This is a genomic window from Pseudomonas sp. A-B-19, from assembly GCF_019947515.1.
Classification (GTDB): domain Bacteria; phylum Pseudomonadota; class Gammaproteobacteria; order Pseudomonadales; family Pseudomonadaceae; genus Aquipseudomonas.
The window spans coordinates 1-81,724 of record NZ_JAGYGN010000027.1 but is presented as its reverse complement, the minus strand read 5'-3'; the positions used below and the strand labels follow the sequence as shown (position 1 = coordinate 81,724).

Annotated in this window: 74 protein-coding genes, 2 tRNA genes, 1 rRNA gene, 4 pseudogenes and 1 riboswitch; of the genes and pseudogenes, 41 read left to right on the top strand and 40 right to left on the bottom strand. The window is 60.2% G+C overall.

The window, feature by feature from the left end; all coding sequences use genetic code 11:
- Positions 1 to 214: 214 nt before the first annotated feature.
- The 7 genes from KGA81_RS24330 to KGA81_RS24300 all read right to left on the bottom strand — a co-directional run bounded on the left by KGA81_RS24330 (position 215) and on the right by KGA81_RS24300 (position 10,846).
- A complete protein-coding gene (locus KGA81_RS24330) occupies positions 215 to 955 on the bottom strand; it encodes an OmpA family protein (protein ID WP_204932043.1) in 741 nt (246 codons plus the stop codon).
- A gap of 103 nt (positions 956 to 1,058) precedes the next feature.
- On the bottom strand, positions 1,059 to 1,700 hold the full coding sequence (locus tag KGA81_RS24325) for an MBL fold metallo-hydrolase (RefSeq protein ID WP_223549230.1): 642 nt from the start codon (positions 1,698 to 1,700) through the stop codon (positions 1,059 to 1,061).
- A gap of 86 nt (positions 1,701 to 1,786) precedes the next feature.
- Complete coding sequence (locus KGA81_RS24320; protein WP_223549228.1) at positions 1,787 to 4,525, bottom strand: LuxR C-terminal-related transcriptional regulator; 2,739 nt, start codon at positions 4,523 to 4,525, stop codon at positions 1,787 to 1,789.
- A gap of 176 nt (positions 4,526 to 4,701) precedes the next feature.
- On the bottom strand, positions 4,702 to 6,066 hold the full coding sequence (locus KGA81_RS24315) for a DUF1329 domain-containing protein (protein ID WP_223549226.1): 1,365 nt from the start codon (positions 6,064 to 6,066) through the stop codon (positions 4,702 to 4,704).
- Positions 6,067 to 6,094: 28 nt separating this feature from the next.
- Complete coding sequence (locus tag KGA81_RS24310) at positions 6,095 to 7,996, bottom strand: DUF1302 domain-containing protein (protein WP_223549224.1); 1,902 nt, start codon at positions 7,994 to 7,996, stop codon at positions 6,095 to 6,097.
- Between the two features lie 339 nt (positions 7,997 to 8,335).
- Entirely contained in the window at positions 8,336 to 10,018 is a 1,683-nt protein-coding gene (locus KGA81_RS24305) for a fatty acid--CoA ligase (RefSeq protein WP_223549222.1), read from the bottom strand.
- A 198-nt stretch (positions 10,019 to 10,216) separates the two neighbouring features.
- Positions 10,217 to 10,846 (bottom strand): LysE family translocator, encoded by a 630-nt coding sequence (locus KGA81_RS24300; RefSeq protein WP_223549220.1) that lies wholly within the window; start codon positions 10,844 to 10,846, stop codon positions 10,217 to 10,219.
- Between the two features lie 284 nt (positions 10,847 to 11,130).
- On the opposite strand from KGA81_RS24300, the gene KGA81_RS24295 reads away from it, so the two are divergent.
- The 3 genes from KGA81_RS24295 to KGA81_RS24285 all read left to right on the top strand — a co-directional run bounded on the left by KGA81_RS24295 (position 11,131) and on the right by KGA81_RS24285 (position 13,978).
- On the top strand, positions 11,131 to 12,096 hold the full coding sequence (locus KGA81_RS24295; RefSeq protein WP_223549218.1) for a 2-hydroxyacid dehydrogenase: 966 nt from the start codon (positions 11,131 to 11,133) through the stop codon (positions 12,094 to 12,096).
- A gap of 33 nt (positions 12,097 to 12,129) precedes the next feature.
- Positions 12,130 to 13,128 carry a class I SAM-dependent methyltransferase gene (locus KGA81_RS24290; RefSeq protein ID WP_223549216.1) on the top strand — a complete coding sequence of 333 codons (999 nt, stop codon included), beginning with the start codon at positions 12,130 to 12,132 and terminating at the stop codon, positions 13,126 to 13,128.
- Between the two features lie 52 nt (positions 13,129 to 13,180).
- A riboswitch (yybP-ykoY riboswitch) is annotated at positions 13,181 to 13,303 on the top strand.
- A gap of 90 nt (positions 13,304 to 13,393) precedes the next feature.
- Positions 13,394 to 13,978 (top strand): TMEM165/GDT1 family protein, encoded by a 585-nt coding sequence (locus KGA81_RS24285; protein WP_108214890.1) that lies wholly within the window; start codon positions 13,394 to 13,396, stop codon positions 13,976 to 13,978.
- A 146-nt stretch (positions 13,979 to 14,124) separates the two neighbouring features.
- Here the strand turns inward: KGA81_RS24285 and KGA81_RS24280 are convergent, their stop codons facing one another.
- From KGA81_RS24280 to KGA81_RS24265, 4 genes are all read right to left on the bottom strand, one after another.
- Complete coding sequence (locus KGA81_RS24280; RefSeq protein WP_223549214.1) at positions 14,125 to 14,943, bottom strand: M48 family metallopeptidase; 819 nt, start codon at positions 14,941 to 14,943, stop codon at positions 14,125 to 14,127.
- A gap of 280 nt (positions 14,944 to 15,223) precedes the next feature.
- The gene (locus KGA81_RS24275) at positions 15,224 to 15,847 is read right to left on the bottom strand and encodes an SOS response-associated peptidase (protein ID WP_223549212.1); all 624 of its coding nucleotides are present in this window, start codon (positions 15,845 to 15,847) and stop codon (positions 15,224 to 15,226) included.
- 35 nt (positions 15,848 to 15,882) lie between these two features.
- Positions 15,883 to 16,143, bottom strand: a complete 261-nt coding sequence (locus KGA81_RS24270) for a putative signal transducing protein (protein ID WP_008045983.1) — start codon at positions 16,141 to 16,143, stop codon at positions 15,883 to 15,885.
- Positions 16,144 to 16,152: 9 nt separating this feature from the next.
- Positions 16,153 to 16,335, bottom strand: coding sequence for a CPXCG motif-containing cysteine-rich protein (locus KGA81_RS24265; RefSeq protein ID WP_223549210.1), 183 nt, complete (start codon positions 16,333 to 16,335; stop codon positions 16,153 to 16,155).
- A gap of 141 nt (positions 16,336 to 16,476) precedes the next feature.
- Here KGA81_RS24265 and KGA81_RS24260 point away from each other — a divergent pair, with 141 nt between their 5' ends.
- Positions 16,477 to 17,643 carry a 1-acyl-sn-glycerol-3-phosphate acyltransferase gene (locus KGA81_RS24260; protein ID WP_223549208.1) on the top strand — a complete coding sequence of 389 codons (1,167 nt, stop codon included), beginning with the start codon at positions 16,477 to 16,479 and terminating at the stop codon, positions 17,641 to 17,643.
- A 79-nt stretch (positions 17,644 to 17,722) separates the two neighbouring features.
- Here the strand turns inward: KGA81_RS24260 and KGA81_RS24255 are convergent, their stop codons facing one another.
- Positions 17,723 to 18,001: a hypothetical protein gene (locus KGA81_RS24255; protein ID WP_108214884.1), complete on the bottom strand. Its 279-nt coding sequence runs from the start codon at positions 17,999 to 18,001 to the stop codon at positions 17,723 to 17,725.
- Positions 18,002 to 18,191: 190 nt separating this feature from the next.
- Here KGA81_RS24255 and KGA81_RS24250 point away from each other — a divergent pair, with 190 nt between their 5' ends.
- A complete protein-coding gene (locus KGA81_RS24250; protein WP_085724026.1) occupies positions 18,192 to 18,398 on the top strand; it encodes a hypothetical protein in 207 nt (68 codons plus the stop codon).
- A gap of 124 nt (positions 18,399 to 18,522) precedes the next feature.
- On the opposite strand, the gene KGA81_RS24245 is transcribed toward KGA81_RS24250, so the two are convergent.
- Positions 18,523 to 19,107 carry a YajG family lipoprotein gene (locus KGA81_RS24245; RefSeq protein WP_007981326.1) on the bottom strand — a complete coding sequence of 195 codons (585 nt, stop codon included), beginning with the start codon at positions 19,105 to 19,107 and terminating at the stop codon, positions 18,523 to 18,525.
- Between the two features lie 205 nt (positions 19,108 to 19,312).
- Here KGA81_RS24245 and KGA81_RS24240 point away from each other — a divergent pair, with 205 nt between their 5' ends.
- Both KGA81_RS24240 and mqo read left to right on the top strand, forming a co-directional pair.
- A complete protein-coding gene (locus KGA81_RS24240; RefSeq protein WP_223549206.1) occupies positions 19,313 to 19,552 on the top strand; it encodes a hypothetical protein in 240 nt (79 codons plus the stop codon).
- A 738-nt stretch (positions 19,553 to 20,290) separates the two neighbouring features.
- On the top strand, positions 20,291 to 21,799 hold the full coding sequence (gene mqo, locus KGA81_RS24235) for a malate dehydrogenase (quinone) (RefSeq protein ID WP_223549204.1): 1,509 nt from the start codon (positions 20,291 to 20,293) through the stop codon (positions 21,797 to 21,799).
- 155 nt (positions 21,800 to 21,954) lie between these two features.
- On the opposite strand, the gene KGA81_RS24230 is transcribed toward mqo, so the two are convergent.
- The 4 genes from KGA81_RS24230 to KGA81_RS24215 form a co-directional block, all read right to left on the bottom strand.
- On the bottom strand, positions 21,955 to 22,242 hold the full coding sequence (locus KGA81_RS24230; RefSeq protein ID WP_218426680.1) for a PA4642 family protein: 288 nt from the start codon (positions 22,240 to 22,242) through the stop codon (positions 21,955 to 21,957).
- A 63-nt stretch (positions 22,243 to 22,305) separates the two neighbouring features.
- Positions 22,306 to 22,785 carry a hypothetical protein gene (locus tag KGA81_RS24225; protein WP_223549202.1) on the bottom strand — a complete coding sequence of 160 codons (480 nt, stop codon included), beginning with the start codon at positions 22,783 to 22,785 and terminating at the stop codon, positions 22,306 to 22,308.
- 153 nt (positions 22,786 to 22,938) lie between these two features.
- Positions 22,939 to 23,412, bottom strand: a complete 474-nt coding sequence (locus KGA81_RS24220) for a WbuC family cupin fold metalloprotein (RefSeq protein WP_223549199.1) — start codon at positions 23,410 to 23,412, stop codon at positions 22,939 to 22,941.
- A 3-nt stretch (positions 23,413 to 23,415) separates the two neighbouring features.
- Positions 23,416 to 23,973: a hypoxanthine-guanine phosphoribosyltransferase gene (locus KGA81_RS24215; RefSeq protein WP_008045996.1), complete on the bottom strand. Its 558-nt coding sequence runs from the start codon at positions 23,971 to 23,973 to the stop codon at positions 23,416 to 23,418.
- Between the two features lie 175 nt (positions 23,974 to 24,148).
- Between KGA81_RS24215 and upp the strand changes: the two genes are divergently transcribed.
- Both upp and KGA81_RS24205 read left to right on the top strand, forming a co-directional pair.
- Entirely contained in the window at positions 24,149 to 24,787 is a 639-nt protein-coding gene (upp, locus tag KGA81_RS24210; protein ID WP_223549197.1) for a uracil phosphoribosyltransferase, read from the top strand.
- Positions 24,788 to 24,789: 2 nt separating this feature from the next.
- Positions 24,790 to 26,064 (top strand): uracil-xanthine permease family protein, encoded by a 1,275-nt coding sequence (locus KGA81_RS24205; protein ID WP_223549195.1) that lies wholly within the window; start codon positions 24,790 to 24,792, stop codon positions 26,062 to 26,064.
- A gap of 98 nt (positions 26,065 to 26,162) precedes the next feature.
- Here the strand turns inward: KGA81_RS24205 and hemH are convergent, their stop codons facing one another.
- Entirely contained in the window at positions 26,163 to 27,185 is a 1,023-nt protein-coding gene (gene hemH, locus KGA81_RS24200) for a ferrochelatase (RefSeq protein WP_223549193.1), read from the bottom strand.
- Between the two features lie 13 nt (positions 27,186 to 27,198).
- Positions 27,199 to 28,101, bottom strand: a complete 903-nt coding sequence (locus tag KGA81_RS24195; protein ID WP_223549191.1) for a TIGR01777 family oxidoreductase — start codon at positions 28,099 to 28,101, stop codon at positions 27,199 to 27,201.
- A 196-nt stretch (positions 28,102 to 28,297) separates the two neighbouring features.
- Between KGA81_RS24195 and KGA81_RS24190 the strand changes: the two genes are divergently transcribed.
- The 7 genes and pseudogenes from KGA81_RS24190 to KGA81_RS24160 all read left to right on the top strand — a co-directional run bounded on the left by KGA81_RS24190 (position 28,298) and on the right by KGA81_RS24160 (position 33,705).
- Positions 28,298 to 29,284 (top strand): NAD(P)/FAD-dependent oxidoreductase, encoded by a 987-nt coding sequence (locus KGA81_RS24190; protein WP_223549188.1) that lies wholly within the window; start codon positions 28,298 to 28,300, stop codon positions 29,282 to 29,284.
- A gap of 188 nt (positions 29,285 to 29,472) precedes the next feature.
- Positions 29,473 to 30,015, top strand: a pseudogene (locus KGA81_RS24185) (YbgA family protein); the annotation flags it as partial.
- Positions 30,015 to 30,956, top strand: coding sequence for a MerR family transcriptional regulator (locus KGA81_RS24180; RefSeq protein ID WP_223549186.1), 942 nt, complete (start codon positions 30,015 to 30,017; stop codon positions 30,954 to 30,956). The pseudogene KGA81_RS24185 and the gene KGA81_RS24180, both read left to right, overlap by 1 nt.
- 21 nt (positions 30,957 to 30,977) lie before the next feature.
- A complete protein-coding gene (gene phrB / locus KGA81_RS24175; protein WP_223549184.1) occupies positions 30,978 to 32,420 on the top strand; it encodes a deoxyribodipyrimidine photo-lyase in 1,443 nt (480 codons plus the stop codon).
- Between the two features lie 2 nt (positions 32,421 to 32,422).
- Positions 32,423 to 32,521, top strand: a pseudogene (locus KGA81_RS24170) (nuclear transport factor 2 family protein); the annotation flags it as partial.
- Entirely contained in the window at positions 32,518 to 33,300 is a 783-nt protein-coding gene (locus KGA81_RS24165) for an SDR family NAD(P)-dependent oxidoreductase (protein WP_223549182.1), read from the top strand. The pseudogene KGA81_RS24170 and the gene KGA81_RS24165, both read left to right, overlap by 4 nt.
- Before the next feature lie 99 nt (positions 33,301 to 33,399).
- Positions 33,400 to 33,705 carry a YkgJ family cysteine cluster protein gene (locus KGA81_RS24160; protein WP_223549180.1) on the top strand — a complete coding sequence of 102 codons (306 nt, stop codon included), beginning with the start codon at positions 33,400 to 33,402 and terminating at the stop codon, positions 33,703 to 33,705.
- Positions 33,706 to 33,841: 136 nt separating this feature from the next.
- Here the strand turns inward: KGA81_RS24160 and KGA81_RS24155 are convergent, their stop codons facing one another.
- The 6 genes from KGA81_RS24155 to hemA all read right to left on the bottom strand — a co-directional run bounded on the left by KGA81_RS24155 (position 33,842) and on the right by hemA (position 39,216).
- Complete coding sequence (locus KGA81_RS24155; protein WP_223549178.1) at positions 33,842 to 34,360, bottom strand: acyloxyacyl hydrolase; 519 nt, start codon at positions 34,358 to 34,360, stop codon at positions 33,842 to 33,844.
- Positions 34,361 to 34,483: 123 nt separating this feature from the next.
- Positions 34,484 to 35,275, bottom strand: coding sequence for a glutamate racemase (murI, locus tag KGA81_RS24150; RefSeq protein WP_223549176.1), 792 nt, complete (start codon positions 35,273 to 35,275; stop codon positions 34,484 to 34,486).
- On the bottom strand, positions 35,268 to 36,023 hold the full coding sequence (locus tag KGA81_RS24145; protein ID WP_223549175.1) for a molybdopterin-synthase adenylyltransferase MoeB: 756 nt from the start codon (positions 36,021 to 36,023) through the stop codon (positions 35,268 to 35,270). The genes murI and KGA81_RS24145 overlap by 8 nt, the downstream gene beginning before the upstream one ends.
- A complete protein-coding gene (gene prmC, locus KGA81_RS24140; RefSeq protein WP_223549173.1) occupies positions 36,017 to 36,847 on the bottom strand; it encodes a peptide chain release factor N(5)-glutamine methyltransferase in 831 nt (276 codons plus the stop codon). The genes KGA81_RS24145 and prmC overlap by 7 nt, the downstream gene beginning before the upstream one ends.
- Positions 36,848 to 37,930: a peptide chain release factor 1 gene (gene prfA, locus KGA81_RS24135; protein ID WP_223549171.1), complete on the bottom strand. Its 1,083-nt coding sequence runs from the start codon at positions 37,928 to 37,930 to the stop codon at positions 36,848 to 36,850. It lies immediately after the preceding gene.
- A complete protein-coding gene (gene hemA / locus KGA81_RS24130) occupies positions 37,927 to 39,216 on the bottom strand; it encodes a glutamyl-tRNA reductase (RefSeq protein ID WP_223549168.1) in 1,290 nt (429 codons plus the stop codon). Before hemA ends, prfA begins: the two co-directional genes overlap by 4 nt.
- A 331-nt stretch (positions 39,217 to 39,547) precedes the next feature.
- Here hemA and KGA81_RS24125 point away from each other — a divergent pair, with 331 nt between their 5' ends.
- From KGA81_RS24125 to ychF, 8 genes are all read left to right on the top strand, one after another.
- Positions 39,548 to 41,272: a tetratricopeptide repeat protein gene (locus KGA81_RS24125; protein ID WP_223549166.1), complete on the top strand. Its 1,725-nt coding sequence runs from the start codon at positions 39,548 to 39,550 to the stop codon at positions 41,270 to 41,272.
- A 4-nt stretch (positions 41,273 to 41,276) separates the two neighbouring features.
- Positions 41,277 to 41,894, top strand: coding sequence for a lipoprotein insertase outer membrane protein LolB (lolB, locus tag KGA81_RS24120; protein ID WP_108214859.1), 618 nt, complete (start codon positions 41,277 to 41,279; stop codon positions 41,892 to 41,894).
- A 1-nt stretch (position 41,895) separates the two neighbouring features.
- Entirely contained in the window at positions 41,896 to 42,747 is an 852-nt protein-coding gene (gene ispE / locus KGA81_RS24115) for a 4-(cytidine 5'-diphospho)-2-C-methyl-D-erythritol kinase (protein WP_223549163.1), read from the top strand.
- A gap of 35 nt (positions 42,748 to 42,782) precedes the next feature.
- A tRNA-Gln gene (locus tag KGA81_RS24110) sits at positions 42,783 to 42,857 on the top strand.
- A gap of 46 nt (positions 42,858 to 42,903) precedes the next feature.
- Positions 42,904 to 43,845, top strand: a complete 942-nt coding sequence (locus KGA81_RS24105; RefSeq protein WP_003208392.1) for a ribose-phosphate pyrophosphokinase — start codon at positions 42,904 to 42,906, stop codon at positions 43,843 to 43,845.
- A 142-nt stretch (positions 43,846 to 43,987) separates the two neighbouring features.
- A complete protein-coding gene (locus KGA81_RS24100; protein ID WP_223549161.1) occupies positions 43,988 to 44,587 on the top strand; it encodes a 50S ribosomal protein L25/general stress protein Ctc in 600 nt (199 codons plus the stop codon).
- Between the two features lie 171 nt (positions 44,588 to 44,758).
- Positions 44,759 to 45,343 carry an aminoacyl-tRNA hydrolase gene (gene pth / locus KGA81_RS24095; RefSeq protein WP_218426640.1) on the top strand — a complete coding sequence of 195 codons (585 nt, stop codon included), beginning with the start codon at positions 44,759 to 44,761 and terminating at the stop codon, positions 45,341 to 45,343.
- 22 nt (positions 45,344 to 45,365) lie between these two features.
- Complete coding sequence (gene ychF / locus KGA81_RS24090) at positions 45,366 to 46,466, top strand: redox-regulated ATPase YchF (RefSeq protein ID WP_223549159.1); 1,101 nt, start codon at positions 45,366 to 45,368, stop codon at positions 46,464 to 46,466.
- A gap of 201 nt (positions 46,467 to 46,667) precedes the next feature.
- Here the strand turns inward: ychF and KGA81_RS24085 are convergent, their stop codons facing one another.
- On the bottom strand, positions 46,668 to 47,885 hold the full coding sequence (locus KGA81_RS24085) for an MFS transporter (protein WP_223549157.1): 1,218 nt from the start codon (positions 47,883 to 47,885) through the stop codon (positions 46,668 to 46,670).
- A 292-nt stretch (positions 47,886 to 48,177) separates the two neighbouring features.
- Between KGA81_RS24085 and KGA81_RS24080 the strand changes: the two genes are divergently transcribed.
- On the top strand, positions 48,178 to 50,277 hold the full coding sequence (locus KGA81_RS24080) for a methyl-accepting chemotaxis protein (RefSeq protein ID WP_411736575.1): 2,100 nt from the start codon (positions 48,178 to 48,180) through the stop codon (positions 50,275 to 50,277).
- Between the two features lie 15 nt (positions 50,278 to 50,292).
- Here KGA81_RS24080 and KGA81_RS24075 read toward each other — a convergent pair whose 3' ends face one another.
- Complete coding sequence (locus KGA81_RS24075; RefSeq protein ID WP_223549153.1) at positions 50,293 to 51,198, bottom strand: LysR substrate-binding domain-containing protein; 906 nt, start codon at positions 51,196 to 51,198, stop codon at positions 50,293 to 50,295.
- 228 nt (positions 51,199 to 51,426) lie between these two features.
- Between KGA81_RS24075 and KGA81_RS24070 the strand changes: the two genes are divergently transcribed.
- The 6 genes from KGA81_RS24070 (at position 51,427) to KGA81_RS24045 (ending at position 57,051) form a co-directional block, all read left to right on the top strand.
- Positions 51,427 to 52,545 carry an ABC transporter ATP-binding protein gene (locus KGA81_RS24070; protein ID WP_223549150.1) on the top strand — a complete coding sequence of 373 codons (1,119 nt, stop codon included), beginning with the start codon at positions 51,427 to 51,429 and terminating at the stop codon, positions 52,543 to 52,545.
- 15 nt (positions 52,546 to 52,560) lie between these two features.
- Positions 52,561 to 53,481 (top strand): ABC transporter permease, encoded by a 921-nt coding sequence (locus KGA81_RS24065; RefSeq protein WP_223549148.1) that lies wholly within the window; start codon positions 52,561 to 52,563, stop codon positions 53,479 to 53,481.
- A complete protein-coding gene (locus KGA81_RS24060; RefSeq protein ID WP_178120847.1) occupies positions 53,481 to 54,287 on the top strand; it encodes an ABC transporter permease in 807 nt (268 codons plus the stop codon). Before KGA81_RS24065 ends, KGA81_RS24060 begins: the two co-directional genes overlap by 1 nt.
- A 27-nt stretch (positions 54,288 to 54,314) precedes the next feature.
- Complete coding sequence (locus KGA81_RS24055) at positions 54,315 to 55,361, top strand: extracellular solute-binding protein (protein ID WP_223549146.1); 1,047 nt, start codon at positions 54,315 to 54,317, stop codon at positions 55,359 to 55,361.
- Between the two features lie 60 nt (positions 55,362 to 55,421).
- A complete protein-coding gene (locus tag KGA81_RS24050; RefSeq protein ID WP_223549144.1) occupies positions 55,422 to 56,894 on the top strand; it encodes an amidase in 1,473 nt (490 codons plus the stop codon).
- 80 nt (positions 56,895 to 56,974) lie between these two features.
- Positions 56,975 to 57,051 (top strand) — tRNA-Met (locus KGA81_RS24045).
- Positions 57,052 to 57,150: 99 nt separating this feature from the next.
- Here the strand turns inward: KGA81_RS24045 and KGA81_RS24040 are convergent.
- A complete protein-coding gene (locus KGA81_RS24040) occupies positions 57,151 to 58,260 on the bottom strand; it encodes a M14 family metallopeptidase (RefSeq protein WP_223549141.1) in 1,110 nt (369 codons plus the stop codon).
- Between the two features lie 167 nt (positions 58,261 to 58,427).
- Between KGA81_RS24040 and ggt the strand changes: the two genes are divergently transcribed.
- On the top strand, positions 58,428 to 60,260 hold the full coding sequence (gene ggt, locus KGA81_RS24035; protein ID WP_223549139.1) for a gamma-glutamyltransferase: 1,833 nt from the start codon (positions 58,428 to 58,430) through the stop codon (positions 60,258 to 60,260).
- 259 nt (positions 60,261 to 60,519) lie between these two features.
- Here the strand turns inward: ggt and ddlA are convergent, their stop codons facing one another.
- A complete protein-coding gene (gene ddlA / locus KGA81_RS24030) occupies positions 60,520 to 61,614 on the bottom strand; it encodes a D-alanine--D-alanine ligase (protein ID WP_223549137.1) in 1,095 nt (364 codons plus the stop codon).
- A 152-nt stretch (positions 61,615 to 61,766) separates the two neighbouring features.
- Here ddlA and KGA81_RS24025 point away from each other — a divergent pair, with 152 nt between their 5' ends.
- Together KGA81_RS24025 and KGA81_RS24020 are read left to right on the top strand one after the other, a co-directional pair.
- Positions 61,767 to 62,576, top strand: coding sequence for an AraC family transcriptional regulator (locus KGA81_RS24025; protein WP_223549234.1), 810 nt, complete (start codon positions 61,767 to 61,769; stop codon positions 62,574 to 62,576).
- A gap of 76 nt (positions 62,577 to 62,652) precedes the next feature.
- Complete coding sequence (locus tag KGA81_RS24020) at positions 62,653 to 63,021, top strand: cupin domain-containing protein (protein ID WP_223549135.1); 369 nt, start codon at positions 62,653 to 62,655, stop codon at positions 63,019 to 63,021.
- Positions 63,022 to 63,033: 12 nt separating this feature from the next.
- On the opposite strand, the gene KGA81_RS24015 is transcribed toward KGA81_RS24020, so the two are convergent.
- The 4 genes and pseudogenes from KGA81_RS24015 to KGA81_RS24000 form a co-directional block, all read right to left on the bottom strand.
- Complete coding sequence (locus tag KGA81_RS24015; RefSeq protein WP_223549133.1) at positions 63,034 to 63,633, bottom strand: flavin reductase family protein; 600 nt, start codon at positions 63,631 to 63,633, stop codon at positions 63,034 to 63,036.
- 140 nt (positions 63,634 to 63,773) lie between these two features.
- Positions 63,774 to 64,211, bottom strand: a pseudogene (locus KGA81_RS30300) (methyl-accepting chemotaxis protein); the annotation flags it as partial.
- Between the two features lie 150 nt (positions 64,212 to 64,361).
- Positions 64,362 to 65,000 (bottom strand): annotated as a pseudogene (locus KGA81_RS30295) (PAS domain-containing protein); the annotation flags it as partial.
- Positions 65,001 to 65,207: 207 nt separating this feature from the next.
- Complete coding sequence (locus KGA81_RS24000) at positions 65,208 to 66,521, bottom strand: MFS transporter (RefSeq protein WP_223549131.1); 1,314 nt, start codon at positions 66,519 to 66,521, stop codon at positions 65,208 to 65,210.
- A 201-nt stretch (positions 66,522 to 66,722) separates the two neighbouring features.
- Here KGA81_RS24000 and KGA81_RS23995 point away from each other — a divergent pair, with 201 nt between their 5' ends.
- From KGA81_RS23995 to KGA81_RS23985, 3 genes are all read left to right on the top strand, one after another.
- On the top strand, positions 66,723 to 68,141 hold the full coding sequence (locus tag KGA81_RS23995; RefSeq protein WP_223549129.1) for a short-chain fatty acid transporter: 1,419 nt from the start codon (positions 66,723 to 66,725) through the stop codon (positions 68,139 to 68,141).
- Positions 68,142 to 68,234: 93 nt separating this feature from the next.
- On the top strand, positions 68,235 to 69,407 hold the full coding sequence (locus KGA81_RS23990; protein WP_223549127.1) for a hypothetical protein: 1,173 nt from the start codon (positions 68,235 to 68,237) through the stop codon (positions 69,405 to 69,407).
- Positions 69,408 to 69,551: 144 nt separating this feature from the next.
- The gene (locus KGA81_RS23985; RefSeq protein ID WP_223549125.1) at positions 69,552 to 70,073 is read left to right on the top strand and encodes an SET domain-containing protein-lysine N-methyltransferase; all 522 of its coding nucleotides are present in this window, start codon (positions 69,552 to 69,554) and stop codon (positions 70,071 to 70,073) included.
- Positions 70,074 to 70,079: 6 nt separating this feature from the next.
- Here the strand turns inward: KGA81_RS23985 and can are convergent, their stop codons facing one another.
- Positions 70,080 to 70,724, bottom strand: a complete 645-nt coding sequence (can, locus tag KGA81_RS23980) for a carbonate dehydratase (RefSeq protein WP_223549122.1) — start codon at positions 70,722 to 70,724, stop codon at positions 70,080 to 70,082.
- Between the two features lie 182 nt (positions 70,725 to 70,906).
- Here can and KGA81_RS23975 point away from each other — a divergent pair, with 182 nt between their 5' ends.
- Positions 70,907 to 71,311, top strand: coding sequence for a serine kinase/phosphatase (locus KGA81_RS23975; RefSeq protein ID WP_223549119.1), 405 nt, complete (start codon positions 70,907 to 70,909; stop codon positions 71,309 to 71,311).
- A gap of 48 nt (positions 71,312 to 71,359) precedes the next feature.
- Here the strand turns inward: KGA81_RS23975 and rimI are convergent, their stop codons facing one another.
- Both rimI and KGA81_RS23965 read right to left on the bottom strand, forming a co-directional pair.
- Positions 71,360 to 71,812, bottom strand: coding sequence for a ribosomal protein S18-alanine N-acetyltransferase (gene rimI / locus KGA81_RS23970; RefSeq protein ID WP_007978046.1), 453 nt, complete (start codon positions 71,810 to 71,812; stop codon positions 71,360 to 71,362).
- Positions 71,805 to 72,551, bottom strand: a complete 747-nt coding sequence (locus KGA81_RS23965) for an energy transducer TonB (RefSeq protein WP_223549232.1) — start codon at positions 72,549 to 72,551, stop codon at positions 71,805 to 71,807. The genes rimI and KGA81_RS23965 overlap by 8 nt, the downstream gene beginning before the upstream one ends.
- Before the next feature lie 219 nt (positions 72,552 to 72,770).
- On the opposite strand from KGA81_RS23965, the gene mksB reads away from it, so the two are divergent.
- Genes mksB through mksF form a run of 3 tightly spaced genes read left to right on the top strand, consistent with a single transcriptional unit; the run spans position 72,771 to position 77,576 of the window.
- The gene (mksB, locus tag KGA81_RS23960) at positions 72,771 to 74,048 is read left to right on the top strand and encodes an Mks condensin complex protein MksB (RefSeq protein WP_223549117.1); all 1,278 of its coding nucleotides are present in this window, start codon (positions 72,771 to 72,773) and stop codon (positions 74,046 to 74,048) included.
- Complete coding sequence (mksE, locus tag KGA81_RS23955; RefSeq protein WP_115948275.1) at positions 74,038 to 74,739, top strand: Mks condensin complex protein MksE; 702 nt, start codon at positions 74,038 to 74,040, stop codon at positions 74,737 to 74,739. Before mksB ends, mksE begins: the two co-directional genes overlap by 11 nt.
- Positions 74,736 to 77,576, top strand: a complete 2,841-nt coding sequence (mksF, locus tag KGA81_RS23950; protein ID WP_223549114.1) for an Mks condensin complex protein MksF — start codon at positions 74,736 to 74,738, stop codon at positions 77,574 to 77,576. Before mksE ends, mksF begins: the two co-directional genes overlap by 4 nt.
- Positions 77,577 to 77,785: 209 nt before the next feature.
- Here the strand turns inward: mksF and KGA81_RS23945 are convergent, their stop codons facing one another.
- The 4 genes from KGA81_RS23945 to rrf all read right to left on the bottom strand — a co-directional run.
- Complete coding sequence (locus tag KGA81_RS23945) at positions 77,786 to 80,089, bottom strand: intermembrane transport protein PqiB (RefSeq protein WP_223549112.1); 2,304 nt, start codon at positions 80,087 to 80,089, stop codon at positions 77,786 to 77,788.
- Complete coding sequence (locus tag KGA81_RS23940; protein WP_223549109.1) at positions 80,082 to 80,705, bottom strand: paraquat-inducible protein A; 624 nt, start codon at positions 80,703 to 80,705, stop codon at positions 80,082 to 80,084. Before KGA81_RS23940 ends, KGA81_RS23945 begins: the two co-directional genes overlap by 8 nt.
- Positions 80,692 to 81,351 carry a paraquat-inducible protein A gene (locus tag KGA81_RS23935; protein WP_223549106.1) on the bottom strand — a complete coding sequence of 220 codons (660 nt, stop codon included), beginning with the start codon at positions 81,349 to 81,351 and terminating at the stop codon, positions 80,692 to 80,694. The genes KGA81_RS23940 and KGA81_RS23935 overlap by 14 nt, the downstream gene beginning before the upstream one ends.
- 273 nt (positions 81,352 to 81,624) lie before the next feature.
- Positions 81,625 to 81,724: ribosomal RNA gene (gene rrf / locus KGA81_RS23930) — 5S ribosomal RNA — on the bottom strand; the annotation flags it as partial.

Sequence of the window (81,724 nt, the reverse complement as noted above, 5' to 3'; positions counted from 1 at the left end):
TTTCAGGCTGGCCTCGCGGCTTCCCCCTTGCGTTTCACTACAGTTCTCGTCACTCATTCTGGTCACCACTTTTCAGGTGACTGGTTTTGGCCCATGCCGGGCACACTGGGAGCGGGCTTGCCCGCGAAGGGGCCAGAACTGAGGATACAAAAAAGCCCGCTTGATCTGTTTAGAATCGGGCGGGCCTTTTTACGCCTGGGGTTCAATCAGACGATCAAGGATACTGCTGAACCGTACCTTGCTGCTGAGCACCATACTGCTGACCCGGAATCGCCTTGAGGTTAACCTCGACACGGCGGTTCTGTGCACGGCCATTGACGTCGGCGTTGCTGGCAACCGGGCTATCCGGGCCGGCGCCACGAGCGCTCAGGTTGGCACCGCTGACACCTTGCGAGGTCAGATAGGTCGCCACGCTTTGGGCGCGACGCTGGGACAGGTCCATGTTGTGCTGACGGCTGCCGGTGCTGTCGGTATAGCCGACGATCTCGATCTGGTTCTGGTTGAACTCTTTCAGCGAGCCCGCCAGGTTGTTCAGCGGCTGATAGAAACTTGGGGCAATGTTCGCCGAATCGGTCGCGAACGTGATGTTGCCCGGCATGATCAGCTTGATCTGGTCGCCCTGGCGCTGCACTTCAACACCGGTGTTGGCCATGCTGGCGCGCAGCTTTTTCTCTTGCTGATCAGCGTAGTAGCCGTAGCCGGCGGCGGAAGCACCGACCACCGCAGCACCGATCAGGGCGCCCTTGCCACGGTTATCGTGGTTGATGGCAGCACCGGCCAACGCACCGGCCAGAGCGCCGAGGCCGCCGTATTTCGCGGTCTTGCTCATGCCTTCGGAGCCGCTATCCGCCTGACCCTGAGCCTGGCCCTGACCGCCGTATGGGTTAGGCGAGGCACAACCGGACAAAACGGCCACAGCTGTAGCGACAATAATCAAACGACGCGTGGTGAACATGTAAAGCTCCTACTTTTTTGCGTTCTGTGGTGCAACGGACCAAGGCATCAGCCTTTGCGGGCGTTGGATCATGTTAACGGGTAAAAATTCCGAATGTTACAAATCAGCCCCGAACAAAGGGGTTCTCGCGCATTTCGTCGCCCAGGCGAGTATCCGGACCATGCCCGGTTACCACGGTCGCGTCTTCGTCGAGGGTGTACAACCGCTGCTTGATCGAACGCACGATGGTCGCCTGGTCGCCCCCCCACAAATCCGTGCGCCCGACTCCACGACGAAACAGCGTATCACCGGCAATCAGCAGCTTGGCCCCGGAAAACCAGAAGCTCATGGAGCCCGGCGTATGACCTGGCGTGTGCAGCGCCACGCCACAACCGCAGGCCAGTTCTTCATCATCGGCCAGCCAGCGATCCGGGGAAGGCACCGGGGTATAAGGAACGCCGAACATCTGGCACTGCATTTCCAGGTTGTCCCATAGAAATTGGTCTTGCTTGTGCAAATGCAGGGTCGCGCCGGTTTTCTCCTTGAGTTGACCGGAAGCCAGGAAATGATCGAGGTGCGCATGGGTGTGAATGATGCTGACCACTTTCAGCCCCAGGGCATCGAGCCGCGCCAGGATCAGCTCATGATTGCCACCCGGATCGACGACGATGGCCTTTTTCGTCACCGGATCACCGATGATCGTGCAGTTGCACTGCAAAGGGCCGACGGGGAAGGTTTCGCGGATGAGGGTGGGTTGCTGGGACATCGGGGCCTGCTCGATTAACGGGGACGAGGGATTTTCGCACACTTGAGTATCCAGCCAATGGCCACGATGGGGAACGTGAAAAATCCTTAACCCAACACCCCCAACTCCTTGGCCCGCGCTACCGCCTGCGTACGCCGCTCGACCCCAAGCTTGCTGTTGATGTGGCTGGCGTGAGTCTTGACCGTGTGCAGGGAGATAAACAGCTGATCGCTGATTTCCTGGTTCGAACAGCCCTGGGCGATCAATCGCAGAACCGCCATTTCCCGCGTGCTGAGCTGTTCCGCGACCGCACAGGACTCCAGTCCGGGACGGGCAGCCAATGCCGGCAGTTTTTCACTGAGGCTCAGGGAAACGGGGGTTGGCGGACAGTTTTGAAGTTGCCCACGCAGCCAGTCCGGGTGCTCGGCCAACAGGCCCTCGAAGGGTTGCAACACTCCTCCGCCAGCGGCGTCCAGCGCCTGGGCCAGTGCCTTGCGTGCTTCCGGCTCCCGCCCGCTACCCAGCAATAACGCCACTTTTTGGGTCAATGCCATGGCACTGAGCATCTGCCGACCGCTTTGCTGGCCATGCTCAAGCAACGCATTCAAACGCCCTTCGGCCAGCATCGGTTGGCCCTGAATGACGTCCAGCAAGGCTTGTTGCAATTCGATATGCAGCGGCAATTGCGGGTGGAATTCCGGTGGCGCCGCCCCGTTTTCGCCGTTATAGGTCTGCCCCAGACGCGCCAGCCAGGCTTCGGCCAGATCGGTGCGCCCCTGGGCCAGCCAGAGTTCACATTTGACCAGAGTGATCATGGCCAGGTAATAAATGGGGGGCACGTCCCAGATGTGCATCAGCCGCTCGGCTTCGGCCAGTTCGGCAAAGGCTTTGGCGAACTCGCCACTGCTGCCTTCCAGCCTGGCAATCACGCAGTGGCCGATCAGCACGCTGATGTCACGACAGGCGCGTGCCTCGCTCAACCCGGCCTGCAATCGCACCCGCGCCAATTGCGGCTGCATGCGCAGGGCCAGCAGAAAACCTTCGTACAAGGTCAGCCGGGCGCGAACCGCATACAGCCGTTGCGCAGACAGGCTCTGCAGGCGTTGCATTCCCTGGCGGACCTCCTCCAGCGCCCGACAGATTTCCCCGCGCGCTTGCAGTACCCGGGCGCGGTCGTAGTGCGCCAGCGCTTCGAACAACGGGTTGCCAACCCGTTGCGCCAGCTCCAGCGATTCGCGGTTCAGCCCCCGCGCCCGCCACAGATCACCGTCGGCAATGGCCAGGTTGGACAGGGTCGAGAGGCACATCAGGCGCTGGCCGTAACGCTTGCATGGAAGACTTTCCAACGCTTCGCGGCAGTACCGCAGTGTCAGTTCGCGGTTGCCGCGCCCACGGGCAATGATGCCACTCAATGCCAGCCATTGAGCCAGCATGGACTTCTGGGCGGTGGCCGACGGAGCGGGCAGGAAGCGGCTCAAATGACTGGCCAGCTCCTCGGCGGCATCCAGTTGGCAAGCCATCCCCAGCGCCCAGCTATAGAGCACAATCAGTCGCGGCGTGCTGATCAGCAAGCTGTCAGGCAAGTCCATTTTCCAGCGCAGCAACATGCCGACGTTCTGCTCGGCCAGCAGTTGCTCTTCGGAGAGGTTCTGCACCAGGTTCGCCGCGACGTCCAGGTGACCGGCACGCAAGGCCTGCTCCACGGCCTCATCGAGCAGTCCCTGGGCATTGAACCAGCGGCAGGCACGCAGGTGCAGGCTGGCGGCCGGCACCATCGACTGGGAAGCAGGCCGCGTGCGCAACAGATCGGAAAACAGGTGATGGTAGCGATACCAATGGCCATGCTCGTCCAGTGGCACCAGGAACACCTGGTGGGCGAGCAGGAAGCGCAGGATCTCCCCGCTGTCATGGGCGTCGCGAACGGCGTCGCACAGCTCACTGCAAAAACGTTCCTGGGGTGCCGTGTCGTAGAGGAACGACTGGACCTCGGCAGGTAGGCAGTCGATGACTTCTTCGAGCAGATAATCGCGGATCAGCCCTTCCCCACCGTGCAACGATTGCGGCAGCGCGCCATCGGTGCCTGCCTCGGAGGCGGCCAGCAGCCAGAAGCGCAACCCCGCGACCCAACCTTCGCTGCGCTGGATCAGGCTTTCCAGCGCCTCACCGCGCAAGGAGCTGCTGTGCCGGTCGAGCAGGCTCAAGGCTTCGTCGTGGGTCAGGCGCAGATCCTGTTCATGCAATTCAAGTAGTTGCCGTGACAGCCGTAGCCGCGCCAGATGCCAGTCGGGACGTTGGCGACTGGTGACCATCACCAGCAAGCCATCGGGAAGATGATTGAGGAAAAACTGCAGGCAGCGGTCCAGCACCGGCCCTTGGGCCAGATGGTAATCATCCAGCACCAGCAGTAATGGTGTCGCTGTAGACAGGTGCACGGCCAGTTCGTCAAGTAGGCCGTCCAGCCACTCTTCGAACGCGAACGGCTGATGGCGCTGGCGCATTTTCAACAGCCCGAGCGATTGCCTGCCCAGATACGGAAAATAGTCCTGGAGGCCTTCCAGCAGGCGCTCGAGAAAACGCCCCGGGTCACTGTCGCGCGGGCTCAAGCCCAGCCAGAGACTTCGCCAGTGCGCCGGCAACCCCTGGCAAAACTCCACCGCCAACGAACTCTTGCCGAACCCTGCAGGTGCGCTGACCAGCAACAACCTGCCACCGAGCCCGGCACTCAGGCGCTCGCACAAACGTGGACGCAATACATGGCCATCGGGCAACGGCGGGCGGAAGAAGCGCCCGTCGAGTGTCGCGACAGCAACGTTTGCAGAACCTGGGGATGTAGACAAATCAGTCATAGCCGGCTCTTGTTTGAATTGCGGGTGGCGGCGTTGCAGATGTCCGCAGACTAGCCGTAAACGGATAGGGAATGAAGGTAGTTGCTACAAATGGCTACAAAAAGTCTACAAACAAAAAAAAACGCCCCGAACCAGTCGGGGCGTTTTCAGAGGATGCGGCCTCTACTCAGTTCACCTTAGCGAACACCATCCTGACGCAAGGCGGCCGGGGTGAAGTCGCTGGTGGTGGCAGTGAAGCCGAAGTCATAAGCCGACTTCTCTTCGTTTTTCATGCCCAGCGCCAGGTAACGACCCGATTGCAGGTCATACAGGGCTTCGAGGGCATACCACGGCACTTGCTTGTCGTAGTAGTTCTCGGCATGGGCCTCGGCGACGCGCCACAGTTGCCCGCGACCGTCGTAGTGATCGATGACCGCGGCTTGCCAGGTATCTTCGTCGATGTAGAAGTCCCGCTTGGCGTAGATGTGACGCTGACCTTCCTTCAGGGTTGCAACCACATGCCACACACGACGCAACTCGTAACGCGCCAGGTCCTGGTTGATGTGACCGGCCATGATGATGTCGGCGTATTTGAGTTTCGGATCGTCGAGCTTGTAGGCATCGGAACCGATGTACATCTCTTTCTTGCCTTCGAGCTTCCAGTCGTAACGATCCGGGGCGCCGTTGAACATGTCCAGGTTGTCGGAGGTACGCAGGCCGTCGGCCGCGGTACCCGGGCCGTCATAGGACACTTGCGGCGCGCGGCGCACACGACGCTGACCGGCGTTGTAAACCCACGCCGAACGCGGCTCCTTGACCTGATCGAGGGTTTCGTGAACCAGCAGCACACCACCGGCCAGACGTGCCGGCGCGGTCACTTTCTGCTTGAAGTAGAACAGGATGTTGCCCGGGTTTTTCGGGTCGTAATCCTTCATCTTGTCGCGGAACACGAACTGGTCCTGGAAGTACACCAGGCTGAATGAACCGTTCGGCTGTGGTGTGGCCTGGGTCACCAGACGGGTCACGCTGCCCCCGCGATAGCGGGTGATGTGGTTCCAGATGACTTCAACGCCGCTTTTCGGAATAGGGAACGGAATGGCGGTTTCAAAGTTCTCCAGGCCGTTGCCGCCGGACACCAGATTGGTGTTGGTGGCGTTGCGCTTGATGGCCGCGAACACGTCATCCGGCACGGTGGCACCGCGATGGGACGGATAAACCGGCATCTTGAAGGTTTCCGGGTAGCGCTTGAACATCGCGTACTGGCCCGGGGCGAGCTTTTCCTTGTATTGGTCGACGTTCTGCGCCGTGATGGTGAACAGCGGTTTTTCGCTGGCGAACGGATTGGACAGGAAACCTTTGCTGTCGACCGTACCGGCGTTCTTCGCCATCGGCTTCCAGGCCGGGATCGAACCGTCGGCGTTGCCCGCCATTTCGGCGCCCATCGGGGTCAGGCTCTTGCCCAGCTTGTCGGCCTCGGCCTGGGGAACCGCCGCCAAGACACTGGTCGCCAGCAGTGAAAGCCCGAGAACACCGGCGTGGAACAGACTCTTTGTTATTTTCATATGTGTGTTCGTCCTGAAAATACAGTGCTTAGAAGTTCACGCCGACGCTGAGCGCAACGAAGTCGCGGTCATCCACGGTGGTGTACTTGCCGTCGAAAAAGTTGGTGTAGGCCAGGCTCGCGGTGTAGGTGTTCTGGTACTCGGCGTCGACACCCAGGCTCACCGCTTTGCGGCCTTCCTCGAAGTTGCCGCCAGGGCCAGGTGAGTAACCGCTCACGTCATGGGACCAGGCAACGTTCGGCTTGAGGTTCACACCGGCAAACACGTCGTTGTATTCCCAGATGGCACGACCGCGGTAGCCCCACGAAGTCGGGGTGGTGAAGCCTTCATTGGTGCAGTTGCGGCTGCGGTTGTTGGTCGGCGTCCCCGGGCCGGCACCGTTGATGGTGCTGGTGTTGAGCGCCACGCAGGTATCGAGCGCGCCTGAGGCTGGCAACTCACCCGGGCCGTAGACCGGATCGCGGCCATAACGAACGTCGGAAGTGCTTTCCAGGCCGCCAACGTGGGTCACGCCCACTTCACCCACCAGGGTCAGACGGCTGGCGCCCATGACCTGGTCGAAGAAGTGCGTCAGGGTGGTCTGGAACTGGGTGACTTCCTTGCGACGATAGCCGTGCAGGTCCTGACCCGGCACGCCGGTAAGCAGCGATGCATTGGTCAATGGATTGTTCGGGTTGTTATTGCCCAAAGGACGTACACCGGCGAACAGGATGTCGGTGGAGTTGAGCTGCACCGGAGCGTTCGGACGGTAGCTGATCTCACCGCTCCACGCCGTACCGGTAGGCAGAGTGGTGGAGAAGCTCAGGCCATACAGGCGAATGTCTTCCGGATATTCGATGAAGTACTGCGAATTACCCGCCACCAGCAATGGCGCCAGTGCGGCGAACGGGCCCGGGAGCCCCGCTGCGGTGTTGTAGACCGACTGCGGCGCACCGGTGGCGCTGAAGATCGGCGCACGGCTGTGGTAGTTCATGAAGTAGGCACCGAATTCGGTGTCCAGCGGATCGAACATGTATTTGAAGGACGCGCCCCACTGGCCGCTGTCACGGGCATCACGATCGCCGCCACGGCGTACCAGAACACCCTCGTTGTTGACGTCGACACCATTGGCGGCCAAAGGCCCCAGGGCAATAGCCGGAATTTGCGAGCGTTTTGCCAGCACACGCAGGTTGTCGTTGCAGCCGTCGGCAACGATGTCTGGCTGGGAGAAGAACGTGCCGCAGTTGTCGACGACGGTCTGGTCCCATTCAAGTTGATAGAACGCTTCGGCCGAGAGGTTTTCGGTCAGGCTCTGGGACACATAGAACATGTTGACCGGGATCAGGCCTTCCTTGATCTCGGCACCCGGGCGGCGGAATGCAGACACGTCGATCGGGTTGATCGAGTTGATGCCGCCGCCAATGAAGGTACTTTCACCCCAGCTCACGACCTGCTTGCCCAGGCGCACGGAACCTGGTTGATCGGCAATGGAGTAGTTGTGGTAGACGAAGGCGTCGAGGATCTGGCCGCCGGCAGACTTGGCGCCTTCCTTGCGACCGTCGTCGCTGATGTCCTTGAACGGACGGCTTTCGTCTTTGAGTTCAAAGTCGTACCAGTATTTGCCACGGACGAAAACACCGGTATCGCCATATTTCAGTTCAAGGTCATGGATGCCCTTGAAGATCTTCGAGAAGGTTTCCCCGCTCTTGAAGTTCAGGTGACCGTCATCAGAGGTCTGGGACAAACCCTTGCCGCCGTTGTTGACACCGATGAGGTTCTTGTTCGGCTGCTGAGTAGACCAGCTGGCACCAATCGACAGGGATGAGTCGAACTGACCTTCGATTTCACCGACGTTGAAACTGACGCCGAATGCTGGCCCGGCGAGCGTAGAGGCAAGACTGACAGCCAGGGGCAGTTTCGCCCGGCGCCAGAACTGGTTTACTGATGTCATCGACGCTACTCCATGTGCATTTTATTTTTATGGCAATGAGCACTTCTAAAAACGCTGTGGATAACCGGGAGCCATGGCGTCCCAAAGTAATTCCAAAGATGCATCGCCCCGGTTCGTGCGGTTGCTCCGTTCTTAAAAATCCTTGAACGGACTATAGCCAGCAGGTAGTTGTGCTTGATCCCTCTAAAGTGTGATTTGCAGCTGCCAGCCACTCTGGAACGGTCCTTTCGCCAGTCCGACGCTCGTCGGCACGGCAAGGATGGCTGAAAAAATCGATTTGACAAGCCAAGCGCTTGCTTGGTGGGGTTGGCGTGCCCTTTCGGGCACGCCGGGAGGCGCTTAAAGCGTCGAGAGGAAGGTACTGTTGGTGGCCTGCCATTCGGAGATGTCGACACGAATACGCTTCTTGTCGAGTTTGCCGACGCTGGTCTTGGGAATTTCAGTAACAAGGGCGATCTGGCTCGGAATCGCCCACTTGCTCAGGTGCCCCAGCTCCACAAACGGCTTGAGGTGTTCCTTGAGCTCCCGGGCTCCGATTACGTACCCCTCACGAACCACCAGCAGGGCAAACGGCCGCTCGCCCCACTGCGGATCGGGGATCCCCACCACTGCTACTTCACGTACCGCCGCATGACGGCTGATCAGGTCTTCGAGGTCCAGGGAGGAAATCCACTCGCCACCGGTCTTGATCACGTCCTTGATCCGGTCGCGAATGTCGATCACGCCCATGCTGTCCAGGGTCGCCACATCGCCGGTGTGCAGCCATCCGCCGGCCCAGAGCTCGGCGCCCTTCTCGGGTTCATTGAAATAGCCCTCGGTGAGCCACGGGGCACGCAGCACAAGCTCACCCTGAGTCTCGCCGTCGGCGGGCAGGAAGTTGCCCTCGGTGTCGACGATCGCCGCTTCCACCAGTGGCCCAGGCACACCAGCCTTGATCCGGTAAGTGGTGCGCTCGTCTTCGGTACCGGCCATCAATTCGTCGTTGAGGTGCGCGCACGACACCAGAGGCCCGGTTTCCGACATGCCGTAGGCGGCGGTCAACTGAATGCCTTTGGCCTTGGCCGCCTCGTACAACGTGCGGTTCAGGGCGCTGCCGCCGATGACGATTTTCCAGCCGCCGAAGTCGACGTTCTGCGCGGCCTTGGCATTGAGGACCATCTGCAGGATGGTCGGCACGCAATGGGAGAACGTGACCTTCTCCTTGCGCCACAATTCCACCAGGTACTCCGGGTCATAGCGACCGGGATACACCTGCTTGAGCCCGAGCATGGTCGCCACATACGGCAAGCCCCAGGCGTGTACGTGGAACATCGGGGTGATCGGCATGTAGACGTCGTTCGTGCCCAACAGACGCACGCTATCGATCGCGCCCATGATGGTCGACACCCCAATGGTGTGCAGCACCAGTTGCCGATGGGTGAAGTACACGCCCTTGGGGTTACCGGTGGTGCCGGTGGTGTAGAACGTGGTCGCGACCGAGTTTTCGTCGAAATCCTCGAAGTCGTACTGCGGGCTCGCTGCGGCCAGCAGTTGTTCGTATTCGCCGACGAGGTTCGGCAGGTCCGCGGTTTTTTCCGGCAGGTCCGTCAGCAGCAGGGTTTTGTTGACCGTCGTCAGATGCCCTTCGATGGCCTTGTAGAGACCGACGAACTCGCTGTTGACCAGCACGAAGCGGTCCTCGGCGTGGTTCATGGTGTAGAGGATCTGTTCCGGCGACAGGCGTACGTTGATGGTATGGATCACCGCACCGATCATCGGGATGGCGAACATGCATTCCAGGTAACGATGGCTGTCCCAGTCCATCACACCCACGGCATCCCCGGGCTTGACCCCGGCCGCTGTCAGCACGTTGGCCAGACGGGCCACGCGTTCGATCAGGGTCGGGTAGCTGTAGCGCAACTTGTCGCGGTAGATGATCTCGCGGGTTTTCTCATAACGGGCACCGGACATCAGCAGCCGTTTGATCAACAGCGGGTACTGGTAAGCGCCTTCGGCCGGGGGGATAACGCGAGTCTGCAACATAAGAATCCCTTTTTCTGACTGCACGGTCGTGACTGAAAGTAAGCACTGTAGTGCCCTTGATCGCCAGCCAAATCAGCCAAAGGAATGATTTGCAGAGCCGCGCAAATGCTAGCGTTGCGCCATCATTTGTAGGATTTCATGACAGGAACTGTAGGGGCTGCCGCAGCCTGCGGCAGCTCCTGCGGGATGTGTTATTGATCAATGCATCTCGGTAAAAGCCAGCTTCACGCCAATCGCAATCAGCACCGCGCCCATGGTCCGGTCGAACCAGTGCCCCATGCGCGCAAACCCGGCGCGTACGCGCTGCTGACTGAACAACATCGCCACCAGGCAAAACCAGGTTGCCGTCGCCACCGCCAGGTAAACCCCGTAACCGGCCTGTACGGCCAGTGGTGTGTGCGGGTTGATCACCACGGTGAACAACGAGAGGAAGAACAGCGTGGCTTTCGGATTGAGACCGTTGGTGACGAAACCCGAGGTGAAGGCACCACGGGCGGTGCGCTCGCCGGCTTCCTTGTGCAGACCGTCCGCCACAGGCTTGGCCGGTTGCGCGCGCAGTGCCTTGTAACCGATGTACAGCAGATAAGCGGCGGCGGCCCATTTCAAGGCATTGAACAGCACGATCGACTGGGACACGATCAGGCCGATACCCAGCAACGAATAACCCACGTGCAGGAAAATCGCCGTCCCCACACCCAGCGCGGTCCAGGTACCCGCGCGGCGACCGTGGGTAACACTCTCACGCACCACCACGGCAAAGTCCGGGCCGGGGCTGGCCACGGCCAGCAGGTGAATCAGGGCAACGGTCAAGAACTCTGTCCAGTACATGGGGGCTCCTCTGGGGGCAGATCGATCAATTAAATAATGCGGTAGCGAACTTCACACTTGTGGCGAGGAAGCTTGCTCCCGCTCGGCTGCGCAGCAGTCGTAAAACCGGATGATGCGTAATGCCTGAAAAAACCGGGTGGCCGGGTTGGGGCCGCTCCGCAGCCCAGCGGGAGCAAGCTCCCTCGCCACGGGTTTGGTGTAACCGAGGCTTTGCGTATCTATTTATTTCATCTGGTAGGCTCGGCAGATTACGCCTTCAGCTCATTGCACAAAAGGTACAGTTGATGATGAACACTCGCCGCGCCGTTTTCCTCGACCATCCTTCCCTGGACCTCGGCGACCTTGACCTCAATCCTCTGCGCAACTGTTTCAGCGATTTGCAGCTGTTCGCCCAGACCTTGCCTGATCAAGTCATCGAACACCTCAAGGGCGCCACCGTCGCCATCAGCAACAAAATTGTCATCGATGCCGCCGCCATGGCCGCCAGCCCTGATCTCAAGCTGATCCTGATCACCGCCACCGGCACCAACAATGTCGACCTCGCCGCCGCCCGCGCCCGCGGGATAACCGTGTGCAATTGCCAAGGCTACGGTACGCCATCGGTGGCGCAGCACACGATCATGTTGCTGCTCAACCTGGCCACACGCCTGGCCGATTATCAAAAAGCCGTCGACGAAGGTCGCTGGCAGCAGGCCAAACAGTTCTGTTTGCTGGATTACCCGATTGTCGAACTCGAAGGCAAAACCCTTGGCCTATTGGGCCACGGCGAATTGGGCGGCGCAGTCGCACGGCTGGCCGAAGCCTTCGGCATGCGCGTTCTGCTGGGGCAAATTCCCGGACGCCCTGCCCGGCCGGACCGACTGCCGCTGGATGAACTGTTGCCACAGGTCGATGCCCTGACCTTGCACTGCCCACTCAACGAACATACCCGCCACTTCATCGGTGCCCGTGAACTGGCCTCGATGAAGCCCGGTGCATTTGTGGTCAACACCGCACGCGGTGGTCTGATCGACGAACAGGCGCTGGCCGACGCCCTGCGCAACGGGCATCTGGGCGGCGCCGCCACGGACGTGCTGAGCGTCGAGCCACCCATCAATGGCAATCCGCTGCTGGCCCACGATATTCCGCGCCTGATCGTCACCCCGCACAACGCCTGGGGCAGTCGCGAAGCGCGCCAGCGAATCGTTGGCCAAGTGACCGAAAACGCACTGGGATACTTCAGCGGTAAGGCGCTGCGGGTCGTCAGTTGATAAACTGCGGCACTTTTATTCACAGGAGCAGTTATGGATCCGCGCAGTGAAGTACTGCTTCGTCAGGCCGAGTTATTCCAGGGTTCGGTGTTGTTGGCCGGTTTGCCCGCCGACGACTTGCTGGGCCGTCTGCCCGACGCTCACGGCTGGTGCTGGCACGCTGGCGATCAGGCCGCGCTGGACGCGCGCTTCGCCGAGCGCAGCCACTTTGGCGTGAATGCGCCTGAGCGCGCGTTCGATACCGCCGTGGTGTTTTTGCCCAAGGCCAAGGACCTGACCGATTACATCCTCAATGCCCTCGCCTCGCGGCTGGCCGGCCGCGAACTGTACCTGGTCGGCGAGAAAAAAAGCGGCATCGAAGGCGCCGCCAAACAACTCAACCCGTTCGGCAAGCCACGCAAGCTCGACAGCGCGCGCCACTGCCAGCTCTGGCTGGTCACCGTGGCCAACGCGCCTGAAGCCAAACCGCTGGAAAGCCTGGCGCAGACTTACGAACTGCCACTGGCCGAAGGCCCGCTGAAGGTCATCAGCCTGCCGGGAGTGTTCAGCCATGGTCGCCTGGATCGCGGCAGCGCGCTGCTGCTGGAACATCTGGACAAACTGCCCGGCGGTCACCTGCTGGACTTCGGTTGCGGTGCAGGAGTCTTGGGCGCGGCGGTGAAACGTCGTTACCCGCACAATCAGGTCACTTTGCTGGATGTGGATGCTTTTGCCGCTGCCAGCAGTCGCCTGACCCTGGCGGCCAATGGTCTGGAAGCCGAAGTGATTACCGGTGACGGCATCGACACCGCACCGATGGGTTTGAGTGCGATTCTGAGCAATCCGCCGTTCCATGTCGGGGTGCACACCGACTATTTCGCGACGGAGAATTTGCTGCGAAAAGCAGCCAAACATCTGAAAAACGGTGGCGAACTTCGCTTGGTAGCGAACAGCTTCCTGAAGTACCAGCCATTGATCGAGGAGCACCTTGGCACCTGCACGATCAAGGCAGAAGGCCAGGGTTTTCGCATCTACCGGGCCAAACGCGGCTAAGGCTTTTTTTGAAAAAGAAGGCTTGCCGAATGGATTTTGCCTAGGCAGAATCCGCTCCGTCCTAGGGGAGTAGTCTCCCACGAGCGCCACGCTCGTCCGGCATGCGTCAACATACTTGGTCAAAAGACCATGGCGCATGCGACCCAAGCATCCACATCAGATGGATCGCAGGGTTTGACAAGACCTATGACACGAACACCTTACCCGGGGCGGGAAGGCTGTACGTGTCATAGCCGTGTCGACCCGCCCCTTAGGAAAACCCCTGATGCTGGATTCACTACTCGTACCTACCGCAATCGTTGCCTTGGCCGAAATCGGCGACAAGACGCAACTGCTCGCGCTCATTCTCGCTGCCCGCTTCCGCAAGCCCTGGCCGATCATCGCCGGTATCGTCGCCGCGACCCTGGCCAACCACGCTGCAGCCGGTGCGATAGGCGCCTGGGTCGGCAGTTTCTTCTCGGATACGATGCTGCACTGGATCCTCGCCGCAAGCTTCGCCGCGACTGCCTTGTGGACCCTGGTGCCGGACAAGATGGATGACGACGAAGCCAGCACCGCCCGCAAGTTCGGGCCGTTCCTGACCACGCTGATCGCGTTCTTCCTGGCGGAAATCGGCGACAAGACGCAGATCGCGACCGTGATGCTGGCTGCGCAATATCCGGAGTTGTGGCTGGTGATCATCGGCACCACCCTCGGCATGTTGATTGCCAACGTACCGGTGGTTCTGGCGGGCAACTTCGCCGCAGACAAGCTGCCATTGACCCTGATCCGTCGACTGGCGGCGTCGGCGTTCTTCGTCCTGGCGATTGTCGCGGTGTACAAGGCGATGCAGAGCAGCGGGTGGGTTTGACGGTTTAGGTCGATAGACCGAGTTTTCGTTCATCGCGAGCAAGCTCGCTCCCACAGGGTTCGGTGTCGAGCACAAAACCAATGTGGGAGCGGGCTTGCTCCGGGCGGCGTTCCGACGATGGCGGTAGCGGCTTCACCACATAGATATCAGGACTTCCTGGCCTGCTCATACAGCGGCATGACCTTCGGAATCGCCGCCTGCAACGCCGCAATACGACTCGACGACGCAGGGTGAGTGCTCATGAACTCCGGTGGCGCACCTTCCGACACCTTGCTCATTTTGTTCCACAGGGTAATTGCGGCATTCGGGTTGTAGCCGGCGCGGGCCGCCAATTCCAGGCCAATCAGGTCCGCTTCGTTTTCATTGGCGCGACTGTTGGGCAAGGTCATGCCGTAGTTGGCCACGGTATCGGCCAGGGCCATGGTGTCCTGCCCCAATCCCAACAAGGCACCGGCGCCCTGCTTGGCCATTTCGATGCCGTAAGCCTTGGACATCGCTTCACGACCGTGCTCACGCAGGGCGTGGGCGATTTCATGGCCCATGATCGCGGCGATTTCATCGTCAGTCAGATTCAGCCTGTCGATCAGGCCGGTGTAAAAGATGATCTTGCCGCCAGGGCCGCAATTGGCATTGAGCTCATCGCTCTTGATCAGGTTGACTTCCCACTTCCACTGAGCCGCGTCCGGACGAAACGTCGGCGTCTGGGCAATCAGCCGGTCGGCAATCAGCTGAACCCGCCGGGCTTCATTACTGCTCTTGTCCAGCACACCTTTGCTCGATGCCTCGCCCACTGTCTTCTGATAGGACTGAGCGTACATCTGGTCGACCTCTTGCGAGGACAACATGCTGAACATGTACTGCTTGCGCTCAATGCCCACGGCACCGCCGCTGGTGGTATTGACCGACTGACAACCGCTGAGCAGCAGCGCTGCGCCCAGTGCACTGACAACCAAAATCTTGCTCATCAAAAAATTCCCTGAAAACATGCCGCGTATCCTAGGCGTGGAAAAGTAGCGACGCCAGATCCAATGGACGTAAGACGCACAATTCAGACAAAACTCTCATCGCCGTAGAAAAAATTCACATACGGCGACAGGAAACAGCAGCGGCACTGATCAATCAGTTGCGGGTCTGATCCGAAGCCCCCATCGCGAGCAAGCTCGCTCCCACATTGGATCTATGGCGTACACAAAACCCCTGGGAACGAGCTTGCTCGCGATGGGGCCGGTTCAGCCGCCCAATAACTCAACCCGGAGTGAGACACTCCGGACCATTGAGCTTCGGATCATTGACCATGTTGGCCAGCACCCGCTCGCGCAATGCGGCAGGCTCACTGGCCAGCAATGCTTGCAAAGCATGTAATGGCGTCTCGGGATCCAGCCACGCGGCCTGCCCCGCCTCATCCAGAATCAACGGCCGTCGCTGGCTCGCCGCCGGCTGGGTAATCACCGCGGTACTCAGCCACACTTGCTCCTGCACCGGATACGCCTCCCAGATCGCCGCAAAGAACAATGACGAGCCCTCCCCCGGTGTCAGCCAGTACGGGCGCTTGCGCGTCGTGCCGCGCCACTCGTAGAAACCGTTGGCCGGCAACAGGCAGCGGCGCAAGCGCAGGGCTTCGCGGAACATCGGTTGTTCGGCCACGGTTTCGGCGCGGGCATGAGCCGGGGTGCGAGACAGATCGGTCAGCCAGGGTGGCGTCAGGCCCCAGCGGGCGCGGGCCAGCGTGCGCTGGCCGTCAGGCCCGGCCCGCAGCATCAACACCGAATCATTGGGGGAAATGTTCCACTGCGCCTGCTGGTCGGAGGGAAAACCGGGCAGCGCCGCGAAGGCGGGGTTCCAGCGAAACAGGGCATAACGTCCACACATGGGGCAACACAGCTCTTGATCAAACGAACGCCAGCCTAACAGACCAGCGTGCCGGGAAAACTGTCCGGCTCATCGCCGGACAGCGGCAATGCGGCATTGTACGCAGTGATCAGCTCACGGGCGTATGCAGCCTGGTCGTTCTCGACCGACAGCCCGAGCAAGCCATAGATCGGCAACTCCCCGGAGCCGCCGAGCAAATCACGGCCCACCAGATGCGCCTCGATACCCTCGCTGGCGAGCATGCCTTGCAGCAACTCGCCTTCCATCAGGTTCTCCGGATCATAGATGCGCTGCATACACGCTCCTCACTCGTTTTCACTGAACACTTCGAGATGCCATTCCCCTTCATGAACCTGTAACACGAAGGTTATCGGCCGGCAGCACACCTGGCAGTCTTCAATATAGGTCTGATCGCCACCGGACAAATCCAGCGTCGTCTCGACTTCTTCACCACAATACGGACATTCATACTGCGCAGTTTCCAGCATCGCGGTCTCCCAGGTGACTTGTGCGTATAATCGCCGGTCTATTTGCAGGGCTATTTTTGTCTGGCTTCTTTTTCAGACCGTGCCCCACCGTTTTTTTCGATTAAAACCTTTACTTACCCTAGCCGTTTCCAACAAGAGAGCATGATGGGCGAATTCGATGCCATCCGACCTTACGACGACAGCGAAGTCCCGGCAGTGCTGGCACGACTGCTCGGCGACAAGGCGTTTCTAGATATCCTCACCCACTTCCGCTTCCCGCGTTTCGCCGGCGCTTTAGGCTGGGCACTCAAACCTCTTATAGCCCATCGGTTGCGCCGTGAGTTTGCCGGCATTACCTCCGTGGCCACGTTACAGGACAAAGTCGAGGTTTACGTCGACCACACCATCGAACGCGCCACCGACGGTGTCACTTATACCGGGGTGGAGCAATTCAAGTCCGGCAATGCCTACCTGTTTATCGCCAACCACCGCGATATCGTGATGGACCCGGCCTTCGTCAACTATGCCGTGTACCACGCCGGCCTGCCGACCCCGCGCATCGCCATTGGCGACAACCTGCTGCAAAAGCCTTTCGTCAGCGACCTGATGCGCCTGAACAAGAGCTTCATCGTGCACCGCTCGATCAGCGGACGCCGGGAGAAAATGGCGGCTTATCAACTGTTGTCGGCGTACATCAACCATTCGATCCGCAACGATTGCGCCTCGATCTGGATCGCCCAGGCCGAAGGACGCGCCAAGGACGGTGACGACCGTACCGAATCGGCGATCCTCAAGATGTTCCACATGAGCCGCAAGGACGAGCCGTTCGGCGAAGTCATCCAGTCGCTGAACCTGACCCCGGTGTCGATCAGCTACGAGTACGACCCGTGCGACCAGGCCAAGGCCCGCGAGCTTTACATCCGCGCCACCACCGGCAGCTACACCAAGGTGCCGGGCGAGGATGACGTAAGCATCGCCAAGGGCATCACCGGCTACAAGGGCCGGGTGCATGTGAACTTTGCCGCGCCGATCACCGAACTGTTCGAAGACACCAAGCAATTGGCGGTCGAGATGGACAGGCAAATCCTCAGCGGCTATCGCTTGTTCCCGGTGCACTACCTGGCGTACGCGCAGTGGAAAGACGCCGATCCGCAGTTGCAGGTGCCAAAAGCCGCCGAAGTGTTCGCTGCCGAGGAACTGGCCAAGGCCCAGGAAGAATGGCAACGCCGCCTGGACGCCTGCCCTGAAGAGCATCGTCCGTTCCTGGTGCTGCAATATGCGACGCCGGTGCGCAATCAGTACCGGGTGAAGGCAGGGTTGGCGCTGTAAGCGGTTGCGGCTGGATACAAAAAACGGCGCTTTTTGTGGCGAGGGGGCTTGCCCCCTCGCCACAGGTTTTACTTCAGCCTCAGACCTGAGTGCTGATCCAGGAAACCAGCAGCGCCATCCCCATGCAGGCAAAACCGAAGATGTAGAAAAACCGGTTCTTGCGCAAGGTCGCCCAGTCCAGCGTGGGCTCTACGTTGGGGCTGCTCTGGCGCTGTGACTGAAGGCTGGCCATCGCGCGCATTTCACGACGACGGGTGGCGTGCAGCAGCCAGCCGCCCGGGAAGGCAAAGAGCAAGGCCAGCAGATTGATCAATTTGGCGGGATGGGCGGTAAACAGCGTCATCAAGTGCAGCGACATCACAAACCTCAAGTCAAACAAGTGGCAGGTGCCGGACCGGCGACCGCGGCGCGGATTCTACCGAAAGCCTGCGCGCCTGCCCCCTGTTTCCGACAAATAACAAAGCAATTGATCAGTGGCTGTCCTGCGTCACGGCTTCGTCATCTGTATCGGCGATCATGCGCGCCTCGAAACCGACAGGGACCACGTCATGCTCCACGCCGAAAACCAGGATCGTCTTTACCTCATCACCCCCAGCGAAGAACAACAAGCCCTCGTCGGCAGCCTCGCTTTCAACGTTCAGGACCGCCATTGGCTGGTGTATTGCGCCCTGGGCGGGCATCAACATGCGGATTTGCCGGAAACGGATTTGCTGACAGGCGTGAGTGTGCTGGATTTTTACTCGCAGGCGGCGTGACACCCCCGATCTCCTGTGGGAGCGAGCCTGCTCGCGATGGACTTGAAGACGCCGCGGGGTACCAGATTCCCCGCGTAATCGTTAACCACAATCGCGAGCAAGCTCGCTCCTACAGGGGCTCGCATTACTCGCCGAGAATCTGCCCCACGGTCGGGTCCTTGAACAGGCGGGTCAACGCATCGCTCAGCACATCGCTGACCAGCTTGGTGTTGGTTTCCTGGTTCGGCGCCATACCGAAACGCTGGTCCAGAGACGAACCATAACGGCCGCTGTAGCGACGGTTGGCGTTCTGTACATCGGAGCGGAATGTCGCACCGATGGTAGCCTCGGTCACGTACAGACCTTCCTTGGGCGATTGGTACTTCAATTCCGTCAGGGTCACGGTCAGTTGCGGTGCATTCATGGCGTTGTTCGTCGGGGTAAAGCCCAACAGACGCACGGCGGCTTCAGCCTGGGCCTGCAGCTTCGGCAGGATCTGCGCGCCCTGCACGGTGATCGCACTGGTCTCCGGGTACAGGCCACCACGGGTGCCCAGTGTCGGCGACGGGCGACCATCCACTACACGTACCACGACAGGCTGGCCATGGCCGACCGGGGCCAACTGGGCGGTCAGCTTCGGTTCCGGGCTCAGTTGTTGCGGGCTGTGGGCGCAGCCAACCAGGGTCAAGCTGGTCACAGTGATCAAACCGAACAACAGGCGTTGCAACATGCTCTTCTCTCCAGAATCAGGCACAAACAGGCCGGCAGTATAGCGGTGCGCCACTGAGGCGGACCAGCACCTCACAATGTTTGATGAAATCTCTGACACCCCCCAGAGGGATGCGGTTCCTGTCACACAGGTGTCACCACTCATACACTTGCACGTAATGACCTGAAGGTAACCTTATCGGCAGTCACCCACACGGTACTTCACCATGCGCCACCTGATCTCTCTGTTCGCGCCACGCCCACTGCATCGCTGCTTCGCCCTGCTCGACCGCAATGGCCACTGCCAGGCCTTCAAGCAATGCAGCCTCCAGCCCATGGGCGATGGCTGGGTTGAAATCGAAGAGATCCGCCTGAACTGGCTGAATCAGCCCCTGCCGGCCGGCGCCCGCATCGCTTCGCAACAGCAACAGCCGCGTTCACGTGCGCAGCAACTGCTGACGACCTGACCAAACACCTAATAAAAGTCATTAAACACGACCATTTCCCTACGTTTCTTAGATACAATCTCCCCCCGATTATAAGGACGTCTCCTGATCGGGCCTCGCAGCATCGTCAATGCGCTTGTATTGACACCCCGCACCGCCCACAGAGAGCCGCCCACACAGATCGAGTGAAGCTGGCGCGCTTGCTGTTTTGTTGAGCAAAACCTCCACCTTTCTCGAATCTGCAGAGCTGTCATTACGCTCGGTCACTGAGCTGTCTGCCCGTTTTGCCTGCCTTGTATCCCTTGGCGGCAATTTCATCCGGGCACGGTGCCAGGCTGGGACAGCCCTTTTTGAGGTTCACGTCTTCAAAAGAGCGTGAAAAAAACGGGTTTTCACAACTTCACAAGAGTGTGGCGAGCAAATGAATAGTTTTGCGTCTGAACATGCACCATTAGTGTCTACAACAGCCCAACGACACAGGACCGAGTACTCCTCGAAAACCGGAGCCTGAAGCCTGTCCGTTACGGATTTGGTTGCACAAACGGATGTATCGACCATAAGTCGAATTGCCTCCCGCGCGCTGAAATGAGTTCATATGGCTCATAGGCCCGGCAGGTAGCGTCCGTCGAAGTTGCGATAAATTACGAAGATTCGGACATGGCGATCCTGCCATGGGTACCTGGGGCAACACTGACACGCCCCGTCACTCCTGGCAGCCATGCCGACAATTTGGTGCTGCAGATTTTGGAGACGCGTTAAATGGCGCATAACGAAGCAGTCGACGTAGTACTGGTTGGGGCCGGCATCATGAGTGCCACCCTGGCGGTACTGCTCAAAGAGCTCGACCCCGCGATCAAGCTGGAAGTCGTCGAGCTGATGGATTCCGGTGCCGCGGAGAGTTCCAATCCGTGGAACAACGCCGGTACCGGTCACGCCGGGCTGTGCGAGCTCAACTACACGCCGCAGGCCGCCGATGGCACCGTCGACATCAAGAAAGCCGTGCACATCAACACCCAGTTCGAGGTGTCGAAGCAGTTCTGGTCGTACCTGACCAAAAAAGGCACGTTCGGCTCGTGCAAATCGTTTATCAGCCCGGTGCCACACCTGAGTTTCGTGCAGGGCGACAGCGGCGTGTCCTTCCTCAAGGAGCGCTTCAAGGTGCTGAGCAAGCACCACGCCTTCGCCGACATGGAATACACCGAAGACAAGGCCAGGATGGCCGAGTGGATGCCGCTGATGATGCCTGGCCGCGATCCTGGCGAAACCCTCGCCGCGACCCGCGTGATCAATGGCACCGACGTCAACTTCGGCGCCCTGACCAACCAGTTGCTCAAGCACCTGACCAGCGCGCCTGATGCCCAGGTCAAGTACTGCAAGCGCGTGACCGGTCTCAAGCGCAGCAACGGTGGCTGGACCGTCAGCATCAAGGACGTCAACAGCGGCAACACCCGTGAAGTCGATGCCAAATTCGTCTTCCTCGGCGCTGGTGGCGCGGCACTGCCGCTGCTGCAAGCCTCTGGTATCGAAGAGAGCAAAGGTTTCGGCGGCTTCCCGATCAGCGGCCAGTGGCTGCGTTGCGACAACCCGGAAGTGGTCAAGCACCACCAGGCCAAGGTCTACAGCCAGGCTGCCGTGGGTTCGCCGCCAATGTCCGTGCCGCACCTGGACACCCGCGTAGTCGACGGCAAGAAGTCCCTGCTGTTCGGACCGTACGCCGGCTTTACCACCAAGTTCCTCAAGCATGGTTCCTTCATGGACCTGCCGATGTCGGTTCGTGCCGGCAACATCGGGCCGATGCTGTCCGTGGCAAAAAACAACATGGACCTGACCAAGTACCTGGTCAGCGAAGTGATGCAGTCGATGGAGCAGCGCCTGGAATCCCTGCGTCGCTTCTACCCGCTGGCGAAAGCCGAAGACTGGCGCCTGGAAGTGGCCGGCCAACGGGTGCAAATCATCAAGAAAGACCCGAAAAAAGGCGGCATCCTGCAATTCGGTACCGAACTGGTCGCGGCCAAGGACGGCTCCCTGGCGGCACTGCTCGGCGCTTCGCCAGGTGCCTCGGTGACCGTTTCGATCATGCTTGAGCTGATCGAAAAATGCTTCCCGGACAAAGCCAGGGGCGAATGGGCCACCAAGCTGGCCGAAATCTTCCCGGCCCGGGAAAAGGTTCTGGAAACCGACGCTGCGCTGTATCGCAAGATCAATGCGCACAACAACGTTGCCCTGGAACTGGTTGAAGCCAGTAACGAGACCGAAAGCTACGCTTGATTCGGCCTTATGAAAAACGCCCCGTTCTCACTGAGAGCGGGGCGTTTTTTTGTGCCTTTAAAAGATCGCAGCCTCGCTACGCTCGACAGCTCCTACAGGTAGAGCGAACCATTTGTAGGAGCTGTCGAGCGTAGCGAGGCTGCGATCTCTTGATTTTAACCGCGAGCCTTGTTGATCAGCTCGATGTACTCGGCGGCATTACGCTGATCCTTGATCAGGGCAACGAAGTCATTGCCGTGCTCATCCTTGCCATTCACGTCGTAACCCGCTTCGACGAAGAACGTCAGGAAACGCTCGAAATCGTCGATGCGCAGGCCACGGTAGGCCTTGACCAGTTTGTGCAGGGACGGAGAAGTCGCGTCGACCGGTTCGAAATCGAGGAACAACTTGATCTGCTCATCGCCGATCTCGTCACCAATCACTTGTTTTTTATCTTTACGCATTGCCGACTCCAGCTCGCAGACATTACACGGGGCGGGCAGTTTACCCCTGCGCAGGCACAGGGCTCAACGCGCACGAGCGCTGCCGGTGTGCAGATCGGCCCAGACATGGCCATTGGCGTAGCTGAGAAACTGGCAATACACCGTGTCGTTGCGCAGCAAATCGATCACCACTCGGTATTGAGCGAGCGGGTAATAGAGGGTCAAGGTTTTGCTCTTATCGTCGTAGACCGGCTTCTTCAGGCTTTTGCTTTCGCCATCGAAATTGACAAGTACCTGACTGATGGTCGCGCCCTTGCTCAAGGATTTGCCCTTGAGACGAATCATTAAAGGCGACGTGACCGGAATCGGTTGTTGATTGGATTGACGCTGGGCACCGACCACCACTGAATAATCGGTGACCTGCATCAGTTGCTGCTGCTCGGGATCGGCATCGCGCAGAGCGAGATCATCCGGCGGCAGAAATTGACTGTGCATGGGGGCCGCGGCCAGGGGCAGGCTGAAGGTCAGCAACAGGGCGGCGCAGCAGCGGATCAAACGGCTCATGACAGGCTCCGGAGGGCGGGGCCGGGCACTCTATCACGCCCCTGTAGGAGCGAGCTTGCTCGCGATGGGCGTGAACGATAACGCGTGCTGTCTGGAAGCATGCGTCGCCTTCAAGTTCATCGCGAGCAAGCTCGCTCCTACAGAAGGCATGTATCAATCGAACTGCGCGCGCATCCAGGCCTGATACTCGGCCACACCAGGTTCGCCTTCACGCGGCGCCCAGTGAGCCAGCTCACCTTCGCCGACCGGACGATAGGGACCCGCCTTGCACTCGAACATCAGGCTGTCGGCTTCGAGCACCACCAGGCCATGGAACACGCCCGTAGGCAGGTCCACGCCAACACAGTCGCCACCGGCCTGAAGCACGGTCTTGCTCAGCACCGTACCGGACTCATCGAAGATCAACACGCCCAGCCGCCCCTTGAGGACCAACAGGGTTTCGGCCTTGTTGTCGCCCAAATGCCGGTGAGGCGGGATATACGTGGACGGCTGCAACCCCACCGCCATGCGATGGCAAGCGTCTTCCATCTGATGGAAGTTGTGATGCTGGCGCCCACGAGGATTGGCCGCGGCTTTCCCGGCCAGCTCGGCGAACAAGGTCTGATCCAGAAAGCGAGGCGTATCCATGTCTTACATTCCTTTAACGGCGAAAATCCCGTTGGCGTTACGCCAGTAGCCTTTGTAGTCCATGCCGTAGCCGAAGATGTAGCGGTCGATGCACGGCAGACCGACGAAATCGGCCTTGAGGTCCGGACGGGCCTTACGGTCGTGGTCTTTGTCAATCAACACAGCGGTATGCACTTTACGTGCGCCAGCGTGTTTGCAGAAGTCGATGATCGCGCCCAGGGTGTGACCTTCGTCGAGGATGTCGTCGATGATCAGCACATCACGGTCGATGAAGGACACTTCGGGCTTGGCTTTCCAGAACAGGTCACCGCCGCTGGTTTCGTTGCGATAGCGGGTGGCGTGCAGGTAGGACGCTTCCAGCGGGAAGTGCAGGTAGGTGAGCAGCTTGCCGGAGAAAATCAGCCCGCCGTTCATCACGCAGAACACCACCGGATTGCTGTCCGCCAGTTGATCGTTGATTTGTGCACCGACGCGAGCGATGGCCGCCTCGACTTCAGCTTCGGTGTACAGGCAGTCAGCCTCTCGCATGATTTGACGGATATGCTCGAGATCAGCGGACATGGCGCTCTCCAGGGGGGTTGAGGGGAGGGACGGATTCGGAAAAGCGGGCAAAGGTACGCATCAAGCGAGGCCAGATCAAGCCTTTGTGGACTAACGTACTGCATGTCTATAGGACAACACCCTCGGATAGATTAATCTAGACCGGTTTTTTTGCCCGCCGCCGGAGCCTTTCACCATGCCCATCCATGAGATCCGCCACCCGCTGATTCGTCATAAACTTGGCCTTATGCGCCGCGCAGACATCAGCACGAAGAATTTCCGCGAGCTCGCTCAGGAAGTCGGCGCCCTGCTGACCTATGAAGCCACCAAAGACCTGCCGCTGGAAGCCTACGATATCGAAGGCTGGTGCGGCACCGTATCGGTCGAGAAAATCGCCGGCAAGAAAATCACCGTGGTGCCAATCCTGCGTGCCGGCATCGGCATGCTCGAAGGCGTACTCAGCCTGATCCCGGGTGCCAAAGTCAGTGCCGTCGGCGTGGCCCGTAACGAGAAAACCCTCGAAGCCCACACCTACCTGGAAAAACTGGTACCGGAAATCGACGAACGCCTGGCCATGATCATTGACCCGATGCTCGCCACCGGCGGCTCGATGGTTGCCACCATCGACCTGCTGAAAAAAGCCGGCTGCAAGGACATCCGCGCCATGGTGCTGGTCGCCGCGCCAGAAGGCATCGCCGCCGTTGAGAAAGCTCACCCGGACGTGATCATCTACACCGCTTCCATCGATCAGAAACTGAACGAACACGGCTACATCATCCCAGGGCTTGGCGATGCCGGTGACAAGATCTTCGGCACCAAGCAGAAGGACGCGTGAGCATGCAACAAGAGTTCAACGATCCGCTCTGGCGCACGGTGCTGTCCGGCGCACAGATGCTGTTCGTGGCCTTCGGCGCCCTGGTGTTGATGCCGCTGATCACCGGCCTTGACCCGAACGTGGCGCTGTTCACGGCCGGCCTGGGGACGATCCTGTTCCAGATCGTCACCGGGCGTCAGGTGCCGGTGTTCCTGGCATCGAGCTTTGCCTTCATCACCCCGATCATTCTCGCCAAGGGCCAGTTCGGCCTCGCCGCGACCATGGGCGGTGTGATGGCCGCGGGTTTCGTCTACACCTTCCTCGGCTTCGCGGTGAAGATCAAAGGCACTGGTTTCATCGACCGCCTGCTGCCGCCGGTAGTGATCGGACCGGTGATCATCTCGATTGGCCTGGCCATGGCGCCGATTGCCGCCAACATGGCCATGGGCAAGGCCGGCGACGGCAGTGAATTGATTCATTACCAGACGGCGATGATGATCTCGATGCCCGCACTGCTGACCACGCTGATCGTCGCGGTTTTCGGCAAGGGCATCTTCCGCCTGGTGCCGATCATCTCTGGCGTGCTGGTCGGTTTTGCCATGGCGTTCTATTTCGGCGTGGTCGATACCGCGAAGATTGCAGCGGCACCATGGTTCGCCATCCCGAACTTCACCGCGCCGGAATTCAACTGGCAGGCGATCCTGTTCATCGTTCCGGTGGCCCTGGCTCCGGCCATCGAACACATCGGCGGCGTGATTGCCGTGGGCAGCGTGACCGGTCGCGATTACCTGAAAAAACCTGGCCTGCACCGCACCCTGCTCGGCGACGGCATTGCCACCACGGCGGCCGGTCTGTTCGGTGGCCCGCCCAACACCACCTACGCCGAAGTGACTGGCGCAGTCATGCTGACCAAGAACTACAACCCGAAAATCATGACCTGGGCGGCGATCTTCGCCATCAGCCTGGCGTTTATCGGCAAGTTCGGTGCACTGCTGCAAAGCATTCCGGTACCGGTGATGGGCGGGATTCTCTGCCTGTTGTTCGGTTCGATCGCGGCAGTGGGGATGAACACGCTGATTCGCCACAAGATCGATCTGGCCGAGGCGCGCAATCTGGTGATTGTTTCGGTGACCCTGGTGTTCGGGATCGGTGGCGTGCTGATCGGCACCGGCACCGGGCCGGACGATTTCGGCCTCAAGGGCATCGCGCTGTGCGCGGTGGTGGCGATTGGCTTGAACCTGATCCTGCCGGGCAATGACAGCTGGAAGCACAAGAAAGCGCAGGAACCGCTGATCTAGGTTCTGAATCTTTATCGCGGCTGATGATGCCTTCGCCGGCAAGCCGGCTCCTACAGATGGACGCAAAAACTGTAGGAGCCGGCTTGCCGGCGAAGCTTTTAAAGCGCCAACGGCGCGCGCTCGCACAAAGCACTCAGCGCCCGCGCCCAATGCGGGTCATCGTTGAGGCACGGCACCAGCACCAGGTCTTCTCCTCCCGCTGCGCGGAATTGCTCCTTGCCGCGATCACCAATCTCTTCCAGTGTCTCGATGCAATCGGCAACGAACGCCGGGCACATCACCAGAATCTTTTTCACGCCGCTTTTGGCCAACTCATCGAGACGCGCTTCGGTGTAGGGTTCGATCCATTTGGCGCGCCCCAGACGCGACTGGAACGACACCGACCACTTGCCCTCCGGCAGCCCCATACGCTTGGCAAACTCTGCCGCCGTACGCAGGCACTGGCCGCGATAACAGGTGGCGACCACTTCCGGCGGCGCACCGGCGCAGCAATCACCACCACCCTCGAAGCTGTGACCAGGGTTGAGCTTCTTCAGATGCCGTTCCGGCAAGCCGTGAAAGCTCATCAGCAAATGATCGAAATCCTGCTCCAGGTAGGGCCTGGTCGTGGCCACCAGCGCATCGAGGTATTCCGGTTGGTCGTAGAACGGTTGCAGCACCGACAGCTGCACGTCGAGGTTCTTCTCGCGCACTACGCGTTTGGCTTCCTCGATGACCGTGGTGGTGGTGCTGTCGGCGAACTGTGGATATAGCGGCGCCAGCGTGATTCGCTTGTGCCCCGCCCCAGCCATGCGAACCAGTGTCGATTCGATCGAAGGCTCGCCGTAACGCATGGCCAGTTCGACCGGACCGTGGTGCCACTGGGCGGTCATGGCTTGCTGCAGGCGACGGCTGAGCACCACCAGCGGCGAGCCCTCGTCCCACCAGATCGAGGCATAAGCATGGGCCGACTGCTCGGGACGCTTGATCAGGATCAGCGACACCAGCAATCGTCGAACCGGCCATGGCAGGTCGATCACGTACGGGTCCATCAGAAATTGATTGAGGTAGCTGCGCACATCCGCCACCGAAGTGGAGGCAGGTGAGCCCAGGTTGACCAGAAGCAATGCGTGATCGGTCATGCAACGTCCTATTTCAAAGGCGACCGGACAGATCGTCCAGAGCCGCGCGCAAATCCGTGAACTGAAAAGTGAAACCAGCCTGTAACAAACGCACCGGGGTGGCGCGCTGGCCCCCCAGCAACAGCAAGGACAACTCGCCCAACCCCACCTTCAATGCGAAGGCCGGCATCGGCATGAACGCCGGGCGATGCAGCACGTCGCCCAGCGCCTTGGCAAACTCGCGGTTGCGCACCGGTTTGGGCGCGCACGCATTATAGGGACCGCTGGCCTCGTTGCGATGCAGAAGAAAATCAATCAGGGCGATTTGATCGTCGATATGAATCCACGGCATCCACTGCCGGCCGTTACCGATCGGCCCTCCCAGACCCAGTTTGAACGGCAGTAACAGCCGCGACAAAAAGCCCCCCTCCGCCGACAGCACCAACCCGGTACGGATATGAATGACGCGAATGCCCATCGCTTCGGCCCGCTGTGCAGTCTCCTCCCAGGCGATGCATAACTGGCTGGCGAAGTCTTCACTGATCGGCCCTGAGTCCTCGGTCAGTTCACGCTCGCCGCCGTCGCCATACCAGCCGACAGCCGAACCGGAAATCAGGACCCGGGGTTTCTGCTCGCGACTTTCGAGCCACGCCAGCAGGGTTTCGGTGAGCGTGATGCGACTGCTCCACAACAAGGCTTTTCGCTTGTGCGTCCAGGGTCGGTCGGCAATCGGCGCTCCGGCAAGATTGATGATCGCATCCACCGGCTCCTGCCCCAGATCCTCCAGCCGGGCAATTCCACGTACTTGGGCACCACATATTTTCGCGACTTTTTCAGGCTGACGACTCCAGACTGTCAGGCGATATCCTTGAGTCGACCAGTGCCGGCAAAGCTGACGTCCTATCAAACCAGTACCGCCGGTCAGCAATATGTGCATGACTTCTTCCTCGCGTGGCGTTTTACCCTGTCCATTAGTCTATTTTTATAAGCAGGGATCTTTGGTATCGAGCAGGTTCTGTGTTTAACAATAGGCCAAGCTCTCAGAACAAGAACGCTAAAAGTTATACCAAAAAACATTATTGTACAGGTTTGAGCCCCGGCGTAGTCTGTACAGAAAGGTAAACGAGGCCCCTATGACTGTACCTATCGCAATCATTGGCACCGGCATTGCCGGACTCTCCGCCGCCCAGGCTCTGACCGACCTCGGGCATGTGGTTCAATTATTCGATAAAAGCCGCGGCAGTGGCGGGCGCATGTCGAGCAAGCGCAGCGATGCGGGGGCGCTGGACATGGGTGCGCAATATTTCACCGCACGTGACCGGCGCTTTGTCACCGAAGTCCAGCGTTGGCAAGCCGAGGGTTGGGTCGCCGAGTGGACACCGCAGCTGTACACCTATCATGGCGGCCAGCTTAACCTGTCGCCGGACGAGCAGACCCGCTGGGTCGGCACGCCGCGTATGAGTGCCATCACCCGCGCCCTGCTCGGTGACCTTGAAGTGCATTTCGCCTGCCGTATCACCGAGGTCTATCGCGGTGAAGAGCACTGGCACCTGCAGGACGCCGAGGGCTTCACCCACGGACCGTTCAGCCACGTGGTCATCGCCACGCCGGCCCCACAAGCCACGGCTCTGCTGGCAACAGCGCCGAAACTCGCGGGTGCCGCCGCCGGGGTGAAAATGGACCCGACCTGGGCCATCGCCCTGGCCTTCGAAACGCCGCTGGAAACGCCCATGGAAGGCTGCTTCGTCCAGGACAGCCCACTCGACTGGCTGGCCCGCAACCGCAGCAAACCCGGGCGCGACAACACCCTCGACACCTGGGTGCTACACGCCACCAGCGCCTGGAGTCGCCAGCACATTGACCTGCCCAAGGAAGCCGTGATCGAACAGCTGCATGGCGCCTTCGCCGAACTGCTGCACGATTCCATGCCCGCACCGACCTTCAGCCTCGCCCACCGCTGGCTCTACGCCCGCCCCGCCAGCAGTAAAGAGTGGGGCACCCTGGCCGATGCCGACCTGGGGCTGTACGCCTGTGGCGACTGGTGCCTGTCCGGGCGTGTCGAAGGGGCCTGGCTCAGCGGTCAGGAAGCCGCGCGCCGTTTGCATGCGCACCTGCAATGATCGCAGGAGCCTTCGATAGCTCCTGCAGGGGCATTGCACCACCAAAAACCTGTACATAAAATTTGACTTGTACAACTTCGAATCTATGATGAAGTTATCTTGTACAGACCAATTTTTTTGTACAGGTTCAGATTCGAGGTGCTCCGATGCTTCACGCCCCCGCCAAACCGAAAATCGCCATCAGCGCCTGCCTGATACACCCGAACTTGCCGGTGGAGGAAGACGGCCGGCTCAACGGTCCGGCGCTGCGGGAAAACTTCCTCACCCGCATGTTCGCCTATGGCGCCTGGCAGCAGTTGTGCCAGGAAGGCTTGACCCGTCGCAGTCTCACGGACTTTCACTCGCGCTACAAATACCTGCTGATGGCCCACAACCCGGTGCAATACAAAACCCTCGGCCATTTGCTGGGCAACATGGGCCATACCGATCCGGAGGAGCTTGGCCCGCGCTATTTCAGCGAATTGATGTCGGCGTTGAAAAAATGCGCCACCCGTCGCACTCACACCAATGTCCTGCAGCACATCAGTGGCTACCTGAAACAGGTCATCAGCCGTGAAGAAAAGCAGCAAGTGCAACACGTGATCAGCCAGTACCGCCTGGGCATCGTGCCGCTGGTGGTACCGCTGACACTGCTCAAGCATCACTTTCGCCAACACCCCGATCCGTACATCGCACGGCAGGTTTACCTGCAACCGCACCCGGAAAACCTCAGCCTGCGAAACGCCATCTGATGAAAAAAGCACTCGACACCAGCGCCAGCAAAGACTTCGGCGATGACTGTAAAAAGGCGTTGGACGAAGGCTGGCTGCCGATCCGAGAAGTGGCGCGGCAAACGGGGGTCAATGCCGTGACCTTGCGCGCCTGGGAGCGACGCTACGGCCTGATCGTGCCGCTGCGCACGCCCAAGGGCCATCGGATGTTCTCGGCCGACCACGTACAACGCATCCAGACCATCCTCACCTGGCTCAACCGCGGCGTTGCCGTCAGCCAGGTCAAGCCATTGCTCGACACCCCGCAAGCCTTCAGCGGGTCCGTCGACAACGATTGGTACATCTTGCTGCAAACGTTGATGCAGGCGGTCAGCCGGTTGCAGGAACGCGCCCTGGATGACAGCGTCAATCAGGCAATGGCGCTATATCCGCCACGAACCCTGTGCGAGCAATTGCTGATGCCCTTGCTGTCCGCTTTGGAGCAACGCTGGCAAGGCCAGTTCGGGGCGCAGATGGAGCAGAGCTTTTTTTGTGCCTGGCTGCGCAGCAAGTTCGGTGCGCGCATCTACCACAACAATCGTCAGTTGCGCACTGCGCCGCTACTGCTGGTCAACCACTCGGACCTGCCCATGGAGCCACACCTTTGGCTAACGGCCTGGCTGATCAGTAGCGCAGATTGTCCGGTGGAAGTCTTCGACTGGCCACTGCCTGTCGGCGAACTGGCATTGGCGGTCGAACTTCTACAACCCCGCGCCGTTCTGCTCTACTCAAGCAAAGCCCAGAATCCGGCACAGTTGCTGAAACTTTTCAAAGGCATCAATTGCCCAAAAATGATTGCCGGACCAACGGTATGCATCTACCACGCCGAGTTGTCCGCAAGTACTGCCCAGATCGCTGATCTGTACCTGGCCGAGGATCCGTTGTCGGCCCATCAGGCATTCGTTCAGCACGGGCTGATTTAAATGAATCGCGTGGTTACCAAAATGCAATTGATCTGGCTGCGCAGCGACTTGCGCCTGCATGACAACACCGCTCTCTCGGCCGCCGCGGCTCGCGGCCCCTGCGTGGCGGTGTATCTGCTGAGCCCGGAACAATGGCTGGAGCACGACGATGCGCCCTGCAAAGTGGACTTCTGGCTGCGTAACCTGCGCGAGTTGAGCCGCGAACTGGGTCAACTGAACATTCCCCTGCTGGTCCGCCTGGCACCGCGCTGGGATGACGCACCCAGCGTATTGCTGAACCTGTGCCGACAGTTGCGGATCGAGGCTGTGTACCTCAACGAAGAGTATGGCATCCACGAATCCCGCCGCGATGCAGCCGTCACCCAGTCGCTAAAGGCCGAAGGTATCGAAGTTCGCCGCTACCTCGATCAATTGCTGTTCAAGCCCGGGAGCGTGCTGACCCGCACCGGCACTTACTTTCAGGTCTTCAGCCAGTTTCGCAAAGCCTGCTACGAACGACTGCACCACTCGCTGCCCAGCCTGGTCTGCGCGCCGCACAAACAAGCGCCGCTGAACATTGCCAGCGATGCGATCCCCGCGAGTGTCGACGGCTTCGCAACACCCGATGAGAACCTGCGCAACCTGTGGCCGGCGGGCGAAACCGAAGCCCGGCATCGCCTCGACAGCTTTAGCGAGGTGCAGATCGAGCGCTACCAAAGCGAACGGGATTTCCCGGCAAAGCCCGGCACCAGTCAGCTCTCGGCCTATCTGGTCGCCGGGGTTATTTCTGTACGCCAGTGCCTGCACGCGGCCTTGAACAGCAATCAAGGTGAATTCGAAAGCGGCAGGACCGGCGCCGTCACCTGGATCAACGAACTGCTGTGGCGCGAGTTCTACAAACACATCCTGGTGGGCTACCCACGGGTTTCCCGGCACCGCGCGTTTCGTCCGCAAACCGAAGCGCTGGCCTGGCGCAACGCCCCCGAAGAACTGGCCGCCTGGCAACAGGCACGCACCGGCTTGCCGATCATCGACGCCGCCATGCGCCAACTGCTGGCAATCGGCTGGATGCACAACCGCCTGCGCATGGTGGTGGCGATGTTCCTGACCAAGAACCTGCTGATCGACTGGCGCGAAGGCGAACGCTTTTTCATGCGTCACCTGATCGATGGCGACCTGGCGGCGAACAATGGTGGCTGGCAGTGGAGTTCATCCACCGGCACCGACTCAGCGCCTTACTTCCGGATTTTCAACCCCCTGAGCCAGTCGGAAAAATTCGACCCCGAAGGCGTATTCATCAAGCAATGGCTGCCGGAACTGGCCGGGTTGAATAAAAAAGACGTGCACAACCCTGCCAATCTCGGCAGTCTTTTCGGTGTTGTGGATTACCCCTCACCAATCGTCGACCTGAGCACCTCCCGTACACGTGCGTTGACGGCATTCAAAAACCTGCCCTCGCGGCAATACGTCGCCGTTGGGTCATGAATTACCGCCACCGGGATGACTTCAATGCCGGGGTTTGGTTGTATGAACATTTACCCGTATTGGGCCGGGCAATCGCTTGGCTGAAAAGGAGATTGGGATGAGTCAGACACTCGCACGACGATACTGGCTGACGGGTGCAAGCAGCGGCATCGGTGCCGCCCTTGCCGAAGAGATCCTCAAAACCGGTGCCCACCTGGCCGTCAGTTCGCGCACCGTGGCACCACTGAAAGACTTGTCGCTACGTTACCCGGGGCAAGTGCTGGTGGTTGCCGGAGACTTGACCAATAGCCAGACCGTCCGCGAGATCGGCGAGCAGATTGCCGAGGACTGGGGTTCGCTGGACACCGTGATACTCAATGCCGGCACCTGCGAGTACGTGGACGCCAAGCAGTTCGATGCGTCGATTGTCGAGCATGTAATGCGCACCAACCTGTTGGCCAGCAGCTATTGCATTGAAGCTGCCCTGCCTTTACTGCGGGCCGGCACCGCACCGCATATGGTAGCCATGGCCAGTACGGTGACCTACCTGCCGCTGCCCAATGCAGAAGCCTGTGGCACTTCGAAGGCCGGGCTGCGTTATCTGCTCGAATCCCTGCGCATCGACCTGGCCCCGGAAGGCATAGAACTCACGGTAATCAGCCCTGGGGTTGTCGAGACTCCGCGGACGTCGAAAAACGACTCACCTATGGCCTTGAGCTGGCCGGTGGAGAAAGCCGCACGGCACATCTTCGACAAACTCAAGGATCGCCCGCCGGAGATCGCTTTTCCGGCAGCGTTCATGGCCGCCCTCTGGCCACTCGCCAAAAGGCCGGACCAAGTGAAACTGGAGATCGGCAAACCCATGGTGCGCAGCCAGCCGCCGATCAAGGATCAACCGTAAAAAACGCCATCTTCGGCAGCGGTATCGCGGACGTTCCGATACATGAGCGTCCGTCAGACCTTTCACACAGCACCCAGTGACTGCCTTACACTGCGCGCCATGAAAACCATCCCCCTTACGCAAATCGCGGAACCCGCGGTCACCTGCTCGACCTGCGCAGCCTGCTGCTGCCAGCTCGAAGTCATGCTGATCACCGATACGGGTGTGCCTGAACGGTTCATCGATACCGATGACTGGGGCGGGGAAGTGATGCTGCGCCTGGACGACGGCTGGTGTGCCGCGCTGGATCGCAACACGATGATGTGCACCATCTACGAAAAACGCCCGCTGATCTGCCGGGAGTTCGAGATGGGCGCACCGGAGTGCATCGACGAACGCCAGAGGATTTCGACGGCGTATCGCTGAACTGGAAAACAACGCGCCCCCTGTAGGAGCGAGCTTGCTCGCGATGGTGTGTCAGTCGACATCGATGTAGCCGATAGACCATCGCGAGCAAGCTCGCTCCTACAGGGGGATTTGCAACCCGCTGAAACCGTGGTGCTTACAACGGCAACGTGTAATGCAGCGAGTAGCTCTCTACACCGTCGTTGGAACTGGCGAGCCCGGCGTTGGAATAGTGCGTCGCGCGGACCCCGACTTCGTGGCCGCCCTTGAAGCGCAGACCAAAACCGAACCGGTCTTCAAACTGGAAGGCACTGCCGAGGTTGTTGTCTTCGACTCGCGTATTGGAGAACGCCGCCACGCCAATGCCTGCTTCAACGTAGGGCTTGACGTTCTGGCCGGCAAACTCGTAAACGAACACCGGGGAGAACGACAGGCTGTTATTGCTCGAGGTCTTGTCGCCTTCCCAGTAGGTGTAGGCGCCGCTCCAGTAACCGGTCACGCGACCGACGTCACTCTGCCACCAGCTCTGATCCCAATCGAATTGCATGCCCAGTCGATACGTCATGGTCGAATCACTGGTCTCACCAACCGCGAACTCCACACCTGCCGCCTGCGCGGTATAGGTGTGCCCCATTAATGCGGCCGCAATCGCGGCCAAACAGAATAGTCGCTTCATTAGAAACTTCCCTTTCCGAACAATTTCGTTTGGTTTTTTTGTTGCTCAGCCCTGCAAAGCTATGGAAATCGGCGATTTATCAGAAGTTCCCCCCAATTTTCCGTTTGATTCCCTTGGACTTTCTTACCTGTTGAAGCTTCGCACAATGCCAGCCGTATTCCACAGTATCGGCAAGATATTTCTGAAATGAAGCGGATCGGCACTGGTCCAGAACTGCGCTTCGCGGGCAGGCCCCTCGGCGAGCAACTCGCCTTCGGCCAGCAGACGCTGCAGTTGCCGCGCGACGGCGGCACCGGTGTCGATCAGGCTGATGTCCTCGGGGATCATCTGCCGCAGCATCGGCTTGAGAAAGGGGTAATGGGTACAGCCAAGAATCAGGGTGTCCGCGCCGGCGGCCAGCAGTGGTTCGACATACCCGGCCAACAGGTGACGCAGCTCGGGGCTGCGCAGATCACCGTTTTCAATCAGTTCAACCAGCCCGGGACAGGGCTGGGTAATCACTTTCACGTCCGTGGCGAAACGGTCGAGCAACGCGGCAAACTTGGCGCTCTGCAAGGTGCCGGTGGTGGCCAGCACCCCCACCACACCGGAGCGCGTTGCGGCGGCGGCCGGTTTGACTGCCGGCTCCATGCCGACGATGGGCCATTCGGGATAGTCGCGGCGCAAGTCGGCGACGCCAGCCACCGTCGCCGTGTTGCAGGCCAGCACCAGGGCCTTGGCGCCCTGCTGCTGAAAGAAGTCGGCCATCACGCTGCAACGCTGCCGGATAAATTCCGGGGTTTTCTCGCCATAGGGAATATTCCCGCAATCGGCGACGTACATCAGCGTCTCGTTGGGCAGCAAGCGCTGGATCTCGGCCAGTACCGAGAGCCCGCCGACGCCGGAGTCGAATACGCCAATCGGCGCTTCACGCATGTTTCGACCCACAAACGCTGCAACCCGGATCGCGCTTGACCCGCAATTCACGGAAGCGCGTGCCCAAGGCATCGATCAACAGCAGGCGCCCCACCAGCGGCTCGCCGAATCCGGCCAGCAACTTCAGTGCTTCGAGCGCCTGCAGACTGCCGACCAGCCCCACCAGCGGACCGACCACGCCGGCCTCGCTGCAGGTCAGTTCGGCTTCGCTGCCGTGACCGTATAAACAGTGGTAGCACGGACTCTGCGGCCGACGCGGATCGAACACCGACAGTTGCCCTTCGAGACGAATCGCCGCGCCGCTGACCAATGGTTTGCCGGCCGCCACGCAAGCGGCATTGACCGCTTCACGGGTGGAAAAATTGTCAGAGCAATCGAGGACCAGATCCACGCCTGCCACTACGGCAGCCAGGGAGTCTTCATCCAGTGCCGCGCGATGGGCGATCAGTTGAATTTCAGGATTGATCGCGCTCAAGCGCTTGAGCGCCGAATCGACCTTGGTCATGCCGACGCTGTCGGTGTCGTGAATGATCTGGCGTTGCAGGTTGGTCAGGTCGACCGTGTCGAAGTCCGCCAGGTGCATCTGGCCAATGCCGGCGGCCGCCAGATACAACGCCACTGGCGCGCCAAGGCCGCCAAGACCGACGATCAATACGCGGCTTTCCTTGAGCCGCAACTGACCATCGATATCGATGTGTTGCAGCAGAATCTGCCGGCTGTAACGCAGCAATTCCTGATCATTCAGCACGGCAGGCGCCCCAGACTGATGCGTTGGTGACCGCCCAGATCGGTGCGGCTGTGGACTTCTTCAAATCCGCGGGTCAGCAGCAAATCGCGGACCGCCTCGGCTTGATCGTAGCCATGCTCGAGCATCAGCCAACCACCAGCGTCCAGATGGTCCGGTGCCTGGGCGACGATCAGACGCAGATCGTCGAGCCCGTCGACACCGGCCACCAGAGCGCTGGCCGGCTCGAAGCGCACATCGCCCTCGACCAGATGCGGATCGGCCGCTGCGATATACGGCGGATTGCTGATGATCAGTTGAAAACGCTGACCTTCCAGGGCGCTGAACCAATGGCTGCTCAGTACCTTGGCGTTATTGAGGTTCAGGCGCTGGCGATTGCGTTCGGCCAGGGCCACGGCTTCCAGAACCCGATCCACGGCAGTGACGCTCCAGGCCGGACGTTCGCTGGCCAGGGCCAGGGCAATCGCGCCGCTGCCGGTGCCAAGATCAAGTACCAAGGCCTGTGTGGCCGGCAACAGTTCCAGTGCGGCTTCCACCAGCAATTCGGTATCCGGGCGCGGGATCAGCGTGTGCGGTGCCACTTCCAGATCCAGTTTCCAGAAACCCTGCTGGCCGAGGATATAGGCCACCGGTTCACCGCTGCGGCGGCGCTGCAAATATTCGGCGAACGTCAGCGCCGCTTCGCTCGGCACGATGCGCTCCGGCCAGGTGTGCAGGAAACTGCGGGACTTGCCCAACGCCGCCGCCAGCAGCAATTCGGCATCCAGACGCGCCGTGGGCGAGTCGGGTAAATCGGCGGCGCGCAACAAACTGGCAATGATCGTCATTTACTCACCTATCGCTGCCAGTTGATCGGCCTGGTACTCGGCCAGCAACGGCTCGATCACCGCATCTACGCCGCCGGCGAGGATCTCGTCGAGGGAATACAAGGTCAGGTTGACCCGGTGGTCGGTGACCCGGCCCTGGGCAAAATTGTAGGTGCGGATGCGCTCGGAGCGATCACCGGAACCCACCAGCAACTTGCGCTCACTGGCGATGGCGTTGGCCGCGGCAGAGGTCTGCTGATCGTTCAGCTTGGCGGACAACCAGGACATCGCCCGGGCGCGGTTCTTGTGCTGTGAACGTTCTTCCTGGCACTCGACCACGATGCCGGACGGCAGGTGCGTGATGCGGATTGCCGAATCGGTCTTGTTGACGTGCTGGCCACCGGCACCGGAGGAGCGATAGGTATCGATGCGCAGGTCGGCCGGGTTGATCTCGATGGCTTCCTGCTCGTCCGGCTCGGGCAATACCGCCACGGTGCAGGCCGACGTGTGGATGCGGCCCTGGGATTCGGTCGCCGGAACCCGTTGAACGCGGTGCGCACCGGACTCGAATTTCAGCTTGCCGTAGACGTTGTCGCCTTCGACCCGGGCAATCACCTCTTTATAGCCGCCGTGTTCTCCCTCGTTCTCCGAGAGGATCTCCACCCGCCAGCCACGACGCTCGGCGTAACGCGAATACATGCGGAACAGGTCGCCGGAGAAAATCGCTGCCTCGTCGCCGCCGGTGCCGGCACGGATTTCGAGGAACACGTTGCGCCCGTCGTTCGGGTCCTTGGGCAGCAGCATGCGCTGCAGGTCGGCTTCGAGCGTGACCAGGCGCTCCTTCGCCTCGCGGACTTCTTCCACGGCCATTTCACGCATGTCCGGGTCGCTGTCCTTGAGCAGTGCCTGGGCACCTTCGAGGTCATCCTGCACTTTCAGCAGTTCTTTATAGACGCCAACGATCGGCTCGACTTCCGCGTACTCCTTGGAATAGGTGCGGAACTTGTTCTGATCGGAAATGACCTCGCCGTCGCCCAGCAGGGCAGTCAATTCCTCGAAACGGTCCTGGAGGATATCCAGCTTATTGAGCAGAGACGCTTTCATTGCGGTTTTTTATCCGAAAAGCTATCCGATGAGCCCTCACCGAGGGCAAAGAGTTCCTGGGCCATCGCCAGCGCATCCAGGCGACCTTCGGCAGAGAGCTTTTTCAACTGCACGCTCGGTGCGTGCAACAGTTTGTTGGTCAGGCCGCGCGCCAACTGCACCAGCACCTCTTCGGCACTGGCGCCGTTGGCCAATAGGCGCTGGGCCTTTTGCAGTTCTTCGTCGCGCAGGCGTTCGCTCTGTTGACGATAGGCCTTGAGTACATCCACCGCCGCCAATTCACGCAGGCGGACCATGAAGTCTTCGGCACCGACCGAGACCATCTCTTCGGCGGCCTGGGCTGCGCCCTGACGGCTCTTGAGGTTCTCGGCGACCACTTCGTGGAGATCGTCGACGCTGTAGAGGTAAACGTCGTCCAACTCGCCGACTTCTGGCTCGATGTCGCGCGGAACGGCGATATCGACCATGAAGATCGGTTTGTGCTTGCGCAATTTCAAGGCGCTTTCCACTGCACCCTTGCCCAGAATCGGCAATTGGCTGGCAGTGGAACTGATGACGATATCGCTGCGCACCAGCTCCGCCGGAATATCCGACAGCAACACCGCATGGGCACCGAACTGTTCGGCCAGGATACTGGCGCGCTCCAGGGTACGGTTGGCCACCACGATACGTTTTACACCCAGCTCATGCAGATGGCGGGCGACCAGGGTGATGGTCTCTCCGGCGCCGATCAGCAAGGCCTGGCTGCGTTGCAGGTCGCTGAAAATCTGTTTCGCCAGGCTCACCGCGGCAAACGCCACCGACACCGGGTTCTCGCCAATGGCTGTGTCGGTGCGCACCTGCTTGGCCGCATTGAACGTGGCCTGGAACAGCCGCCCTAGCAACGGCCCGATGGTGCCGGCCTCCCGGGCCACGGCATAGGCCGACTTCATCTGGCCGAGGATCTGCGGTTCGCCCAACACCAGTGAATCGAGCCCGGAAGCCACCCGCATCATGTGACGAACTGCCGCATCATCTTCATGCACATAGGCGCTTTCGCGCAGCTCGTCGTAGCTCAAATGATGATATTCGGCCAGCCAGCGCAGCACGATCTCCGCCGACAGGTGATCCTGTTCTATATAGAGTTCACTGCGATTGCAGGTGGAGAGGATCGCAGCTTCGCGGCTGTCGGTGAGTCGGCAGAGCTGCTGCAAGGCCTCAACCAGTTGCTCAGGGGTAAAAGCCACGCGCTCGCGGACGTCTACTGAAGCAGTCTTGTGGTTAATACCGAGTGCAAGGAAGGCCATTCAAAGTCGCTGATGGTGACGTGAAGCCGGTAATTGTCCTACTTCGACGGAATCAGAACAACCACTCGATATCTATCGCTTCGGTAGATGGCGCCCACGTTGCGAGCGGTTCTCGTTTACACACAATCAATGTGCACACATCGATCCCTGTAGCTGGCTTGCCAGCGAAGGCGATGGTCCATTCGACGGATTGGTTGTCTGTCATGCCGCTTTCACTGGCAAGCCAGCTCCTACAGGGGGCGGTGTTCATGCGAAAATGGCGGGCCGGTTATGTTTGGCCGAAGGCTTGTGTCATGATGATCCGACCGCAGGTTAGTCGTCCTCTTCCTATATGAATAGATCTTCCGCGTTGCTCCTCGCTTTTGTCTTCCTCAGCGGCTGCCAGGCCTTGGCACCCGTTTCACCGGACGCTACGTCGCCGGTTGAAGACAGCACCCCGGCCCCTGAAAAGCCCAAGGTCTACAGCTCGTTCAGCGAGGAAACCATTTTCAGCCTGTTGAGTGCCGAACTGGCTGGCCAGCGCAATCGTTTCGACATTGCCTTGGACAACTATGTGACCCAGGCCATCAACACCCAGGATCCGGGCATTTCCGAGCGGGCATTCCGTATCGCCGAATATCTGGGCGCCGATCAGGCAGCCCTGGACACCGCGCTGATCTGGGCCAAAAACGCCCCCAACGACCTCGAAGCGCAACGCGCCGCCGCCGTGCAGCTGGCACGCGCCGGGCGTTATGACGACTCCATGGTCTATATGGAGAAAGTCCTGCAAGGCAAGGGCGACACGCATTTCGACTTCCTCGCGCTGTCCGCGGCCGACACTGACCAGGACACCCGCAACGGTTTGATGAAAAGCTTCGACCGTTTGTTGCAGCGTCATCCGGACAACAGCCAGCTGATTTTCGGCAAGGCGCTGCTGATGCAACAGGATGGCGATACCAGAGGCGCGCTGAAACTGCTGGAAAACAATCCGCCGGACGACGGCGAAATTGCCCCGATTCTGCTGCGCGCACGCCTGCTGCAAACCCTGAATCGCGGTGACGAGGCCTTGCCGCTGCTGCAAAAAAGCATCAAGAAATACCCGGACGACAAGCGCCTGCGCCTGACTTATGCGCGGATGCTGGTTGAACAGAACCGTATGGACGACGCCAAGGCCGAGTTCTCGAGCCTGGTTCAGCAATACCCGGAGGACGACGAACTGCGTTACTCCCTGGCACTGGTCTGCCTGGAAGCCAAGGCCTGGAACGAGGCCAGGGGTTACCTGGAAGACCTGATCGCCCGGGAAAGCCACGTCGACTCGGCGCACCTGAATCTCGGTCGCATCGCCGAAGAACAAAACGACCCGCAAGGCGCGCTGATCGAATACGCCAAAGTTGGCCCGGGCAGTGACTTCCTGCCGGCGCAATTGCGCCAGGCCGACATCCTGATGAACAACGGCAGGACCGCCGAAGCGCAAAGAAAGCTGGCGGCAGAGCGCGATGAGCAGCCCGACTATGCAGTTCAGCTGTACCTGATCGAAGCCGAAGCCTTGTCCGCCAACAACCAGGGCGACAAGGCCTGGAAAACCCTGCAACAAGCCTTGCAGCAATACCCGGACGACTTGAACCTGCTCTACACCCGAGCCATGCAGGCGGAAAAACGCAATGACCTGGCGCAGATGGAAAAAGACCTGCGCGCGATCATCAAGCGCGATCCGGACAATGCCATGGCGTTGAACGCCCTCGGCTACACCCTGTCTGACCGCACCACACGCTACGCCGAAGCCAAGGCCCTGATCGAACAGGCGCACCAGATCAGTCCGGAAGACCCGGCGGTACTCGACAGCCTTGGCTGGGTGAATTACCGCATGGGCAATCTCGACGAAGCCGAGCGCCTGTTGCGCCAGGCTCTGGATCGCTTCCCGGACCAGGAAGTCGCCGCTCACCTGGGCGAAGTGCTGTGGGCCAATGGCAAACAGCGTGAAGCCAAACAGGTCTGGAGCAAGTTCCTCAAGGAACAGCCTGACAGCCCGGCCCTGCGCGGCACCATCAAACGCCTGACCGGATCAGAGACTCTTTAAGATTATGTTTTTGCGCCATTTCATCGTTTTCAGCTTTATCGCCCTGCTCGCCGGTTGCGCGGGCCTGGGTCCCCGCGAATCGGTCGAGGGTCACGGTAACCCCGCCCAATGGCGCGAGCACAAACAGCAGCTTGCGGGCCTTGATGGCTGGCAGATCGACGGCAAGATCGGTATTCGCGCACCGAAAGACTCGGGCAGCGGCACGCTGTTCTGGCTGCAGCGCCAGGATTACTACGACATTCGCCTGTCCGGACCACTGGGCCGTGGCGCAGCTCGCCTGACCGGACGCCCGGGCAAGGTGTCGCTGGAAGTTGCCAATCAGGGACGGTACGACGCACCGAATCCGGAAGTGCTGCTTGAAGAGCAGTTGGGCTGGAAGTTGCCGGTGTCCAACCTGGCCTGGTGGGTGCGCGGGCTGCCGGCTCCGGACAGCAAAAGCCGTCTGACGCTGGACGGCGACAGTCGTTTGGCCAGTCTCGAACAGGATGGTTGGCAGGTCGAGTACACCGAATATACCCAACTGAACGGTTACTGGCTGCCCGAACGGATCAAACTGCATGGCACCGATCTGGATGTCACGCTGGTGATCAAGGCTTGGCAACCGCGTAAATTGGGACAGTGAAATGCCAGACAATCGCCTGACACTGCCTTCGCCAGCCAAACTCAATTTGATGCTGCACATTCTGGGGCGCCGTGAAGACGGCTACCACGAACTGCAGACGATGTTTCAGTTTCTCGATTACGGCGACGAAATCACCTATGCCCTGCGCGATGACGGTGTCATCCGACTGCACACCGAATTCCCGGGCGTCCCCCATGACAGCAACCTGATCGTCAAGGCCGCAAAAAAACTTCAGGAGCAATCCGCTTGCTCGCTGGGCGTCGATATATGGATCGACAAGATCCTGCCCATGGGCGGTGGTATCGGTGGCGGCAGTTCGAATGCCGCAACGACTTTGCTCGGCCTTAATCATCTGTGGCAATTGAGCTGGGATGAAGATCGCCTGGCTGGCCTCGGGTTGACGCTGGGCGCCGACGTCCCGGTTTTCGTACGTGGGCACGCGGCTTTCGCCGAAGGTGTTGGCGAGAAACTCACCCCTGTCGACCCTGAAGAACCGTGGTATCTCGTGCTGGTGCCGCAAGTCTCTGTAAGTACGGCAGAAATTTTTTCAGATCCGTTGTTGACACGTAACACTCCTGCCATTAAAGTGCGCCCCGTTCCCAAGGGAAACAGTCGAAATGACTGCTTGCCGGTGGTAACAAGGCGTTATCCAGAGGTACGTAACGCTTTGAATTTGTTAGGTAAATTTACCGAAGCAAAACTCACCGGAACTGGAAGTTGTGTGTTTGGGGGCTTCCCAAGCAAAGCTGAAGCTGATAAAGTCTCGGCCCTTCTGACAGAGACCCTTACAGGTTTTGTAGCAAAAGGAAGCAACGTTTCGATGTTGCATCGCAAGCTTCAAAGTCTGCTCTAAAGGAACCGATTACCGGGTAATCGTGCAACAAATACAGGGGCGTCGCCAAGCGGTAAGGCAGCAGGTTTTGATCCTGCCATGCGTTGGTTCGAATCCAGCCGCCCCTGCCATTTTCCTATACTCATCCAGGTTACCCTCAGCCTTCAGGTACTGCGCGTGTCCAAGATGATGGTCTTTACGGGGAACGCTAACCCCGATCTGGCTCGGCGTGTCGTACGTCAGCTGCATATCCCTCTCGGTGACATCTCTGTCGGTAAGTTCTCCGACGGCGAAATTACAGCCGAGATCAATGAAAACGTCCGCGGTAAAGACGTCTTCATTATTCAGCCGACTTGCGCTCCGACCAACGATAACCTGATGGAACTGGTTGTGATGGCTGATGCCTTCCGCCGCTCCTCGGCTACTCGTATCACTGCTGTTATTCCTTACTTTGGTTATGCCCGTCAGGATCGCCGTCCGCGTTCCGCACGTGTGGCTATCAGCGCGAAAGTCGTGGCTGACATGCTTACCGTAGTCGGCATCGACCGTGTTCTCACGGTTGATCTGCATGCTGACCAAATCCAGGGTTTCTTCGATATTCCGGTAGATAACATCTACGGCTCCCCGGTTCTGGTGGATGACATCGAAGATCAGCGCTTCGAAAACCTGATGATCGTGTCCCCGGACATTGGTGGCGTCGTGCGTGCACGTGCCGTTGCCAAATCCCTGGGCGTGGATCTCGGGATCATCGACAAACGCCGTGAGAAAGCCAATCACTCTGAAGTGATGCATATCATCGGTGACGTCGAAGGGCGTACCTGTATTCTGGTCGATGACATGGTCGATACCGCCGGCACTCTGTGCCACGCGGCCAAGGCCCTGAAAGAGCATGGCGCTGCCAAGGTTTTCGCCTACTGCACGCACCCTGTGCTGTCCGGTCGGGCGATCGAGAACATCGAAAATTCCATGCTGGACGAACTGGTGGTGACTAACACCATCCCGTTGTCCGCTGCTGCACAAGCCTGCTCGCGTATCCGTCAACTGGATATCGCGCCGGTAGTTGCCGAGGCGGTCCGCCGCATCAGCAATGAAGAATCGATCAGTGCGATGTTCCGCTAAGGGCCCTGCCCTTCTCGAAATGTCTCGTTGACGAAAAGCGCCCCGCCCCGGCATTCCTGTCGGGGCGGGGCTTTTTTGCCCATATCGCCTTTAGCGCTGGTCGCAAACGCTGGGGCGAATGTGGTTATTTTGGAGATACAACATGAACGATTTTACCCTGAATGCTGAAGTGCGTTCCGACCTGGGGAAAGGTGCGAGCCGCCGCCTGCGTCGTCTCGCAAGCCTGGTTCCAGCTGTAGTTTACGGTGGCGAAAAAGCCCCTGAATCCATCAGCATGCTGGCCAAAGAAGTTGCCAAACTGCTCGAAAACGAAGCGGCTTACAGCCACATCATCGAGCTGAACGTTGGTGGCACCAAGCAGAACGTCGTGATCAAAGCCCTGCAGCGTCACCCGGCCAAAGGCCACGTGATGCACGCTGACTTCGTACGCGTAGTCGCTGGCCAGAAACTGACCGCTGTCGTTCCAGTGCACTTCATCAACGAAGAAGCACCGACCAAGAAAGGCGGCGAAATCTCGCACGTTGTTGCCGAGATCGAAGTTACCTGCCTGCCGAAAGATCTGCCTGAGTTCATCGAAGTCGACCTGGCTAACGCTGAAATCGGTTCGATCATTCACCTGTCGGACCTCAAAGCACCTAAAGGCGTTGAGTTCGTGGCCCTGGTACACGGCGATGACAAGGCTGTTGCCAACGTCCACGCTCCACGTGTTGCTCCAGAAGCTGCAGAAGGCGCTGCAGAGTAATTTCACTCTGTACGCCGGAGTGATCAAATAACATCGCGGACTGGAACGTAGCGAGAAAGCGGGCGAGAACGCGGAGTTTACATCTATGGTAAATGAGCAATTTTCGTCCACTTTCGCCGCTCTCCCTGATTGCGGCGATGTTATCCACCACTCCAATGAAGGGCCCCTATCGTGACCGCCATCAAACTGATCGTTGGCCTGGGAAATCCAGGCGCTGAATACGAACAGACCCGGCATAACGCAGGGGCCCTTTTTGTTGAGCGCATCGCGAACGCACAAGGCGTCAACCTTGTGGCGGACCGCAAGTATTTCGGCCTGACCGGGCGCTATTCGCATCAGGGTCAGGATGTTCGTCTGCTGATTCCCACCACGTACATGAACCGTAGCGGCCAGGCCGTAGCAGCTCTGGCAGGTTTCTTCCGTATCTCGCCTGAAGAAATCCTCGTGGCGCACGACGAACTCGACCTGCCTCCGGGCGTTGCCAAGCTCAAACAGGGCGGCGGCCATGGCGGTCACAACGGGTTGCGCGACATCATTGCGCAACTGGGCAATCAGAATACCTTTCATCGCTTGCGGCTTGGCATTGGCCACCCGGGCGTTGCCAGTATGGTTTCAAATTTCGTCCTGGGTCGCGCGCCACGCGCCGAACAGGAAAAACTCGATGCCAGCATCGACTTTGCCCTCGGCGTGCTGCCGGATATCCTCGCCGGTGAATGGAACCGCGCGATGAAAACCCTGCACAGCCAGAAGGCCTGACTTTTACCCGAGGGGAAACACCATGGGATTCAATTGCGGCATCGTCGGCCTGCCTAACGTCGGCAAGTCCACCCTGTTCAACGCCCTGACCAAGTCCGGGATCGCGGCCGAGAACTTCCCCTTCTGCACCATCGAGCCGAACAGCGGTATCGTGCCGATGCCGGATCCGCGCCTGGATGCCCTGGCGGTCATCGTCAATCCAAAACGCATCCTGCCGACCACCATGGAATTCGTCGACATCGCGGGCCTGGTTGCCGGCGCGTCGAAAGGTGAAGGCCTGGGCAACAAGTTTTTGGCCAACATCCGTGAAACCGATGCCATCGCCCACGTGGTCCGCTGCTTCGAAGACGAGAACGTGATTCACGTCTCCAACAGCGTCGACCCGAAACGCGACATCGAGATCATCGACCTGGAACTAATCTTCGCCGACCTCGACAGCTGCGAGAAGCAACTGCAGAAAGTCGCGCGCAACGCCAAGGGTGGCGACAAGGACGCCGTGGTCCAGAAAGGCCTGCTGGAGCAACTGATCGCCCACTTCACCGAAGGCAAGCCAGCGCGCAGCCTGATGAAGAACATGGGGGCCGACGAAAAAGCGGTGATCAAGGGCTTCCACCTGCTGACCACCAAGCCGGTCATGTACATCGCCAACGTCGCTGAAGACGGTTTCGAGAACAACCCGCACCTGGACGTGGTCAAGGCCATCGCCGAAGAAGAAGGCGCCGTGGTCGTTCCGGTGTGCAACAAGATCGAAGCGGAAATCGCCGAGCTCGATGACGGCGAAGAAAAAGACATGTTCCTCGAAGCCCTGGGCCTCGAAGAGCCTGGCCTGAACCGCGTGATCCGCGCCGGCTACGAAATGCTGCACCTGCAGACCTACTTCACCGCCGGTGTCGAAGAAGTCCGCGCCTGGACCGTCCGCGTCGGTGCCACCGCACCGCAAGCCGCTGGCGTGATCCACACTGACTTCGAAAAAGGCTTCATCCGCGCCGAAGTGATCGCCTACAACGACTTCATCCAGTACAAGGGCGAAGCCGGTACCAAGGAAGCCGGTAAATGGCGCCTGGAAGGCAAGGATTACATCGTCAAAGACGGCGATGTGATGCACTTCCGCTTCAACGTCTAACGTTATACAGAGCTAAGCACACACCCAAGAAAAAGCCGCGTTTGATACGCGGCTTTTTTGTGCCTGAAACAATCATCCGCCACACCACTGAACCACTGTGGGAGCGAGCTTGCTCGCGATAGCGGTGTATCAGACGACATCATCGTTGAATGTCATACCGTCATCGCGAGCAAGCTCGCTCCCACAGGGATTGGTGTTGGCTCAGGCCTTTTTGGTTCGCGGCAGGAAGATCGCCAACACCCCGAACAACGGCAGGAACGAACACAGGTAATACACGTACTCGATGCCGTGTATGTCCGCCAGATGCCCGAGCAACGCCGCGCCAATCCCGCCGAAACCGAACATCAAGCCGAAGAACACCCCGGCGATCATCCCGACATTGCCCGGCACCAGTTCCTGGGCGTACACCACGATGGCCGAGAACGCCGAGGCGAGGATGAAGCCGATGACCACGCTGAGAATGCTGGTCCAGAACAGGTCGACATGGGGCAACAACAACGTGAATGGCGCAACGCCGAGAATCGAGAACCAGATCACCGCCTTGCGCCCTATCTTGTCGCCGATCGGCCCGCCGAAGAATGTCCCCGCAGCGACCGCGCCGAGAAACAGGAACAGGTGCAACTGCGAACTGGCCACCGACAGATCGAACTTCTCGATCAGGTAGAAGGTGAAGTAGCTGGTGAGGCTGGCCATGTAGAAATATTTGGAGAACACCAGTAACCCAAGCACGACCAACGCGCTGGTCACCCGGCCCTTGGACAGGCCGTGAGTCGCCGCCTGGCCTTGCTTGAGCTTGAACAGGTTCAAGTGGTTGGCATACCAGCGGCTGATCCGGTAGAGCACGAACAGCGCAAATACCGCGAACAGGCCGAACCACGCTACCTGCCCCTGACCGTAGGGAATGATGATCGCCGCCGCCAGCAACGGGCCGAACGCCGAGCCTGCGTTACCGCCGACCTGGAAGGTCGATTGCGCCAGCCCGAAGCGCCCGCCTGAAGCCAGGCGCGCCACGCGGGAAGCTTCCGGGTGGAAGGTCGATGAACCGATGCCGATCAACCCCGCCGCCAGCAGAATCAACGGGAAGCTGCCGACCACCGACATCATCAGAATCCCGACCAGGGTGCAGACCGTACCCGCCGGCAGCAGCCACGGCTTGGGATGGCGGTCGGTGTAATAACCGACCCACGGTTGCAGCAATGAGGCCGTCAACTGGAACGTCAGGGTGATCAGGCCGACCTGGGTGAAGCTCAAGCCATAGTTGGCCTTGAGCATCGGATAGATCGACGGCAGGACCGACTGGATCAGGTCGTTGATCAAATGCGCCAGCGCTACCGCGCCGATGATGCGCATCACCAGGGGACTGCTTTGGGGCGTAGCGGACGCCGGCACTGAGCCGGACTGGGCGTTGCTGATGGCCATGGGAATATCCAGACAACAGGAGGTACAAACGTGCAGGTACGTCAATGTGCCACTTTTCAGTGCAGCAACGCCATCCCCTTAGCCTGCTAACGACTTCGATTTTTCATCACTGCATCCTTGATGGCGCAAAGCCATGGTCTGAATCTTGCCTCCCTTGTCCGCTTGAACGCGGCTTCCTTACAAAGGAGACCGACAATGGGAAGTTTCGCCACAGAGTCGGCCTACAGAGCGGACAAGGGTGAACTTTCGAGGCCTTTTTAGAGGGCACGAGTCGGAGGTGCGACAACCTCCGATGCACGCCAATGGGGCGTGGTGTCCAGAGGAGTCATGGGGCATGCAGGCTTTTTTATCACCGGGGATCGGGCTGCTGGGGCGTTTTGGCTTCGCACGCAAATTCCAGCTGTTGTTTCTGCTGTTCATCCTGCCGCTGGCCGGCAGCCTGTGGATGATCGGCCAGGATTATCGCGACAAACTCAGCCTGATCTCCGGCGAACGCGCCGGGGTGCGGCAACTGCTTGCGCTCGATGCGCTGGATGACCTGCTCGGCGCCCAGCGTGATCGCGCCGCCCGGTGGCGCGCCACGGAAACCAATCGCCAGCCAACACCGGCTACCCTCGCCGCGATGGCCGCCTTCGATGCGGTCCAGCCCGCCGTCAGCCAGGCCACTGCCGAGTTGGGCAATACCTTGCAAAAAGAAGGTGCCGAGGGCGAAACCCTGTCGCGCTACCAGGCCCTGCAAACCGCCCTCGATGGCCTCGACTCAAAAAGCCTGAGCAATGTCGGCTGGTGGCCGGATGGCTATGATCGCTTCTCCAACGCCCTGAGCGCCCTGCAAGCCTTGCGCGAACAGATCGCCATGGACAATCGCCTGACGCTGGCACCGTGGTTGGAGACTTATTTGCTGACGCAGATTTCCACCCAGCATGCGCCGGACCTGATCGAACGGATCGGTCGTCTGGCGGCGGTGGGTCAGGCCTCGGTGGTGTCTGGGCAGTTCACCCTGCAAAGCCGTCTTCAACTGCGCGACTTGCGCAGCCGCATCGGTGATGCGCGAGAGCAGCTTGTGAAGACGGCTGGCCTGCTCGAAGCGCGCTTGCCCAGCGCCCTGCAAACCTGGGCCGGGCAATACCACGACAGCCTCAAGCGCCTCGATGCGGGCCTGAAGGTGCTGGATGACGGCGTCTTCGGCGGCAGCATCAACCTCAAGCCGGAGGACTTCGAACGCAGTCTCGATGCCCTGCTCTCCGATCTCGCCACTTTGCGTCAACAATCGCTGGTGTCGCTGGATCAACGCCTGGATTACTACCACGGCTCGGCGATCCGCCAGTTCATTGTGGTGGCCGCCGTGTTGGGCTGCCTGCTGTTGGCGGCACTGTATCTGTTCATCTGCTTGCAGGCCTCGATCCGCCGCAGCGCCAGCGGCATCACGGTACTGGCCGAGGCCTTGCGCGATGGCAATCTGAGTCTGCAAGTGCCGGTTCAGGGTCGGGACGAACTGGCCGTCATCAGTACCGCGCTGAACGTCGCCGTGGTGCAACTGCGCAGCAGCCTGCAAGGGGTGGATCACGAAACCCTGCAACTGAGCAACGCGGTACAAACCCTCAACCATCATTCCAGCGACGCCCTGGGCGAAGTCGAAGCCCAGCAGTTGCAGATCAGCCAGATTGCCGCTGCAGCGACGCAATTGGCCGCCACCTCCCAAGGGGTGGCCCACAGTTGCGAACAGGCTTCAGGCAGCGCCCAACACACCCAACGCATTGCCGCCGACAGCAGCCGTGACAGCCAGCGCACCACCGCGAGCATCCAGCAACTCAATCAACGCCTGAATGAGACCGCAGCAGCACTGGGCCGGGTCAGTGAACAAGGACAGCAGATTCAACTGGTGGTCGACACCATTCGCGGCGTTGCCGAGCAGACCAACCTGTTGGCGCTCAACGCCGCCATCGAGGCGGCGCGAGCAGGCGAGCAAGGGCGTGGCTTCGCGGTAGTGGCCGATGAGGTGCGCAGCCTGTCCCAGCGCACGCAATCATCGACCGCACAGATCGCCGGCACGGTCGACAGCCTGCGCAACACTGTGAATGAGGCGGTCAGCCTGATGCACGCCGCATGCAGTCAGGCACAGTGCGATGCACAAGCGGTCACCGACCTCGGTGAACGACTCGGGGAAATCGCCAGTGCCGTTCAGAGCGTCACCGACACCCTGGCGCAAATCGCCACGGCGGTGGAGGAACAGGCCAGCACCGCCGATGAGGTCAGCGGCAACATCCAGCAGGTCGATCAAGCGGCGGTGCGTTTGCTCGAAGGGGCCCGCGCGGTGAACCAGGCGGCGGACACCTTGAGCCACGGCAGCAAAGCTTTAAGCGACAATACCGGGCGCTTCCGCTTGAGTTGAGTCCGCCAGGACTTCTCAGGCGCGAATCACCGCCTCCGGGAAGTCCTGCTCCAGCTCAGTCTTGAGCCAGTCGACAAACCACGCCACGTCCGCCGAGAGCTCCGCAGACGGCGTCAGCACCCGATAGCTTTCCAGCTTCACTTGCGCCTCCACCACCCGCACCAGCTTGCCGCTATGAAGTTCTTCACGCACCAGCACTTCGTTGGCCAGCGCAATGCCCTGCCCGCTCTCGGCCACCGACAATGCGTGGTCATTGTTGACATAGAGCATGTCCGAATTGAGGTGGATGTCGAGGTCGTTGGCGGCGAACCACAGGTTCCACCACTCGCCGTCATCGACGTGGATCAGGTTGTGTTTCACCAGATCTGCGGGGCTGTCGATGGGCTCGACGCTGGCCAGATAATCGGGGGAACAGATCGGAAACACCCGAGGACAAATCAGGCTGGTGCGCGAGTGAGCATATTGGCCATCCAACCCGTAGACGATGCCCAGGTCAGCGCTTTTGCCGTCCACTTCAGTGAAGGTCGAATTGGGTTCGATGGCGAACTTCAAGCCCGGGCGCAGATGACGCATGGCCTCGATGCGCGGCATCAGCCAGCGCTTGGCGAACCCCGGCACCACCATGATGCGCAGCCAGCGCTCGGCGTGCCTGGGCTGCGCCTCTTTTCCGGCCTCGATGATCAGTTGCAAAGCGGCGGCGATCTTGCGGTGGTACTTCTCCCCCGCCACTGTCAGGTTGACCCCGCGAGAGGTGCGCTCGAATAGTTGGATGCCCAGCCAGTCTTCCAGCAACTTCACGTGGCGGCCGATGGCCGGCTGGGTCACGTGCAGGGCCTTGGAGGCTTCGACATAGCTGCCCAGCCGGGCCGCGGCATCAAAGGCACGCACCGCGTTGAGTGGCGGTAAACGGTGGTCAGGCATGGTTTCCGAACGCCTTCTGCTGTTAAATTTTTTAACAGCCCCTATGTTAAAATTGAAGTTTCGCCCCTGCAACCCCTCGCTGATAATCGATCCACAGCAGAACAAAAAAACAGCTGGTTACAACACCCGAACGCAATCTCGATCCTGCCCAGAAAAATAATATCCATGGCCCGAGGGCACAGCTGTTTTCAGCATGTGCACAGGCGATGGGGGAATCGGAGGTAACGCATGAATGCCCTGCATTCGCTGCAAACGCTGGCGGTGTCCATCCGCTCAGTGCGTAAAGTCTACGGTGATCCAAAGACTGGCCCGGTGGCGCTCAAAAGCATCGACCTGGACATTCGCGACAACGAGTTCTTCACCCTTCTTGGCCCTTCGGGCTGCGGCAAAACCACGCTCCTGCGGATGATCGCCGGGTTCGAATTCCCTACCGAAGGCGAGATTCTGCTCTACGGCGAAAACATTGCTGATCGCCCGCCCTTCCTGCGCCCGGTCAACACGGTGTTCCAGCATTACGCGTTGTTCCCGCACATGACCATCGCCGAGAACCTGTCCTTCGGTCTTGAATCCCAGCCGATGGGCAAAGTCCTGAACAAATTGCAAATAGCCGAACGGGTGCGCGAGATGCTCGCCCTGGTGCAGATGGAACGCTTCGCCAACCGCAAGCCGGGGCAACTGTCCGGCGGCCAGCAACAGCGCGTCGCCCTGGCTCGCGCACTAGCGCCGCACCCCAAGGTCCTGCTGCTCGACGAACCGCTCTCGGCGCTGGACCTCAAGTTGCGCCAGGCCATGCGCGAAGAGCTGAAAACCATTCAGGCCCGCACCGGCATCACCTTCATCTTCGTCACCCATGACCAGGAAGAAGCCCTGACCATGTCCGACCGCATCGCCGTGCTGTCCGAAGGCGAAGTGCAGCAGGTCGGCCGCCCGGAAGACATCTACGAACGCCCGTGCAATCGCTTCGTGGCGGACTTCATCGGCGAAACCAACTTCATCGAAGGCACAGTCACCCGCGTCGAAGACGGCCTGGCCTGGTTCGCCGGCCCGGCCGGTCATCCGCTGCCTGCACAGCCATGCAGCGATGTGCGGGTCGGTGCCAACGTCGCATTGTCCGTGCGCCCCGAGCGTTTGCATTTGGTGCCGGGCAATACCGAATGTGCCTTGCCGTGCCGGATCGAGGCGCAGATCTACCTCGGCACCGACCTGCAATACCAGGTCAGCCTGAGCGACGGTTCGCGCCTCACCGTGCGCACCCCCAACTGCGTCGACCAGAGCAAACGCTTCGCAGCAGGAAGCCAGGCCGGTCTGTTGTTCGACCAGGGCAGCGCCAGCGTCCTGCACGATTGAGCACGAGGAATTGCCATGCACGCACTACCGATTGCCAACACGCTGGAACGTCGGCGGGCCTTCCAGAGTTTCCTCGGGGTCAGCCCGGCGCTGATCGCCATAGGCCTGTTCCTGATCGTGCCGATCCTGATTGTCATCGGCTATTCACTGATGGAGGCCAACCCCTACGGCGGGGTGAACAAGGTGTTCAGCACTGACGCCTACACCTCGCTGCTGTTCGAGCGGCAACTGGACGACAGCCTGGCCTTCGCCGACGCCTACCTGATCATCGCCCTGCGCTCCATCGGCATCGCCGGACTGACCACGCTCATCACCCTGTTGATCGGTTTTCCGGTGGCGGTGTGGCTGGCCATGCAACCGGCCCATCGCCGTGGCCTGCTGATTTTCCTGATCACCGTGCCGTTCTGGGCCAACCTGCTGATCCGCACCTATGCGTGGATTTTGCTGCTGCGTAACACGGGCGTGATCAACAACAGCCTGATGGGCATGGGCGTCATCCATGAACCGTTGCAACTGTTGTACACCGACGGTGCCGTGCTGCTGGGGCTGGTCTACACCTACGCGCCCTTCGTCGTGCTGCCGATCTACGCCACCCTGGAAAAAATGGACATCCGTCTGCTCGAAGCCGCTCAGGACCTCTACGCCGGACGCGTTCGCACCTTGCGCAAAGTAGTGTTGCCGATCGCCAGACCGGGGATTCTCGCCGGCGCCATCCTCACTTTCGTGCCTTGCCTGGGCGCGATGATCGCCCCGGAACTGCTCGGCGGTGGCACGCGGATGATGCTCGGCAATCTGATCTTCCGCCAGTTCAGCGATGCGCGTAACTGGCCATTCGGTGCGGCCCTGTCGCTGGTGCTGATGGCGGCGGTGATGTTGGTACTGACCGTCTATGCCTTGCGTGCCGAGCGCCAGCGCATCGCCAAAGGAGGTGTGTGATGATCGGCCTGTTCAAACGCAACACGCTGGGCGTGCAGGACTTCCCGGGCTTTGGCGGTTTCAGTTTCCTGTTCTACCTGTACCTCTACGCGCCGATCGTGGTGCTGGTGGTGTTCTCGTTCAACGCCAACCAGTCAGCCACGGTGTGGACCGGTTTCAGCCTCGACTGGTATCGCGCAGCCTTCGCCAACCAGGCCCTGCGCCAGGCGGCCGGCAACAGCCTGTTGATCGCAGTCTGCGCCAGCATGGTCGCCACGGCCATCGCCACCCTCGCCGCCCTGGGCACGTCACGGGGTGCGAAGTTCAAGGGCCTGCAACTGTCCATGGGCGCGATCATGTTGCCCCTGGTACTGCCGGAAATCGTGGTCGGCGTCGCCACTCTCGCGCTGTTCTCTACCATCGGTCTGTCCTTGGGCTACGGCAACCTGATCATCGCGCACACGGTGTTCTGCATCCCGTTCGCCTTTCTGCCGATACGGGCACGCCTTAACGACATGGACCTGTCTCTGGAACAAGCCTCGGCCGACCTGTATGCCGGCCCGTGGCGGACTTTCCGCAAGGTCACCCTGCCGCTGTTGATGCCGGGGATTTTCTCCGGGCTGATGCTGGCCTTCATCGTGTCGCTGGATAACTTCGTGATCTCGATGATGGTCTCCCAGGCCGGCACCACGACCTTGCCGATTTTCATCTTCGGCCTGTTGCGCATGGGTGTGACACCCGACGTCAACGCCGTGTCGACCCTGATCCTGGGCGTCTCGGTGCTGTTCGTCACGCTCTCTTATCTGCTGGGCAAAAAGAAAACCTGAACCTTCTACGCACTGTGGGGAAATAGCATGAGCAAGTGGATTAAAAGCATCGGCACTTCGTTGTTCCTGACTTTACCGCTGACCATGGTCGGCAGCGTTCAGGCCGCGGAAAAACTCAACGTGGTGAGCTGGAGCGGTTACTTTTCGCCGCAGATTCTCGCCAAATTCCAGAAGCAGACCGGCATCGAAGTCACCGTCGACTCCTACGATTCCAACGAAACCCTGCTGGCCAAATTGAAACAGGGCGGCGCCGGTTATGACGTGGCAATCCCGTCGCACCAGTTCGTGCCGATCCTGATCAAGGAAAAACTGCTGGAGCGTTTCGACCCGGTCAACGAGCCCTATTATGTCAGCGTCGTCGACAACCTGAAAAAACCCACCTGGGACCCGGAAGGCGCTTACTCCGTGCCGTTCATCTGGGGCACCACCAGTGCGGTGCTCAACACCGAGCGCTACAAGGGCCCTGCCGACAGCCTCAAGGTGCTTTACGAGCCGCCGGCCGAGTTGCAAGGGCGAATCAACATGTTCGACTCGGTCAGCGACGTGGTGGACATGGCCAGCCTGTACCTGAACATTCCGCTGTGCAGCGAAGACCCTAAGCAGATGCAGCAGATCCTGACCCTGCTCAAGGCGCAGAAACCTTTCGTCAAGACCTACAGCTCCAAGGCCGGTTCGATCCGCGAAAACCTCGCCTCGGGTGAAATCGACATGTCGACCTTCTGGGGCGGTTCGTCGATGCGCGCCCGGGAGATGAAACCGAGCCTGAAATACCTGTATCCGAAAGAAGGCGTACTGGCCTGGGTCGACAACATGGTCATCCCGACCGGCAGCAAGAACCCGGCAAACGCCAAGGCCTTCATCGCGTTCCTCAGCCAGCCTGAAAACGCGGCGATGACCCAGAACTTCCTCAAGCACCAGAGCCCGATCAAAGGCGTGGAGCCATTCCTCGATGCGGGCCTCAAGGACGCGCCGGAACTGCACATCCCCGAAGGCACCAACGTGGTGTTCAGCAAGACCTGCGGCGAAGGCGCGATCCGCCTGGCTGACCGTCTCTGGACCAACCTGATGCGTTGATCGCTACCGCCCCGACGCGATGGCGGGGCGTTTTTCCAGCCGTCTGAAAGGCCGCTTGCAATGAACTCTAATAACATCAGCGAACTGGTCCTGCTGCAGGCCCACGAGCTCGCCGAACGCATCCGCCTGCGCCAGGTTTCCTGCCGGGAAGTGATGCAGACTTATCTTGCCCATATCGAACGCTTCAACCCGCTGGTCAATGCGCTGGTGAGCCTGCAAGCGCCGCAAGACCTGCTGGCCCAGGCGGATATCCGCGACGCCGAGCTGACTCGTGGTCAATACCGTGGCTGGATGCATGGCTTGCCCCATGCCATCAAGGACCTGTCCCTGACCCGCGGCATCCGCACCACGCTGGGTTCGCCGCTGTACAAGGACTTCATCCCCGAGCGCGATGGCATCATGGTCGAGCGGATCAAGGCCGCCGGCGCGATTATCATCGGCAAGAGCAACACCCCGGAATTCGGACTCGGCTCGCAAAGCTATAACCCGCTGTTCGGCGCGACCGGTTGCGCCTACGACCCGAGCAAGACCGCAGGCGGCAGCAGCGGTGGCGCGGCGGCGGCGCTGGCCATGCACCTGGTGCCGGTGGCCGACGGCAGCGACATGATGGGCTCGCTGCGCAACCCGGCCGCCTTCAACAACATTTTCGGTTTCCGTCCGTCCCAGGGCCGCGTGCCGTTCGATGACAGCGCTGATCTGTTTATCGACCAACTCGGCTACGAAGGCCCCATGGCTCGCAGCGTACGCGATGCGGCATTGCTGTTGTCGGTGCAGGCCGGGGCCGATGCGCGGGCGCCACTGTCCATTGCCGAATCGGGCAGCGCCTTTGCAGCACCGCTGGATCGGGACTTCAAAGGCACTCGTCTGGGTTGGCTCGGCGACTTCAACGGCTACCTGCCGATGGAAGAAGGCATCCTCTCGCTGTGCGAGAAGGCCTTCGGCGATTTCGAAAGCCTGGGTTGCCAAATTGAACCGGTTCAGTCCGAATTCGCGCCAGAGAAGCTGTGGAGCAGTTGGCGGACATTGCGCCACTGGATGGTCGCCGGCTCGTTGGGCGCGACCTATGCCGACCCGCAAAAACGCGCGCTGTTGAAACCGGAAGCCTGCTGGGAAGTGGAAAACGGCCTGAAACTCTCGGCCACCGAGGTGTTTGCCGCCTCGGTGACGCGCAGCGACTGGTATCGGGCGATCTCCAGGTTATTCGAACAGTACGACTACCTGCTGCTACCCAGCGCCCAGGTGTTCCCGTTCGATAAAACCCGACCGTGGCCCGTCGCCATCGAAGGCGTAACCATGGACACCTATCACCGCTGGATGGAGGTGGTGATTCCCGGCACCTTGTCCGGCTGCCCGGTGGCTAACGTACAGGTCGGGTTCAACGCCAACGGCCTGCCCATGGGCCTGCAAATCATCGGCAGACACCAGGCCGACTTCGCTGTACTGCAACTGGCGCACGCGTACGAACAGGTCAGCCGCTGGTTCCAGCGCTGCCCTTCCCCCCTGCTTGGAGGGTCGATTTTGCTAAAGAGTTGATAAACGGTTGAAAGCGCAGAGAAATATTTTAGATTTGTGCTTGACGCATTCCCGTTACCGGTGAATAATGCGCGCCACTTGGCTACATAGCTCAGTTGGTTAGAGCATAGCATTCATAATGCTGGGGTCCGGGGTTCAAGTCCCTGTGTAGCCACCAAGTACTAAAAACGGCTTACCGCAAGGTAGGCCGTTTTTTTATGCCTTGAAAAAATGCGCTGCGGTAACAGGGAAATCCTGCACCGCATGCGCGCCTCGATCAGACGCGAACCGTCGGCAATGCCGACAACGCCCGTTCCCAGATCTGCCAGGTGCGCAACCAGACCATCGCCTGCCAATCGGCGTCGGCGGGATAGAACTGCTCAAGCAGATTCAGCTTGATCTCGCGCCCTGTTGCGTCATTCGGGTTGCCATGCAGATGCAGCCAGTGGTCATCGCGCAGATGACGGTGAACCTGCGGCCCCGGATAAGTCCCGCATTCAATGACAAACGGCATCAGCCGCACCTGCGGCAGCGCATCGATCAGCGCCTGCGAGGTGTAGCCGGTGGCCGTTGCCGCCACGCCGGTTTCGCTCAGGGTGTCGGCACCGGTTTGCAGGCTGTAGAGCCACGGACCATAAATCACCTGTGCATCCGCCAGCGCCGGATAGACGGACTCGGTGATGGTCAACAACATCGGATGACCGTACTCGCCAGCGCCCGTGTGCAAGTCGAAACACATGGCGACCTCGGCATGGGCCACGTGCTTTTGCACGATATTGTGCAGCGTGCGGTTCGACCAGCTCGGTGCCAGCCCGCCGAAAAACAGGCCGTCGGGATGAGCATGCTGACCGCCCTCGACAATCGACATGACTGCCGGCCAGCCGTGCAGGCGAATCTGCTCGTCGAGCAAGGCATCGGCACGCTCACGCTGCGGACCGTGCAACTGCGGGCAGGCATAGATTTCATGCAGGGCGTTGTAGGCCTGGTTGTCTGGCAGCGGGCGCTGGAAATCCAGGTGATTGCGGTTCAGGTCGATGTTGTCTTCGTTGACCCGGCGCAACCATGCCATGCCCCAGGGGTTGATGGCATGGATCATGACCACGGCGACATCCGTGGGCAGGGAGCGCTTGCCCAACTCCTGCAGCCATTTGATCTGGCAGCCCGAACCATAGAAGCCTTCGACCCCGTGGGTGCCGCACAGTGCGATCAGCAGGCGCTTGGCGTCCGGATCACCCAATACCGCCACATCCGTGCTCAGGGGCTCACCAAACGGCCCTTTGAGCGGGTGTGGATACTCGGTCAACGTTGCGCCGGCATTGATCGCTGCGGCCAGAAACTGTTCGCGCTGAGAGCGATAACTCGGCTGGGTTGGAAACTCGGTCTGCATGTCTGCCTCTTGTTGATTTTCTGGCCTGCCTGTTCGCAATGACCCTACAGAAAATTCCGCCATTGATGAAGGACAAAAGCGTCGGTGCCGTAGGACCTGGTTTGCGTCCCTCCCGGTCGGCCGATACAGTCCACTGATCGTAGATCCAACGGACGGAGTACCCACACGTGTTCTCAACCTTCCCTTTGCACCGCTACCGCCTGCCAGCTCTGGTTCTGCTCGCCAGCGCCTTGACCCTGACCGCGTGCAACAACACTTCAGTCCCGACCCTGCCACTCGCACCGGAAAGCGCTTCCGGTTTTCGCACCGACCTGAAAACTCAACACGCCGAAAAATACATGGCCGCAGCGGCCAACCCGCTGGCGGCCGAAGCCGGGCGGGAGATGCTGCGCCGGGGCGGTTCGGCCATCGACGCGGCGATTGCGATGCAAGCGGTGTTGACGCTGGTCGAGCCACAGTCTTCGGGCATCGGTGGCGGCGCATTGATCGTGCTCTGGGATGGCAAGGCCGTGCGTACCTACGACGGACGTGAAACCGCCCCGGCCGGCGCCACCGAGAAGCTTTTCCTGCAAGCCAATGGGCAACCGATGGGGTTCACCCAGGCGCAGATTGGCGGCCGCTCAGTAGGCACACCGGGCGTGCTGCGCGCCCTGGAACTGGCCCATCAAAAACACGGGCGCCTGCCCTGGGCACAACTGTTTGAACCGGCCATCCGGCTCGCCGAGCAAGGCTTTGCCATTTCGCCACGCCTGCATCAGTTGATCGCCGCGGACTCGTCCATGCCGCGCTCTGCGGAAATGATGGCTTACTTGCGCAATGCCGATGGCAGCCCGAAAGCCGTCGGCACAAACCTGAAGAACCCGGCACTGGCTGCCGTGTTCAAACGCATCGCCCATGAAGGTCCGGATGCCCTGTACAAAGGCCCGGTCGCCGAGGAAATCGCGGCCAAGGTTCAGGGTCACGCCAACCCCGGCAGCCTGTCCCTGACCGATCTAGCCAACTACCAGGCCAAGGAACGCGCGCCGCTGTGCACCGACTACAAGCGCTGGCAAGTCTGCGGCATGCCGCCGCCGTCATCAGGCGGGATCGCCGTGGCGCAGATCCTCGGCACGCTGCAAGCCCTGGAGACTCGCGACAAGCGACTGGCGCTGGCACCGCTGAAGCCGGTCAAGACCACGGCCCCGGCCGGCATCGAACCCGACCCGCAAGCGGTGCACCTGATCTCGGAAGCCGAGCGTCTGGCCTACGCCGACCGCGCTCAGTACGTCGCCGACACGGACTTCGTACCCGTGCCGGTCAAGGGCCTGGTCGACCCGGCTTACCTGGCCAGCCGCGCCGCCCTGATCGGTGAACGCAGCATGGGCACGGCCAAACCCGGCACTCCGCCGGGCATCCGGGTGGCCTATGCACCGGACCGTTCGCCGCTGCGGATTTCCACCTCGCAAGTGGTGGCCGTCGATGACGCCGGCGGTGCCGTGTCGATGACTACCACCATCGAGTCAGCGTTTGGCTCGCACATCATGGTCCAGGGTTTCATGCTCAACAACGAGATGACCGACTTCTCGTTCATCCCCGAGGAAAACGGGCAAAAAGTCGCCAACCGCGTCGAGCCCGGCAAACGCCCGCGCTCGTCCATGGCCCCAACCCTGATCTTCGACCGCCAGAGCGGCGAATTCCTCGCCACCGTCGGCTCCCCCGGGGGCTCGCAAATCATCGAATACGTGGCCAAATCCACCATCGGCCTGCTCGACTGGAACCTCGATGCCCAGGCCGCCATCAACCTGCCCAACTTCGGCAGCCGCAACGGCCCGACCGAACTGGAACAGGGGCAGTTCAGCCCGACGCTGATTCAGGCGCTGAAGGACAAGGGGCACAGCGTGAGCGAGATCGACATGACCAGCGGGACCCAGGCGATTGTTCGGGTGAAGGACGTCCAGGGAAAAGCGTCGCTGACAGGCGGTGCCGATCCTCGGCGTGAGGGGCAAGCGCTGGGAGATTGAGTCGTACGCGGCGTTTTTTATGCCTTTGAATCAAAAGATCGCAGCCTGCGGCAGCTCCTACAGGGAAACGCATTCCAATGTAGGAGCTGCCGCAGGCTGCGATCTTTTGATCTTTGCTATTAGGCGGTCAACGAATAGATCAACGCCGTAATCACCACCAGGCCCACCGCCGTCACTCCCAGTCGTTCAAGCCTAACGTTGCAATGCAATGAGAAAGGGCTTACCAGTGGGTAGGCCTTTTGTTTATGAGCAAGCTCGCTTATCGACTGATCTTCAACCCCTGCCGAACCTGGTGTTTTTCCAGTGCCAGCTCGATCAGTCGCGTCACCAGTTCGCTGTAGGTCATGCCGGCGGCCTGCCACAGTTTCGGGTACATGCTGATGCGGGTGAAGCCGGGCAGCGAGTTGATTTCATTGATCAGCACTTCGCCGCTGTCGGTCAGGAACACATCGACACGGGCCAGGCCGGAGCAGCCCAGTACCTGGAACGCTTCGACGGCCAGGGCGCGAATGCGCTCGCTGGCCTCGACGCTGATATTGGCCGGCACCACCACTTCAGCCGCCGTGTCGTCGATGTATTTGCTGTCATAGGAATAGAACCCGCTGCGCACCACGATCTCGCCGCAGCCACTGGCGATGGCGTCTTCATTGCCGAGTACCGCGCATTCAATCTCGCGGCCGCTGACGGCAGACTCGATCAGCACCTTGGTATCGAAACTCAAGGCCAGTTCCACCGCAGCGGTGTATTCGGCCTCGTCGGTGACCTTGCTCACGCCCACGGAAGAACCCTGGTTTGCCGGTTTGACGAACAAGGGCAAACTGAGCCGGGACTGAACCTCGGCAAAACCGGTACGCGCGGCCGTGGCACGAGTCAATGTCACGAACGGCGTCACGGCCAGGCCGGCATCGCGCAGCAGGCGCTTGCTGATGTCCTTGTCCATGCACACGGCCGAGCCGAGTACATCGGAGCCGACAAACGGCAGATCGGCCATGCGCAGCAAGCCTTGCAGGCAACCGTCTTCCCCGAGGGTGCCGTGGACAATCGGGAAGATCACATCGACGTGGCCGAGCATTTCCTGGCTGGAAGTTTCCACCAATTGCTGGCTGGCTTTCCCCGGCACCACCGCCAGTTCGCGATTGGACTGATTGAGGGCGATCAGCGCCGGGTTTTCCTGGTTCAGCAAAAAGTTGGAAGGGTCGTTGAGATGCCAGTGGCCTTGTTTGTCGATGCCGATCAGCACCGGCTCGAAGCGTGAACGATCCAGCGCATCGACGATGTTTTTCGCCGACTGCAACGACACCTCATGTTCGGCCGAACGGCCCCCGAAAATGATCCCCACGCGCAGCTTGCTCATGACCTGGCCTCATCCTGACAAATTAGAGAATGCGCCCCACAGTGCAGTATTTGCCCTTGGTTTTCTAGCGCACATGCCCCCTTCCGATCAGAAGACAGGGAACCGCTGACTGGGTTACCGTGTTGCGCATCAAGTTCAAGACGATCATCACCATGGCCAAGCGTGCGCCTCGCAATGACTGGTTCCTTCGCGCGCCCGATGTCGGCGGGCTACAGCGTTTCGAGGCGTTTTTTGCCGGCCATGGCTACGACCTTCACCGCCACGACACTTATGCCATCGGCCACACCCTGGCCGGGGTGCAGAGTTTTCAGTATCGCGGTGGCTGGCGTCACAGCCTGCCAGGCGCAACGATCGTGCTGCACCCGGACGAAGCCCACGATGGCGAGGCCGGCACCGAGTCCGGTTTCCAGTACCGAATGATGTACATCGAGCCGGCGCTGATCCAGCAGATGCTCGGCGGGCAAGCGCTGCCGTTCATCAAGACCGGGCTGTCGAACGATCCGCGCCTGTTCGCTGCCACGGGCGCGTTGCTGCGCAGCCTCGATTGCCCGCTCGATCCGCTGGAAGAACAGGATGCGCTGTTCGATCTGGCGCAAGCCATGAGCGCGGCTTCCGGTGCGCCGGGCAAACGCTCGGGCTTCGATTACGTGGCCGCGCAGCGTGCGCGGGAATACATCCACGGCGCCCTGGATCGTACCGTGACCCTGGATGAACTGGCACAACACAGTGGTCGGGATCGCTGGAGCCTGTCCCGGGATTTTCGCCTGCTGTTCGGCACCAGCCCCTACCGCTACCTGACCATGCGCCGCCTGGACATGGTCCGTGCGCTGCTGATTCAGGGTCAGAGCCTGGTCAGCGCCGCGCTGATCGCAGGCTTCACTGACCAGAGCCACATGACGCGGCAATTCGGCAAAACCTACGGCCTGTCACCGGCCCGCTGGATGAACATGCAGCGCCGTTGAGCCACGCACAATCGTACAAGAAGCGCATGGAGTCGCTGGCTATCGTGGGTTCACCAATCACCGCGAGAGCTGTTTCATGAACACTTACGAAAGCCTGAACTTCGCTGAAAAAATCAGCCGGATCGATTCCCACTGGTCGCCCCGGGTCATCGCCGAAATGAACGACTACCAGTTCAAGGTGGTGAAGCTGCTGGGGGACTTTATCTGGCACGACCACCTTGATACCGACGAAACCTTCATCGTGCTCGAAGGCCGGTTGCGCATCGATTTTCGCGATGGCCACGTGCTGGTGAACGCCGGGGAAATGTATGTGGTGCCCAAAGGCGTCGAGCACAAGCCCTGTGCCGAGCAGGAAGTAAAACTCCTGCTGATCGAACCCAAGGGCGTACTCAACACCGGTCGCGAAGGTGGCGAGCGCACGGCCGAGAATGATGTGTGGATATGAGCACTGACCGGCTCAAGCCTGCAAGGTCTTGCCGTCCACCGGCTCGCCAATGGTCAGGAAGTGCCCGCCCGCCACATGGTGCAAGGTGCGCAAGGCATCTTGCCCTTCGAAGTGCCAGCGGCCTTCGCTGAACACGCGCTCGTCAGCCTGGGCGGCAATCACTTCGGCCAGGAACAGATCGTACTGCTGGTGGTTGTTCGGCTCCGGCAGCAGGCGACATTCCAGCCAGGCCACGCAGCCTTCGAGCATCGGCGCATCAACCGACTGACCGGTGAACGTCTGCAAATCGTAGGTTTCAAACTTGTCGCGCCCCTGGCCCTGGGTCAACTCCAGGCCGGAGGTCGAACCGACGGTCTGCACAATGTCGGCCTGGGCAGCGCACGGAACGTTCAGCACAAAAGTGCCCGAGGCCTCCAGCAACTGGCGGGTCCAGGTGGACTTGTCCAGCACCACGGCAATTTTCGGCGGTTCGAAATCCAGCGGCATGGCCCAGGCTGCCGCCATGATATTGCGCCGGCCACCGTGGGCTGCGCTGACCAGCACGGTCGGGCCATGATTGAGCAGACGATAGGCCTTGGACAAGGGAACCGGACGGCGGTGGGAGGCGCTCATGGAAATCTGCTCCTGGGGGAAAGAGCCGATTGTAGCGACATCCCAAATGAAAAGATCGCAGCCTGCGGCAGCCCCTGCATTGGATTGGCGTACACCCTGCCGGATGTTGCTGCACGCTGCGATCTCTTGACAATCAGACGCTAGTTGGACAACTGATTGGCAAACTGCCCCACCGCATTGACCACTTTCTGCGCGCCGTCCTGGATCTCGACAATCACCGTACCCGCTTCCGCCGCCAGGGCCAGGCCCTGTTCGGCCTGGAGCTTGCCGTCGGTCATCAGCGCCACGGCGTTGCGCGCCATGTCCTGGTTCTGCCGTACCACGAGGACGATTTCGTCGGTGGCCTGGCTGGTGCGCGACGCCAGTTGCCGGACTTCATCGGCCACCACGGCGAAGCCCCTGCCCTGCTCGCCTGCACGCGCCGCTTCGATGGCCGCGTTGAGCGCCAGCAGGTTGGTCTGCTCGGCAATGCCGCTGATGGTCTTGACGATGGTACCGATCACCAGCGACTGCTCGTTCAGGGCTTCGATGCCATCGCCAGCGGTTTGCATGTGTCTGGCCAGGTCACGCATCACGTCCACGGCCTGGGTCACCACGGCGTTACCGCGCTGGGCGCTTTGGTCGGTTTGCTGCGAGGTGCTGTAGGCAATGTTGGCGGCCTCGGCGACGGCTTGTTCCTGATTGACCAGATCGGTAATCACCGTGGCGAACTTCACCACCTTGTAGAGCCTGTTGCTGGCATCGGCCACCGGGTTGTAGGACGCCTCCAGCCAGACCGTACGACCATGGCTATCGACACGCTTGAAACGGTCGGCCACGTACTCGCCCGCGTTCAAGCGACGCCAGAAGCCCTGGTACTCGGCACTGTTGTACTCCTCCGGCAGGCAGAACGTGCGGTGATGTTTACCTTTGATCTGCGCCAGGCTGTAACCCATACCACTGAGGAAGCGGTCGTTGGCCGTCAGCACGTTGCCGTTGAGGTCGAATTCGATCACCGCCGTGGAGCGTACCAGTGCGCCGATCAGGTTCTCGTGCTCGCGGGAGGCCTCGATGGTGCGGGTCAGGTCGCTGGAGAAGATCGAAAAATACTTGATCCGCCCATCGGCCGAGCGCACCGGTTGCAGGATCGAACGCAACCAGGCTTCCTGGCCCGTACCGCGCAACAGGCGCACTGCGCCGGCGAAGTGCTCGCCACGGGTCAGCGCGTTCTTGAAACGCTGCTGGAATTCGTCGAACTTCACGTGGTCCGGGACGAAGTCGTCGATGTGCCGGCCGATCAGGTCACCGCTCTTGTAGTGCATCTCGCCAAGGAAGTTCTGATTGACCGACTGAACCCGTCCATCGCTGTCGAGAGTCAGTACCAGCATCTCGCTTTCCAGACTTTCCTTCACTTGCTGGAGGCTGGAGAGTTCTTCACGAAGAGCCGACAGCTCCTGCTTCAAGCGTTTGTTGAACATGGGAATGCACCGATGGACAGGGGTAGAAAGCGATACGCAACCTAACCATCGGCCTTGGAAACATTTACTTAAGCGTGTTTCAGGCTTGCCCTGTAAAAATAGTTACGACGCGCACAATCAATGCGCGCCAGCAGTGGAACAGCCTGCGACTCTCGGCATCCGTGCACCGAAATAAGCCGCACTGCCCACGCCCACCGCGCCCATCACCGCACTGAACATCACGCAGATCCATGGACTCCACGGCATCAGACCGATCAACAACAGCGGTGTGACACTCGCCCATGCAGCGTAGGCAATGTTGTAGGTGAACGAGATGCCCGAGACGCGAATCCGCGCCGGAAACAGGCTGACCATCACCGATGGCACCGCACCGACCACCCCGCAGGACAGCCCCGCCAAGGCGTAGGCCAGGCCGATCCAGTCGCCGCCCATGATCAGGCAGCCATACAGCACGCCGATGCCCAGCGGCAGCAGCAGGCTATAGAGCATCACCGTGCGCCAGGCGCCGATGCGGTCGACCAGCAACCCGGCGAGCACGCAACCGATGTTCAAGAACACGATGCCCAGCGCGCTCAAGGCGAAGGTATGGCTGGCGGTCATGCCAAAGGTTTTCTGCATCATGGTCGGGGTGATGACCACGAACACCACGACGGCGGAGGTCAGCACACAGGTGAGAATCATCGCTGGCAAAATGGCCAGGCGATGCTCGCGCAAGACCGTGTGCAACGGCAGTTCGCCAGCCGCCTCCCGTTGCGCCTGCATGGCCATGAACACCGGGGTTTCGCTGAGCCAGCGACGCAGCCAGACACCAATCACCCCAAACACGCCGCCGAGCAGAAACGGGTAACGCCAAGCGTAATCGAGGATTTCCCCCGGGGTGAATGCCTGCGCCAGGAAGGTCGCGGTCAATGCGCCAATCAAATAGCCGAAGGTCAGTCCCGCCTGCAGGAAACCCAGGGCATAACCGCGATGGGCAACGGGTGCGTGCTCGGCGACGAATACCCAGGCACTCGGCACTTCGCCGCCCACTGCCGCCCCCTGGAGAATGCGCAGGGCCAACAGCAGCACCGGTGCCAGATAACCGATCTGCGCGTAGGTCGGCATGATCCCGATCAGCAGACAGGGCAACGCCATCATCAGGATGCTCAGGCTGAAGACTTTCTTGCGCCCCAATCGGTCGGCGAAGTGCGCCATCAGGATGCCGCCCAATGGTCGCGCCAGGTAACCAGTGACGAAGATCCCGAAGCTTTGCAGCAGGCGCAGCCACTCGGGCATTTCCGGCGGGAAGAACAGCTGGCTGAGGGTCAGGGCGAAAAACACGAAGATGATGAAATCGTATATTTCCAGCGCCCCGCCGAGGGCGGCAAGCCCCAGGGTCTTGTAGTCCGAGCGGCTGAACGGCGCCGCGCGCGAATCAGTGTTGGCAGTCATGTAAAGAACTCTGGCACAGGCAAAAACCAAGGCGCCCATGGTCTACGCAAACGCACCGGCGAACAACCCGTTAGACCAAAGTCCCATAACCACGAAACAGTCCCGCAAAAATCCTCGGCTTGAATTAATGTTGACGTCTGTCCAGACGGGCGGTTACTGCCCCGAAGACCACAACAAACATAAAAATCCGAGGTAATCTCCGTGGCCGCTGATATCGAAGATAGCCGCTCCGCCCGCTTTGCCCTGCGCTGCTCAAGTTTTGCCGAACGCTGGTTTCCCGACTCCTGGGTGTTTGCTGCCCTGGCGGTGATTATCGTGGCCCTGGCCACCATGGCGATAGGTGCCAAACCCACCGACGCCGCCATGGCCTTTGGTGATGGCTTCTGGAGCCTGATCCCCTTCACCATGCAGATGGCCTTCGTGGTGATCGGCGGTTATGTGGTCGCCAGCTCGCCACCGGCGGTGAAGCTGATCGACCGACTGGCAAAACTCCCGAAAAACGGCCGCTCCGCCGTGGCCTGGGTCGCGCTGATCTCGATGGTCGCCTCGTTGCTGAACTGGGGATTGTCCCTGGTGTTCGGCGGTTTGTTGGTGCGCGCCCTCGCCCGCCGCACCGACCTGAAAATGGACTATCGCGCCGCCGGTGCCGCCGCGTATCTGGGGCTTGGCGCTGTGTGGGCCTTGGGCCTGTCGTCGTCCGCCGCACAATTGCAGGCCAACCCGGCGAGCCTGCCGCCGTCGATTCTGTCGATCACCGGGATGATTCCATTCACCCAGACGATCTTTCTCTGGCAGTCCGGCGTGATGCTGCTGGCCTTGATCGTCATCTCGCTGATCATTGCCTACGCCACCGCCCCCGGCCCGAACTCGGCACGTGATGCCAAGGCCTGCGGTGTCGATCCGAGTTTCAACCTGCCACCGCTGCAACCACGCACCCGCCCCGGCGAATGGCTGGAACACAGCCCGCTACTGACGATTCTGCTGGCGTTGCTGGCTGCCGGGTGGCTGTTCCATGAGTTTTCGACCAAACCGGCTATCAGCGCGATTTCCGGGCTGAACACCTACAACTTCCTGTTCATCATGCTCGGCGCCCTGCTGCACTGGCGTCCGCGCAGCTTTCTGGACGCCGTGACCCGTGCGGTGCCGACCACTACCGGCGTGCTGATCCAGTTCCCGCTCTACGGTTCGATCGCGGCGCTGATGACCACGGTAAAGGGCGCCGATGCGCAGACCCTGGCCCATCACATCTCGACCTTTTTCGTCAGCATTGCCTCCCACGACACCTACGCGCTGCTGATGGGCGTGTATTCGGCGATTCTCGGCTTCTTCATCCCGTCCGGCGGCGGCAAGTGGATCATCGAAGCGCCGTACGTGATGCAAGTGGCCAATGACCTGAACTACCATCTGGGCTGGGCGGTGCAGATCTACAACGCCGCCGAAGCCCTGCCCAACCTGATCAACCCGTTCTTCATGTTGCCGCTGCTGGGCGTTCTGGGGTTGAAGGCACGGGACTTGATCGGCTTTTCGTTCGTGCAATTGTTGGTACACACGCCATTGGTGCTAGTGTTGTTATGGGCACTGGGGACGACGCTGGCGTATTTGCCGCCAGTAATGCCGTAACCATAAAAAGGGCCGATATTGATATCGGCCCTTTTTGTTCCGCCCTGTCTGTTTCAGTATCTGCCGGACTTATACGCTGAAAAGGATCTGAGCATGTTCAAACTCGCGGCACTCACTCTCGCAGCCCTCACCCTGAGCACCACCGCCCACGCCGATGCCAACTTGAAGTTGGGCACTACCGAGCGCGTTACCCGCCTCTTCGCCTACCCCAACAATTGCAACGTGATCTGCTTTCGCAACTGGACGCTTGAGCAAACCGTCGAGCACTACCTGACCCAGAGCGTGCAGCGCGATGGCTACGGTGACGCGAAGGTTCTGGTCAAAACCGATAACGGTCAGCTCCACGCAGAAATCATCGGCGTGCCCAACGGCTATGAAAAACCTCTGGCAGCGCTACTCGATGCCGGTGACCTGGCCTATAACGGCGCCAGCAAACTGAATGCCGACGGCAAATGGGCGTACAGCTGGTATTTGTTCCTGCCGCTGGGCATGGCCCTGGAAAATCGCAAAAGTGTCGAGCTGCTGCACTTCCCGCCCGACTATTCGTTGACCCAGGCCCAGGATTACCTGAAGTCCGCCACCACGGATCGTTGGGCCACGCTACTCACCGCCAATGGCATCCCGGTCGAGCAGACGCCAGGCTTTCAGACCATTGTCGACATCGCCCCTATCGCCGCCCCATCCAACGCCGGCAAGGACCTGGAGGGCGTCTACAGCTACTTCAACGACTACCAGACCACCATGGTCAAGAACGTCAGCCTGCACGCCAATGGTGAAACATTGCCAATGGTCGCCTTCGGCGCGCCGGTGCGTAACTGGATCAAACAACAATACGGGGCGACCGTGAACGTGCTGGGCCTGGCAACGATCAGCCCGAGTGACGGAGTGAACGTGCGGGTGCTGGGTTCCAACCACCCGAGCTACATCTGGTACGCCGCCGATCCGGCGAACTATTCCGGCAGCGATGCCAAGGCCAAGGCCGATGCGGCGGGCCTGAAAGTCATGGGCCAGGATTTGAGCGCCGCGTGCTGGCAGGCCGTCATGGGCAGCCAACCGGACAGTAATGCCGATGTCGAGCTGAAAACCTGCACGCAAACCTGGCAAGTGGCCGAGAAGGAAAAAACCTGCACGCTGTTCTACACCTCGATTCGCAACCTGACGCCGGGGCAGGCTGCGGCCAAATGCTCGACTGCACCGGTCCAGCTGCAGCTCAAACAGCTCAAGGCGCCAGCGCCGGCCACTGCCCTGCCCGTTCCACCGCTATAAACCGATTGATGGCAGTCGACCTGTCAGTTATGACAGTAGACTGCCCGCGATATCTGCGAGAGGCTTGGGCCGTACCCATGTGCTGCGGCGCTGACAGGATCGTCAGCCGATGGAAGTCGCAGCACCCAGCCGACAAGGAACGTTATGAAAGCCAACGCACTGCGCAAGTCTCTCGCACCACCGCAGGGTGTTTACCCTTTTGTCGAGTTGCCCCTTCACCTCGGATTTCCATCCCTGGCCGATTTCGAGATTCTCTCGAATGACAAAGGCACGCCGAAGGCCATAGCAGCGCTGCGCGAGTTTCCCCGCATCAGTCGAATCTGCCGGGTATCAGGGCATTTGCTGCCCTATCGCAGCCGACATACCCGTCAGCTGGCGCCCGATGTTCACGTCTATGACCCGCGTTTCTGCGGGCTGCTGCGCCACTCTTGCGACCCGAATGTGTTTCTGGACATGAGTGAGCTGTGGTTATGGGCGCTGAAGGACATTCAGAAAGGCGACTGGCTGTCGATGGATTACGCTGCCACGGAAGACAAGCTGCTGCGCCAGTTCGCCTGCCACTGCGGTTCGTATAACTGCCGGGGCTGGATCACCGGTTACGATGAAGCGCCGAACGCCGACGGCCAGCCGTTTTTGCAACAGTGGCGTCGGCAGAGTCTGCGCTGAGGGACTTTACAAGGGCTCGAACGGACGCAGGCGGTACTGCGGTGGCAGTTGCTCGAAACCGCTGATGGTCGCATTCAGGCTCTTCCAGCGGCCATCCTTGATGCCATAAATGCAGCCGTGGATCGACAGGCTCTGCCCGCGGTGCCAGGCGTTTTGCACAATGCTGGTGTGACCGACGTTGGCCACCTGCTGGATAACGTTGAGCTCGCAAAGACGGTCGACCCGTTCTTCTTCGGTGGCCAGTTTGGCCAGTTCTTCGCGCTTTTCGTAATACAGGTCGCGAATCGAGCGCAGCCAACCGTCGATCAGGCCGAACTGACGATCCTGCATCGAGGCGCGCACACCGCCACAGCCATAATGACCGGTGACGAGGATGTGTTTGACCTTGAGCACATCGACCGCGTACTGAATCACCGACAGGCAGTTGAGGTCGGTGTGCAGCACCACGTTGGCCACATTACGGTGTACGAACAGATCGCCCGGCAGCATGCCGACGATCTCGTTGGCCGGCACCCGGGCATCGGAACAACCGATCCACAGGAACTCCGGAGTCTGTTGGCGAGCCAGCTTGGCGAAGAAGTCAGGATCTTGCTCCTTGATCGCAGCGGCCCAACGCTCGTTGTTATCAATCAGATCTTGTAATTCGTTCATGCAATGAAGCCTCGAGAATGATGCGCTGCTTTGACAGACGACAGCCCGTCGGGGTCACGCGCATAATACAGTTGCCCCTGATGCCCTGATTCCTGCTACGGCCAGCCGACGCTCCATGCCGGTGGAATTCTCATGAGCCCGATGGGTCCACCTTAGTAAGGTTCACAGTATGAGGTATTGCCATGAATGATTCACGGCGTCCGTACGATGCGGTGCAACCGGAACCCATCGATGACGACGAAGACCGCATGGGCTCGGTGCGTGAGCTGGATTTCGATGAAGAAGAGCCCGGCGCCAGAATCGGTGACGAATTGCCGGACGGGGAGCGCGGGCAACTGATGCCTCGTCGGCGCGTGCGTGAAGCGGGCCTGACCGGTGCCTCGACCGGAAACCATCAACCTACCGACGATGACTTGAGCCCGGAAACCCTGATCCGTGAAGACGGCGCCAGGGATGCCCATGAGGCGGGCAATGATAGCCGTGCGGATTGGGACCTGAGCATCGTCGACGAGGATGATATCGGCGGTGGCGATGGCCTGGATGAGGCGGAATTGGCGCGGCGCGATCCGATGGACGGCAAGCGCTGATCTTCGGTGTCTGTCAGGCGCTCATCGCGAGCCGGCTTTTAAAACTGCTCAATCCACCAAAGTACAGGCCATGACCACCGCATCTTCGCGTCCACCCACCGCCGGGTAGTAATCCCGGCGCCGGCCGATCTCGTTGAAACCATAACGCTCGTACAACTTGAACGCCGCGGTATTGCTGTCGCGCACTTCCAGGAAACACTCCCGGGCGTCGGCCTTGTAGGCAATCGACATCAAATGCTCAAGCAATGTCAGCCCCAGGCCGCGGCCCTGGTTTTCCGGCTTGACCGTGATGTTCAGCAGGTGCGCCTCGTCGAGGATGATCTGCACCACACCGTGGCCCACCTGTTGCTGACCTTCGAACATCAGCCAGATCTGATACTTGCCCAGGCCATCGAGGAAAATCCCGCGGGTCCAGGGATGGCTGTAGGCCGCGTATTCGATTTTCAGTACAGTTTCCAGGTCCGCCTCGGTCATCGGGCGAAACGATACAGCGTCACTCATTCGATTCTTTCCAGCGCGCCATCAGCCGGCGCATGGCTTGCCAGACATCAGCCTTACGCTGTGGCTCTTCCATTAATAATTCCAGGCCCGGCACCGCCCAGGCCGAGCCCAGGCCTTCGATCTGCAACTCGCGATTGAACGCCTCGGCATCCGCCTCGCCGGCAAACCGCACCGCAGGCAGGCCGATCAGCCACAAGCAGGCGCAGGGCGTTTCTTCCATGCGCACCGAGAGAAAACCTTGCACGAAGTCCCGGGCCGCTTCCGGCCCCTGATCCATCGTGCCTCGCACCAACAGCGGCCAACGCACCGGCTCACCGACGATCTGCGGGCTGTCCGGCAGACCGGCGGCACGCAGCATGTCCTTGAGCAGCAGGTAGGCAGGATCGCGAGTCTGGAAGGATTCGCCCGTAGGTAACTCCACCAACAGCAGGCAACGCCCGGCCCGCAGCAATTGCAGGGCGAAACGCGGCGGCGGCACGATGGGCGCCTTGACCACCACGGGCGCCTCTTCGGCCTCTTCCACCGGTTTGGCTCCCGTGCGCGTGCTCGCCAACGATGGGCGCGGCACCTCGATCTTCGCCCGCTCGGCCGGTTTGACCACAGGCGCCATGGGCGTCGGAGCCACAACAACGGGCACGACAGGCGCGACCACCGCCGGCTCGGGGATCTCCAGCAGCTCGGGCCGCGACGGCGCGGCAAAGGGCAATTCGGTGCGTGGCAGCCAGTTGACCACCTGCATGGCAGCCAGATAAGCGCGACGACGGGACTCGATAAGCAAAGGTCGGCCACTTGTGGATAACTAAAGTGCGCTGATTCTACCGCCGTTCGCTCAAGATCGCCCGCAGTTGATCGATGCACTTTACCGAAAAGAAGGCGACAGTCCGTCCCGAGATTGAATCGCATTGCCCCCGATGCAGTACAATCGCGGCTTTTAATCGCCAACCAGCCGGCCATTCCGATGATCGAACCCAAGCGCGTCTTGCGCGCCCTCGCTGAACACTGGGCACTTCTGGAGCCACTGTGCGAGCACTTCGACCAAGGCACACTGAGCCTCAACGAATTGCGTTCACAGTTGGCCGCCCAGCAACTCGACAGTACGCCGCAGGACATCACCAGCCTGCTCGACGTGTGGATTCGCCTCGATATTCTGGTTCCAGTGGCCAAAAGCCCGAACCGTTTCGAGCTCAATGCGCAGATTCACGACTTCCTCGCCTATCTGCGCCGTGAACACCGCCTGGGCCTGTGCCTGGAGATCGAAGCCTACCTGCGCCACCTGGAGCGTCTGGCCGGTTATATCCAGGACGCGTTCGATATCCGCGATGGCAATGACCTGGCCCGCCAGTTGCGTCTGCTCGACATGCGCGTGCGTGACGTACTGAAAAAACTCGATAACGACGAACAGGCCCTGGTGGCAGTCGCCGAACGGGCGAAAACCAGCGACCGGCAGATTCCGCTGCGCCAGCGTTACGCTGAAGTGCTGGCGACCTGGGACGAATACGTCGAGCCGATGATTGATCTGGTGAACGCCGACGGCGCCTTCGAACAAGGCGTGCGCAAGGTCGAAACCGTCTTGCTGAAGATGCTCAGCGAACAGCAGCGCCTCGGCCACCTGGTCGACGACGACATGCTGCTGCGCACCCACGCGCGCATCCTCGAAATGCAGACCAGCGCTCAACTGACCCTGCGTCATGCCCGCGAACTGCTCTTGCCGCTGCGTGAAGAAGCGCGCCGGCACAACGCAGTGACCCGTGGCGCCGCATTGGCCCTGTCGATGATCCGCCGCAAAGGCATCGACGCCGTGCCGCAAGCGGCGATGCCGATGTTCACTCGCCCGCAAAGTACCTTCCTCGGCAGCGCCAGTCAGGTCGAAGCCTACGTTTACGCCCTGGCGCGTTTCGAGCCGAAACCGGCGCGCTTCCCCAAGGCCCACAAGACCCAGAAAGGCGAAGCCCCGCGTGCGCCGCGCACCGTTCGGGAAATGCTCGAGCGCTGCGAAGACGCCCTGCCGATGCCAGACCTGATGACCTGGCTGCTGGAGCAGGAACCGGACGGCGCCACCGACGAACTGCTGTACTGGTTCTCGCGTCTGTCGCGGGAAAAACGCTTCACGCGAGAGCGTCTGGAGCGTCGCCAATACCATACTCACGAGCACCAGGTCAGCCTGCGCTCCTTCGCCCTGCTCTCGGTCAGCGACACCGCCGCCGAGGATTCTGCGAGCACTCCTTATGCATCTTGATCTATCCGAACTGTCCCATCTGGCACCGATCTTTCGCGAGCTGTTCAAGGGTTACCACGTCAGCCGCCGAGATCCGGAGCTGTACGCACAGTTATCGAACTTTCAGGACCAATACCGCACGCTGTTCAAGGCCCTGGGCTTTGAGCTGGTCTGCGACACCCGCGGTTTCTACTACTTCGTGCCGGACCTCGCGGCGGCGGCGGTGAACAAGACTGCCCAGCGTCTGGCGCTGTTCACCTTCATCCTCGTCGAGCACCTGGCCGACCAGGGCCGCGACCCGATCGCCGTGCTCGACGGTGGCAGCCTCGGTCGCGATGAGCTGCCGTCGTTGCTGGAAAAGTACCGCGACCTGTTCATCCAGGCCGAAGTGCAGACCCAGGACGAACTGGAAGAAAAGATCATGCGCCGCATGACCCAACTCGGCTTCGCCAGCGAAGAAAACGGCATCTACCGTTTCCTGCCGCCGATGCACCGCTTCCTCGATGTGTGCCTGTCGGTGCAGCAGGACCGCGATCTGGCCGCCAGCCTGCACAGCGTCCTGCCGTTGCCGGTGCCGGTGCTGATCGACGACGACAGCGACGAAAAACTGCTGCAGACCGATGACCCGCTCGACCTCGCAGAATTTGAAGATGAAAGCGAAGAAGACGCCCTGGCCCGCGCCATCGCCGAAGAACAGGAGCTCGACGCATGAGCAAGGAACGTTACGGCATCCGCCGCTTTGCCCTTTTGAACACCGCCGGCTATAGCCTTGGCCTGTTCCCGCTGGAAGAGCCGCTGTCGGTGTACGGCGCCAACAACCTCGGCAAATCCGCCTCGATCAATGCCTTGCAGTTCCCGATCCTGGCGCGCATGTCGGACATGAGCTTCGGCAAGTACAGCCTGGAGCAATCCCGGCGCTTCTACTTCGCCTCGGACACCAGCTACATCCTGGTAGAAGTGAACCTGCCCCACGGTCCCCACGTGATCGGTGTAGTCGGTCGCGGCCCGGGCGGCGGTTTCGGTCACCAGTTCTTTGCCTACGCCGGCAAACTGGACCTGGCCCACTATCAGAAAAACGACACTTGCCTGCGCCAGAAAGAACTGTTCACCAACCTTGAGCGCGAAGGCCTGAAAGCCTACGAACTCAAGCCAGACGAACTGCGTCGTTTGCTGGTCGGTGGCCACACCTCGATTCCGCTGGACCTGACGCTGATCCCGCTACGCTCCACCAGCGAGCAGAGCCTGAAGACCTTCCGTGCGCTGTTCATCAACCTGCTGCACATGCGTGAAATCACTGCGGCCAAGCTCAAGCAACTGTTCCTCGACGCCTTCGAGCACAGCTTGCGCTCCGGCAGCGTCGATTACATCGCCGCGTGCGAAGAAGCGTTCCGCGATGTACGCCGCATGGAGCAGGACTACAACTCGCTGGTCGCCGCCGGCCCGCTGGTCGAAGCCCTGGCCAACGGCGTGAAGCAACGCGACATCCTGCGCGGCAAGCTGCACCGGATCTCGCCCCTGCTCGACTCCTTGCTGGGCACCTGGTCGGACTACGCCAGTGCGCGCAAGGAAGAGCTGACCATTCAGGCCGAGCACTACCGCAACGAGCAGGACGCCCTGCAAAACGACCAGCGCGGCGGCACTCAGGAACTGATGCGCCTGGAGCGGGAAATCACCGGCATCCAGCGCTGGCTCGGCGAATTGTCGGTGCTCAAGCATCGCTTTGCCCTGATCGATGACGTCAAGGTGCTGGAACAGCAACTGCTGGCTGCAAAGGACGCCCACGACGAACTCGCTGGTGCGTTGGCGCAATCGCGCCAGTTCAGCGCCGAAGACCTCGAAGAGCGTCTGCGCGATCTGGAAAAACGCCTGAAGTCGGTCAAACAGCAACTCGATCACGCCGACAACAACAGCTACGCCCGCCTGCGCGAAGAATTCTCGCAGCAAGACGTCGAGCGCCTGATGCGCCTGTTCAACAGCGCACTGTTCAGCCTGCCATTGGGCGAACACGGCATCACCCTCGACGACGACGGCGAGTGGGTCAAATCCGTGGAGTTGATCCTCGACGGTTTCAAAGGTGAACGCTTCGAAGTGCCGGGGCTGTCCATCGACATCTCGCACATCGAACCTCCGGCATTGCAGGCCCTGGCTGACCGCGCGGCATTGCGCGATCAGAAAGAGCGCCTGGAAAAAGAACTCAAGCAACTGAAAACCCAGCAAGCCGTGGCTGCCGACCGCGCTGCGAGCAAGACCCAGACCGAAGCGCTGTACCAGCAAGTGCTGGATGCTCAGAAAGCTCTGGAAGATTTCCGCCGCGCGCAAACCCTGAGCGCCGAAGAAGGCGACAAACTGGAACAGCTGGCGCAGATGGAAGCCGCGCAAGACGAATTGAAGCGTTCCAGCGACGCCTTCACTGAGCGCGTCCAGCAACTGTCGGCCAAGCTGCAATTGGTCGGCCGGCAGATCGGCGACATGGAAGCCAAGCAACGCACCCTCGACGACGCCCTGCGCCGCCGTCAGTTGCTGCCGGCGGACCTGCCGTTCGGCACACCGTTCATGGACCCGATCGACGATTCCATGGACAACCTGCTGCCGCTGCTCAACGACTATCAGGACAGTTGGCAGGGTCTGCTACGGGCCGATGGTCAGATCGAAGCGCTGTACGCTCAGGTGCGCCTCAAGGGCGTGGCCAAGTTCGACAGCGAAGACGATATGGAGCGTCGTCTGTCATTGCTGATCAACGCTTACGCGCACCGCACCGATGAAGCCCTGACCCTGGGCAAGGCTCGTCGTGCCGCCGTGACGGACATCGCCCGGACCCTGCGCAACATCCGCAGCGACTACGACAGCCTCGAACACCAGCTGGCACTGTTCAACCGCGAGATCAACAAACGCCAGGTCTCCAACCTGCAAAGCTTCCGTATCGTGCTCGCGCCGAACAAGGAAGCGCTCAAGCACATCGACCAGATCATCCACAGCGCCGGTCAGTATGAGGAAGGCGAAACCCTGTCCGTCTTCGACCTCAGTCAAAGCGCCGAGCAGGACAACAAGAACGAAGAGGCCAAGGAATACCTTGCGCGACTGGTGGCCGCGAACCACAACCAGCTCGGCCTCAAGGACTTGTTCGAGCTGGCGTTCGAGATCACCAAGGTCAACGGCCAACCGGTGATCCACACCGACATCGACGGCGCCGCCTCCAACGGCACCACCATGACCATCAAGGCGCTGACCAACATGTACTTGTTGCTGCACTTGATGGACCGCGACCAGGCCGGTCGCGTGCGCCTGCCGTACTACCTCGACGAGGCGGCGGATATCGATGAGAAGAACCAGGCCGCACTTCTGGAAACCAGCCTGCAATTGGGCTTCGTGCCGATTCTGGCGAGCGTGAAGCCGCAGGTCTGCGCCAGTGTCGCCATCGACCTGGAGGGCGGCAGCGGCCCGGCCGGCATCTACATCGACGAGGCGGACTGGAAGTACATCCGTCGTCACGATCAGGTGAAGGTGACGGTCAACGAACAAGCGGATGAGCCGGAGCTGGATGCGGTCTGAGGCTTGAATCGAAGGCAATAAAAAGGCCGCGATCCAAAATGGATCGCGGCCTTTTTATTGCGCATCTTTTAGCTGTATTGGCGAGTTTTAAAGCCCTATCGCGAGCAAGCTCGCTCCCACAAAAGTTGCGGTGAAACAAACACCACTAAACCCTGTGGGAGCGAGCTTGCTCGCGATGGCGTCATTACAGACGCCCGATCAATTTCCAGTCATTTACCCAGGCTGATCTTCGGCGCCCAGGTCAGCCATTCATCTTCAAACTTGTCGAACAGTGCGAACGTCTGCGCCGGTTGCGCCGGGCCGCCCATGCGCTCACCGTCTGGCGTGGCAAAGGCGACACCGCCCTGAATCATCGTCTCCAGGGATTCGGTGCGCACCGTTGCGCCTTTGAACAGGCCGACATCGAAGTCGAAACCGCTGGTGTTCCAGAAGCGCGTGCCGCTGCGTACCAGTGGCGCGTACTTCGGCTCGATCAGGATATGGATCAGGACACGATCAGCGGTCTGGCCCAGTTCATAACCCGTCACCTTGCCCACGGTGATTTCGCGATACGTCACCGGCACGCCGGCCTTGAGCGATCCGCGACGAGCGGCACTCAGCACCAGACTCAATCCCGCTTCCTGCCTGGCGGTTTCTGGCGCTGCGACCAAAGCGACAAAGTTCTTCTGCGGCCCCAGATTTTTCGCTGCCGGTTGTACCTCGATGTATTGCCCGGTCACCAGGGTTTCGAGGTTGGACGTCTTGATCAGGCCCAGCTCAGGCTTGACCACCCAGAACTGACTGCCGACCCGGGCGATGCGTTCCGGCACTTCGGTAATCCGCGCGGTCAGCAGCACCGATTGCAGGTCCTCGCTGAGATCAACGTCCTCGATCTTGCCGACATCCAGGCCCTTGAAGCGAATCGGCGTGCCCGTACGCAAACCATCGGCGCGGTCTACCTTGATGCTGATCACCTCGCCCTTTTGTGTGGCGTCGTCACGGCTGGCAAACAAGCGGAAACGTGGGATGCGCTTGCGTAGCGGCGCCTTGGCTTCCGGGGTTTCAAACGCAATACCGCCGGCCATCAAGCTTTGCAGCGACTCACTTTTGACTTGAATCCCACCGGTCAGTCCGCCCGTGAGCGTGATGCCGCTGGCATTCCAGAAGCGTGTCGAGGCGTTGACCAGATCCTCGTATTCCTTCTCGATGTGCACGCCGATGATCAACTGTTTTTTGGTGCGCGAGAACTGATAGCTCTGTACCGAACCGACCTTGACCTGTTTGTAGAGAACCGGGCTGCCGACTTCCAGCGAGCCGAGATTTTCGGTGAACAACACCAGGTGCAGGCCCGGTGCACGCAGATCCAGCGGTGGTGCCTTGGCCCGTGCCGTAAACTCCCGTTGTGGCGCCGCCCCCTTGTCGCCAGGCCGCACAGCGATGTAGTTGCCTTTGACCAGCGCTTCCAGGCCGGTAATCCCCGCCAGGGAAATCGACGGTTTGACCACCCAGAATTGGGTGCCTTCGACCAGGTAATCTTCGGCCAACGGATCCATCGTCAATTCGGCGGTGGCTCTGGACAGATCAGGGTCGACCTTCAGCGCCTTGAGATTGCCGACCTGAATGCCTTTGTACATCACCGGCGTACGACCGGCCTGCAAGCCTTCGAAGTCGCTGAGCTTGACCTTGACCCGGATTCCGGCCGCCGCTGCATCGAAGTCTTCGTAGAGTCTGAACGGCAGGCTTGGGTCGGTAGGCGGGCTGTCCTTGCGGTTTTCAGGCGTAGCGAATGCAATACCACCGGCGACGATGCTGGCCAACGACTCGCTGCGCACTTTCACACCGGACAGATTGGCATCGATGCTGATGCCGCTGGCGTTCCAGAAACGTGTGTGTTTGCGTACCAGCTTGGCGTAAGTCGGCTCGATGAAGACCTTGAGCTCGACGGTGCTCTGATCCTCGGACAGCACGTAGCTCTTGATCTGGCCCACCTTGATCTGTTTGTAGAACACCGGGCTGCCGCGGTTCAACGAACCCAGGCGATCTGCCTTGATGGTCAGGTGCAGACCGGGTTGGGCATCGGAGAGCGGCGGTTCCTGGGCCAAGGCCTTGAACTTGCGAACCGGTTCACCCTCACCCGGACTGATCGCAACGTAGTTGCCCGAAACCAGCGTCTCGAGGCCCGTGATACCGGCCAGCGTCACGCTCGGCTTGACCAGCCAGAAACGCGTGCTGGTGCGCAGATATTGTTCCACGTCCTTGTTCATTTCGATGCTGGCGATCACACCTTTGGAACTGCCCTCGTCATCGAGCTTGAGGCTTTTGACCTTGCCGACCGACATGCCCTTGTAGACGACTTCCGTCTTGTTGGCCTGAATGCCTTCGCCACTCTCGAAACGCACCTGAATCTCGATGCCGGTTTCGTTATAGGCACGCCAGCCGAGCCAGCCGCCAATGATCAAGGCGATCAGGGGCAACACCCAAATGGCAGACCAGTTAGAGGCCGGTCGGGTTTTCGCTACAGGCAAATCAGTCATGGTCGTCGTCCGACTCCGTGTTATCCCAAATCAGTCGGGGATCGAAAGTTACTGCGGCAAGCATCGTCAGAATCACCACAGTGGCGAAGGCGATGGCGCCAAGATTGGCTTCGATGCTGGCAAGCCGCCCAAAATTCACGACCGCCACGAGGATGGCGATCACAAAGATATCGAGCATCGACCAGCGACCGATGAATTCAATGAAACGGTACATCCAGATACGCTGGCGAGCCGAAAGGGGCTGACGGCGCTGCACGGAAAACAGCAGCAGAGCGATGCCTACCAGCTTGAAGGTCGGCACCAGGATACTGGCGATAAACACCACGGCCGCAATGGGGAACATGCCGTAGTGCACCAACTCGATCACACCCGCCATGATCGTGCTGGGCGCACCTTTGCCCAAGGAGTTCACAGTCATGATCGGCAACAGATTGGCCGGTATGTAAAGAATGGCGGCGGTAATCAGCAATGCCCAGGTGCGCACCAGGCTATTGGGGCTGCGGGCATGCACCAGCGCTCCGCAGCGTGTACAGACTTGCTCATCGCTATCAGCTTGCTGCCTGTTCAATTCATGACATTCCTTGCAAATCAGAATGCCTGCATCAATCGCCCGCATGGGCATCCTCTCCTGATAACGCTTGCCAGATCTGGTGAGGCGACATTACGACCTCCAGCCAGACTTGAATCAGCAACAATCCAATGAAGCACGCCAGGCCGAGGCCTACGGTGATGGCTGCCATATCTGCCAGCTTGACGATCGCCACGAGTACGCCCATGAAGTAGACCTCGAGCATCCCCCATTCGCGTATATGGTGATAAATGCGATAGAGCAACAAGCCGTAGCTGCGTCCGACATCGAAACGGATACTCAACAATACGGCCAATTGACACAGCAGCTTGAGCAGCGGGATCCCCATGCTGCACAGGAACACGACCACTGAAACGCTTTGCATGCCTGTATCAAAAAGGGCGATAACACCGCTCCAGACAGTGTCTTGCGAAGATTGCCCGAGTAGATTGAGCTGCATGATGGGTAAAAAGTTCGCCGGTATAAACAGCACCAGGGCGGAGATGACCAAGGCGAGACTGCGCTGTACGACGTTGTAGCGATTGGCATAAAGCTCGTAGCCACAGCGCGGGCACAGGGCTTTTTCGCCATGGGCGAGTTCGGGTTTACGCATCAGCAGGTCGCACTCATGGCAGGCAACCAGATTTTCCAGTGGTAGTTTTGACAGCTCTTTGGCGTCAACCGAATCCGGCATAAGCGCTCTGACTCTAAAAAAGTTGGACCTATTCTAGTGTCCCGGGACAAAAATAACTGCGCCAATTTGTGCTTGATTGCTTGAGCTTTTGAAGGCGACTTGCTGTAGGAGCGAGCTGGCTCCGGCGGCGTGCCGACGAGGGTCGTCAACGCTGACGCTGGCTGCCTGGGGCCGCGCGGTGTCCTGGCGTTTTTCGCGAGCGAGCTCGCTCCTACAGGAACCGGAAAAACAAAACCCCTACCTGCGTGCGCAGATAGGGGTTTTGGAATTTAATCTTGACGATGACCTACTCTCACATGGGGAAACCCCACACTACCATCGGCGATGCATCGTTTCACTGCTGAGTTCGGGATGGGATCAGGTGGTTCCAATG

Excerpts from the sequence above, each read along its gene's own strand:
- prfA (WP_223549171.1), bottom strand. The coding sequence starts at position 37,930 with ATGAAAGCGTCTCTGCTCAATAAGCTGGATATCCTCCAGGACCGTTTC.
- KGA81_RS24305 (WP_223549222.1), bottom strand. The coding sequence starts at position 10,018 with ATGTTGCAGACTCGCGTTATCCCCCCGGCCGAAGGCGCTTACCAGTAC.
- KGA81_RS23965 (WP_223549232.1), bottom strand. The coding sequence starts at position 72,551 with ATGCAGGTGGTCAACTGGCTGCCACGCACCGAATTGCCCTTTGCCGCG.
- KGA81_RS24015 (WP_223549133.1), bottom strand. The coding sequence starts at position 63,633 with ATGAGCGCCTCCCACCGCCGTCCGGTTCCCTTGTCCAAGGCCTATCGT.
- KGA81_RS24065 (WP_223549148.1), top strand. The coding sequence starts at position 52,561 with ATGCACGCACTACCGATTGCCAACACGCTGGAACGTCGGCGGGCCTTC.
- KGA81_RS24155 (WP_223549178.1), bottom strand. The coding sequence starts at position 34,360 with ATGAAGCGACTATTCTGTTTGGCCGCGATTGCGGCCGCATTAATGGGG.
- rimI (WP_007978046.1), bottom strand. The coding sequence starts at position 71,812 with ATGAGTGACGCTGTATCGTTTCGCCCGATGACCGAGGCGGACCTGGAA.
- KGA81_RS24325 (WP_223549230.1), bottom strand. The coding sequence starts at position 1,700 with ATGTCCCAGCAACCCACCCTCATCCGCGAAACCTTCCCCGTCGGCCCT.
- KGA81_RS24160 (WP_223549180.1), top strand. The coding sequence starts at position 33,400 with ATGAAAACCATCCCCCTTACGCAAATCGCGGAACCCGCGGTCACCTGC.
- KGA81_RS23990 (WP_223549127.1), top strand. The coding sequence starts at position 68,235 with ATGTTCAAACTCGCGGCACTCACTCTCGCAGCCCTCACCCTGAGCACC.
- KGA81_RS24125 (WP_223549166.1), top strand. The coding sequence starts at position 39,548 with ATGAATAGATCTTCCGCGTTGCTCCTCGCTTTTGTCTTCCTCAGCGGC.
- hemA (WP_223549168.1), bottom strand. The coding sequence starts at position 39,216 with ATGGCCTTCCTTGCACTCGGTATTAACCACAAGACTGCTTCAGTAGAC.
- KGA81_RS24280 (WP_223549214.1), bottom strand. The coding sequence starts at position 14,943 with ATGAGCAAGATTTTGGTTGTCAGTGCACTGGGCGCAGCGCTGCTGCTC.
- KGA81_RS24320 (WP_223549228.1), bottom strand. The coding sequence starts at position 4,525 with ATGACTGATTTGTCTACATCCCCAGGTTCTGCAAACGTTGCTGTCGCG.
- KGA81_RS24300 (WP_223549220.1), bottom strand. The coding sequence starts at position 10,846 with ATGTACTGGACAGAGTTCTTGACCGTTGCCCTGATTCACCTGCTGGCC.
- KGA81_RS24215 (WP_008045996.1), bottom strand. The coding sequence starts at position 23,973 with ATGTCCGCTGATCTCGAGCATATCCGTCAAATCATGCGAGAGGCTGAC.
- KGA81_RS24050 (WP_223549144.1), top strand. The coding sequence starts at position 55,422 with ATGAACTCTAATAACATCAGCGAACTGGTCCTGCTGCAGGCCCACGAG.
- ychF (WP_223549159.1), top strand. The coding sequence starts at position 45,366 with ATGGGATTCAATTGCGGCATCGTCGGCCTGCCTAACGTCGGCAAGTCC.
- KGA81_RS24075 (WP_223549153.1), bottom strand. The coding sequence starts at position 51,198 with ATGCCTGACCACCGTTTACCGCCACTCAACGCGGTGCGTGCCTTTGAT.
- KGA81_RS24020 (WP_223549135.1), top strand. The coding sequence starts at position 62,653 with ATGAACACTTACGAAAGCCTGAACTTCGCTGAAAAAATCAGCCGGATC.
- KGA81_RS24000 (WP_223549131.1), bottom strand. The coding sequence starts at position 66,521 with ATGACTGCCAACACTGATTCGCGCGCGGCGCCGTTCAGCCGCTCGGAC.
- KGA81_RS24040 (WP_223549141.1), bottom strand. The coding sequence starts at position 58,260 with ATGCAGACCGAGTTTCCAACCCAGCCGAGTTATCGCTCTCAGCGCGAA.
- can (WP_223549122.1), bottom strand. The coding sequence starts at position 70,724 with ATGAACGAATTACAAGATCTGATTGATAACAACGAGCGTTGGGCCGCT.
- KGA81_RS24220 (WP_223549199.1), bottom strand. The coding sequence starts at position 23,412 with ATGGATACGCCTCGCTTTCTGGATCAGACCTTGTTCGCCGAGCTGGCC.
- KGA81_RS24315 (WP_223549226.1), bottom strand. The coding sequence starts at position 6,066 with ATGAAAATAACAAAGAGTCTGTTCCACGCCGGTGTTCTCGGGCTTTCA.
- ispE (WP_223549163.1), top strand. The coding sequence starts at position 41,896 with ATGCCAGACAATCGCCTGACACTGCCTTCGCCAGCCAAACTCAATTTG.
- KGA81_RS24275 (WP_223549212.1), bottom strand. The coding sequence starts at position 15,847 with ATGTGTGGACGTTATGCCCTGTTTCGCTGGAACCCCGCCTTCGCGGCG.
- KGA81_RS24250 (WP_085724026.1), top strand. The coding sequence starts at position 18,192 with ATGCTCCACGCCGAAAACCAGGATCGTCTTTACCTCATCACCCCCAGC.
- KGA81_RS24285 (WP_108214890.1), top strand. The coding sequence starts at position 13,394 with ATGCTGGATTCACTACTCGTACCTACCGCAATCGTTGCCTTGGCCGAA.
- KGA81_RS24165 (WP_223549182.1), top strand. The coding sequence starts at position 32,518 with ATGAGTCAGACACTCGCACGACGATACTGGCTGACGGGTGCAAGCAGC.
- KGA81_RS24270 (WP_008045983.1), bottom strand. The coding sequence starts at position 16,143 with ATGCAGCGCATCTATGATCCGGAGAACCTGATGGAAGGCGAGTTGCTG.
- KGA81_RS24070 (WP_223549150.1), top strand. The coding sequence starts at position 51,427 with ATGAATGCCCTGCATTCGCTGCAAACGCTGGCGGTGTCCATCCGCTCA.
- KGA81_RS24260 (WP_223549208.1), top strand. The coding sequence starts at position 16,477 with ATGATGGGCGAATTCGATGCCATCCGACCTTACGACGACAGCGAAGTC.
- prmC (WP_223549173.1), bottom strand. The coding sequence starts at position 36,847 with ATGACGATCATTGCCAGTTTGTTGCGCGCCGCCGATTTACCCGACTCG.
- KGA81_RS23940 (WP_223549109.1), bottom strand. The coding sequence starts at position 80,705 with ATGCGGGCGATTGATGCAGGCATTCTGATTTGCAAGGAATGTCATGAA.
- KGA81_RS24190 (WP_223549188.1), top strand. The coding sequence starts at position 28,298 with ATGACTGTACCTATCGCAATCATTGGCACCGGCATTGCCGGACTCTCC.
- ddlA (WP_223549137.1), bottom strand. The coding sequence starts at position 61,614 with ATGAGCAAGCTGCGCGTGGGGATCATTTTCGGGGGCCGTTCGGCCGAA.
- mksF (WP_223549114.1), top strand. The coding sequence starts at position 74,736 with ATGAGCAAGGAACGTTACGGCATCCGCCGCTTTGCCCTTTTGAACACC.
- KGA81_RS24265 (WP_223549210.1), bottom strand. The coding sequence starts at position 16,335 with ATGCTGGAAACTGCGCAGTATGAATGTCCGTATTGTGGTGAAGAAGTC.
- mqo (WP_223549204.1), top strand. The coding sequence starts at position 20,291 with ATGGCGCATAACGAAGCAGTCGACGTAGTACTGGTTGGGGCCGGCATC.
- KGA81_RS24180 (WP_223549186.1), top strand. The coding sequence starts at position 30,015 with ATGAAAAAAGCACTCGACACCAGCGCCAGCAAAGACTTCGGCGATGAC.
- KGA81_RS24310 (WP_223549224.1), bottom strand. The coding sequence starts at position 7,996 with ATGACATCAGTAAACCAGTTCTGGCGCCGGGCGAAACTGCCCCTGGCT.
- KGA81_RS24060 (WP_178120847.1), top strand. The coding sequence starts at position 53,481 with ATGATCGGCCTGTTCAAACGCAACACGCTGGGCGTGCAGGACTTCCCG.
- KGA81_RS24055 (WP_223549146.1), top strand. The coding sequence starts at position 54,315 with ATGAGCAAGTGGATTAAAAGCATCGGCACTTCGTTGTTCCTGACTTTA.
- KGA81_RS24195 (WP_223549191.1), bottom strand. The coding sequence starts at position 28,101 with ATGCACATATTGCTGACCGGCGGTACTGGTTTGATAGGACGTCAGCTT.
- KGA81_RS24330 (WP_204932043.1), bottom strand. The coding sequence starts at position 955 with ATGTTCACCACGCGTCGTTTGATTATTGTCGCTACAGCTGTGGCCGTT.
- KGA81_RS24225 (WP_223549202.1), bottom strand. The coding sequence starts at position 22,785 with ATGAGCCGTTTGATCCGCTGCTGCGCCGCCCTGTTGCTGACCTTCAGC.
- lolB (WP_108214859.1), top strand. The coding sequence starts at position 41,277 with ATGTTTTTGCGCCATTTCATCGTTTTCAGCTTTATCGCCCTGCTCGCC.
- murI (WP_223549176.1), bottom strand. The coding sequence starts at position 35,275 with ATGCGTGAAGCGCCGATTGGCGTATTCGACTCCGGCGTCGGCGGGCTC.
- KGA81_RS24255 (WP_108214884.1), bottom strand. The coding sequence starts at position 18,001 with ATGTCGCTGCACTTGATGACGCTGTTTACCGCCCATCCCGCCAAATTG.
- phrB (WP_223549184.1), top strand. The coding sequence starts at position 30,978 with ATGCAATTGATCTGGCTGCGCAGCGACTTGCGCCTGCATGACAACACC.
- KGA81_RS24085 (WP_223549157.1), bottom strand. The coding sequence starts at position 47,885 with ATGGCCATCAGCAACGCCCAGTCCGGCTCAGTGCCGGCGTCCGCTACG.
- KGA81_RS24100 (WP_223549161.1), top strand. The coding sequence starts at position 43,988 with ATGAACGATTTTACCCTGAATGCTGAAGTGCGTTCCGACCTGGGGAAA.
- KGA81_RS24205 (WP_223549195.1), top strand. The coding sequence starts at position 24,790 with ATGCAACAAGAGTTCAACGATCCGCTCTGGCGCACGGTGCTGTCCGGC.
- KGA81_RS23975 (WP_223549119.1), top strand. The coding sequence starts at position 70,907 with ATGAATGATTCACGGCGTCCGTACGATGCGGTGCAACCGGAACCCATC.
- hemH (WP_223549193.1), bottom strand. The coding sequence starts at position 27,185 with ATGACCGATCACGCATTGCTTCTGGTCAACCTGGGCTCACCTGCCTCC.
- mksB (WP_223549117.1), top strand. The coding sequence starts at position 72,771 with ATGATCGAACCCAAGCGCGTCTTGCGCGCCCTCGCTGAACACTGGGCA.
- KGA81_RS24295 (WP_223549218.1), top strand. The coding sequence starts at position 11,131 with ATGATGAACACTCGCCGCGCCGTTTTCCTCGACCATCCTTCCCTGGAC.
- KGA81_RS23935 (WP_223549106.1), bottom strand. The coding sequence starts at position 81,351 with ATGCCGGATTCGGTTGACGCCAAAGAGCTGTCAAAACTACCACTGGAA.
- KGA81_RS24240 (WP_223549206.1), top strand. The coding sequence starts at position 19,313 with ATGCGCCACCTGATCTCTCTGTTCGCGCCACGCCCACTGCATCGCTGC.
- KGA81_RS24245 (WP_007981326.1), bottom strand. The coding sequence starts at position 19,107 with ATGTTGCAACGCCTGTTGTTCGGTTTGATCACTGTGACCAGCTTGACC.
- KGA81_RS23985 (WP_223549125.1), top strand. The coding sequence starts at position 69,552 with ATGAAAGCCAACGCACTGCGCAAGTCTCTCGCACCACCGCAGGGTGTT.
- KGA81_RS24230 (WP_218426680.1), bottom strand. The coding sequence starts at position 22,242 with ATGCGTAAAGATAAAAAACAAGTGATTGGTGACGAGATCGGCGATGAG.
- upp (WP_223549197.1), top strand. The coding sequence starts at position 24,149 with ATGCCCATCCATGAGATCCGCCACCCGCTGATTCGTCATAAACTTGGC.
- KGA81_RS24080 (WP_411736575.1), top strand. The coding sequence starts at position 48,178 with ATGCACGCCAATGGGGCGTGGTGTCCAGAGGAGTCATGGGGCATGCAG.
- KGA81_RS24025 (WP_223549234.1), top strand. The coding sequence starts at position 61,767 with ATGGCCAAGCGTGCGCCTCGCAATGACTGGTTCCTTCGCGCGCCCGAT.
- KGA81_RS24290 (WP_223549216.1), top strand. The coding sequence starts at position 12,130 with ATGGATCCGCGCAGTGAAGTACTGCTTCGTCAGGCCGAGTTATTCCAG.
- mksE (WP_115948275.1), top strand. The coding sequence starts at position 74,038 with ATGCATCTTGATCTATCCGAACTGTCCCATCTGGCACCGATCTTTCGC.
- KGA81_RS23945 (WP_223549112.1), bottom strand. The coding sequence starts at position 80,089 with ATGACTGATTTGCCTGTAGCGAAAACCCGACCGGCCTCTAACTGGTCT.